Below are 110,759 nucleotides of genomic sequence, written 5' to 3'. Positions count from 1 at the left end.
CGCACAGGATAGCCAGGCTGATGAATAATCGAATGACCATGGCCCGACAGTACGGCGTTTAGTTCGTGTGCTGCAATTGCGGCAGGCTGACCGCCTTCGGTTCCGGAACGGTACCGGCATAATCCTCAATGTCGCGATCCGGAGATGTGGACCACGGATAGAGCGTATTCTGGATCATGTACAGGTTGGCAAAAGTTGTTCCGTCAGCCTCATCGACATAGATACGATCGTCGTCTGATGTCCACGTCATCCATTCCGTCAGCGGTACGACACCATCCCACACGATGTCCGGAACCGGCGTTCCCGTTACGCCTGTTATGATGCCGCCGACTTCGCCATCGGGCTCGGTGCCTCCGCCATCATAGGTGTTGCCGCGAATCATCACGGCGCGGGGATGCGGCATGTAATTGTCGTCATCGAATTCGTTGGGGTAGGTGGCAATGAGTACGTGAACAGTACCGTTGTTCTTGAGCGTGTTGTTGAAAACATGCACGTTCCGGTTCGCCATCACCATGATCCCGGTTCCCTTGGCGACCATACCGACAATATTGCCTTCGGGTGCAAAGTTCGGGGTATCATTGTCGACAATCTGATTGTCGAAAACGCGCACCGAATGGCCGCCCATCACCGGCAGATTGGGAAGGTCAAATACCAGAATTCCGCCGGTATTGTGGGTTACCGTGTTGCCATAGACATCCGCATATTTGCTGTTTTCGATTTCGATGCCGGCGACATTGTGAGTCGCGATCGAATTTCGCACGATTATGTTTTCCGACTGTCCGACATAAATGCCTGCATCGGAAGCACCGGTCACTACGCTTTCTTCGACGAGGACGTTTTTCGATTCGACCGGATAGATGCCGTATGCGCCGTTTGTCTCCTTTGGGCCGCCGGACCACGCAACGCGGATCCGGCGGTATGTTATCTGATCCGCACCTTTGGATTTGATGCCGTCGCCTTTGGTGTCTTCTACTGCAAAATCTTCAAGAACGACGTTGTCAGATGTGATCAGAAAGCCTTCGCCCCCGGCCTTTTGATCCCCGAACGAGAGGACGGTCTTATTCATGCCTGCACCCCGGATGGTCACATCCGGAATATCCAGCGAAAGCCCATCTGAGAGCACGTAGGTGCCTTCCGCCAGATTGATCGTGCTGCCTGGTTCGGCAGTGATCAAAGCTTCCTGGAGTTGCTCAGCAGCGTTTGGACCCGGCACTATCGAAACCCCACCCGATGCGCCGGCTGCGAGACAAAAAACAAACAGGAGCGGCAATGCCAGAAAAACCCGGTATTTGCTGCTCACTATCTGCTCCTCCCCAGGAAACTATGGTGTAAGGTCATAGCACGTGATTTTGGAATGATCAACAAACATGAAACATATTCACATTTTACATCGGCATTTTTCTTCGATATCGCAGCCAATCGGGCATTTTGACAATGAACACTGAAACCAGGCGCAAGCCACGCCAAAAGCGCTCCAAGGAAAAGGTCGACAAAATTCTCGATGCTGTGGAGATATTGGCCACGCAGTTGGGACTTGAAGCGCTCACCACGACCCAAATTGCCGAAAACACCGGATTTGCGGTTGGTACGATTTATCAATATTTCGGGAACAGGACCGAACTGCTGATTGCAGCGGAAGAGCGCATGTTCGAGCGCCTGACGCACCATCTTGCAGACGAAGTCGTCAAGGTCCTGTCCCAACCTGTGGACGACCCGATCGACAAGCTCATCGGTATTTATATTGACAGCGCCAAGGCACAGCCGGGCTACCAGACGCTTTTGAGCTTTTCACGTGCCAACAAGCCACCGGGTGCAAATGAAGCCGCCGTATACGAATTTACCGGCGACCTGATCAGCTCGTTCATTCGGTCTCAAATTCCCGACATAACCGACGAACAGATACACGTCACTATGACGACGGTTGTCAGCTTTCTTTCTGTACTTACCGACGTTGTTGTGCTGGAGCAGGATCCGGTGCGCGAGAAAAGGTACCGGACCGAGCTTGTGGCCCATTGCAAGTACGCTCTGCAGCGGGCAGCCGAAGCAACCGGCTAGGAAGTCAATGCAGCATCAGCGCTGATCCGAAACCCTCCAGCTGAATTCAGACTGCATCACATCCTGGAGTTTTCTGGGTTTTTTAGCCGCGGTTTCGTCCGGTCCGGCCGGCCGATCCGCATATACGGGACCGGGATTGTCATAAAGAACACCGGTCGCCACCGGAAAATCGGGATTTTCCATTCGTGCCAGAGCCGATGCAAGATTGTAATTGCATGGGTCATGTTTCAAGGCCGGCGACCTGTCGCCGTCTGGCATATCGATGGCTTTGATGCCCATTGTTTCCAGATCGAAAGCCAATCCGCGGGAATGGTCGGCGCCGTAGGTCAGTGGACTGCCCGGTTCAAGCTGCAACTGATTTTCGGCAATATTGCCTTTGGCTGTGAATCCGTCAAACACGTCCTCGTTGAAGACGATGCAGTTTTGATAAATCTCGACAAAAGACGCGCCCTTATGGTGGTACGCGGCTTTCAGCACCTCAACCAGCTGTTTGACTTGCGTGTCGACACCGCGTGCTACGAACCGCGCACCGCAGCCAAGTGCATAGCGGGCCGGATCAACGGGGTTGTCGATACTGCCCGCGGGCGATGAGGGGGTGCGGGTCGCCAGATGCGAGGTCGGTGAATATTGCCCCTTGGTCAGGCCGTAGGTCTCATTGTTGAACAGCAGTATCTGACAGTTCAGGTTCCTTCTTAGAATGTGCAGAAGGTGATTTCCCCCGATCGACAGGCCATCGCCGTCCCCGGTAATGATCCAGACGTCGAGATCAGGATTGGCCAGCAGCATACCCGTCGCGACAGCCGGCGCACGGCCATGGATCGTGTGGAAGCCGTATGTGTCGATATAATATGGGAAGCGCGACGAACAGCCGATACCCGACACGAAAACGGTATTCTCCCGCCGGGCGCCAACCTCGGCCAGAACAGTGCGCACAGCCTTGAGGATTGCGTAGTCACCGCAACCCGGGCACCAGCGAACCTCCTGATCGGTCGCAAAATCCGCGGGCGATGATGCCACCGGTTTCAAATGCTCATTCATCAGTCGCCTCCAGGCGCGATAGGACCGCTTCTTCTATTTCATTGATCAGAAAAGGCCTGCCGGTCATTTTGCTCAAGCCTTCGGCCCTGGCGCAGCCTTCGGCGCGCATCAGCGCAACGAGTTGGCCATCATTCATTTCAGGCACCAGAATCTTTCTGAAGCCGGCCAACAGTTCCGCCTGCTTCGGAGCGAAGGGTCTCAGGTGGCGTAAATGTATGTGGGAAACCCGGTGGCCGCGTGCACGCAGGTTTGTCACCGCCCGTGATATCGGACCATAGGTCGATCCCCAGCCTACGAGAGCCAAATCACCCTGGCGTTCGCCCTGATCCGGTTCAAGCGGCGGGATCGTACTTGCTATGCCAACAATCTTTTCCGCCCGCAGATCCGTCATCTTCTGATGGTTTTCCGGTTCGTAGGAAATGTGCCCGGTTTTAAAATCCTTCTCGATACCGCCGATCCGGTGTTCGCAACCGGGTGTACCCGGTACCGCCCATGCGCGCGCCAGTGTTTCCGGGTCGCGCCCATACGGGTTGAAGTCTTCCGGCTCGGTGTGGTTTGCGACTTTGATGCGCGGTAAACTGTCGAGGTCAGGCAGCGCCCAGGGGCTGGATGAATTGGCGACAAACCCGTCAGACAGAAGAATGACCGGCGTCATATAGGTCAATGCAATCCTCGCCGCTTCAACTGCCATTTCGAAACACTCGGCGGGTGAGCCGGCGGCCAGAACGGCGAGGGGACTTTCACCGTGGCGGCCATAGAGAGCCTGGTTGAGATCGGATTGTTCGGTCTTGGTCGGCATACCCGTTGATGGGCCGGCCCTTTGTGTGTTGATGATAATCAGCGGCAGTTCGGTGGAAACGGCGAGACCCATCGCCTCCTGTTTTAAAGCGATGCCGGGTCCCGAACTGGACGTCACTCCAAGACCGCCGGCAAACGAAACACCAATCGCTGCGCAGATTGCAGCAATCTCGTCCTCGGCCTGGAAGGTCTTGACGCCGATATCTTCCAGCCGCGCCAGGGTATGCAGGACCGGTGATGCCGGTGTTATGGGGTATGAGGAAAATACAAGCTGGCGGTCCGAAAGTTCTGCAGCGGCGGCCAGTCCCCAGGCGAGTGCCTCATAACCGGTGACAAACCTGTATGTTCCGGGCTTCGGCTCAATGCGCGCGACTTCGTAACCGGTTGCCTCGACCGTTTCGCCATAGGCGTGCCCGGCATTCAGCGCCGATATGTTGGCGGCCGCGATATCCCGGTCCTTGGCAAATTTGCGGTTGATCCATTGCGTCGTCGGCTCGCGGTCGCGTCCGTACATCCAATATACGAGGCCAAGGGCCCAGAAATTCCTGCAGCGCGAAGATGCCTTCCGGTTGAGGCCGCTTTCAGCGACACTTTCCAAAGTCAGCTTAGAAATATCTGGCGCCATGACCTGATATTCGTCCAGCGTGCCATCCTCAAGCGGTGAAACGTCGTATCCGGCCTTGCTGAAATTGCGTGTTGTGAAGGTTCCGGCGTCTACCAGAACAGTGCCGCCTTTTTTCAACAGGCCGAGATTGGTTTTCAAAGCGGCGGGGTTGAGGGCAACCAGCATATCGGCTTCGTCGCCGATGGTCTTGATGGGGCGTCCGCCAAAATGCACCTGGTAAGCCGATACGCCATAGGTGGTGCCGACCGGTGCGCGAACTTCGGAGGGATATTCGGGAAAGGTCCCCAGGTCATTGTCGGTCATCGCGCTGGACAAACCGAGCTGGGAGCCGATGACCTGGATGCCGTCTCCAGAGTCGCCGGCAAAACGAACGACGGCCGTTTCGACGGGGTGCCGCGAGGCAAAAGCGGTATTGTTCATGAAATAATTGAACCCATAGCCTGCAAACGATTTTTACTGGTGACCTCATATAGGTCACAGTCCCTTTTGTTTATAGCCCAGCATCTGCCCGGTGAGTATCAGCAATTCGCCGCAATGCGGCGCGCCGGTTGTGGCAGTAGGTCGCACATCAATCAGGCATTGCGAAATCCGATTCCAACAACCGCTCATATTGGGTACATTATATGTGAATGGGAGGTGGACCAGGTAATGCCGGAGCTGGAAACGACCATCCACAAATCAGCCTGCCGCATGTGCCATGGCGGCTGCGGTGTGCTGGTTCACATTGCTGACGGACAAATCAAAAAGATTGTGGGTGATCCGGACTCTCCACTCAATCGCGGGAAAATCTGTATTAAGGCGCCTGCTTCGATCGAACTCGTCAATCATCCCGACCGGTTGAAATTTCCGATGAAACGAGCGGGTCCTCGCGGTAGCGGAAAATGGGACCGCATCGACTGGGACGAAGCCTATGACATCCTGGCTGAGCGCCTTGGTGCGATCATCGACCAGGATGGCGCGCGGTCAATTGCCATTGGCACAGGAACCGGTCGCCATCACTGCGATTTTGTACCACGATTTGCCAATGCGCTGGGGACACCAAACTGGTGTGAACCCGGCCACGCCCAGTGCTTCTTTCCACGTGTCAATGTTTCGAAAATGACCTTCGGCGATCTTCCCATCGGTGATTATTACGGGGATACCGATCCGAGCTGCGTTCTGGTTTGGGGGCATAATCCGGCGGTTTCCGGCCCGGATGGGGAACTGCTGTTCCATTGCCGGGCGCTGACGAAGAAAAACACCAAATTCATCGTGGTCGACCCGCGTCGCACATTGCTTGCCGAAGAAGCCCAGGTTTGGCTGCAGGTGAGGCCGGGGACGGATGACGCCGTCGCGCTGGCCATGCTTCACGAAATCATCGCCGCGGATTTGTACGATGCCGAATTTGTTGAAAACTGGACCTATGGATTTGACCAATTAAAGGCTCATGTCGAGCCTTATACGCCGGAGTGGGCAGCATCCATCAGTTGGGTGCCTGCGGAAAAAATCCGCGAAGCGGCACGGCTGTTTGCTTCTTCAAAACCGGCAGTCGTCGAATGGGGATGTGCCATTGAACACTCTCCAAATTCCATACAGACCGCACGCGCAATTGCATGCCTGCCGGCTTTGACAGGTACAATAGATATTCCCGGAGGATGGGTGTTCGGATCACACATTCTGGGTGACTTTCCATTCCTCCACGACACGCTTGACGACAACGTGAAGGCGATGCGTCTCGGGTCCGATGAGTTCCGGCTGCTGGGTCAGGCCAACGTCATGCCGTCGGCGCATATTCCATCCGTGTTCGAGGCAATGCGCACCGGTAAGCCATACCCGATAAAGGCATTTTTGATATTCGGCAACAATCCGCTGGCCACCTATGCGAATTCCACGCTGGTGCGCGATAGTCTCGAGAAGGTCGAATTCCTTTCGGTCATGGACATGTTCATGACACCGAGTGCAGAACTGGCCGACCTTGTGCTGCCGGCTGCCAGTTGGCTTGAACTGGATGCGTTGACCGCCTTTCCGTATTTTGCTGAAACCACTGCGCTGGCACAGCAAAAACTCGCGCAGGTCGGCGAGTGCAAGCAGGACGAAGTGGTGTTTGCCGAACTGGCACGGCGCATGAACCTTGGTGCCGGCAAGGAAGACATCGAAACCATCTTCGATGGGCGGCTGGCTCCCGTCGGCAAGAGCTTTCGCGAACTTACCCGGGAAGGGTTTGCCCACAAACCCATTACATACCGCAAGCACGAAAAGGACGGTGCAGGCTTCAAAACAGAATCGGGAAAGATCGAGCTCTATTCACTGGCGCTCGAAAGACTCGGATATGACGCACTGCCGACCTATCGCGAGCCGCCGGAATCGCCTCTCTCCACACCGGATGTCGCCGAGGACTACCCGCTTGTTTTGACAAGCGGTGCAAGAGTGCTCAACTTCTTCACGTCAGAGCATCGGCAGTTGTCGCGTCTACGGCGCTCTCATCCCGACCCGCTTGTTGATCTTCACCCGGAAACTGCGATGGAAGCGGGTATCCGCGAGGGCGATTGGGTATGGATTGAAACGAGGCGCGGGCGAATTCGGCAGAAAGCCAATCTGACCGAGAATATCGATCCCAGGGTTGTCCATGTGGAATTCGGCTGGTGGTTTCCTGAAAGGCAAGACAGGGAAAAAGGTATCTGGCAATCGAACGCCAATTTGCTTACAGATCAGGGTCCGCCTTACGACCCGGCTATGGGTACCTATCAGCTGCGCGCCCTGTTGTGCCGAATTTCCAAGGCAGCGGCACCGCATTGATCGCACTGATGGTCGACGGTCGGCAAAGAACCGCTAATTGCTCGATTACACACTACAAGGATTGCCGCAATGACCGAGACACACGTGGACAAGCCACGATCCATTGATCATTTGGTATTGCCCACAGCCGATCTGGGCATAGCCCGTGAACGTCTTTCCAAGCTTGGATTTACCGTCGCGCCCGATGCCCAACATCCATTCGGAACGAAAAATGCCTGCGTGTTCTTTGCGGACGGAACCTATCTGGAGCCGCTGGCTGTGGCACAAAGGGAAACATGCGAACAAGCTGCGATCGATGGCAATGTCTTTGTGATGCGCGATCAGGCTTTCCGCTTCCGACGCGGTGATGATGGCATTTCGGCACTTGTGATGGGAACGGACAATGCCGAACGGGACCATGTGCAGTTTGTGGAACGCGGAATCAGCGCCGGGTCCAATCTGGCGTTTTCGCGCCTTTTTGAAACGCCGGGCGGTGACAGTGCGACAGCTGGATTCGAACTTGCGTTCGCTGCGGATCTGCGAGCACCGGATGTTTTCTTCTTCACCTGTGAGCGCAAAAACCCTCCGGATGTGGATAAATCAGCGCTGGAAAGGCATGACAATGGTGTCGTCGGCATTCGCCAGGTGGTGCTTTCAGAGCAAAATCCCAGCGACTTCCAGTATCTGCTTCAGCAGGTGGTTAATCAGCGCGAGGTCAACGCGCATTCGTTCGGTGTCGATCTTGCCGCGGCAAATGGCGATATCGTTGCGTTGAATGCTGCCGGGATGGAAGGTTTTTTCGGGGTCAAAGGCGGTACGCATGCTCGGGGGCTGCGTCTTCGCGGGCTGGTGTTGTGCACCACTGATCTCTCCGGGATGGAAGAGCGGCTGAAGGAAGCCGAACTCGACTACGCACTCGTCGGCGGCAGGCTGATCATATCCGAGGCACCGGGGCAGGGGGCTTTCTTCGCATTTGAACAAGCATGATCATTGGACGAAAAAGGAGTATCCTGAAGCCTTGAACATTGCGTTTTCCGCGGGGTTGCCTAAAAGAACACCGAAACTCCCAAAACCGCTCCACAAGGATCCTGTGTTATGACTGCTATCGTCGATATTGTCGGCCGTGAAATTCTGGACAGCCGAGGCAATCCGACCGTCGAGGTTGATGTTCTTCTTGAAGACGGCTCATTCGGCCGTGCTGCCGTGCCTTCCGGGGCTTCAACCGGAGCTCACGAGGCCGTTGAACTAAGGGACGGCGGGCCGCGGTATCTGGGCAAGGGCGTCCAAAATGCGGTCGATGCGGTGAACGGCCCCATCCTTGAAGCGCTTCTGGGGCTCGACGCCACAGGTCAGATTCATGTCGATAAAACAATGATCGACCTTGATGGCACGCCCAACAAGGCCAAGCTTGGAGCCAATGCAATTCTTGGCGTATCACTGGCAGCCGCCAAGGCTGCGGCGGAGGCATCCGGGCTTCCCCTTTACCGGTATATTGGCGGACCGAATGCCCGTGTTCTGCCCGTGCCAATGATGAATATCATCAATGGCGGTGAGCACGCGGACAACCCGATCGATTTTCAGGAATTCATGATCATGCCGGTCGGCGCCACATCGATCCGCGACGCGGTGCGCATGGGCTCGGAAGTGTTCCATACGCTCAAGAAGGAACTTGCCGCGCAAGGACACAATACGAATGTGGGTGACGAGGGCGGATTTGCACCCGGGCTTGCCAGCGCGCCGGCTGCGCTCGATTTTATTATGCAGTCAATCGAAAAAGCCGGTTACACTCCGGGTGACGACATGTTTGTCGCCCTTGACTGTGCGTCGACCGAATTTTTCAAGGACGGGAAATATGTTCTTGAAGGCGAGGGGCGTACATTGGAGCCGGCCGCAATGGCCGAATACCTTGCAGAGCTTGTCGGCAAATATCCCATCATATCCATTGAAGACGGCATGGCGGAGGATGATTGGGACGGATGGAAGGTTCTCACCGATCTGATCGGCTCCAAGTGCCAGCTCGTTGGCGATGATCTTTTCGTCACCAATTCCGCCCGGCTTCGCGATGGTATCAAGATGGGCGTCGCCAACTCTATCCTGGTAAAGGTCAATCAGATCGGTTCTCTCAGCGAGACGCTTGATGCGGTCGAGACAGCACACAAGGCAAGCTACACGGCCGTCATGTCGCACCGGTCCGGTGAGACCGAAGACGCCACAATTGCTGATCTGGCGGTTGCCACCAATTGCGGGCAGATCAAGACCGGATCGCTGGCACGTTCGGACCGGCTTGCCAAATACAATCAGCTGATCCGCATCGAGGAAGAACTCGACAGTCAGGCAAGTTTTGCAGGGCGCGGGATCCTGCGGCGTTAATTTCCGGATTCATCAGGTTTTCGGTGTGCTTCGAAGCCTCCCAGTCGGGGGGCTTCTTCGTTTGGCGCCCCTATTAATATGTGAACAGCGTCGAAAGAGGGCGATTGCGGCTTACGTAAATTTCATTGTGCTAATTTGCAAGAGTAACAACGTGGTTTGCCTTCCGGCAGAAAGCTTAGGCAAACCGGGGCATTGGGCATGGATGCGGCGGGCAGCCGAGCCAGAATATATAGGTGAACTTCGATAGTCTCCCATTTCACAAATGGCGGGTATTGTGCTTTTCGCCGGTGCCGAATTCTGACACTTTGCGATAACGCGTTATTAAACATGTTGGTGCATAAAAGTCGTGTTCCGGTGGCTGGCGGATGTGTAAAGCCGGCGGGGACATAGTACCTGTTGAGTATCGAGTAGCGTGCGTAACATATGTCGACACGGCAGAAAAAGATCCGTAAAACCGGCCGTCTGTTTATTCCGATCATTGCAATTGCTTTTATCAGCTATTTTGGATTCCATTCGATCCATGGCGACCGGGGCATGCGCGCAATGCAGCGCTTTGAAGTGCGAAAAGCTCAATTGGAACTGAGGCTTGCGGAGTTGGTGGAAGATCGCAAGAAGCTTCAGCGGCAGGTTAAATTGCTGCCATCAAATGGGCCGGTTGTGCGTGATATGCTGGATGAAAGAGCACGTGAAGCGCTGAATTTGTCCCGGCCAAACGAGATCGTTATTTTCGATTTCAACTGAAATTAACTGTAATTCAGTTAATTTGAATAATATTCAATAAAAACAAACACTTAAAACGCAAGCGAGCTATGCATTATTGGCCTTGCTGGCTGTTCGTCAATTCCGTAAGGTGAGGCAAGACGAACAATCGGGAGGACTCCATGGCCCCGCGCAAAAGTGCAGCGTCAGCCAGTCGTCGAACTGGTGCATCAAAATCCACTAAATCGAGATCATCCAAAGCCGGCAAGCCGACCATCGGCAGCACTGTATCGGAATTCGACAAGGAGCAAGAGCTCGAAGTCTACCGCGAAATGCTGCTCATCCGCCGCTTCGAGGAAAAGGCCGGCCAGCTTTATGGTATGGGCTTTATCGGCGGCTTCTGTCACCTTTATATCGGCCAAGAGGCTGTCATAACCGGCATCCAGATGGCGATGAAGGAAGGTGACCAGCTGATCACCGGCTATCGCGACCATGGTCATATGCTGGCAGCGGGTATGAACCCGCGCGGCGTCATGGCTGAGCTTACGGGGCGCCAGAGCGGATACTCCCGCGGCAAGGGCGGCTCGATGCACATGTTCTCGCGAGAAAAGAACTTTTACGGCGGTCACGGTATCGTCGGTGCGCAGGTTTCGCTTGGAACCGGCATTGGCTTTGCCAATCGCTACAAGGATAACGGCAATGTCAGCATTGCCTTTTACGGTGATGGTGCCTCAAACCAGGGGCAGGTCTATGAGAGCTTCAACATGGCCGAGCTCTGGCAACTGCCCGTCGTCTATGTTGTAGAAAACAACCGCTATGCGATGGGTACGGCGGTTTCCCGGGCCTCCGCCCAGACCGACTTTTCACAACGCGGCGTTTCCTTCAATATTCCGGGCTATCAGGTTGATGGTATGGATGTGCGTGCGGTCAACGCTGCTGCCGAGGCAGCGCTGGAACACTCCCGATCCGGCAACGGCCCGATCATTCTGGAAATGCTGACCTACCGCTATCGCGGTCACTCAATGTCCGATCCGGCCAAGTACCGCAGTAAGGACGAAGTTCAGAAAATGCGTTCCGAGCATGATCCGATCGAACAGGTCAAGGCGCGCTTGCTCGAAAAGGGTTGGGCCAGCGAGGACGAGCTCAAGGCTATAGACAAGAGTGTGCGCGATATCGTCGCCGACAGCGCCGAGTTCGCACAGACCGATCCGGAGCCCGATCCGTCGGAGCTCTATACGGACATCATGCTGTAGGGCGGGGGAGAAACAATGCCAATCGATATTCTTATGCCAGCGCTCTCACCGACCATGGAAGAGGGCACACTTGCCAAGTGGCTCAAAAAGGAAGGCGATCCGGTAACCTCGGGTGATGTGATCGCCGAAATCGAAACCGACAAGGCCACGATGGAGGTCGAAGCTGTTGATGAAGGCACGATCGGCAAGATCGTCGTGCCGGAAGGCAGCGAGGGCGTCAAGGTGAATGCGGTGATTGCGGTGCTTTTGGGCGACGGCGAATCTTCTTCCGATATTGGAACGGAAACACCGGCCGCAGCACCTGCACCTGCAATTGCGGAAGCTGCACCTGGGCCAGTAGCCGCTGAACCCGTTGCAGCAGCGCCGGTTGCAGCCGCCGTGCCGTCGGATCCCGACATACCGGCCGGCACCGAAATGGTGCCGACGACCGTGCGTGAAGCCCTGCGCGATGCAATGGCGGAAGAGATGCGCTCGGATGATGACGTATTCATCATGGGTGAAGAAGTTGCCGAGTATCAGGGCGCCTACAAGATCACACAGGGTCTGCTTGATGAATTCGGTGCCCGCCGCGTGGTCGATACGCCCATCACCGAACACGGATTTGCCGGTGTCGGGGTCGGTGCTGCGATGGCCGGTCTGAAGCCGATCGTCGAGTTCATGACATTCAACTTTGCCATGCAGGCGATGGACCAGATCATAAACTCGGCGGCCAAGACGCACTACATGTCTGGCGGCCAGATGACAGCGCCGGTGGTGTTCCGTGGACCGAACGGCGCGGCGGCGCGTGTCGCCGCCCAGCATTCGCAGTGCTATGCCGCCTGGTACAGCCACGTTCCGGGGCTCAAGGTTGTCATGCCGTATACGGCAGCCGACGCGAAGGGTCTTTTGAAAGCCGCCATCCGCGATCCCAATCCGATCATATTCCTGGAAAACGAGATCCTTTACGGCCACACATTCGATGTGCCGAAGCTAGACGATTTTGTTCTGCCAATAGGCAAAGCACGGATCGCCCGTTCAGGAAACGATGTGACAATCGTCTCTTTCGGTATCGGCATGACCTATGCCGAACAGGCTGCCGATGAACTGTCGGGCATGGGTATTGAGGCCGAGATCATCGATCTGCGTACCATTCGGCCGATGGATCTGCCGACTGTCATTGAATCGGTCAAAAAGACCGGCCGGCTTGTGACCGTAGAAGAGGGCTTTCCGCAGAGCTCCGTCGGCACCGAGATTGCCACCCGGGTCATGCAGCAGGCATTCGACTATCTTGATGCGCCGATCCTGACGATCGCGGGCAAGGATGTTCCGATGCCCTATGCCGCCAACCTTGAAAAACTGGCGCTGCCAAATGTCGCCGAGGTTGTCGATGCGGTTAAAGCTGTAACCTACACAGCCTGAGGGAGGGCGCCGAAATGCCGATCAATATAACAATGCCAGCGCTTTCTCCGACAATGGAAGAAGGCAATCTTGCAAAATGGCTCGTCAAGGAAGGCGACAGCGTCTCTTCAGGTGACGTGATTGCGGAAATCGAGACCGACAAGGCGACGATGGAAGTCGAGGCGGTCGATGAAGGCGTCGTCGCCAAGATCCTGGTTCCCGAAGGCACGGAAGGCGTCAAGGTCAATGCACCCATCGCCATTCTCGCCGAAGACGGGGAAGATGTCGTAGCTGCTGCCAGTGCCGCTCCGGCGGCTGCGACGGAAGCGCCTGCGGCTCAGGCGCCCGTGCCCAATGGCAGCGATCCTGCACCGGCTGCTTCGCCCGCGGCCGCCCCGGCTCCGGCACCCGCAGCGCCTCAACTCTCGGGAACGCGTGTTTTCTCTTCGCCTCTGGCGCGCCGGATCGCATCGGAAGCCGGTATCGATATTTCCACAGTTAGCGGGACCGGGCCGCACGGGCGCGTCATCCGCCGCGATGTCGATGCGGCCATTGCCGGCGGCGTTGGTGCGGCGGCACCTGCTGCAGCGCCAGCCGCTGCGCCCGTGGCAGCTCCCGCAGCGCCGTCGGATGAGCAGACACTCAAGCTGTTCGAAGAGGGTTCATACGAGCTGGTACCACACGACGGTATGCGAAAGACCATCGCCAAGCGCCTGGTGGAATCGAAACAGACCGTGCCGCATTTCTATCTGACACTGGAATGCGAGTTGGACGCGCTGCTCGCCCTTCGTAAGGAGCTTAACGCTTCTGCACCGGTGCGCGACGACAAACCGGCCTTCAAGCTGTCGGTCAACGACTTTGTCATCAAGGCGATGGCACTGGCGCTTCGCGACGTGCCGCAGGCAAATGCCTCCTGGACCGACGCAAATATGGTTATGCACAAGCATTCGGATGTGGGTGTCGCCGTCTCCATTCCGGGCGGCCTCATCACTCCGATCGTTCGCCAGGCCGAGCTCAAACCGCTCTCTGTTATCTCGAACGAGATGAAGGATCTGGCCGGCCGGGCCCGTGAACGCAAACTGCTGCCGCAGGAATATCAGGGCGGAACAACGGCGGTTTCCAATCTCGGCATGTTTGGCATCAAGGAATTCTCCGCCGTCATCAACCCACCGCATGCGACCATTCTTGCGGTCGGAGCCGGTGAACAACGTCCGGTTGTCAAGGATGGCGCGCTGGCAGTCGCAACTGTCATGTCCGTGACTTTGTCGACGGATCACCGTGCCGTTGACGGTGCGCTCGGTGCGGAACTCCTGGCGGCATTCAAGGGCTATGTGGAAAATCCCATGAGTATGCTGGTATAGCTACTGTTTTTACAGCCAATCAGGAGAGGAAGCGGCTATGACAGACCTGTTTGACAAAAAGGATGTTGAGGAAGCCCTCGAGAAATTGAAGGCATCCTGGGGATGGTTGGTTGCGATCGGCGTCATATCGCTGATCGGCGGGCTTCTGTCGTTCGCAAATCCGTTTGCTGCAACCATGACGGTTGACTATCTGGTCGGGTTTGTCTTCCTCTTCGCGGGTGTCGTGCAAATCGTGCAGGCCTTTTCGGTTCGCGGCTCGGGTGGATTTCTGTGGACGCTGGCGGTCGGCATACTGACCCTGCTCGTCGGCGCCATACTGGTTGGAAATCCGATTGCCGGAGCTGCGTCACTGACCGTTCTTGTCGGTATTTTGCTGTTCTTTCTTGGTGCTGCAAAAATTGCCTTCTCGATGTCGATGCGGCCGGCCTCAGGTTGGGGCTGGGTGACGCTATCCGGCATATTGTCGATTGTTCTCGGCGTCATCATATTTGCGAATTTCCCATGGGCGGCGGCCACTGTGCTTGGCCTGTTCCTTGGCGTTGAATTGACCTTCAACGGGGTAACACTGCTGCTGACGGGTTTTGCCCTGCGCAAGAGCTGACGGCCAGGCCTTCGCGGCCAAAACAACAGGCGCCCTGGAAGCAGGGCGCCGTCGAATAGACAGGCAATGGCATTGAATATGCCTTCATTTCAGGAGACGAAGCGTGTCCAATACTTATGATGTCATCATCATCGGATCCGGCCCGGGCGGTTATGTTACCGCTGTACGGTCCGCACAGCTGGGATTCAAGACAGCGATCGTCGAGCGCGAGCACCTGGGAGGCATATGCCTGAACTGGGGATGCATCCCGACAAAGGCGCTGCTGCGTTCGGCCGAAATCCTGCATTTCGCAGAACATGCCGACAATTACGGCCTGAAGCTCGAAGGCACGGTCTCGGCAGACATCAATGCGGTCGTGCAGCGTTCGCGCGGCGTTTCAGTCCGGTTGAATTCCGGCATCGGCTTCCTGATGAAGAAGAACAAGGTCGATGTCATTTGGGGTGAAGCCCAACTGACCAAGGCTGCCAAGGGCGGTGCGCCTGCCGAGATCGCAGTCAAAAAGTCCTCCAAGAAACCCATGGAGCCACAGCATCCGGTTCCTAAAAATACGCTGGGTGAGGGGACCTATCTGGCCAAACACGTGATTGTGGCGACCGGCGCACGCCCGCGCGTCATTCCCGGCATCGAGCCGGACGGCAAGCTGATTTGGACCTATTTCGAAGCCATGGTTCCGCAGGAAAAGCCCAAGTCCATGCTGGTCATGGGATCGGGTGCGATCGGCATCGAATTTGCCAGTTTCTACAACGCACTGGGCGTCGATGTGACCGTCGTCGAAATGATGCCGACAATCATGCCCGTCGAAGATGCGGAGATATCCGGACTTGCCCGCAAGTCGCTGGAGCGCAGTGGCCTGAAGATCATCACCGACGCAAAGGTCTCCAAGGTCGAAAAGGGCGCCAACAGCGTCACGGCGCATGTTGAGACCAAGGATGGAAAGACACAGGCAGTCACTGCGGACAAGCTGATCTCTGCGGTCGGCGTGCAGGGCAATATCGAAAATCTCGGCTTGGAAGCGCTTGGCGTAAAGACCGACAGGGGCTGCATCGTCATCGACGGTTTCGGCAAGACCAATGTCGAAGGTGTCTATGCAATCGGCGATGTTGCCGGACCACCGATGCTCGCACACAAGGCGGAGCACGAGGGTGTTGTTTGCGTTGAAAAGATCGCAGGCGTTCCGGGTGTTCATCCGATGGACAAGAACAAGATACCGGGCTGCACCTATTGTGATCCGCAAGTCGCCAGCGTCGGCCTGACTGAGGCAAGGGCAAAGGAAGCCGGTTATGACATACGCGTTGGGCGATTCCAGTTCGGCGCCAACGGCAAAGCCATTGCGCTCGGCGAAGACAAGGGACTGATCAAGACCATTTTCGACAAGAAGACCGGTGAGCTTCTCGGTGCTCACATGGTGGGCGCGGAAGTCACGGAACTCATTCAGGGTTTCGTGGTTGCGATGAATCTCGAAACCACCGAAGAAGAACTCATGCATACCGTTTTCCCGCATCCGACCCTATCTGAGATGATGAAGGAAAGCGTGCTTGACGCCTATGGCCGCGCGTTGAATGCTTAAAGGCGATTCAACAGGGGAGTGCTGAAATGAGCATTATCGGTTTTTTGATTGTCGGTCTTCTGGCCGGATTTATCGCCGAAAAGGTCATGAACAGGAACCACGGGCTGATCAAGAACCTGGTGGTCGGCATTATCGGTTCATTTGTCGGCGGTTTTCTGGCGCAAAGCCTGGGCATCGTGTTCTTCGGCTTTGTCGGCAATCTGATCGTCGCGACCGTTGGTGCCATTGTCATATTGTGGTTGTTTGCGCTATTGGCTGGCCGCTGATTACGCATTTGATGTGAAGGGTTTCTCCCATGGTCACAGTTGTTGATACGGTAGCGCGCGAAAAGCGCGTTCGGCATCCTGAAAAGGCGCACCGGCCTGACAATGAGGTCATGCGCAAGCCTGACTGGATTCGCGTAAAAGCGCCAACATCCAAGGGCTACAAGGAAACCCGCGACATCGTGAAGTCGAACAACCTGGTCACGGTTTGCGAAGAGGCCGGCTGCCCTAATATCGGTGGTTGCTGGCAGCAAAAGCATGCCAGCTTCATGATCATGGGTGAAATCTGCACGCGTGCCTGCGCCTTTTGCAACGTTTCGACCGGCAAACCTTCGCAGCTGGATGCGAATGAACCTGAAAACGTTGCCAAGGCCGTGCATCAGATGGGCCTCAACCACGTCGTCGTCACTTCCGTAGACCGCGACGATCTTGCCGACGGAGGCGCACAGCATTTCGTCGACACGATTACGGCTATCCGCGAGGCATCGCCGTCAACGACAATCGAAATCCTGACGCCGGATTTCCTGCGCAAGGAAGGGGCGCTTGAAACTGTCGTCAGAGCACGGCCGGACGTTTTCAACCATAACCTTGAAACCGTTCCGTCGAATTATCTGACAGTACGGCCGGGTGCGCGTTATTTCCACTCGATCAGGTTGCTGCAGCGTGTCAAGGAAATCGATCCCGACATGTTCACCAAATCGGGCATCATGGTCGGGCTCGGTGAAGAGCGGAACGAGGTTCTCCAACTGATGGACGACCTGCGCGTTGCCGATGTCGACTTCCTGACGATCGGACAATATCTGCAGCCAACGAAAAAGCACCACAAGGTGGAAAAGTTCGTCACGCCCGACGAGTTCAAATCATATGAGACTATTGCTTATTCGAAGGGTTTTCTGATGGTGTCGGCAAGCCCGCTGACCCGCTCTTCCCACCACGCCGGCGATGATTTTGCCAAGCTGCAGGCAGCAAGGGCGGCGCGCGCAGGAATGACGATGTGACGCTCAAGACGCCTTCTTATGCCAAAATTTGATACCAAGCGTTTTGTCGCCCATACGCCCGAACATATGTTTGAGCTGGTGGCCGATATCGAAAAATACCCGGAATTTCTGCCGCTGTGCGAGGGACTGAAGGTCCGCACACGAAAAGAGCGCAACACAAAAACGCTGCTGATTGCCGACATGACGGTCGGCTACAAAGCCATTCGCGAGACCTTCACCAGCCAGGTTCTGCTCAGTCCGGACGATTCAGTCATCGACGTCAAATATCTCGACGGGCCGTTTCGTTATCTCAACAACCGATGGATATTCGAACCCGCGGGTGAGGGCGGCTGCGACGTGTCGTTCTTTATCGACTATGAATTCAAAAGCCGCATGCTGGGCGCGCTGATGGGCACCATGTTCGACCGTGCTTTCCACAAATTCGCCGAAGCCTTCGAAGAGCGTGCTGACGAGATTTTCGGCTAGAGCAAGCACCCGAAATGGCAGTTGATTCCACGCTGCGACGGCTTTGTTGTTTCCTTTCGCGCAATGAAAGAACAAAATTAGCCTGCTTTGCGCAATGAGCGCAAAGGTCATGCACAGGCTGCGCCATATACAATCCATTTTCAAAGGCGCTATTGTCGGGTCAGCCAAACCGGCGCATCATATAGGTCAGTAATGTTGTCGTAATTAAAGGTTGTCGCTGCTTGCAGCCCCAGACCAGAAAGCGAGACACTCATGAACGACTACGGCCCGCTTTCCTTTAAAGTGCCCGAGCCACCCGTTCGTCCGGGTGACGAACCCGATTTTTCCGATTTCGAAGTTCCCAAGGCCGGTACGGTCCGAAAACCCGGCATCGATACCGACGCCCACGACATCAAGGATCTGGCGACGACGATGATCCGCGTCCTGAACAGGGATGGGGAGGCGGTTGGTCCCTGGGCCGAGGAATTCGACAAGGAGACGCTGCTGCACGGCTTGCGCTCCATGCTGCGAACCCGCGCATTCGATGAGCGCATGATGACATTGCAGCGCCAGGGCAAGACGTCTTTCTACATGAAGTGCACGGGCGAAGAAGCGATTGCCATCGGTCACCAACTGGCGCTGTCGCAAGGGGACATGAATTTCCCCACATATCGTCAGCAGGGCCTGCTTTTGTCTCAGGACTACCCGGTCGTCGATATGATCTGCCAGATCCTCTCCAATGCGCGCGATCCGTTGCACGGCCGTCAATTGCCGGTTCTTTATTCCGCAAAAGAGTACGGTTTTTTTACGATCTCCGGCAATCTCGGCACCCAGTACATCCACGCGGTCGGCTGGGCAATGGCTTCAGCCATCAAGGGCGATACCAAGATCGCTTCGGCCTGGATCGGAGACGGCTCAACAGCCGAAAGCGATTTTCACGCCGCTCTGGTCAATGCTTCCGTCTACCAGCCGCCGGTGGTGCTCAATATCGTCAATAACCAGTGGGCGATCTCATCCTTCCAGGGCATAGCCGGCGGCGATCAGGCCACCTTTGCCGAGCGGGCGCTTGGATACGGTATTCCGTCCCTGCGCGTCGACGGGAACGACTTTATGGCTGTTCATGCAGTCTCAAAATGGGCGATCGAGCGCGCCAGGCGCAATCTTGGACCGACACTCATTGAGTGGGTTACCTATCGTGTCGCGCCCCATTCGACGTCTGACGACCCGAGCAAATACAGGCCCCGCGAGGAATCCGAAGCCTGGCCGCTTGGTGATCCGGTCCTGAGGCTCAAGAACCATCTGATCAAAATCGGTCTATGGTCCGAGGAGCGCCATCTCCAGGCCGAGGCCGAGTTCGACGAGGAAATGCGCGTCTCCGCCAAGGAGGCGGAATCCTATGGTGTCATGGGCGGCGGTTCCAGCGCGCGGGACATCTTCGAGGATGTCTACAAGGAAATGCCGCCGCATCTGCTTGCCCAGCGTCAGAAGATGGGAGTGTAAGCGATGGTTCAGATGACAATGATCGAAGCCATCCGCAGCGCCATGGACGTGACAATGGAGCGCGACGAGAACGTCGTGGTCTTCGGCGAAGATGTCGGCTACTTCGGCGGCGTGTTCCGCTGCACGGCCGGTCTGCAGAAAAAATACGGATCGTCGAGGGTGTTCGACAGCCCGATCAACGAAAGCGGTATTGTCGGTGCGGGGATCGGTATGGCCGTCTATGGTCTTCGGCCCTGCATCGAGGTCCAGTTTGCCGATTACATCTATCCGGCCTATGACCAGATCGTTTCAGAGGCTGCGCGTATCCGTTATCGTTCAGCCGGCGACTTCACCGCGCCGATCACTATACGCAGCCCTGTCGGCGGCGGCATTTTCGGCGGACAGACGCACAGCCAGAGCCCGGAAGCGCTGTTCACGCATGTATCCGGTCTGAAAACCATCATGCCGTCCACGCCCTATGACGCTAAGGGGCTCCTGATCGCCGCCATCGAGGATGACGATCCGGTTGTCTTCTTTGAGCCGAAACGCCTGTATAACGGTCCCTTTGACGGTCACCACGATCGTCCTGCGCAGAACTGGACGACGCATCCGCTGGGCAATGTTCCCGAGGGGCATTATACGCTGCCGATCGGAAAGGCGGCCATACGGCGTGAAGGGTCGGCTGTCAGCATAATCACCTACGGTACCATGTGTTTCGTGGCGGAAGCTGCGGCCCAGGAATCCGGCATTGATGCTGAAATCGTCGATCTTCGGACACTGTTGCCGCTCGATATCGAAACCATCGCCGCGTCGGTGAAAAAAACCGGCCGCTGTATGGTTCTTCACGAGGCGACGCTAACCTCAGGTTTTGGAGCCGAACTCGCGGCGCAGATACAGGAACATTGTTTTTACAGCCTGGAGGCGCCGATCGAGCGCGTGACCGGTTGGGACACACCCTATCCACATGCGCAGGAGTGGCAATATTTCCCGGGCCCGGAACGGGTCGGGCGGGCGCTTAAAGAACTGACGGAGGCAGCATAATGGGCGTTCACACGATAAAAATGCCCGATGTCGGCGAGGGCATAACGGAAGCCGAAATCGTCGAATGGAATGTTGCGGTCGGCGACCAGGTGCGGGAGGACGACGTCCTTGCCGCGGTCATGACCGACAAGGCAACCGTCGAAATTCCTTCGCCCGTCGAAGGCAAGATCGTCTCGATCGATGGCGAAATCGGTGCAATGACGGCTGTCGGTGCAGCGATTGTTACCATCGAGGTCGAGGGCGCCGGTGACACGCCGAAGAAGAAACCGGCGAAGGCTGCTCCCGTCAAGAAAGAGACCATGCCCGAGCCCGAAAAGGCAGTGGAAAAAGAACCAGTTGCGGAAGCACCTCCCGTGACGCCGGTTGCAGCACCAAAGCCTGTTCGGTCGATCCCGGCCACCAACGGACCGCCGAGGCCGGAAGGCGAAAAATCGTTGGCTTCGCCAAGCGTTCGCAAACGTGCAATGGACGCCGGCATTGAGCTTGTCTATGTCCGCGGCAGCGGTCCTGCGGGCCGGATCCTGCATGAGGACCTTGATACCTATATCGCCGGCAAGGCTGAGCCGGTGACAAGCTCCTTCCAGCCGAACAACACCATTACCGAAACCAAGGTTATCGGCTTACGGCGAAAAATTGCCGAACGCTTGCAGGACGCCAAGAGTCGCATCCCCCACATCACCTACGTCGATGAAGTGGATATGACGGAGCTGGAGGAATTGCGGGCGCATCTCAACAAGACAAAGCGGGAAGACCAGCCGAAACTGACCATCCTGCCGTTTATCATGCGTGCCATGGTCAAGGCGTTAAGGGCCCATCCAAAGCTGAGTGCGCATTTCGAGGATGAAGCCGGGATCGTACGCCAGTTCGGTGCAGCGCACATCGGCATGGCCGTGCAGACGGCTAACGGCCTCATGGTTGCAGTCGTGCGCAATGCAGAGGCGCGCGATATCTGGGACATTGCAGCGGAAGCGCAGCGCCTTGCCAATGCAGCCCGCGACGGAACGATAACACGCGAAGAACTGACCGGCTCAACCATAACCCTGACCAGCCTTGGAACAATCGGCGGCATCGTTTCGACACCGGTCATCAACAGTCCGGAGGTGGCGATCGTCGGCGTCAACAAGATCGCCATGCGGCCGGTCTATCAGGATGGCACATTCGTGCCTCGTAAGATCATGAACCTGTCTTCGTCGTTCGATCATCGCATCATCGACGGATGGGATGCGGCGGAATTCATCCAGCACATTCGAGGCTCGCTGGAGACCCCCGCAACACTCTTCATGGAGCCGTAAATGAATTATCTTTCGTGCGAAGTGCTGGTGATCGGCGGTGGACCCGGCGGATATGTAACGGCGATCCGCGCCGGACAGTTGGGGCTCGACACGATCCTCGTCGAAAAGAAATCCGTCGGCGGGACTTGCCTTAATGTCGGTTGTATCCCGTCAAAAGCGATGATCCACATCGCCGATGAATTCGAAAAAGTCGTGAAGGCCTCGAAAGGCAAGGCGCCGGGCATTTCCGTGAAGGCGCCGGTTGTTGACCTGATTGGTGCGGTGGAGTGGAAAGACGACATCGTCCGCCGGCTCAATGGCGGGGTGACTTCACTCCTCAAAAAAGCCGGCGTGACTGTCATTAACGGACAAGCGCGCATGCGCGACGGCAAGACTTGCAGCGTGGCGGCGGAAAAAGAGTCCTTTCAGATTAAGGCAAAATTCGTCGTCATGGCACCCGGTTCCGAACCGGTCGAACTGGAAGGGCTGCCCTTCGGCGGCAATGTCATTTCGTCGACGCAGGCCCTTATGCTGGAGGAACTTCCCAAAAACCTGGTCGTGGTCGGCGGTGGTTATATCGGGCTTGAGCTTGGTACGGCATTCGCAAAGATGGGCTCAAAGGTGACCGTGCTCGAGGCTAGCGAACAATTGCTGCCGCAATACGACAAGGAGATTGCAAACGTTGTCTCCAGGCAACTCAAGAAGCTGGGGGTGGACGTTCGTCTCAGCACCTATGCCGGCGCGATGAATGCCAAAGGCACGGCTGTCGAAGCGGTTGATTCTGATAATAAAACCACGAAGCTGGATGCCGACAAGGTGCTGGTGACGGTGGGCCGCAAACCGCGCCTCGACGGCTGGGGGCTGCGGGAATTGCACCTGACGATGAAGGACGGTTTCATCGATATCGACAATGAGTGCCGCACGTCCATGACCGATGTGTTTGCCATTGGTGACGTAACGGGCGAGCCCATGCTGGCGCACCGCGCCATGGCGCAAGGGGAAGTGGTGGCAGAACTTATTGCGGGCAAGCGCCGTGTCTTTGAGCCGGCCGCTATTCCGGCAGTGTGTTTCACCGACCCCGAAATTGTTTCGGTTGGACTTTCGCCGCAAGAGGCACAGGATGCAGGCCATGAAGTCGCGATCGGGAAATTTCCGCTGCCCGTTCTCGGCCGGGCCATGACGCTTGAAGCGGATGCCGGGTTCGTCCGGGTGGTTGCCCGCAAGGACAATGAGCTGGTTCTCGGTATTCAGGCCGTCGGCAAGAATATTTCCGAATTTGCTTCGTCATTCTCGCTGGCCCTCGAGATGGGCGCCTGCCTGCAGGACATTGCATCAACCATTCACGCGCATCCGACCCAGGGCGAGGGCATCCAGGAAGCCGCGATGCTTGCCCTCGGGCACGGACTGCATATTTGACGCGATCATAACCGGGAGGAACCCATGCGCCTGATGTTCAAATTCACCATTCCCGTTGAACGGGGAAACCAGGCGGCAAAGGACGGAACCCTGGGCAAGGCTATCCAAACCCTTGTCGAGACAGTCAATGCCGAAGCGTCCTATTTTGCCCTCGAAGACGGCAAACGCATGGGCATTGTCATTTTCGAGGAAACGGACCAGGCGCGCATGGCCGCGATCAACGAGCCGTTCTTCGCATCGGTGGACGCATCCATTGAAATCCAGCCCGTATTGACCGCTGAAGACCTTCAGCGCGGGCTGGGGCACTGACAACGCTTGCTAGCTTGCATCCTTATCAGCGGCAATGAGCGCCTTTAAGGCCTCTGAAACAGTGGCCTTGCGTATCGCATCGCGCCCGATATCACCGAAGCGCAGCTCCGTATGTTTCGTGGCGCCACCGCGGGCCGCAAGAGCCATATGAACGAGCCCGACGGGCTTTTCATAAGAACCGCCACCGGGGCCGGCGACACCGGTCACGGATACGGCAAATTCCGCTCGTGAACGGGCGAGGGCGCCTTCAGCCATTTCAATGGCTGTTTGCGCGGACACGGCCCCGTGGGCATCCAGCGTTGCTGGCGAAACACCGATCATGTCCTGCTTAGCCTCGTTGGAATATGTCACGAAACCGCGGTCGAGAACGTTCGAAGATCCTGCTATATCCGTTATGGTGGATGCAATCATTCCGCCGGTGCACGATTCCGCCGTCGCAACCATCTTACCAGTTCGCGTAAGCTGCGACACAAGCGTCTGTGCGAGGTGGGCCAAATCTGTCATTTCAAGCGGTTCCGTACACGACAGTGGCGGTGGCAATGGCGGCAATGCCTTCGCGACGTCCAACGAAACCTATTTTTTCGTTTGTTGTCGCTTTAACTGAACAACGCTCTATTTCGATGCCCAATATTTCGGCGAGGTTTTCGCGCATTGCATGCCGGTGCGGTCCGATCTTGGGTGCCTCGCAGATGAGCGTGACATCGGCATTCGTGATTGTCCCACCGGCGGCAGCGGCAATATCGGCAGCGTGTCTCAGGAATATTCGGGAATCAGCACCCTTCCACTGAGGATCGCTGGGCGGGAAGTGATCGCCGATATCACCCTGTCCGCAGGTCGCAAGCAGCGCGTCGGTCAGCGCATGCAAGGCGACGTCGGCGTCGGAGTGCCCGGACAGTGCCTTGTCGTGAGGAACGGCGATACCACACAGCGTAACTGAATCGCCCGCAACAAGCGCATGGACGTCGTAACCGTTTCCGGTCCGAACATCCGGCAATGCTGCTGCGCGACCGGTTTCCGATCTCATTTTTTGATCTGCCAATTCGATGTCCCTTGCAACGGTCAGCTTGACGTTTTCCGGATCGCCCTTGACTATCCGGACCGGAATGCCGACCCATTCGGCGATGGCGCTGTCGTCGGTAAATGCCGTTTGCATCTGCTGTGCGGCTTTGCGGTGGGCGTCCAAAATGGAAAAGAATTCAAATCCCTGCGGGGTCTGTGCGGCATGCAGGTCGGAACGGGGTACGGTTTCTTCAACAACGTTTCCATCGGTGGACTTTTTGAGTGTGTCGGCGACTGCCACAGCCGGCAGAACAGCCTTTGATCCCTCCTCAAGTCCTTCCAGAACCCTGTCTATCAGTGAGCTGTCGGCAAACGGACGCACTCCGTCGTGGATGAGGACATGGGTGAGTCCAGCCTCGCTAAGAGCCTCAAGGCCCTTCAGCGCGGAGTCCTGCCGCTCCGCACCTCCTTCGACAATGATGAGTGAGATGGGTGAACCCAGCTTTTCAACGGCACGGGAAAATAGAACCTGGTCGTCCGGGTGAATGACGACTGCAATCTGTCCGATGCGAGGGTGTTTTTGGAAGGTCTCCAGCGTCCAGGACAACACCTCCCGGCCGCCGATTTTGCGATATTGCTTGGGGCCTTCTTCGGCGTTGCCCGCCCGCTCGCCCCGGCCGGCCGAGACGATAACAGCTCCGATTGTTCCAATTTCCGACATGGTCACCCTATATGCGGCTCATACAAAGATGCTGTAGCTGTGTTGATGCTAATTTACCACCGCAATCGCATACAATTCGCTTGCAAAATTCATTGGATTGCATAAAAAGTATGCAAGACTAAATGTTGCACGATTTTAGTGCAGGTGTGAAATGATCGAACAATCCTTCGATATCGGACCGGTACGGATTCGCAATAGGGCGGTCCTGGCGCCGATGTCCGGCATAAGCGATCTGCCGTTCCGGCGCCTGGCCTGGCGATACGGCGCCGGGTTGGTCGTAACGGAGATGGTTGCGAGCCGTGAACTCGTATGCGACCGAAACGAATCCTGGGTGCGGCTGCAGGGCGAAGGCATTACTCCGCACATGGTGCAACTGGCCGGACGGGAGGCCAGGTGGATGCGTGAAGCGGCGATCATTGCGGAGGCCAACGGCGCTGACATAATCGACATCAACATGGGTTGCCCGGCCAAGAAAGTTACCGGCGGTTATTCCGGTTCGGCGCTGATGCGCGATCCCGATCATGCGCTCGAACTGATCGAGGCGACCGTTGCTGCCGTCAAGGTGCCGGTCACCGTCAAGATGCGACTTGGCTGGGATGAGAACTCCATGAACGCACCCGAGCTGGCACACCGGGCAGAGCTCGCTGGCGCGCAGATGATTACGGTTCATGGCCGTACCCGCAGCCAGTTCTATAAGGGCCGTGCGGACTGGAATGCCATACGTGCCGTGCGTGAGGTCATTAATATTCCACTGACGGCCAACGGCGATGTTGAGAACAGCGAGGATGTCGAGCGGATCATGGAACTGAGCGGGGCTGATGCCGTGATGATCGGCAGAGCCGCGCAGGGCAGGCCGTGGCTTGTCGGTCAACTGGCGGGTGCGCGAAACGCTCCAATATCCCGGTCTGAAATACTCGAGATCGTGCTTGAGCACTACGAAATGAATATTGCGCACCACGGCGCGGATGTCGGCGTGCGGCACTTCCGCAAGCATCTCAGCTGGTATCTCGACCGCCATGTGCCTGGCTGCCCGCAGGACCTCAAGGTTCGTCTCATGACCGCCTGCAAAGCAGACGCAGTCGTGAGCAATCTCGTCATGGCGTTTGCCGAAACAGCCGATGGCTCTGTAGTAAAGAAGGCCGCGGCATGAGCGTCGTCGATGCCCCCGTTGATGTTCCGGCCGAGGCTGCAAACATTGTATTGAATGCGATACGGCATCCCGTAATCATGGTCGACGAAGACAGTTACATTTCGTTTGCCAACTGGGAGGCGGAATCGTTTTTTGGCGCCAGCCGGGCGCATCTTTCCCGCCGCAAACTGGATGCATATATCCCCTTTGGCAGCCCGCTGCTTGCCCTTATCGAACAGGTGCGTGCGCGCCGCGCGCCGGTCAATGAATACCGCGTTGACGTCAGTTCTCCGAAGCTTGGAAGCGATCGGCTGGTTGACCTTTATGTGGCACCGGTTACCGACCAGGCGGGTTCGGTGGTTGTCCTGTTCCAGGAACGATCCATGGCAGACAAGATCGATCGCCAGTTGACGCACAGGGCAGCGGCAAGATCCGTCACCGGACTGGCATCGATGCTTGCGCATGAAATCAAGAATCCACTTTCGGGCATTCGCGGTGCCGCCCAGCTGCTCGAATCATCGGTCACCGACGATGATCGCGCGCTCACCCGCCTAATTCGCGACGAAACGGACCGTATCGTCTCGCTTGTCGACCGGATGGAGATATTTTCTGATGAACGGCCGGTTGACCGCGAGCCGGTCAACATCCACGCGGTGCTTGATCATGTGAAAGCGGTCGCGCTGGCCGGTTTCGCAAAGAAAATCAGAATTGTAGAGAATTACGATCCATCACTTCCGCCGGTTTTCGCCAACCGCGATCAGCTGGTTCAGGTCTTTCTCAACCTGATCAAAAACGCCAGTGAAGCGCTCGGCAACCAGTCTTCCGGAGAAATCACACTGACGACGGCCTACCGGCCCGGCATTCGGTTATCGGTACCGGGGGCAAGCGAAAAGGTTTCTTTGCCGCTGGAATTTTGCGTACAGGATAATGGCCCCGGTGTTCCGCCGGATATACTGCAACATCTGTTCGATCCCTTCATTACCACAAAGATCAACGGCTCGGGCCTCGGACTAGCGCTGGTCGCCAAAATTGTCGGCGACCATGGCGGTATCGTCGAGTGCGACAGCCAGGCCAGCAAAACCGTTTTTCGTATCCTGATGCCCGCATCGAAGGACAACAATTCAGACGCCGGGGAGGCAAATTGATGAGCAAAGCCACCGTCCTCGTTGCCGACGACGATGCGGCCATCAGAACCGTGCTCAATCAGGCGCTCTCACGCGCCGGCTACGATGTCCGTATAACTTCAAATGCCGCAACGCTTTGGCGCTGGGTTGCCTCCGGCGATGGCGACCTTGTCATCACCGATGTCGTCATGCCCGATGAAAATGCCTTCGATCTGCTGCCGCGCATCAAGAAGGCCAGGCCAGAGCTGCCTGTTCTGGTCATGAGTGCGCAAAACACCTTTATGACGGCGATCAGGGCATCCGAGCGTGGCGCCTATGAGTACCTGCCGAAGCCGTTTGACCTGACTGAGATGATCTCGATTGTCGGCCGGGCTTTGTCGGAACCCAAAAAGGCGGCGGTCGAACGAGAAGACGACCTGGGTGAGGGGATGCCGCTTGTGGGCAGGTCCACCGCCATGCAGGAAATCTACCGGGTGCTTGCGCGTCTGATGCAGACCGATCTGACACTGATGATCACCGGTGAATCGGGAACCGGCAAAGAGCTGGTGGCGCGCGCACTCCACGATTATGGAAAGCGCCGCAACGGCCCCTTTGTCGCCATCAATATGGCTGCAATCCCACGGGATCTGATCGAGTCTGAACTGTTCGGGCATGAAAAAGGCGCGTTTACTGGCGCGCAGAGCCGATCGAGCGGCCGCTTCGAGCAAGCGGAAGGGGGAACGCTGTTCCTCGACGAGATCGGCGACATGCCGATGGATGCGCAAACACGTTTGCTGAGGGTTCTGCAACAGGGTGAATATACGACAGTTGGCGGGCGAACGCCCATCAGCACGGATGTGCGTATCGTTGCGGCAACGAACAAGGACCTGAAAACATCCATAAATCAGGGTCTATTTCGGGAGGATTTGTTTTACCGCCTCAATGTCGTGCCGCTGCGATTGCCGCCCCTGCGCGACCGTGCAGAGGATATTCCCGATCTTGTCCGCCATTTCAGCAATGCCGCGGAAAAGGAAGGGCTTCAGGCAAAACGTTTTGAGGGCTCGGCGATCGATCAGCTCAAACAGTATCTATGGCCGGGAAATGTACGCGAATTGGAGAATTTCATCCGTCGCATTACAGCGCTTTACCCGCAGGATGCGATTACCTCGGAAATCGTCCAGACCGAGCTGCAGAGTGAAAGCGGGGATGATGCAGTCAGCCCCATTAGCGCGGTGCCGAATTCGGCGACCATCGCACAGGCGGTCGAAGACAATATGCGGCGCTATTTCGCTCAATTTGGCGCCGATTTGCCGCCGCCGGGACTCTATCACAGAGTGCTTGAAGAAGTTGAATACCCATTGGTGTTGGCGGCCTTGACGGCAACGCAGGGCAATCAAATAAAAGCAGCGGAATTGCTTGGCCTGAACAGAAATACTCTGAGAAAAAAAATCCGGGAACTTGGCGTTTCCGTTTACCGGTCTCCGCGAAGCGCTTGACCCGCTTTCACTAGCGTTGCATTTTCGCCACAATGCGTTGCATTATGGCAACGCGAAGGTGCGGCGCACCGAATCGTGAAGTAGTCAGATTTTGATACCCGGGGGCCCGATGACAGTCGGCGAAACTCTATCACCTGCGGACGCGGGAGCGTCTTCGCCGTCAAAAAAGAATGACCGGCGCAAGGTGCTGGCACTGCCGGGCATCATTATCGTCGTGTGCGCCCTTGTATGCGCGATCGCTTCTTTCATCGTCCTTATGGGATTGACACCAATTGCGCCACGCAATGAGGTGGTGCTGACGGCTGTTATTGTCAATCTGCTGTTTGTTGCCGCCCTGATCGGTCTCATTGTTCGCGAAGTCGCCAATATCATCGCCGCGCGCAGGCGGGGACGTGCTGCGTCACGGCTTCACGTGCGCATAATTGGGCTTTTCAGCGTGGTCGCAATACTTCCGGCCATCCTGGTTGCCATTGTCGCAAGTATTACGCTCGACATCGGCCTTGACCGCTGGTTCTCCCTCAGGACCAAGGAAATCGTCAACTCCTCCCTCAGTGTTGCCGAGGCCTATGTAAATGAAAATGCACGCTACCTTCAGGGCCAGACCGTTTCGATGGCGAATGATCTGGATTCTGCTCGAACGCTCTATAGCCTGGACCGGACGGGGTTCAACGTGCTTGTCACGCGTCAGGCGATCGGAAGAGGCCTGCTTGCAGCAAGCGTGATACGCGAAGACGGAAGTACAATTGCCCGGGCTGAAATTCCGACCGACAATCCTCTTCCTGACGTGCCAGTCACCGCACTGAAGGCTGCTGCAAAAGGTGAGCCGGCACTTATTCCTCCGGGGTCGACCAACCTCGTCGGCGCCGTCATCAAACTTCAGAACATTCCGGGCGCATTCCTCTATACGATCCGGGCGGTTGACCCGGCGGTCATACAATCGATGCGTCTGATGGAAGAAAACACCGAGGAATACAAGGCGCTGGAACAGGACCGCCGGCCCATTCAGCTCGCATTTGCCATCCTTTACCTCGGGTTCGCCCTGATCGTTCTCTTATCGGCGATCTGGACTGCTATTGCCGTGGCAGACCGTATTGTCCGGCCGATCCGGATGCTGATCGGCGCTGCGGACGATGTCGCCAGTGGTGATCTCGACGTGCGTGTGCCGGTCAAGGCATCTGATGGTGACGTTGGAAATTTATCCAAAACATTCAACAATATGATCGAAGAGGTTCGAGTCCAGCGCGATGAGATTTTATCAGCGCGTGACGAGATGGACGACCGCCGCAGGTTCACGGAGGCCGTTCTTTCCGGCGTTACGGCCGGCGTTATCGGTGTCCACGATGACGGGCTCATCTCGATTGCCAATCGATCTGCGGAAATCATGCTTGGTGTCGAGCAAAATCAGCTCGTCGGCAAACTGCTTGCCGAAGTGGCGCCGGAGGTTGCTCCGGTGCTTGCCAGTGCCGCTCTGTGGCACCGCCGCGAATACCGGAGCCAGATTACCGTGATGCGCAACGGCAAGGAGCGCGCACTTAATGTACAAGCCACCCAGGAAGGGCCGCATCAGGGTCTGGAATCCTATGTCATTACGCTGGATGACATCACCGATCTGGTGATTGCACAGCGTTCAACCGCCTGGGCGGAAGTGGCTCGACGCATCGCCCATGAAATCAAGAACCCGCTGACTCCGATACAACTGTCCGCAGAGCGCATCAGACGGCGATACGGAAAACAGATTTCAGACGATGACCGCGCCGTATTCGATCAGTGTACGGATACGATCGTGCGCCAGGTTGAAGACATCGGGCGGATGGTCGATGAGTTTTCCGCATTTGCGCGCATGCCCAAACCGGCGAAGGAAAAACACGATCTGCGTGAAATTCTCAAGGACGCCATATTCCTGCGCGAAATGGGTCGCAACGACATCGAATTCACAAAGGAACTCGGTGACGATCCGCTGATTGGTTTTTTCGATTCACGCATGCTCGGTCAGGCATTTGGAAATTTGATTAAAAATGCGACAGAAGCAATTGATTCTATTGCAGCAAATCAGAACAGAAATGGACGCAGAGTGATGGTTCGCGCCACGCGGGCACACGATGGGAGCCTGCAGGTGGACGTGATTGACAATGGCAAGGGCCTGCCGGTGGAAAACCGAAACCGGATTTTCGAACCCTACATGACCATGCGCGATAAAGGCACAGGGTTAGGCTTGGCGATCGTCAAGAAGATCATCGATGAACACGGTGGCGTGCTCGAACTCCACGATGCGCCACGCGATTTTGACGCAAATGGCGGCGCCATGATCCGCGTCAACCTGCCGACGGGAATGGCTTCGAACGACTCTAACTCGATGGGAGAGATAAGAGCAGATGGCGTCTGACATACTTGTTGTCGATGACGAAGAGGATATCCGTGAACTGGTTTCCGGGATCCTGTCCGATGAGGGTCATGAAACCCGCACTGCCGGAGACAGCGACAGTGCGCTCCAGTCGATAGCGGAACGTGTTCCGCGGCTGGTGTTTCTCGATATCTGGCTGCAGGGAAGCACCCTTGACGGCCTCGCCCTTCTTGACGAGATCAAGACGCGGCATCCGCATCTTCCTGTTGTGATGATCTCCGGTCACGGCAATATTGAAACGGCGGTGTCGGCCATACGGCGCGGAGCCTATGACTTCATCGAAAAGCCGTTCAAGGCTGACAGGCTTGTGCTGGTCGCCGAGCGGGCGCTCGAAACATCAAGCCTGAAACGTGAAGTGGATGAGTTGAAGCGGCGGTCCGGCGATCCTGTCGATCTTACGGGAACGTCAGTGGCCATTTCGCAGCTCAGGCAGCTGATTGAAAAGGTTGCACCTACCAACAGCAGGATCATGATCCTGGGGCCGTCAGGTTCCGGCAAGGAACTGGTCGCTCGGCTAATCCATCGCCATTCAACCCGGTCCGACGGGCCGTTCGTAGCGCTTAATGCCGCGGCAATTACGCCCGAGCGCATGGAAATTGCGCTTTTTGGTACCGAGGCCGGAAACGGTCAGGAACGCAAGGTTGGCGCGCTTGAAGAAGCTCATGGAGGCATTTTGTATCTCGACGAGATCGCCGACATGCCCAAAGGAACACAGAACAAAATCCTGCGCGTCCTCGTCGACCAGCAATTCGAAAGGGTCGGCGGCACAAAACGCGTCAGTGTCGATATCCGCGTCATTTCGTCAACCTCGCGCAACCTCGAACACCTTATCGGCGAAGGAAATTTCAGAGAGGATCTCTATCATCGTCTCGCCGTTGTTCCGGTGCGGGTACCGTCGCTTGCCGAACGGCGGGAAGATATACCGTTCCTCGTCGACCAATTCATGAAACAGATCAGCGAGCAGGTGGGCATAAAGGTGCGGCCGATCGGCGATGATGCCATGGCGGTATTGCAGGCTCATGACTGGCCGGGAAATATTCGGCAGCTCAGAAACAACATCGAAAGACTGATGATTCTGACCCGCAGCGACAGCAGCAACAGTGCCATCAGCGCTGATATGCTACCCAAGGAAATCGGTGAAATGCTGCCGAACGTATCCGGTCAGGACGAAAACCATGTCATGACATTGCCGCTGAGAGAGGCGCGGGAACTGTTTGAGCGTGAATATCTGGTGGCTCAGATCAACCGGTTCGGCGGGAATATTTCGAAAACGGCCGAATTCGTTGGCATGGAAAGATCGGCGCTGCATAGAAAGCTGAAAACGCTTGGTCTATAAGACTCGGTAAGGGACTTAGGCCTTAAAGTGCCTGATGTAACATTCGGGATACTTTATGGAACAAGCGGTTAGGGGCCGAACGGCATGAAAGTCATCATCTGCGGGGCGGGGCGGGTCGGTTACGGCATAGCAGAACGACTGTCGACCGAAGACAACGACGTATCGGTGATCGACACGTCGCCGCCGCTTATTCATGCCATTCGCGAATCTCTCGATGTCAGGGGCTATGTCGGCCACGGCGCCCATCCGGAGGTGCTCGCCCAAGCGGGTGCTGACCAGGCCGACATGATCATCGCGGTCACGCTATACGATGAGGTCAACATGGTTGCCTGTCAGGTGGCCCATTCTCTCTTCAACGTGCCAACGAAGATCGCCAGAATCAGAGCCCAGAGTTACCTTGCCTCGCACTACTCGGATCTTTTTTCGCGTGAACATATGCCGATCGACGTCGTCATTTCCCCGGAAATCGAGGTCGGGCAGATGGTTCTGCGGCGCATCGCGCTGCCGGGCGCCAATGATGCCGTGCGGTTTTCGGAAGATTCGATTGCAATGGTCGCCATCGAGTGCCTTGAGGACTGCCCTGTGGTCAACACGCCGCTGGAACAGCTCAGCGACCTGTTTCCGGATTTGACGGCGACGGTGACCGGTGTCTGGCGCAATGGCCATCTGATCGTTCCACATTCCTCTGATCAGCTCATTACCGGCGATCTGGCCTATGTCATTTGCGACCGCAACCACGTACGCAGAACCCTCGGTCTCTTTGGCCACGAAGAACCGGAAGCCACCCGCATCGTCATATCCGGCGGCGGAAATATCGGTTTTTTTGTTGCCAAGACGATCGAGGAAAGGCAGCCGCGCACAAAGGTAAAAATTATCGAGTACCATCGGGAAAGGGCAGTCAGCATTGCCGACGACCTGAACCGGACGGTTGTTCTGAACGGATCCTCGCTCGATCAGCAGATCCTGGTCGAGGCCGATATTCAGGATGCGGACCTGATGGTGGCGCTGACCAATGACGATCAGGTAAATATCCTGTCCAGCGTCATGGCAAAGAGATTGGGATGCAAATCGAATCTTGCTCTCATAAACAGCCCGGCATTTCTCGACTTTACCAAGACATTGGGTATCGACGCTCACGTCAATCCGAGGGCCGTCACCATCTCCCGCATTCTGCAGCACGTGCGCAGGGGACGTATCCTTGCTGTTCACAGCGTCCAGCAGGGTGCTGCGGAGGTCATCGAGGCACAGGCGCTTGATACATCCCCAATTGTCGGAACCATGCTGCGCGATCTGGATCTGCCACATGGAATCCGCATCGGCGCACTTTACCGGGACGGCAAGGTTCTTCGACCGGACGGCGACAGCAAAATAAAGACAAACGACCGCGTCGTGCTGCTGGCAAAGGCGGAATCCGTGCGGCACGTTGAACAGTTGTTTCGCGTCAGCCTGGAATTCTTTTAATCGCATGGGCGGCGCGCTCTTCCTGATAACTATGGCTGTTGCGGGACTTTTGATCCTGCTGGTGCCCGCCGTTCTTGTCGCAGTGGCGCATGCGGAAATAGAACTCGCGACCAATATGCTGCTGCTTTTTGCGGTCGGCGCGTTCATCGCGGTTGCGGTCATCACCGCATTGTCGGGCAGGGTGGCGAAGACGGAGCGGGCATTCACCTATCTGGCTCTTGTCGGTGTGTGGGCAGTAACACCGCTGATAGGCGCAATCTTCTTCATGGTTCTGGCTGATCTTGCATTCATGCCCGCCTGGTTCGAGGCCGTTGGAGCCCTGACCACTTCCGGAGCATCGGTTCTGGTTCGTGATCATGCTCCGAAAGGCTTGTTGTTCTGGCGCACGCTGACCGAATGGTACGGTGGCTTTCTGACGCTTGCTTCCATCATCCATGTGCTGGCACCAGCCGGCTTTGGCGGACTGCAGGGCAGCACCAGCCGAATGCTGTCGGGAAACCCTGACGAGAGCCTTTTCAGGCTCGAAACATACAATACGCTGGTGTTGCAATATACGTTGATGACAGGCGTCATTTTTCTCGGCCTGCTGGTTTTCGGGGTCAAGCCGCTCGAAGCGGTGATGCTTGGCATGATCTCAGCTGCGACTGGGGGCTTCCTGCCGTTTGCCGGTCCGCTGGAGGAAAATATCGGACGTGGCGCGGCCACGATTATGGCACTCGGCCTTTGCCTTGGAACGATGAGTGTGTTCTGGCGACGGCAGATTCTGAGGCGGCCGCAACGCATATTCCAGAACAACCTCGAAGCCAAATTCGTTGTCGCACTCATTGTTGCGCTTACAATCGCCTATGCGGCAAGGATAGTGGATGTCTCGGGCGGCCCTGTACCCGGCACGCTGATTGCCGCGCTTCAGGAGGGCTTTTTCACCGCTTCTTCACTTGTGGCAACCAGTGGTATTGAAACGCGGCCCGGCGTAATCGCGCTTTTGCCCAGCATCGTTGTGCTGGCGATCGTGTTTGTCGGTGCGGGTGTGTATTCCACATCGGGCGGGGTCAAGGTCTTTCGCATCGGAGCCATGTGGATTTATACCGTCGCAGAACTCAACCGTCTGATATATCCCAACAGCGTCGACCGGTTGAAATTTGGCGATCTGGCAATAGACCGGCCATCCATGCAGGCAATATGGACCTATTTTATCATCGCCATTCTTGTTGTGGGCACCGGCGCGATGCTGATTGCCTTAACTGCGACCGGATTTGAAGCGGCCATTGTCATGTCTGTCGCCTTTTTCTCAAATGCCAGCCCGGTTTACGATGCGCTGCGTCCTATTGCGTCGGATACGACTTTGAGCAACTGGCCGGCTTTTCAGTCACTGCCGCATGCGGTCACCTATTTTCTTGCCATATTGATCATGACCATCGGGCGGTTGGAGGTCCTGGTCATATTCGCCGTGTTGAATGTCCGGTATTGGTACAACCGCTAGTAAATTAAAACAAATTGCATACAATCCTGCGGTTGGTAAGCCTGTTTTTAAGATTGCGGAACAGGTGCCGATTTGATAACCAACAAAGTGGTGTGTACTCGGAGGGCAGGTTGCTGCCATGGAGTGTTAGTCCCGCGATCGAGTTGCGGTACAGCCGTGCAAAAAGAAAAAAACGATAAGGACAAGGAAGACTGGCGCAATGGCGGAGCGTTCTCAGAATTTGCAGGACCAATTTCTCAACACTGTCAGAAAACAAAAGGTGCCCCTCACAATATTCCTGATTAATGGAGTAAAACTGACGGGTGTAGTTACATCTTTTGACAATTTCTGTGTATTGCTGCGCCGGGACGGCCATTCGCAACTTGTCTACAAGCATGCGATTTCGACGATAATGCCGGGCCAGCCTATACAGATGTTTGAAGGCGAAGAAGCGAGCCGTGAAGGCTGACCAGTCCAAGAGCGCAATCGGGACCCGAAACGACGAAGCAGACACAGACGGGCGCGGGGATACCACGCGCGCGTTCGTGCTTGTCCCGGTTCTAAAATCCGCGGGTTCATCAGATGCCGGCGAAGGTATCGCACGCCTTTCGCGTCCGGGTGATATCCGTCTGGCCGAGGCAGTGGGCCTTGCCGAAGCCATCGATCTTGATGTCGTCCACGCCAGTACGGTCGTGCTGAACAACGTTCGGCCTTCGACGTTGATCGGATCGGGAAAAGTCGACGAGATTGCAGGGCTCCTTGTCAGCCTCGACGCGGGGCTGGTCATTGTCGATCATCCGCTGACACCCGTTCAACAGCGTAATCTTGAAAATGCCTGGAAGACCAAGGTCATTGACCGTACCGGTCTGATCCTCGAGATTTTCGGCCGCAGAGCATCGACAAGGGAAGGGGTGCTCCAGGTCGAACTCGCCCATTTGAACTACCAGAGGGGCCGGCTGGTGCGCAGTTGGACCCACCTTGAGCGACAGCGGGGCGGGGCCGGTTTCCTCGGCGGCCCGGGTGAAACCCAGATCGAAGCCGACCGCCGCATACTGCAGGAAAAGATCGTCAAGCTGGAGCGCGAACTCGAGCAGGTGCGCCGTACCCGCCATCTGCACCGCGCCAAACGCAAGAAGGTTCCGCATCCGGTCATTGCCCTGGTCGGCTATACCAATGCCGGCAAGTCCACGTTGTTCAACAAGATAACGGGTGCCGACGTTCTTGCCGAAGACATGTTGTTTGCAACGCTCGATCCGACCTTGCGCCGCATGACGCTGCCGCACGGCCGCATGGTTATCCTGTCTGACACTGTGGGCTTTATCTCGGATCTTCCGACGCATCTGGTCGCGGCCTTCAGGGCGACCCTGGAAGAGGTGCTCGAGGCCGATCTCATTCTCCATGTGCGCGATATGTCGGATCCGGACAACCAGGCCCATTGCGCGGATGTTCTGCGCATCCTCGACGAACTTGGCGTCAACAAGCAGGGATCGGGCGTCACGGATATTATCGAAGTATGGAACAAGATCGACCTTCTGCCTGAAGACGCCGTGGATGCGCTGCAGACACAATCTGCCACCGACACGAAAGTTGCCGCCGTTTCGGCTGTGACGGGCAGGGGTATCGACACGCTTCTCGAATTGATCGAGGAGACGCTGTCCGGTGTGCTGCTGAACAACACGATCGTGCTGAATGCGAATGAAATGTCTCACATGGCCTGGCTTTACGACCATGCGTCGGTACTTGAACGCGAAGACCGGGAAGACGGAAGCGTTGCGCTGGACGTAGAAATTACCGAACATGAAATGTCCGAGTTCGAACGGCGTCGGCGTGTTGCCGGTTAGTTGTTGCCACGGTCGAATTGTCGGGTGCTCTTGACCCTGAATGCCGTGTGTCTTGCACTGATCGTCAGCTATCGGGCATTGCCTGCCATTGAGGCAAATCGTCAGTGATGTCGTGCCACGGTGCTTTGGAGCCTACAAATATATGGCGCTGCGGCTTTACGCCGGGATCATCGTCGAGCGTACCAAGCGCAAATCCCAGCCATTCCTGGTCCGCATCGAACTCGGTAACAATGTTGGCGCCGCAAACGGAGCAGAATGTCCGATGTTCACCCGGTGACGACTGATACCGCGTCAGCAGGTTTTCACCTTCAAGATATTGAAAATCGGCTCTTTTGACAGCCGCCCTGGTCCTGAAAGCCGCACCGTGAGATTTCCTGCACATGCTGCAATGGCAATTGAGAACACCGACCAGCGGTCCGAGAATTTTGTATCGGATCTGGCCGCACAGGCAGCTTCCTTTGAGTTCCTTAGGCATTGTCGACGTGCTCCGTGTTGTCGAGACCAGTGCTGATTATCGGGAAAGCATATGTGGAACCAATCCATTCAATTTTTCAAGCGGCGCCCTTGGAGTTGCGCATCGTTTAATCCAAAACCGTAGGGTTGCGATGTTCATCACCATTTGCGCCTGATCTCAATATCGAGTTCATTCCTGTCTTCTCCGGGTCTCTTGACGGAGGCGGGCAGTTCTCCTGTTCGACCAATGTCACGAAGCAGGTGACCGTTAAGCTGCAACAGTTCCTTTTTCCTTTTCCGGCGGGTGAGGGCGTGAGCCAGCGCCCCTAAGATTTCGCGTATCAGCTTATCCGCGCGGGACTCTGATCCCGAGCGAAAGGGCCGCTCTAGGCGTTTGATTTCCATAGTCATTTCTTGTGTCCGGTAAAATTTTCTTCACGGAGTATCGGTCGCAATTTGCCGTCAATCAAACGCCGTTACTTGACATGTAGTGTTAGAAAAAGTCACATGAGCACATGCCACGCTATTTGCCCAAGCTGAACGCGGTACGTGCGTTCGAGGCGGCGGGACGCCGCCAGAGTTTCACTGGCGCCGCTGAGGAACTGAACGTCACTCATGCCGCCGTCAGCCGTCATGTGCGCGGGCTTGAACAGCAGCTTGGTGTCCAGTTGTTCAAGGTGGTTGCGCGCGGTGTCGAACTAACCGAAACAGGCCGGAAGTTTCTTGAACAGGTTACACCCGCGCTGGACCAGATATCGCTGGCAGCCGAGGATCTGCGGCAACAGCAGGAAGGGTCGATTTCCATAAGCTGTGAGCCGACATTTGCGATGAAATGGCTGATGCCGCGTTTGGGCGATTTTCAAGAAAGGTTTCCCGAGCATGATGTTACGCTCGAAGCGAGTGCACATATTGCGGACATCCAAAACAACGAGTTTGATCTTGCAATACGGCATTGCAAACAGACGCCGGACGGTCTCGGTTTCGATCTGATTTCCCAGTCTCCGATGTATCCATATGGTGTCCCGGAGTTTCGCAAGGCTGACAACCCCGAAGACCTGCTCGAATATCAATTACTGCACGAGGACAAAGGCCAGCTTTGGACGCGATGGTTCGCCAGGGCAGAGCTGGTTGATTTCGTCTTGCCTCACAAGCCCAGGCCATTTGCATCGTTACTGGCAATTGAGGGCGCCTTGGCCGGGCAGGGCGTTGTGCTGGCCTCTGAGGAGCTCGTGGCCGGCGACGTTCAGGCTGGGCGCCTCAAAAGACTGTCTGATATCGGTCTGGCCTATGGCGGCTACTGCCTCCTGTTCCGTCCGGAAACGGCGCGCAGAAAGTCCGTTGCCGATTTCAGAAAATGGTTCGTGAGTGCGACCCAGGAATTCCGGCGTGAGTCCGACACGGTCGGATGACGGCAACTGCTTAGCTGAGTATCCGATTTACGTGTTTTCAGTCATGGGCCTTGGCTTCGCCCCAAAGCGTCTCCATACGCTCCAGTGTGGCTTCCTTTATGTCCTCGCCATTTTCGCCAAGAGATTTTTCGATAAAGGCAAACCGCTTGCGGAATTTGCCATTGGTTCCGCGAAGCGCCATTTCCGGATCGGCGCCAACGTGACGCCCCAAATTGACCAGCGCAAAAACAAGATCGCCAAACTCGCCCTCGACCTTGGTCTTGTCACCAAGCTCCAATGCGCCGCGCAGTTCGCCCAGTTCTTCCTCGATCTTGGCCAGAACCGGCGCAGCCTCGCTCCAGTCAAAGCCGACACGTGCGGCTTTATGCTGTAGCTTGATCGCTTCGGAAAGTGCGGGCAGGGCGCGTGACACCCCATCCAGCAGACCGGTGGCCTCCTGCTCTGTCCTGCCGTGCTGACGACGACGCTCGGCCCGCTCCGCCTTTTCCGCAGCCTTGATATCCTCCCACTGCAGTTTGACACCCTCTGGTGTGTCGGCATTTGAGCCGGCAAAGACATGCGGATGCCGCCTGATCATCTTGCGCGTGATGGCGTGCACCACATCGCCGAAATCGAACGCGCCGGCTTCCTCGGCCATGCGGGCGTGGAATACGACCTGCAGCAAAAGATCGCCGAGCTCGTCGCACAGATCGTCAAGATCGTCGCGTTCGATCGCATCGGCAACCTCATAGGCTTCCTCGATCGTGTAAGGCTTGATGGACTGAAAATCCTGTTTGACGTCCCACGGACAGCCGGACTGAGGATCGCGCAATGCGGCCATGATTTCGACGAGACGAGCGATGTCTTTTGAAGCTTCCATGGCGGCATACTAGCCGGATCGTTGAACAGTTGGACAGTGGCGAGCGCGCGCTGCTTTGATTTCCACAACGGAGTTGTCGTGGATTCGGGTGGCTCGGCTACGAAATCAGCCGGACATGACATGCATCATAATTGCTCCCCGGTTTGCCTCTATGATTTGACCGTTGGGGGCTCGGGGCGATTCTCGCGCCCTGCAAAAATGTTATCTCTGCGCCATGAATCGATCTGACACCGCTCTGTTCGAAATCTTCACGCGGCAGATGATCGGGCTTCCGCTTGGTCATGTGTGGTTCGGCCACGGATCTGCCGTCTTCCTGGAATTCGGAAAGCTCAGCCCGTCCAAAATCAAACGACGCGAAGGAAGCGAAGGAAATCCGTCCGGCGAATACGGCGTCATGATTGAATGGGGCTGGCGTCTGGAGAATGGAAAATCGATACTCTGCGGTTGCTGGTCTGATGAGGACGAATGGCAACCATCATTTGAAATGCTGCGCAACACAACACTGGCGGGCGCATCGCTGACGGGGCGGCTGCCGGAGATCGATCTTCGGTTCTCCAACGACGTGCACTGTGTCTCATTCATGATCGCCAGAGGCGATCCTCAATGGGCGGTCTTTGACCGTCGCGGAGACAAACTGCAGACACTCGTGTCGCGCAAGGGGCGGGTCGAATTCGAAAGGCCCAGCCAACGATACAAGTCCAAAAACTGAGAAGAACGGTAGTCCGGTAACCGAACAAAGATCGCATAAGATAGATTATGGAACTTATTGATATGTGCGCCGGAGGCCTTGCCGCCGCTTGTATACAAGGCCTGTGGTGCGGCCTATCGCTCTGACAGCCATGAATTCAGCGCTTCCATGGCTCTCTCGTCGAGCACAACGCCAAAATGATCCATATTGTCGATCAGCTGCACATCTGTGCTCATGCCTTTGAACAGATCGGGAAATGCGTCAGCGTTCAACGCTTCGTCATCGCGTCCGACGATAACCAGCGACGCGTCCGGTATGCCGGCAATGTCAGGCTCGTAATCACGATGCAGCGCGTAGTTGCTCATCAGCCGCCATGAGTAAGCCAGCGTCTCTGTGCCGTCGCGATATGCGTCCGGCATGTTGAAGCGAATTGTCTCGCGGTTGTCGAGCCAATGTATGCCCACATTGTTGAGCATTGACAGTCCGATGATACGAGGCAGCGATATATGGGCCCAGCCGGAATCCGTTTCCGGCATCACCGGCGCGTCCGGGCCAAGGAACGGTGCCAGGCCGAAATATGCTTCCACCGGTGTATCATTGTCGCTGGAAGCAAAGCGCATGGCGAGCGCTCCGCCGGAGGAATGTCCGCCAATGACGATCCTTGCGTCTGGATCAATCTCGCGGATCAAATTGATGAAATCGACGAGATCATCCTCGAGCTGTCCGATATGGTTAATATCGCCGCGTGTGTCGCCAGAGCCGTGGTGACCACGTATATTCGGAACGTAGACGTCTGCCGTACCTTGCGACGCGAGATAGGAAGCCAGCGGTGCAAGATAGGAACCGTGATAGCCGGAACCGTGCAGTAAAATGACCTTGAGATCGGTATCGGCCGGATAATGGGCGTAAGAGATCGCCTGCCCGTCGCGCGCTTCGAATGTCTCAAGCGCCGACGCCTTGATGGTATTGTCATCGCTGACTTTCAGACGTTCGAAATTCAGGCTTTTGGAGCTGCTTACTTCCGGCGTGATCAGCGTCATGGCAAATGCAATTGCCAGATAGATAACCGGTATCAGCAGTAAAGGAAGCCAGAATTTCCAATGCATGATGTCTGATGCCTCGCTGCAATTAACGCGGTTTGGATACGCTGGTGATTTCGGCGTCCGTAGCCTTTGCCAACGCCTTTGGGTCGACGCTGAAGACGCTGTCCGGTCGGCCTGCGGCGGCCCAGACCACGCCGTAGTCCAGCAGACTTTCGTCCATAAATGTCCTGATCGGATTCAGATGGCCGATCGGCGCCACGCCACCGATTGCAAATCCGGTGATATTTCGAACCTTGCGGGTGTCGCATCGAATCAAGTTCAGCTGATAAGTGGCTGAAAAATATTCAAGATCGGCGTTATTCTTACCTGAAACCAGGATAAGCACCATCGATTGATCGGTTGCATTTTCGAAAACCAGTGATTTTACAATCTGGGCAACCACGCAGCCGCAGGCATCCGCCGCTTCCTGTGCGGTGCGCGTCGATTGCTCCATCTTTACGATTTCGATTTCCAGGCCAAGTTCGCTTGCCGCGTGACGCACCCGGTCCATACTTGAACGTTTCGGCGCCTGATCAGTCGGTGTGCTCATCGGGCAGCTCCAATTGCTGTTCGAGAACCATCATGTCGTAGGCCGGCTCGACATTGTCCGGTGTTTCCGCAGCGACCGTTTCATAGTCGAGTGGTATATGCATATGCGTCAGCACGGCTTTTTTTGGCTGCAGACGCTCAATCCATTCCAGCGCTTCTCCAAGAGAGAGATGGCTTGGATGGGTCCGGTACTGAAGCGCATCGATGATCAATACATCAAGATCCTGGAGTTTGGGTACCGTTGCATCGGGAAAGCCGCTGACATCACTGCAATAGGCGATATTGCCGATACGAAACCCCAGCGAAATGATATCGCCATGCAATTGCTCGAACGGGACGAGGGTGATTGCCCCCCCTTCCCCTTCGATGATCAACGGTTCATCCATGTTTTCAATGAGATGGCCGTCAACGATCGGCGGATAATTGCTGCCGGGCGGTGTTTCGAAACAATAATCGAAGCCCTCCCGCAGCCGTTGCATCGTCTGAGCATCGGCGTAGACCGGCAACCGTTTGCGACGTTCGAAAACATAGCCGCGAAGATCGTCAATTCCGTGGATATGATCCGCATGAGGGTGTGTGTAGACGACGGCGTCAAGACGCCGTGCACCGGCCGCGATCATCTGCGCGCGAAAATCGGGGCCTGTGTCGACAACAACCGTGGTGCAGTTTCCGCTTTGATCTATTTGCTCAATCAGCAGTGCCGCACGCAGCCGCCGGTTCCTGGGGTTTTTCGGATCGCAATCGCCCCATTCGCCGGTTATGCGCGGCACGCCCGGGGATGAGCCACAGCCAAGGATGGTGAGACGCTGGGTGACGATCATGCGCCGGCTTCCGGTTTTGGCACTTTGGAAAACAGCCGGAAGAAGTTTTCTGTGGTTTGATTCCAGAGGTCTTCCGAAGGCATTCCCAGCGTGTCGGCAAGCACTCCGGCTGTGTTCACCACATAAGACGGCTCGTTGCGCCGTCCGCGATGCGGCATGGGCGCAAGGTATGGCGCGTCGGTTTCGACGAGGAGGCGATCTGCCGGCAACTGTGTGGCGATCTCGCGCAGTTCATCCGAGCGCTTGAACGTCAGTATGCCGGAAAACGAAACATAACCGCCAAGTTTGACTCCGGTCTGCGCCAGTTCAGCGCCGGAGGAAAAGCAGTGAAGGACAAACGGAAAAGCGCCGCGCGCGGTTTCTTCGGTCAGAATAGCCGACATATCCTCGTCGGCATCACGCGAATGAATGACCAATGGAAGCTGTGTGCGCCTGGCTGCCTCTATATGGTTGCGCAGACCCGTTGCCTGTGCCTCTCGCGGGGCGTTGTCATAGAAGTAGTCAAGACCCGCCTCGCCTATGGCGACGACTTTCGGATGGTCTGTAAAGGCCACAATTTCATCGGGTGTGACGTGCAATTCTTCGTCTGCATTATGCGGGTGGGTTCCGACGGAGCAGTAGACGGAATCGTATTTTTCGGCAATTGCCCTGATCTGCCCGAATTTCGATACCCGCGTGCAGATAGTCACCATTCGGCCGACGCCGGCGGCTTCGGCCCGTTCGATAACGGCATCCCTTTCTTCATCGAAATCGGTAAAATCGAGATGGCAGTGACTGTCGACGAGCATCCGGTGTGCCTATTTAACTTCTTCTGCTTCTACGTAGCGCGGGAAAACCGGCTGTGGCTTGGAAATGGCGGTGCCGCCTTGCAGACGTCCCCCCTCGCCCAGCCGGTCAAAATTTCGCGCATCCGCATCAACCGAAAGTATGTCGAGGAGTTTTGCCGCCGAATCCGGCATGAAGGGCTGGCACAAAATGGTGACCTGCCGGATGACTTCAGCAGTAACGTAAAGCACCGTACCCATGCGTTGCGGATCGGTTTTCTTCAATGCCCAAGGCTCCTGGCCGGCAAAATAGCGGTTTGCTTCCGATACCACGGCAAATATCGCCGCCAGCGCACTGTGAATTGCCTGGCGCCCCATTGCTTCGCGTGTTTCGGCAAGCAATCCGTCCGTTGCCTTGAGCATTGCCAGGTCCGCATCAGTGAAATCGCCGGGCTGCGGTATCTGGCCGTCGCTGTTCTTGGCGATCATCGACAGCGATCGCTGCGCGAGGTTGCCGAGGTCGTTGGCAAGATCCGAGTTGATGCGTCCGACAATCGCTTCGTGGCTGTAGTTGCCGTCCTGTCCGAACGGAACCTCACGCAAAAAGAAATAACGCACCTGGTCGAGACCATAATGTTCCACCATGGAGAACGGATCGACCACATTGCCGACCGATTTTGACATTTTTTCGCCGCGGTTAAAGAGGAATCCATGCGCAAAGACACGCTGCGGCAGCTCTACGCCCGCGGACATCAGGAACGCGGGCCAGTACACGGAATGGAAGCGGATGATGTCCTTGCCGATTATGTGGACATTGGCCGGCCAATAGTCCCAAAGCGGCGCGTCCGTATCGGGATATCCAAGTGCGGTGATGTAGTTGGTCAGCGCATCGACCCAGACATACATGACATGGCCGTGGTCATCGGGAACCTTGATGCCCCAGTCGAATGTCGTGCGTGACATCGACAGATCCTTCAGCCCGGATTTAACAAACGACACCACCTCGTTCTTGCGTGAATCCGGCCCGATGAAATCGGGATTCTTCCTATAGTGATCAAGCAAACGGTGCTCATAGGCGGACAGGCGGAAAAAGTAGCTTTCCTCCTCAACCCATTCCACGGGGCTGCCCTGTGGCCCGTAACGGATCTTGTCGTCGCGCAGTTCGGTTTCGCTTTCCTGGTAGTAGGCTTCATCGCGCACGGAATACCAGCCGGCATAGCTGTCCTTGTAGATATCGCCGGCCTCGACCATCTTTTCCCAGATCGCCTGGCTTGCACGGTGGTGCCGATCCTCAGACGTGCGGATGAAATCGTCATTCGACGCGTTCAAAACCTCGGCCATGCGCTGGAATTCAGCGGTATTCCTGTCAGCAAGCTCACGGGCGGTGATGCCCTCCTTGCGCGCTGTCTGCAGCATTTTCTGGCCGTGTTCATCGGTACCGGTCAGGAAATATACATCTTTTCCGTCATGGCGCTGAAACCGGGCCAGCGCATCGGTCGCAATCAACTCGTAAGCGTGCCCGATATGCGGCGATCCGTTCGGGTATGAAATGGCAGTTGTAATATAATAGCGGTTCTGATCGCTCATTATCCGTCGTCACTTATCCGGGTGGTTTTGGTGCAAGATACGTCGATATATCTTTGTTAGTTGCCGTCATACGGCAAAAAAAACGCGGTGGCTATGCCGCAGGCATTCGAAACAGCGAAGAAAAGATCGAGATAACCGTTTGTTTGCGATCCAGATTATAGCTGTCGGCGGTCGCCAGTTTCTGCTGCAGTTCGCTCGCCAGCGAAGCCCAGTGCTCCGCGGCCTGCAGATTTCCATGATTGGCTGCATCACCGGCCATAAAGGCTATCCTCTCAGCCGTGTAATTGATGAAAAAGCTGTAAGCCATTTCGCGGTCGCGCGCCGTCAGCGTGTCAGCGAGCGTGTGAACCGCCTTTTGCGATCGTTCGGGCCCATTCTGAAGAATCTCTTCGAAGGTTTGTGCTATTTCCAGACCGCCATAGCGCAGCAGCAGTATCGCGTTGGCCAGACTGCCTTCTGCATGTTGAATTACCGCTTCTCTAACTGAAGGATCCTGATTGGCCGCCAACCCAAGATGGTCGAGGCCCTGTGTCATCTGATCACGGTTCAGCGGCTCCAGGCGCAACGGCATGCAGCGCGACCGGATGGTGGGCAATAATTTGCCCGGCGCATGCGACAATACAAGAAACAGCGTTTTCTTCGGCGGCTCTTCCAGGATTTTCAGTATGGCATTTGCAGCCGACCGGTTCATGTCGTCTGCCGGGTCGATAATTACGATGCGCCAATTACCGGTGCCGGAGGTCTGGCTGAGGAAATGCCCTGCCCTGCGCACCTCGTCGACTGTGATTGCCGATTTGACTCGACCTGTCTTTGCATCCACGGGGCGCGCCAGATGCAGCAGATTATGGGAGGCACCTCCCGCAAGCTGGCGCAACACCGGCGCATTCAAATCCGGATCGGACAAGGTGGGTGGCGCCGTATTCGGCTCTTCATGGGTAAGGATGTGATAGGCAAATCGATAAGCCAGCGTCGCCTTGCCTATGCCCTCTGGGCCTTCGAGCAGCAATGCGTGATGCAAATGGCCCGCCTGATATGTTTTTGCCAGGAATTCCGCGGCATTTTCATGTCCGAACAGCCGGGTGTTTTCCGCCGGCGGTATGGCGCCGTCCAGAACGCCCGGATCGAGACTCATGACTGTTGTGCTCCGGCGTGGTCCGTATCTGAGGAAGCCGCATCGTCAAGCAGCGGGTGGACGAGTTTTTCGATAGATTGTGCGATTGCGTCAGCCGGTTGATTGCCGTCAACCACCTTGCACCGGCCTGGTTCCTTTGCCGCCAAATCCAAAAAGGCCTCTCGTCTTTTTTCATGGACCGCCAGGGCTTCTTTTTCATAGCGATCAGGGTCCGCACGCCCACCGCCGGACCGGGCGCGGGCGCGGGCAAGCCCCACTTCGGCCGGAAGATCGAGAATGATCGTCAGATCCGGAACCATACCGTTTATGGCAACGCGTTCCAGGGCGCTTACGAATTCAGGCTCCAGATTGCCGGTGACGCCCTGATAAACCCTGGAGGAATCCATGAACCGGTCGCACAGGACAATTTTTCCGGCATCGATGGCCGGGCGAATGAGTTCTTCCACATGATCACTGCGGGCGGCAGCGAACAGTATTGCCTCCATGCGCACGCCGAACTCTTCAGCAGCTCCCGACAGGAGAACATGGCGCACTGCTTCAGCGCCGGGGGAACCGCCAGGTTCCCGCGTCATGACCACATCGTATCCGCGGGTGCGCAATGCTTCGGCAAGGTACTGGATCTGCGTCGATTTTCCAGCGCCCTCGCCACCCTCAAATGTGATGAACCGTCCCTTCAAAGAAACATGATCCTCGTCTGTTCGGGTCGGTTTTAAGTGGGTTTTTCCCGGTCGTCCAGACAATCCGCTGCCGCCTATTGAATTAGTCGGTGAATACTTACACGCCACTTAATCTATTTGAGGCAGCTGTTGACAACTTAAAAGGTATTCAGGGTCAGTGCCAAAACTGCCCCAATTCCAACAGGGCGTCCAATGCTCTCTTGTGGAGCGGCCCCTTCTGCACCGATGCCGCAGCGTAAAGGGGTGTTTGCTGGCTGAGTGTGTCGCCAATCCATACTTTCAGCAAACCGACCGCACGTCCTTCCTCGACCGGTGCCGTGAGGGGCCAATTATAGACAATGCGCGCCTTGAGACGATCGGCATTGGTTATCGGCACCATGATATTGATCGGGCCGTCGGCCATGAGTGGAATTTTCGATTGCTCACCTCCATAAACACTGGCGCTGCCAACAATCTCACCATCGGCAAAGAGTTGCTTTTTCTCAAACGCGCGCAATCCCCATTCCAGCATTTTGCGGGCCTCTTCAGCGCGCTCCTTGATGCTGGACATGCCGCTCATTGCAAGGAAGAGCCGCCGTCCCTTGCGTTCGATCGAGCTGACGATCGCGTATCCGGATTCTTCGGTAAAGCCTGTCTTGAGCCCGTCAACGCCGATATTGGAGCGTAAAAGCGGGTTACGGTTGCGCTGATAAATACCGTTCCATTCGAAAGCATCTTCCGAATAGATCGAATAGTATTCGGGGTAGGTCTGCTGGATGTGGCGGGCAAGCTGGGCCAGTTCGCGCATCGTGACGCCGGCTGCCGGGTCCGGCAATCCGGTTGAATTGGCAAAAACTGATTTTTCAAGACCGAGTTCGCGGGCGCGCTCGGTCATCATTTCCGCGAAATTGGCTTCGGAACCCGCCATTCCCTCGGCGATAACGATGCAGGCGTCGTTGCCGGACTGGACGATGACGCCCCGCATAAGGTCTTCAAGCCGAATCGAGGAATGGATTTCCGCAAACATTGTGGAGGTGCCGGAAACGGCGCCGCCGGTCCGCCAGGCGTTTTCGGATACCTCGAACTCGTCATCGAGTGACAGCTGGCCGGTTTTGAGCGCATTGAAGACCAGCTCCATGGTCATCAGTTTTGCCAGCGATGCCGGCGGAATTGGGTCGTCCTCATCCTTGGCGAACAGTACCGTTCCGGTTTCCGCTTCGATCAGATAGGCCTGTTTGGCTTTGGTTTGAAAAAGCTGCGCGAATGCAGCGGTCGGAATGACTATGATAATCGCTAAGGCGATAGAAAAGATGGTTGTCCCCATCCTGTTGATCATGATTCCGGTTCCCTGTTTGCGCGTCATCCCTGCCGAAAGGTTAGCAATCGGATGACGTTCTATCAATCAAGATGGCGGTGATTGAGATCAAAGATTCCGGCGTTTCCACGATGCCGTAATCATTTCACCGGTCAGACGGTCCGAACCGGCCAATATGGCGCCGAACGGCGTTTCGGCCTGCTGCTCAACGCGCATCTGCGCATAAGACGACAATGCGGGAGACAGTGCCGGCTGGCCTTCGGCAATAGCGGGTACCAGCGATGGGCGCTCGCGTGGAACCGGACCAACATCAGGAAGTGAAATATCAACGACAGCCGGAAGACGTCCGCCCTTGACTGCCGGTACGTCAGGGCTGGATGGAGCAAGCGCCACTGCCGACGGCGCACCGGTAACGGCGGCGGATGCAACTTTCACCTCGCCTCCGCCGAAGATCGAGGCGACGGTCCGCTGCGGCGCTCTCATGGCAAGCATCACACCGGAATTGTTATCCTTGTCGTCGCCGGCGGGTACCGGTGAGCGACGCCCGTTTTTCTCGAAGGATGCCATCAGATAGCGCATATCGCGGCCATCCATCCGAGCCCTGCCGATATATTGGACCCGGACATTGGCAACCCCTTCCCGCTTCATTTCGAGCAGGTCGGCTGTCCGGCTGGATACGTCGATAATACGCCCCTTTTCGAACGGGCCGCGATCATTGACACGCACCACAACGGAATGGCCGTTCTTGAGATTGGTGACACGGGCGTAACTTGGCATCGGGAACGTCGGATGGGCGGCCGATAGATGATACTGATCGTAAATTTCGCCATTGGCCGTCAGACGGCCATGGAAATTGGGACCGTACCAGGATGCCATTCCCTTCTTGTCATAGTCTTTTTCTTCCTTGGGATGGAACCAGCGGCCTTTGACCCTGTAGGGTTTGCCGACCTTGTAGGTGCCGCCACCCTTTTTGACATTCTTTGAAACGGTCACCCGCTTGCTGGCCGATACGCCATAATCCTTGGAAGTGAATTTGGTTTTGGTGTTGATGTCGGCGCGGTTACCGGAACTGCCGCAGGCGCTGACTGCAATGCCGACGGCGAGGATAAAACCGGCGCGGAAAACAAGCCGCATTCGGCCGCCTGGGACGCAGCTGCGCTTCGCCTCGGATCTGGTTTTGGCAAAACCGTTTTGCATATATCGTTTCATTCCGATTTCGCTGAACGCAGAACTGCTGCACTTACATACAACAATTAGGACTATTTCCCAATGCCTTACTTCTCAACAAGGCATTTTGACCCAGAACGGTTTGGAAGATGTCAATAAAGCCGTTGTTTGGCGCATTTTCAAAGCAATTTAGTCAAAATGATTTGGATGTGGTTAATGGCATATGAAAGCCTCTGCGTCGGCTAAGCATATCCCCGGCTTTTCGTGAACCCCGCATCGGCGTGTCCGCAAAATTTTGTTGAAAGGCATCTTGCAAATCGAAAGAACTTATCGCAATAAGGCGCGTCCGGAGGAGTGGCCGAGTGGTTGAAGGCACCGGTCTTGAAAACCGGCAGGCGGGAGACCGTCTCGTGGGTTCGAATCCCACCTCCTCCGCCAGAAAATATACCTAACTTCTTGTATTATATTGGTTATTTTTGCTATTTTCAATCGAGTTCTTACTTTAGTTCTTATTTTTGTGTCGCGTAATACCCCTCTGTCAACGCATCCCCTCCTCCCAAATCACTCTGATCCCCTGACGAAGTTTGATATTGCGGCCCTCATATTCCTTGCGGGCAATCATCAGGAAGGCTTTGGCGTCAGTAACCTTGGCAAATGCGGCAAGCGTCTGCTGGATACCGTTGCCATTGTCAAACCACATTTCGACCTTGAATGAGAGATCGTCGGGCGGGGCCTTGGGGCCGATCGGCTTCGGAGGCTTCTTCTGGCCGGCGTGTAAGTCAGTCAGCGCGCGTGCAAGGGTTCGGCATACAAAGGATGCATATTCGAGCGAATGCGCTTCCCTGCCATTGTAGCCGACCGTGGAATGAGGTTTTTTATCCGCGTCCTCGATGAAAACATGGCAGCGGGTTTTGCGGACCTTGAGCGGAAACTTGATGTGATCGATGAATTTCGACACGCACCATCATGCTTTCTCCGCAATGTCGAGATTGTTAAATTCGTGCCCCTGCTCAGAAATAGTTCAGGCCCGCCGTCAGTTCAATTCCGAATTGGGCGGACGCGGCAGCTTTGCGAAGATTTCGCCTTCCACCGGCGAGACGGCCAGGCGCATCATTTTTGCGATCGCCAGAATTTTTTTGACCGTTATTGTCGGATATTGCTGCTCGAGATCGTCTATAGGGAAACCCTCCGGATCCTGCGGGTTGAATTCGGCCGAGGATGCAATACGGTCGGCGTCAACTTCCATCTGTTGAAAATGCGCCGCGAGTACCGCCCAGGCATCATCGCATTCTTCGTCGAACGTTCCCGCCGGCAGGCCGCACAGATCTATCGCGACGTTGAACAGGCTCATCGTTGGATCCTCCCTCCGACAGCCTAACCATATATCCACCAACAAAAAAGCCGCCTCGATCGGCGGCTATACTGAGATCGAAATTTCCTATTGGAATTGAAGTCCGATTGTTTAATCTACCGACAGTTGATTGCGAGGGGGTATGCAATGAATCAGAAGATTGTTTGTGTTTTGATGCCGGCCGTTCTGCTGCTTTCGGGGTGCATCAGCGGAACTTCGACAGTTGGCTACAGACCGAACACGACATTGAAGAAAACCGATGATGTGTTCTTTGAGTGCCGTGTTGAAGCCGCAAAGAACGTTCCGGCCAACACGATAACCAGAACGTCACCGGTTCGATATACGCCGGTCCACACGACCTGTACCAGCGGATATTGCTATTCAACGGGTGGAATTCGGTATGGTGGATACACCTCGAGCGTGGACAAGAACGCCTCTCTGCGAAAAGAGTTTTTCAGACGTTGCCTGCAGAAAAAAGGATTTACGCCCGTTACCATTCCGCAGTGCCTGCCGACACAAGTACCCCACGGGTACAAGGTCTCCATGAGCGACAAGCTTACAAAGCCCGGTGCCAATGCCTGTGCCTACAAGGTGACGGACAACGCATCCCAGATCGTCAATCTGAAATAACCAGGCTTATAGGTTGGCAGCTCCATCGTTGATTTGAGGATCGAGACGCGAAATAGTGCCCTCAAACCAACCGCCGGGGAGATCTGACGATGTGCGGCCGCTTCATAACAACCGGCACCTGGGCCGAGTACCGGAAATATATGAGCATATTGCCGCCGGAGGTGGACGGCCGGAACGGGCCGGAGCCGAACTACAACACGGCGCCGACCTCGACGCTTGAGATCGTGACCAGCCACGACGGCGGGATCGGCATTGAACCGGTGAAATGGGGACTGGTGCCGCATTGGTCGAAGGACACGAAAGTCCGGATGATGATCAATGCCCGCGGCGAGACGGTTGCGGAAAAGCCGTTCTTCCGGACCGCCTTCGAATACGGCCGCTGCCTGATTCCGGCAACGGGCTATTACGAATGGCTGGTCCTGGACAAGAAGACGAAGGAAAAGCAACCCTACCTCATCCACCTGCCAGGCGATGCGCCGACATTCGAGCCCTTCGCCTTCGCCGGCATCATGTCACGCAACAAGAACCTCGACACGGTGACCTTCGCAATCGTCACGCTGGCGGCGACGGACAACATTGCGCACATCCATGACCGGATGCCGGTGATCTTAAAGGGCGGCACGCTCGAGGCGTGGATGAACCCGGAAACGGGTAGGGCCGATGCGCTGGATCTGCTGCAGGATAACCGGGGGACAGATCTGGTTTATTATCCGGTGTCGCATGAGGTGGGGAGCGTGAAGAACAAGGGGCCGGAACTTATTTCAGAGATATAATATTCTTCGCCGGACATCAGGAGAAACAAAGAATTCATGACATTGCTTAAGCGCTGGGCGCCAATCATCGGTGGTGAAATTCTTATATTTGCGGCTTCGATAGCCTTAAAACCAGATTTTGTAGAAGCAAACATGAATTGGTTTGTAGTTTGTGGGATTGCTTTGCTGGTTGCCGGTGCCTTTTGGTCCAAATCAAAAACGGAAGAGGGTAAATTGCAAGGCACCGACGGCATTCAAATAGACCAGAGCATAACTGCCCCGAACAACACGGGTATTATAACGCAGACCAACAAGAACTTTGTCGGGACACCGCCGCCACGATTTGAATGGGGCGACCTTAGCGACGCATCCGGAAGCAATGGCAAAACAATTTATAAGGTTCCGCTGAAAATCATTTCAACGCATCCAGTCGGTGAAATCTGGGTATCAGTAGATGGGAACGGTGTCGATGATTTGCACCTTATCCCTGTTGAACGCTCGCAAGTAGAAAGACAGGTAGATTACGACCAAAACGGCGGATTGATAAGGATATATAATGCAAGTGGCCGTTACATTCTGCAGTTCGAGGCGCACCAGGAATCAGACTCACCTAAAGTTAAATACGGTTTCGGGTGAACGCGTAAAAAAGGCCGCCACAATGGACGGCCTTTTGCTTCATCTCAATACGGCCGTACAGCTAGTCCGCCAGCGTGAAGTCCACGATATAATACTCCCCAAGCGAAAATTGCGCTATCGCATCCGGATTGGTGATCATCATTACGATCTCGCCGGACGGCGCCCATTTCCACCATTCCAGATCGCATTTGTCTGGCGCGTGAAACGGTTTCAAATTGGGTTTGTAACCAACACCTCGACACTGTGCTTGAACTTCTTTTCTTCAGGTGGAGGCTGATCTTCTTTTTTGAGATCGAACTTGATTCCTGCTTCGTTAAATGCCCGCACCACCACAGCTGCATCGCCACTAAGTTCGTTACCTATCCGCGTCGTTATCAGGACCCCTGTGGGTGGATGAAACCCAAGACCCGCAACAACCGCTGTATTGAGCGACCATTTGCACTTGCGAAATGAACGTTCAAGCTGGCTTGTCAACTTTACTGAGTCTGCGGACACCATATCTCGCGCAAGCAGCACAAAACCAGCGGATGCAGATAATTCACGTTCAAGTATTTCGATTTCTTGCAACGACAGCGCCCTTGGCTCAAGCGCCTCAAGGCGTTTCTCAAGTTCCGCGATCATCCTTCGTGCATCATCAGGAGAGTCGGCACCCGTATTATCTTTGTATTGAGCAATCGTGTCGTCTTTTAGTGCAATGCGTTCATTGAGCGTTCCAATGCGGTCGGAAAACTGCAAGCGGCAGATTCCGTAGGCCGCCACTAATATGATAACGGCGCCGACTATAAAAGTCACGGGAGCTTGGCTGATCACAGCCCACTCCGATTGCAGATATTTAACGAACTCCATTTGCAAAGCATTATCGGATTCCCTTTGATTTTAAAACTCATTGCTGTAAGCGGAAAATATGCAGCTGGCGTTGTTATGCGTTTACTTCGCCTTTCGGCTTAACCAGTTCATCAAAATAACCTCGGCGCCACGCGGGCCGAGATAAGCGAGCGCAGCAATCACGCCGACCGAAACCGGCCGTGACAATTCCAGGTAGACCGCAACACTATCGCCGATCAGCGCCATACCGATGCAGATCGGGATCTCCCAAATCAGTTCCTTGCCAAAAAACCGGCGCTTGCCTTTTTTGGTCTCCAGCGAGTGATACATGAGCCGTCCCATCGCCGCTCCGATCAGTGTTGTCGCCGCGCCACCAAGCCAGGAATCCAGAAATCCAACCAGGCTGAAGCCTTCATTCATCAGGTCGGCTCCCCCTCGGCCAGGTCGGGAATGGTTTCCCAGGAATGGCCCGCCGCCATGATGCAGGTGACGCCGGACGTGTTGGTCATGAGGATCGTCCAGGTGCCGGTGTCCGACGTGTAGATCTCGAACATCGCCTTGCCCGTGGCGGACAGTCCGAGCGCCATCGGCGATTCCTGGTACTTTTCACTGAGGGCCTTGATCAGCTTCGTCCGGTCGCCGCAAGTCAGCCCCGCCGCCTGTGCTTCGGGAGCCGCGAACAACGCCAGCGGCAAAACCAACGCCATGATCAGGTTTCGTGTGCTCTTGATCATTTCCGAATTCTCCAATTGAGTGCCTGGTGGACTGGCGCGCGGCCCACAGGGAAGCGCCGGCGGTCAGCAGCAGAACGACCGCAACAAATGCAAGAACGTCGCGCAGGACGCGCCCTCGCCTATTTCCGGCACGCCGGTGCACGCCGGCAGGCGCGGTTGTTGCGCGCGACATCGACGGCGAACGGCTTGTCATTCGTCGCGATGTATTTCGCCGTCTCCGGTTTCGGGCTGGTCATCACAAATCCCGCCCCTTCCGTCGCCGGCGTCGTCGTGCAGGCCGCCAAGAAGCTCGCGGCAAAGATCGGAAACAGACATGCGATCCAGTTCCGTTTCATCCTCATTCCCCTTTCTGATCAGCTCGACGGCGCGCTGCGACGCTTCCAGCGCCACGATCCGCCGTTCGTCCTTGCGGGCGGCCGGCACCGCGAAAAGGCAGAAATAACCGGCAACGGCCGCCGCGCCGATCGCGCCGCCGGCGACAACGCCGCCGATAAGCTTGATGTTTCCGATCATTGCGAACTGCCACCCCGGGCAAGCAGGATCGCGCGCTGCGCCAACGCCTTGCCGCGCCGTTCCTTGATAATCCAGAACGCGAACCCGGCGGCGACCAGGACGATCAGACCGGCAACGGCGGGATGCAGCGACGATATGGCGGTCAGGGCCGTCGTGATGAACCCGCCGACCGCGCTCCAGAACGTCGTCGATTTCGTCAGCGGCTTGTCGACGCCTGGTACCGGTACCGCGACCTCCTTCGGCGGCTCGGCCGCGGCCGCCTTGGCGCGGTCGATGATCTGCTCCAGGGTTTCCGGCGCGACCAGCGCCTTGTTGAGACCGTCGCCGGCGTAATAGGATTGTCCTCGATGCACGGTGCGTTCCGAGCCCCTCGTCATCGCCAGAACCGGGAATGATGCCCATTCCATCGCCAGGCGCTTGCCGAATTCGGTTCGCGATATGCGGCCGCCCATGAAATCGTGATAGCCGCGGCGCACCAGCAGGTGATAGCCAAGCCGGTCTTGCAGATCCGGATCGAGCCTTTGCGAACCCGACAGGCCCAGCTCGTCTTTCAGTCCCTTCAGCGTCGCGCGCATGAACTGGTAGCCGCCGGTCGCCGAAGACCGGAACCGCCTGGTCCAGCTGCGCTGCGCGGTCTGGATCTCGTCAATCGTCATCGACGTGACAGGCTTGGGCAGCTTGCCCTGGTTGTGCCCGTAGATCACGTCATAGCCGCTGCGGTCCGCCGTGCCGACTTCAGTCTTTCGAATGTAGTCAAGCAGAACCGCCGCACCGGCCGGTATGGTCTTATCCATGGTGAATTCCTTTCGGTTGATGACGAAGGTCCGGCGCGCACAATTCCGGCTCGGCCCGCCATACAGCGTGGCTTTTACGCCGCACCCTTGATCAGTCCCAGATTGACAAGCGCTGTTCGCAATTCATCTTGCAGCGTGTGCATGTTTCGAAGATCGTCCGCCAGTTCCTCACACTTGTCACGCAGCGCTTCGACTTCCGCCTGTGTCGGCGTCGCCGAGAACGTCAGCCCACCGATCTCGTTATCGGTGTTGCCGAGCGTGACGGCGGCCTGCCCCGCGCCGGCGGGTTGAACCACCGCGGCGGCATTGAAAAACCCTTCACGAAACGATCCGCCCAGGAATGTGTTGCGCGTAACCACGGACGCCGCGCCCGCCACAATGGCGTAGTCGGCGCCGGCCAGAATGTTGTCCGTGATGTGCAGTTCGTTTGTGCCGGTCGTGTTCGCATAGATCGGAAAGTTGGTGCCGGTTCCCCTGTTGAAGACATCGGTGTGGAAATTGTTGAACGCGATCACGGAAGCGGTGATATTGTCGAGCGCGATGATGTGGTTGATCGTGTTGTCGACGCCCGCCTCGTCGTGAGAGAACGTGTTGTGGGTGATGCGCAGCCGCGATTTGAAGGATGCCGAACCGTCCAGATAGAGGTTTACGCGGCTGTTATAAATCGAGTTGTGGGTTATCGAACCGGAATGGCAGGCGTTGAGATACACGCCGTCCTGGTTCGGCGCCAAGGCATCGTTGGTCGCAAACCAGCAGCCATTGATGACGAAATCGGTGACCTCCTCGAAATAGACGCGACGGTAGCTGGATGAATTTGTCGCTGCCGTGCCGCCAAGATCGGCCGAACAGTTGTACATATAGACCGCCTGCCAGCCTTTGATCCGATAGTCGACCTCCGACGCGAACACCGACGAACAGTTGCGCAACCACACGCCATTGGACGTGCCGTCGGGCGTCGGATCGTCCAGATAAAGCAAACCCGTGTTGTTGATGCCGAAGCACTCGTCAAACCAGAGAAACGAGCAGTCGCGGCCACCGACAAAAAAGTGACCGCAGTCATAAGTGTGGCAGCGAACAAAATTGCTGCGCCCCATATATTGAGCGTCGATGCCCTTACTCAACCCGGAAAACCAGCAATCGTAGCAACGCAACCAATTGTCATGATAGGTCGAGTTCGGCCCCTTGAACTCAATTCCGGCCGACGTCCCGGGCGTTACGGCATCCCCCAGGAAATGGATGTCGCGGCAAAACAGGACAGATCCGGTGCCGGCTGCTTCCGTCACCCGGACAAATGACAATATGGCGTATGCTCCGCCCTTGTTGGTGAGTACCGTCTGCCGTGGGTTTTCACCGACAAATTCGATGGATCTGCTTTCAGGGATCGTTACCGCAGCTGCCACATAGAAAGTCCCTTCGGGCACCAGTATCCGGTCTGCGACCGCGACAGCTCCCTCGATCGCCGCTTCGCAGTCGGTCGTATTGTCGCCAATAGCGCCGAACCATCGGATATCGACCGCTCCCACATAAACCCGCACCCAGGCGCCGGCGCTTGACGCAACAGTGTCAGCCTTTAGGTAGACGCCTTCCTGCGTGTCGGCGGCGATCTGTGTCGAATAGTCCGCCGCTATCCATATGAACATTCCTTCGCGCCCGGATTCGGTCAGGATCGCGACGGTATCCTTCGCCGTATTAAGCGCTTTCATGGCAGAGCGCGTTGCGACATCGGTCGGAATATTGAGAGATGCGGGCGACAACGCAGCCCGCCATTCCGTACCCTCCGTCCACAGCGCCGCGCTCTCATATTGCCTGAGTACGGCAGTCGCCGCTCCATTGATCGTTTCCGAACCGTCCGGATCAATCGTCACGGAACCGGCGCCGATGTTGAAAACATTGCACAGGAACGTTGTTCCGGTCGCCAAACCGGCAACGATCGTCGCCGCAGCGGTGAGCGAAGCCGTTACCGGAGTCGCAGAATTGAAAACAATGTTTGCCCTTCCGTCATTCGCGACGATCGTATAGTCGGCGGTCTTGACAACTTCATCGCCGGCGCCGACTGAAATGGCGTTCAAAAGCCGGATAACCTCGACGGGATCAGGTTGCTTGGTATCGCTGTGCGGGATCCCGCCGAAGACTAGCTGCGGTGAAAGTGCAGTCATGATGACCTCAGATGTTGGGCGGTTCAGGTGATGGTGAAGTCGATCGGGCCGACGCGCGTACCGGCCACCAGGGATCCGTTCAGCGGCTCGAGCCAGGCGCGGTAGTCGCCGGCGGAAAGGCCGGTTTCCGTGTGGGTGTCGGGATCACTGGGAAGTCCGGGTTCGATGCGTATTTCGTTCGCGTCGTCAAAGTCGGCCGACGCCCCGTCGGCCCTGTAAACCCGGGTCGCGTAGTAATTGAGCGAGGAAGGCGCGGTCCACTTGTACGTCGCCTGGCCCGCAACGGTATCGTCGACCGACGTGGCGCTGAGAGCGCCCGGTGCCGTGGCATCGGCAGTGGCGACAACCTCATAGATCGCCGACCAGTCTGAGGCGCTGCCGGAAATCGTGTAGACGCGCCAGCGGTATTCGTAGGTCGCGCCGTCGGAAACAATGGCCGATGTCCCCGCGCCGTCTTCGGTGCGAACGGAAAACTCCTCCCAGATCGACGTTGTCTTCAACCGGTACTGGATCTGAACGATGACATCTTCGCGGGTCGGCTTGGTGAAGGTGGCAAGCAGGCGGACGGACGATGTTCCGCTTGTATTGGCGATCTGCGCTGGCTGAACGCTCATATTCGCCTGGATGATATTGGTCAGGGAATTGTCGACCGTGATCGTGGTGTTGAAGTTCGGGCGCTCGCCTTCCTCGCCGGCTGTCAGGTTCCACCGGTCATCGTCGCAGCGGATCAGAACAAGCGGGATCGTCAGACCGTCGAACGTATCGGCGCCCGGGACAACCTCGTAAATGCCGGAAAGGGCCGCGTCCGACGCCAGGTTGAGGCGGATGAACCGCCGGCGCTTGGCGAAGATGCCGCGGATACCGGCCTGGACGGCAAGGCGCTTGGTTTCGTGCTGGCGGCCGATCGCCGCCTTCAAGAGCCTTATGGTCTGATTGTGATTGGGGACCTGGTAGATCTCGACCTTTTGCGTCTTGATCTTGTCGGAAACGACATAGTCGGGCGCGACCCAGGTGGCGCTTTGCGTTCCCTTGAAGGCGAAGTTCGGTTCCGTGTAGGACGCGATGTAATGGGTCGCGAGGCTCTCGCCGTCATTCCCGTCCATGCTCTCGATATCGCCGATATCGGCATCGGTGAGCACAAGATCCGGATCGCTGTCGTATTTACCGACATAAAGGCCGAGCTTGCCGTCGTCATCGGTCCACAAAACACCGTCGCAGGCGCCGAGGATCCAGTCCTCGGCCTGCTTGTTGGTATGGCGATCCTTGTTGATCGCAAGGGCGACCTCGTAGCGGTTGGCAAAGTTGGCGTAACGGTCCTGGACCTGCTCGTCGCAGATATCGGCCTGGGCGGCGACGTTGGTCCAGTTGATATCGCCGGAATCGTTGTTGAACCGCTCCGCGTCCATGCGGTGCGTTGCCCAGAACAGAGCGCAGTTTCCAAGGTTCGGCCCCCAGGTCGTCGGATCGTCAACCCGTTCCGTCCCCGATCCGCCATTGTTGCTGTCGTTTCGCGGATCGTAATAGCGTCCGTACCACGCCGCCCGCGTTACATCCGGCTCGCCGAGGCCAAGAACGCCGCGGTGCCGGCGGATCCTGTTGTAGGCCTCGTTGGACGGTGCCCGCAGTGTCAAAAGCGTATCTGAAACGCCCGCGCCCTTGTGGTTCGCCGTCCATTCGGTGAACGCCGCCGTCAGCGTTGAAGATGCCGCCTGGGACGGTGTGCCCGCGCGTTTTTCGATCGCGAAGTAGGTGCCGCCGTTATACTTGAATTCATCGTCCGTCACGTTCCCGTCACCATCGAGCGTAACGGCGATATCCGACAGATAGGTGCTGATCTCGGTCGTTGCTTCGGCATCGCCCTGCGCGACAAGCTTGTAAAGCAGGCCGTCCTTGACCTCGGCCAGGATCACCTGCCCGCCGACCCGGAGCCTGCCGCCGAGCATGAACCGCGCCGCTTCCGCCTGCAGGAAATTGCCCTGGATCTCCTGCGGCTGCGGCGCCGGCAGGGATCCGGCATCAGGCGCGAAAAGCGCGTTGACCGCGAAGTTCAGCGCAATGCCGATAAGCACGGATCCGAGCGCGCCGCCGACCGAAAGCAGAGCCGATCCGATCACCGCCTGCGCAACGACACTGACGCCGACAGCATTCAGCGCACCGGAGACCAGGGCGACAATGCCCGAAACAATGCCGGCATGCGCCTGTACCGGCGTCAGCGCTGTCGACAACGCCAATGCCGCGGCTATCAGTTTCAGTCGCATGACCAGGCTTTCAGAATTGTCGGACGGAACTTGCGAAACGAACCGCGAGCGGTTTTGAACGCAGCGCGCGGATCCAGGAACAGCCCGGCAACCTCATCGCCGTGAAAATCCATGACGATGAAATCACCACGCGCCGGCTGGCCGTCTTTCGGTTCGAACCCGATCGAGCGCATGCCTTCCTCGACAAGGTTGCCATTGCCGCCGGCGGCGAGGATCAAGGCCTCCGCCGCCTCATCCGTGTTGTACGTGCCGCGCCACTTCGCCATCGGGTCAAGCCCGGTTCGCATCAGCCAGTAATCGGCCATGACGGCGTCACAATCATTCGTCCCGCGCGTGAACACGGTTTTGTCCATCCGCTCCAGCGTCAGGCGGATGGCGGTTTCCATGTCTGCTGTCATCATCGTCAGAGCTCGAGCGTGACCCCGCCGGCGTAGCGGGCGATGAACTGCGCATATTCATCGTTCGTCACGCCGTGGATGATCTCGGAGCGGAATTTATGCCCGTTATAGGTCAGGAGGTTTGCACCGACGCGGGACCGCCCGGAATTCTGGTTCACCGCCTTGACGGTTAGCGAATAAAGGAACTTATAGGATCCATCGTCCTGTTTTCTGCGCAGTTCCTGAAACCCCGGTTTTCCGACCATGGTTAACCGCACCGCATCGCCGGGCTGCGACAGCGCGACAGTGCTGTCCGGGCTGGCCAGGTAGATCTTGCCGATCGTCAGCGGCCGGCCATCGGTCTTCGTTTCGTCGTCGCGCAGCGCCGCATAGTTTTCGGCATCGATATAGCCCAGCCGAAACGCGATCGGCGCGGACGTGCCCTCGCGCACATCGTCGATCGCCGGAATGTCGATAAGCGACTGGAGCTCGCCGCCCTCACTTTTCAGATAAAAACCGGTCCACCGCTCGTCGTCCGGTGTCTTAAGCGAACCGATCCCGCCCCAGAGCCTCACCGTGACGCTTTCAAATTCGACCTTGATCGTCGGACGGCAGACGATGCTGCGGTCGCTCGCTGTCGTTGCGTCCAGCGCCGCGGTGAGCTCGGTTTCGAAACTCACAGATAGGCCTCGTCGATCACTTCGTTCATGACGATCGCGCCGGGTCGCACGATCTGCGCCGGATCGAAAAGCGCAATGAATGTCGACAGGTTCTGCGGGCGACAGATCAGCGAAGGCCGGAGCGTCGCGTGCTCGCCGGCGGCGATATCGCGCCGTAGCGGCGGGGAGAAACTGATCGTGACCGTGGTTCCGTCCCGGTCGATATCGTTCACGTGATAGACGCCCCTGCCCAGCCCGACGATCTTTCCGTAGGTCAACGCATCAGGCCAGCGCGTTTCGTCGAGCACGATCGTGTTAGCGCCCTCGACCGCGGCGGCGGAAACATCGATCGTCGGGTTGAAGGCAAAACCGTAGCCGGTCGAAAAATACTGCCCCGTGGAAAACGGGTTGCCCTGCGCATGGGTCACTTCCGCAGCGGCCAAAGCGGCGGTCGATGCGAGCTGCGGCGTGTTGCGGATCGGAACGAGGAAACGGGCCAGCTGGGCGTTGTTGATGGCCCAGGCAAAGTAGTTTCCCGCACTTTCACCGTGCGCATTGAATTCCATGCGCAACTGATTGCGCGCGCCGGCGATCGGGATATCGTTCTGGTACGACGCGCGCGAAATGAACCCGTCGATCGTATTGCCCGGCGCGACAAGGATCGAAGCAAAAGGCCGCACCGCTGCGGGCCAGTCATAGAGCGGTATCGTCATGCCGGCCGGCCGTGAACTTGTGCCTGGCGCGACCAGGTCGTGAAATTGCCCTTCACGTCGGAAACCGCGCCTGTTCGTGCCTGTTGGCTCTGTTTCGTGATCATGCCCTTCACGACGCCGTTGTCGTCAACGAAGACGCCCTCGATCCTAAGGTCGACCGGAACCGGAGCCGCACCCTGACCGCCGCCGCCGAAAGCCTGGTCGTTGGTTATAATCGATCCGCTGCGCGAGCCCATGCGCAGGATTTCAGGCCCGTCTTCGCCAATGACATAGGCGCCATAGGGATCGACGCCGCCACCGCCAGCCCTGCCGAACAAGGCGCGGCCGATGCTCGAGAACAGTCCACCACCTCCGCCGCCGAAAAAACCAGCCAGAGGCCCGGTGCCGAGGAACGCGGCCTCCGCCGCGGCGCGGGCTATTTGAATCGCCAAACTGCGCATCTCTTCCTTGGCCTTGCCGGCACCAAAGGTCAACCGATCAAACGCCTCAAAGCCCATTTCGCCCATGGAAACCACGGCATCATTGAACGCCTCGGTCTGCGCCTTCAGCTCGTCGACGCGCTGCGTTTCCGTTTCGATTTGCAGGACCAGGGCACGGATCGCATCGGCCTGTTCCCCGGTCGTCTCGACGCCGGCGCGCCGGATCTCGCGCAGCACACGCTGTTCGGTCTGTGACAGGCCGATGGTCTCAATCTCCTGGCGGAGCGCCTCGGTCACCTGGGCATAGGCGTCGCGCTGCGCCCTGGCGGATCTCGCAGACCCCTTCCGGGTTTCTGTTTCGGGAATTACGGTTTCCAGGCCGGCAAATTCGGTATTAAATCGATCCGGATCGACGGGCGCTCCCATGCGCGACGTTTTTTCCTTTACAGGAAACCCGTTACCAGGGAGCGAACCGATAAAGGAACCGAGTTCCCGCGCATCCTGCAATTGGGACTGCAGCGCTGACAACTCGCGGATCTTGCTCAGAATGTCCCAATTGTCCATAGCTGCGGCGACCTGGTCGAAGGCGTCGACGCCGGCAACCGCGAATTCCAACAATGCGGTTTTGACTTCCACCTTGATCGTTCGCGACAGCTTGTCGAAGCGGTCGTCCAGATCCTCGGCGGCTCTCAGCAAATCTTCCCTGATCACGCCACCAGCATTATCGGCCCGGCTCATCAGCTCATCCATGCCAGCCGCACCGTCCCGTAGGGCGAGGATCATATCGCCGCCGGAGCGCCCGAAGGCTTCGGTTGCCAGGGTCATTTGTTCCTGGGCGGATCCGGCGTTGCGGACCAGCTCGGCAAAGTCGCGCAACAGATCCGTTGAGGATCGAAGATTGCCGTTCACGTCGCGCAGCGGGACATTATTGGCCTGGAGAATGTCGGCAAGGCGACCGCCAAAGAATGCCGCTTCCGATACGCGTTTCGACCATTGCTCAAGGTTCCGCTCGAGGTCCTGCACCGCGACACCGGCCTGCCCGAAACCGAACTGCATGCGCTGCAGTTCGTCTGTCGCCACCCCGACCTTGTCGGCGGCCTTGGCCAACTCGGAAGCTTCCGCCACAACTTCCCGCATTTCGCGAGCGACACCGATGAACCCGATCGCCGCGATCGACGCGGCCAGCGCCTTGGCCTGTGCCGCCATAGCGCCCATCGCCCGGCCGCCCATTCCGACTTCGCGGTTGAAACTGCGTGCTCGACGGGTCGCGGAATCGAACGCCTGCTGCGTCCGGTCCCGGCCCTTGATGTCGAAATGCATGTCACGCATCGCGATGGTCACGATCGCGTTTCCTTTTTCAGTTGGAAATAGGCAAGCCAGCCGATGAGCTCGGCATAGGGCATTGCACCGATTTCAGAGAGTGTCTTGCCGAGCCGCTCACCGAGGGCGAACATCACCATCAGCTGCGGATCGGCTTTCAGGCGTTTCCCGCCTCATCCACGGCCTGGTCGTTCGGCAGATCCGCACCGAAACCGAGGATCTCGCGCGCGATCCGCGAAACAACGGTCGGATCAACGCCATGGGCAAGCTTGTTTTCGTCCATCTTCGTAAATGCGTTCTTGCCGTCCTCGGTGAGTGCCTTGGCAATAAGCGTGCGGATAAACACGGTCACACCGTCGGGCGGCTGACCATTGTCAAGCGGAGCATAGATCTTGCGCCGTTCGTCGCAGGTCAGAGGTTTCCAGACCAGTTTCCGGTTATTCCATTCCGGGACGGTGATATCGCCGTTTTCCAGTCCGTCGAAATGCGCCGTGGCATCGTCAAGCACGCTACCCATGTTACGCCACCGTCGCGGTCGCCAGGGCGCCATTGCCCTGCAGTGAGATCGAGAACGAATTCGTGCCGTCCATCGCCGATTCCCACTGGATATCAGTCACGGACGCCGTACCGGATTTGTATGTTTTACCGCTGCCGTCGGTGTCGGTGTAGAACTCGATCGACACCGAAGCACCGATGGCGAGCGCCGACTGGCCATTCGTATCGGCGGGGTCGTACCAGCCCTCGACCTGGGCGCTCCATCCCGGAATTCCGGTCAAATGCGTCTGGGCCGTATCGCCCTGCGACGTGGTATCGGCAGCCGCGGCACTTTCCGACAGCGTCCATTTTGTGGTTTCGGCAACGGTGTTGGCGCCGAGCTTTACCTTGCCGTTTTTTCCGTGTGATACGCCCATGGTTCAATTCTCCTGTCAGGCTGGGTTTTCGGGATCGCTCGCAAGTGTTCTTGCGATAGCGATGAATTCCGTGCGGCGGATCAGCATCGGTTTGTTGCCATTGCCGTCCGTCTCGGTATTGGAGCGGTGAAGAACAATCGCGTGTGTCAGGCCGGCGATCGTCGCATCGGCCTCGATCGCAGTTTCGATCTTCACCTGGTCGGCATAGGCGCTCGCCTCGATCGTGTCGGCATCACCGACATATCGGAGCGCAACGGTGATGGCGATGTCGCGCCGGTAGTAAGGACCGTGACCGTCGATCGCGACATCCTCATCGCTGGCAAAGACGATGCCGCTCGCCGCCGTGTCCTTTTCCGCCGGCCAGAACCGCCGCTGCGAAACGTCGGTGCCGGCATTGGTCGACGCGCCCTTGACGGCAGCGACGACCGCATCGGCGATCTGCTCGATAATGTGCGTCATGTGGTTTCGTGAAGCCTCAACTCGGTCATGCCGGTGCCGTCCGGTTTCGGCTCAACGATTGTGAAGGCCCTGGCCGTTTCGAGTATGGTAGCCGCCATCGTCGCGCCGATCAGCGACACCGACGGCAGCAGCGAAGACTGAACGAGCAGTGTCGGTTCAGCACTCGACACACCTTCCGAGCCATCGCCGTCGGCAAGCAACGAATAACCTTCATCGAATATGCCCGGAATCGTGACGGGACTGGCACCGCTCGCCGTGATCGTGGCCGAAACCCCGTGCTCGTCGACATCGAGAAAGGCAGCGCGATCGGCCTCACTTTCGACTGGCATCAGCCCTTGTCCGACGTTTTCGTGCTTTTGGCTGACTTGGCTGGCGACGGCTCGGCTTCACCACGCATCACCATTTTATGCGCGTTCGCCGCCTCGATGTCCTTGCCGATTTCAAGGACCTTGCCACCGGCCTTGGTCTTAATCTTTTTCACGGCTCTTTTCCTCGCTGTCGTTGTTTCACTTCTTTGTGGAGCGACTGCGATCCTGCTTCCGCTTCCGGACAACGCGTTTGGCGCCCGTCTCGATCTTTGGCACCAACGTTTTTGGAACGGTGCCGGCAACGCCGATCACTTCACCAGCCTTGAATTCCAGCGGTTTTTGCGCCTCGAAAACCCCCGTCTTTTCGTCAACAGTGCGCAGAACATGCGTGCGGGGGGCTGACTGTTCCTTCGAAAGCTTGACGATTGTGCCGGCGCCGATCTGCGCGCCGCGAGGGTCAGTGACTGTATAGATATTCATGGTCTTTCCTTTCCGGCGGTGATGACCGAAGAACACAAAAACGTGCGCTTCGAACATCACCGCCCCAATAACGGGGCGGTGTTTTATTCAGCTGAAGGTCAGACCAGGGTGACCAGGCAGGCTCGCTGCCAGTAGCCGTAGCCGGCGCCGCGCCAGTTATCGATGCCGAACTGCCAGGCATCATTGTCAAACTCATACTCCGAACCCTCGGCTTTAGCCTTCATCTCCGTTTCCTGTTCCGTCTGCCGAATGAAGCCTTTGATCGGGCTGTCGGTGCGGAAGATCGCAAAGGTGTCCGTCCAGGTCAGGCGCGCATTCATCTGCACATTGACTGTGAGTCCGGCAACGATGTTCGGATTGAGGTTCGGCGCCAGGTTTGCGGTTGTCAGATTCGACACGGCGGCAACCGCGGTGAGGTACAATCCGATCGGAACCTTGACCAGAAACTCCCTGGCGTTTTCGTTCATTGGCTCGCCCTCGTTATCCTTGAAACTCAGGATCTGGGCGATACCCTTGAGGATTGCTTGCTGCATTTCCTCGACGCTTGGCGCAGCCACCGTTCCGTGTAACGTAGCCGGCAGGGCCGAGATATCGACATCGATCTTGTTCGACTGCGTACCGCTCTTGCCTTCCACATGATCGGTGTCGAAATAGTACTGGCCGTCATAGCAAAGGCTCGATGCACCATTCAGGAGAAGCGCGGACAAGAGACTTGCCCAATGGGTCTGCGCCCGATCGGTGAAGTCATCCATACGCGCGCGCAGCTGACCGGTCTTGTCACGCCGGGCATCTTTCTTTTGGACTTCGATCGTCGCTTCGTAATGCTTGTTGAAGATCGTCAGACCTTCACCAGTAAACCCTTTTGCCTGGCGACCACCGATCCACTCACGCATGGCCGGCGACTGGCCGAGGAAAACATAGGTTTCCGACGCCTGGTCGGATCCGAACGAATTGGATATGCCGTCCATCCAGGACATGCCGAGGTCCTGTTCGAGCCTCGCAAAATACATGCCCATGATCGCACGGCTTGAGAGAAGCTGTACATCAGTCATCTTGGTTCCTTTCGGGGATGTTGTGTTAAGTCACGCCCGAAACGCGGGCATGCGTTTTCTCGTGATCAGGCTTCGCGGGCCCAGGTGCCGCGCAGACCGGTCACGACATAACCGTCGGCATCGCCGAGCATCAGCGAGACAAAATCACCGCGGCGTTGTGTGGCCTTTGTGCAGATCAGATCCTTGTCGTTGGCACCGGTGATGTCAGGGCCCAGGATCATGTCGGCAGCCGCCGGCGAGATCGTGAGCGCCGTTGTGCCGAACGCACCGACAGCCAGGATCGTTGCACCGCCGAAGCCATCGGCGATCGCCGGCAGGGTCAACGCATCGCCGTCTCCGGCGTCCGTCACGCAAAACAGCTTGCCGGAATCCTCTGCATCAAAGGTCTTGATGCCGGTCAGGGTTTCGCGAACAGTGTAGTGCGCCCACGGATCCTGATAGTTCAGCGCATCGAACGCTACGACTGCGACACCGGCTGAAACAAACCGATGAACAAATCCGATAAACGCACCGGCCGCCGGATTGAGTGTAAATGTGTTGTCGTCCGACGCATAAACTGGCTGACCGACATCGGTAATAACCACCCCGGTTACGGACAGTTCCACCTTGCCGGATTCGTAAACCCGGACATTGATCGCCGCCGCGGCGCCTGTCGAGTTGTCTGCTTTCTGCACAGCGAAACCGCCAAACCGATCACTTGAAGTCAGGGGCTGCGCATGACCGGACGCATCGACGAGGCCTGTAGCGGCACCCTCATAAATGATGTCAGAAGCGACCACCGGGTATTCGTTCCGGCTACCACCTTCATAGGCGCGCTGTTTGTTTGCAGCGAGTGTCGCCATCGCGAATCCGACACCGTCATAAAGTGTCGGATCAATGGTTGCATAGAGATGGTCGGGCGCAGTGACGGCCGCGACGAGTGCCAACATGGCGACCGCCATCGCGGCCGCGCAAAGTGCGAGCTTGTTCATGATATTCATCCTTGTTGGGATTGATGGAAAACCGCCCTCAACGGGCGGATTAATGCTTAGGCCGCGGTACTCTTTTTGAAGATTTTCACCTGCCCTTTGGACTCGGCATTACGGAAAGCGACATAATCGTCGCTTGTAACGAATTCCGCCTTAAGCTTGTCGCTCGCACCCCATTCGGCCTTCCAGCCTTCCGGGTCGTTCGCCTTGCTCGGCTTGGTACTCGACACGCTGGACGTGACGCCTTCAGCCGCCTTGTCCATTTTCTCGAGAACCGATTCCGGCGTTTTGTCGCAGGCCTCGGAAACCAGTTCGCCGGCATCGATCGCCGCGAGAATCTTCGACGATGCCTCGGCAACGGATGTCCCGTCGGCGATCATTTCGGAAATGATCTTTTCGCGGCCGGGTTTCGACAGCGCCATGATGCCGGAGACGCGGTCGCGTTCGGCTTTCTGCGCCGATTCCGAAGCGTCTTTTTCGAGGGTTGCAACAAGGTCGCCATGATCGGCCCGAAGGCTTTCCACGGTGACCGGCTGGGCTGGTACCGCTTTCGGCGCCGTTCCGGTGTTTTCGTCTGCCATGATTGTCTCCTGGCCGATCTGCGCGGTGGCGGACGCCGCGCCGGTGGGTGATGCCGCGCGGTCCGCCAGGTCCGCGAGGGTTTCTTCAAAGCTGGCGATACGATCGATAAGACCGCGATCGAATGCCTCCCGGGCGGTGAAAACCAGGCCCTGGCCGTAGTCGGCGAGCAGTGTGTCTCGATCGATACCGCGCGATTCCGCGAGCCCCTTGAGAAAGAGCTCTGCGCCGTTGTCTGCGATGGCCTGCAGTTCGGCGCGGCCCTCGTCGCTCTCCGGATCAAGATGTTTGTTCGGCGACTGCTCTGCGATCACCTCGACCACTCGCGCGCCCATCTTCGTAAAGATGCCCTCGATATCCATGTACCGGATAAGGCACCCGACCGAACCAACCAGCGATGTGGGTGCTGCGACAGTCTCAGATGCGCTTGCGGCAAGCCAGTACGCGGCCGACGCGCCGATGCCGCCGATATGTGCAAACACCGGCTTGATCGCTGCGGTCGCCGCAATCTCAGCAGAAGCCGCTTCGACATTGGCCACCATGCCGCCGGGCGAATCCACGTCGAGCAGGACGGCATCGATCGTATCGTCGGCTGCCGCCATGCGCAGATCCCGGATGATTTCATCGTACGACCAGTACGAATAGTTGAAGCGGGCCATCAAAGGCCCCATAACCGGCACCACAGCAATAGATCCGACCTTGGTCATGAAGGTGCCGTTGCCGTAGCGCGAGCCGCGGCGCGACGCCTCGACCGGCTTGGCATTGGCTCCGCGAAGCGTATCGACGGCAAACAGGCTTTCGCGGATCCCCGCCTTGTCGATCGCCCAGAGGTGACGGCTGGCGCCGTGACCGGAGATAGGCCGCACGAATTGCGAAATCAGCTGCGCGATATCAAGCATCTTCGAGATCCTCTTTCAGGTCTTCCGCTGCCGGCGGTTCATCTGTGGTTTCGGATTCCGTTGCCGTTTGTCCGATATCCTTCATCCGCTCATTTTCGCGGGCTGCCTGATCGGCCTTGACATCGAATTCGCCGCCGGTGCGCTCGGTCATGACTTGCTGGCGCGTCTTGAACAGGTTCTTGACGTCGCGTTCATCAGCCTTGGAGTCTTTGTCCGGATCCAGCGTTATGCGCACCGGTCCGGTCCACTCGGCCCGCAACCAGGCATCGCGTATAACGGGATCGTCAAAGAAGCCGTCCGCCTCGAGGCGTCCCGTCAGGATTGCTTCCTCGATCACCCAGGCGCGGAGTTCCTGGCAGAAATCGTCGGCGAACCGTTCCCGGCGTTTGCGGAACGTGTGATAGGCCATTTCAAGTGCGGCACGGCTCGCCGAATAGGACGACGTAAAATGTTTGACGAGCAACTCGAAAGGCAGTTCCAACGCGACGCCGACAAGCCGCAGAAAGGCCTTGGCGAATGTGTCGAAGTTTTTATTGGGCCGATTCGGATCCGCGAATTTAATATCCTCGTCGTGATTGAGGCCGACGATCGCTCCGGAACCGAGTTCAAGCTTTTCTTCATCGGAACCGACCGAAGATTCCTCGGACGCGCCAAGTGGCCCGGCGTCGTCTCCTGCCGCGCTAGTTACGAACACGGTGAACATTGCCGTAATCACTGCGGCGCGGACCTCGGCGTCCTGATAGTCGCCAAACGATTTCAGCGCCTCGATCACCGGCGCGAAATAGGGAACGCCACGGGACTGATCGGGCCGGTCGAACGATGCTAAATGAATGACGATCCTGCGCCCGTCATTGTATCGCATCGGGATACGCCGCCATTCGGTGGGGCGGCGGTATAAATCGCCCGGGTGCCGGTTTGCGACATGGATGGCGACCGGAACACCATCTTTGTCGAATTCAACGCCACCCGCCAGCGTGTCGGTGTCCGCCCGATAATGCGGGTTGCATACCCGGTCCGCCTCGATCACCTGCACCTTGGTTCCGTAGATCTGGCCCGGGCGCTTGCGGTACCGGCGAATGCCGAATACATCGCCGGATTCCAGCTCCGACCCGAACATCATTGCCTGCAGCGGACCGAAATTCATGCGCCCGGCAAAGTCGATGGATTTGCACGCCAGCTCGAATTCCCGATCGGCCTGTTTATTCCATGCCCGGGCCGCGTCTTCGGAGATTTCCAGCGCGTCATAGTCACAGGCGGATTTTGCCTTGAGCCCGCTACCGATCACATGTGTCTTATTCGTCGCGATCGCACCGGTGGCAACCGGCACGTTGCGCGCCAGGTCGCGTGACCTCGAACGCAAAGTCGGTAGATCCGGCAACGTATCCGCGTCGGCAGATCCGCCATCCGGATTGTGATTGTGGGTTGCCTTTCGGCCACGTTTTCCGCCGGCATAGCCGCCCCTCAATGCCTGCAGCTGCGTTCTGGCGCGGAGCCTGCCGACCATGGCCTGCGGGTTGAAAATCCCGACAACTCGGTCGACCAGGTTCGGCGGTGCGACATTGAACCTGCGACTCATCGCGCTACACCGTAACGGACGCGCCGGCGGCCGCTATTCGCCGTGTCAAGCTTTGTCACCCAGCCCTGCCAGTAGTCGATCTGTTCGCGGATCTCGCCGGCGTCTGCCCGGGTCATCGAGCGGCCGTTGATCGAATAGGATTGATTGGATGCAACGGCCGTCGAGGCTGCGAGCCAAACCGCGAGCTGCGCCTGCGCATCTGCGAGCGTAATGCCTGCCAAAGTCAGATTCCTTTCGAAATAACACGCCGGCGGCGCCGTGTGGATTTGACCGGTGCCTCAACCGGATCCGGTTGATCGTCACCGACGATCTGGACCGAATAATTGTTTTCCTTGACCGGTGCCGCCCATTGGGGCGGGCGCTGCCAGTCGATCTTTTCGGCGCCGAGGATGATCGCCAGACCCTTGCCATAGACGGCCAGATCCAGTGCCTCGTTGCGGCTTCCAGCCTTGATCCGCTCCCAGCCTTTTTCAGTGCGGTGCTCAGCGCAGAACTCCCCAAACACGGAATCGGGCAGCGCATCCGGCAAACGGTATGTTCCCGGTCCGTCATCCTTGCGGGTAAGCGCAAGCGCGATCTCGTCCTTCAACATGTCGGTCCGGATCCGAACCAGCTTGTACGGTGCCCGGCCCTTGATTTTCTGACCGTTGCGTTTTTCCGGCTCGGTATAAAACGCCCTGTCGCCCTGCAGACCTGACTGGTTGTTGGCGAGAAAGACGCGGTGCCCCTGCCCTTTTCTTTTGGACTTGCGCAGGAACTTGTAGGCATTCGCGGTCACACCAGGTGCACCGCGCAGGTCGACGATCATGCCGCGCGGTAACAGACTGAAGCCGCTCTCGGCCACCGGATAACTACGATCGAGCAGATCGAACAAGACGTCCCAATCCTCGACGTAACGGCCCGGGTCGATCGACCGCTTGCCGTCCGCATTCGGAGCGCTCTCCGGCGGCGTGATCAATTCGAAACGGTCAATCAGCTGACGCGCCAGGCCCTCACAAAACGCATCCGCCTGGACAACGAACCGGTTGCCCTGCACGTCGACCGAAAACAGGATGAACCGCGTTCCCGCCGGCGCTATCTCCAGCGGTGACCGAACGGACAGAGCTTTCAAGGCGTCCACGGACAGGCTTTCGCCAATGGTTCGCACCGCTGGCTTGTAAGCACGGCCCTGGTCGAGCGTGACCGTGGCCTTGAGGGTGGTCTCATCGCCGGTCCGCTCGAAATCTTGTTTGGCGGTTTCGTACCGGAGAACAAGATCGCGCCAGTTCTGCATTGCCGCGACCGGACCTTCGCAGCGGTACGAAACGATATCGGATTCGCGAATGGCGGTGTCGTCTTTCGGTACCGCGGATTGACCGTTGGCCGTCTCGTGCAGCCATTCACCCTTTGCATTGAGTTCGGCTTTGCGATCTGGCGCAATGCAGCAACCGTTCGGACAGACCATCTCGACCGTAGCGGCCCGGTCCGACGGCGAGCCCTTGGCCTCATACACGAGCCGCTCAACAAGAGGCGTGAACGGATCGCCGCATGACGGACAGATCCAGTAGAAGCATGCCCGGGTGCCGTTGTTGTACTCGGCGAGAATACCGGTACACGGCGGCGCCTCGTGGATCCCCTCCGGCTCCCAATCATCGTCATCCGTAATCGGACGGCCCGGCGAACTTTCCGCAATCGCCATGCCCAGAGATCCGGCCTGCTGCGTTCGCTTCATCGCGAGCGAAAAGGCGTTGCCCTCGCCTTCGATATCGTCGGACTTGTAGCGGTCGAAGTCGCACAGCAGAACCGTGCGGTATTCGTTCTGGGAGAAATACCCCATCACCGGCCAGCCGATGAACAGGTTCATCCCGCCGGTGAAGGCCTTTTCGTAGAGATTGTCGCCGCCCCGTCCGGAGAATTGTCGCGACGAAAGCTCCTCGTTTTCCCGGATCATCGGGCGCAGCTTGCGGGTCGAGAACTGCTTAGCGCTGTCCTGTGTCTGGCAGACGACAAGCATATCCTGCGGCTGACATGCTATGGCATGCCCGATCGTATTGAGAACCAGGCTTTCCGACTTGACCGTTCGGGACGGTCCGACAAAGACAAGGCCGCGATATTTGCGCGACGTGACCATGCCCGCCGGCTCGGTCATGTAGGGCGCGAAATCGTTCCGCCACTTGCCGGAGTAACCGGGAAAGTTGACTCGCCGGCGTTTGGCCCAGGTCGGAACGTCGATCCGCTCGGCGGGCCGGAGCGTCGGCAGGGCCTCGGCGACAACCGCATCCGGCGAGACGAATGGCGGCGGCGGCATGGGTGGCAGGAAGCGGTTGAGATCTGTGCTAAGCATCGAACATGTCCCGCTTCAGATACTCCTCGCCGCGCTCAGGCCGCAGATCCCAGAAGTCGCGGATCCGCCGTTCCATTTCCTTGAGTAGCTCGTCGCAAACCTCGACGAACGCGCCGACAGCTTTCGGCGATATCGCCTCGATCCGCTCGACCCGGTCCGGCGCGGCGTCCAGCGTGTCGCGAAAGATCGCGAACATCTGCTCGAGCAGCTCGCGCACGTCGTCGCGTTTCATCAGGCTGTTGCGCGCGGCCTGGAACAGTTCCTGCTCACGTTGGGCAGCCATGATCTCGCGTTTTTCTTTCGGTCCGAGCGCATCGAGGGACTCGCCCGACGCGCCGCCGATCAGCTCGAGGCGAAGCGCCTGGATTGCCTTCTTGGCCTCCGCGCTGCGCTGTTCCTCGGCTGCGTTGGACGCCTGGCGCCAGGCCCAGCAATGCGACAGCTGCAGCTCATAGGCCTTGCCATTGCCGCCTTCCTGCGCGACCGGCATGCCGCTGGCGATCCATTGCGTGATCGTGTTGATCGACACGCCCATGGCCGCGGCGAGATCCTCGCGGTTCAGCACCACGTCATCAACCGATTTCGGCAGGGGATGTTGTTTGACCAGCGCGCGGATCTGCGCACGGGTCAGTGACTTCAGGTCCATGATTTCCTGCTAAGTGACTAGAACAACAACAACAATGGCATCGCCAAGCTGCTGTCAGAATAAAAAACCGTGAAAAACTGCGCGCGCGAAGTACCCGCGGGCGGTCGAAGTGTCAGAAGGACCCGCGCTATCGTGCGGTCTTCACGGCATGTGCGAGGGACCGGGCGAACCTTGCCGGGAAGGCACGGCTTGCAACCTTCGCCATCTCGCGATGAAAGCCGAGCCGGGGCCGGTAGGTTGTCTGGTCCTCGTACCGGATCAAGAGCTTCAGCCGCCCGCTTTTCATCCGCTGCCAGATGCCCCCCACACCCCTCACCTTGCCGGAGAAGGTGTTGGGCTTTGCCAGCGCAGCCTTGACGGCGCCGCGCGGCATGTTGCCGTATTTGTTGCGACGCTGGCGGACAGGGATCAAGAACGCACGGCCCTTCGGCTTGGTCGTGCCGCCCTTTTCCTGCACCCGGAGATAACCGGCCTGGATATCCTTGATGAACACCGTGGCGACCAGCCGCCGCTTGCTGGCGCTACGAGTGGCCACACCCCGTTGCGTGAAAGGCGTCGGCTTATCCAGCCGTTTGCGGATCAGCCGTTCGGCCGCAGGCTTGCAGTCACGCCGTGCCGTATCGGTCAGCGCCTTGGCCGTGGCGAACGGCACCTGACGCCTGACCTTCTGGTCAACGTACCGCGTCCATTCCGCGATGTTGCTTTCGAAGCTGAGTTCCATTGGGTATCTGGATAATCGGCACGAGCCGCCCTTCGTGGGGATCGGCTTGCCGTGGCGCCACCGTCCCCTTGGTATCCCGTCTCGTGCTCGGCGCGAAGGCTATCGCCTCACTCGTCAGCGGTCCAACGCCACTGCCCTCAAACGCTGCATCAAAGTTCCACAGGAAACCACGGGCAGATTCGCTATCCAATCTTTTCGATTTCGTCAAGACGGCGAGTCATGGTCGCAGATCCGCCGAACAGTGCTACCCGCAACCGGACATGCCGGGTGCCGCGAAATCCATCGATCACACCGGTGACAAACTCCCGCGCATCGATGTGGAGCGCTACCAAATCGCCCTCGGTGATCCTGTTGCCCATGGCGTCGCGCGGATCATCATCGAATATGTTTCGCTCCACCAACATCTTGAAGGCTTTGATTATTTCGTCGGCAACGGGTGTCGGTCTGTCACCGGTCGATATCAGACCAAGGGCGGATTTGATGAACTGGAATGCACCGAATGCATGGTTGTCAGGAACGATCCGGACGAACACATAGCCGGGGCAAACAGGCACCGATTTCTTGTACGGTTTACGCTTCTTGAAGCCCTTGCACTCGATCGTGCGCATCGGCAGCCATGCACAAATTTTTTCCCCGATCAGAGCGTCGATGACGTCCTGCTCAGTGTTTTTTCGAACCTCAAGCACATACCAGCGCCGCTGTCCCACCGCTGATTCGCTGGCAGCGGCCAGCATGGTTTCAGCGAGATCATTGGCGCGTTTCACCCGGTCGGCCTCGGCCTGGGCGGCTTCGGGGTCATGGAATTTGTCGACATCCTCACGCCGCACGGTCATCATCGCTGCTTTCCTCGTTGCCGCTGATCGCCGCCCCCATATCGTCAAGGGCGGCCCTGAAATCCTCAATTGCCGCTACGACGAATGCGGCCAGGTCGTCGTATGCGTCCGGCTCGACCGGTACCGGCAGCCACGCACCGCCGCTGTGTCGCTCCGCCCAGGGCCAGCCTTGCTGGTGATGGTAGTCCCGCCAGGCGTTCCAAAGCTCGCTACCGGCCTTGACGCTGCCGAACCGTTCGGAAAGCCGCTCCAGTTCCAGCGAAACGCTGGTTCCGTGCCCGCTTTCATCGGCGCGGATCATATCCACGGCATCCGGCCATCCATACTTGGCCTGATGGTTGAGGCGGGCCCATTCTCCGGCCTTGCCCTCGTCGGCGATCTGCTTGCGCAGAAAGTCGGTTTTAGGTTCCGGCAATTGTGCCATCGCCACGGTGAGTACGATTTCATAGAAACGGGCGTTCCATAACCGTTCACCGCGACGGACCGATTTCGTTGTCGGTGGCGGCGGTTCCGGCAATACCTCGACCTGATCGAACAGCCGGTCCTTGGCGTAGGTCGAAAGCGCATGCGTGTGCCGGCGCGGCGTGCTGTGCCACTGGTCCAGCCAGGCCTGCTGCTTCGCATCGGCATCGACGAGATCAGCATCGGAAAGTTTCTTCAACTCGGCAATGGCGGTTTCCGTGCTGCCTGTTCCTTTCGGCCAGCGTTCCACCATCCGGGTAATCAGCTTGCCGCGCTGGCTGGCTGTCAGTTTCGGTTCGTCAGTTGCGGAAGCCTCAAGTTCCAAATTTTCCAAATCCGAATTTTCCGCGCCCGCGCGCTCTCTCTCGGTTACTGGTTCTCTTACTGGTTCCCTTACAGGGTTAGTGTCCTGATTCGAGACATGGCTTTCGCCGTTTTTGACACATGGCTCGGCCCCGTTTTGGGACATGGAGCCATGTCCTGATTTGGGACATGGAAAATCCGGTTCGAACGGAAAGCGGTAGCGCGTCGAAATCCGCTTGTTGGTGCGCCTGTCATGGCGTTTTTCGCGGACGATTAGGCCAGCACCTTCAAGCGCTTCAAGGTTTCTGTTCACCGCCGACCGCGACATTTCGCAATCGGCGGCGAGCGTTTCCTGCGATGGAAAACAGCCATTGTCGGGGTGATACCGATCGCACAGGTGCCAAAGCACCACTTTCGCCGCCGGTTTCAGCCCGCGCTGCAAGATGGCCCAATTGGTCGCCGCGTGGCTCATGCCGGCGACCTCCGGGACCGAATTGATAAATACTGCAGGTTGTGGCTATTCTTGCCTAACTGCAGGCTCACTCCAATTCCGGGAGTTGGTGGATGGCTTCGAGTAACGACAACTATTCGGTGACGCTGGACACACTGAAAACACTCTTGCCATTGATCGTGGCCGCAACCCTCATGCTGACCATATGCGGCGGTGCGTGGGTTCTCGGTGGCGACGGTATAGATACCGCGGAAGACCGTTCCGCTTTCATTCGCAATATGGGACTTGCACTTGTCGGCGTTATTGGCCTTCCCCTCGCAATCTGGCGCAGTATGATAGCTCAGCAGCAGGCAAATGCTTCCGAAAACCAGGTCATAATTTCCCGCCAACAGATCGCGGCTTTGGAAAAGAACAACCTCTATCAGCAGTTGGCAAAAGGTGCTGAGTTGCTTGCGGAAGAAGAGTCGGGAAAACGCGAGGCCGGTGTTGCAACGCTTGAGGCAATCGGCAACTCCGAAGATGCCCAATTCTCGCAGCAGGCCATGGATCTCTTGGCCATATTTATTCAGCGCGAATACAGACACGGACACGATCCAAAAACAGGATTGTGCCAAGCGGCTATCACAGCTCTCAATCGATGTGGGTGGTCCGGCATTATGAGCACCAAGGAACTCGTCTTTTCGCCTGAAATAGAACACGCAGATGAGCAATACAGGCGATCTATTCATTGGGATTTGATCACGGCCGCGAAATCCGTTCGGTATTTTGACGGCACATTCAAGTTCGAGGTAATCCAATCGGCAGGCCAGACTAAAATTCGCTTCTTCCACTCCCGTTTTGTCCGTTGCACTTTGGTATCGGTGCTGGAGTTCAGCGGATGCGAATTTGATAGGTGCAGTATCAGCGAGGTCAGTAGTGAAACGCTCAAAGACAATTTTTTCGAAAGTTGCGATTTCAGCGGCTGTCGTCTGTACGGCTTTTTGCCGTCCGTAGCAGGTCCTAAATTGCCACCGATGCAGTACCACGATCCCCTGGGTCGCGACAGATTGACTGACTGCTACTACAATCGCCACTCGCCGCCTGACGAGGAAATCTTGCGCGTTTTTGGCGATGTCTTGGCTGAACTTGACCTTGAGGCATACAACGATCGCATTGACACAGATCTGAAAACAGCTTTCTGACATTACCTCGCCCCTCCCCGCTTTCGACAGCGAAAACCGAAGACAATCCGGCTCATTTCGGCCTCGGTCAAAACGAGCAGTCCGGTAATGTCCAGCGTGGCTCATCCCGTCTCCTTATGGCCGCGTCGTCCTTCTTCACGGGCGCGGTGTTCCAGTTTCGCAGTTGCCAGGATCACCGGTTTAAGCTCGGCCGGGGCCTCGTCGTAGCCCTGCGTCCACCGGCCAGCGAGACGCGGCAGCAAGGCGCGCGGTATGCATATCCAGTTCGAAGGGTCGGTGTTAGTCTTGTCGCCGTCTACACTTTTGAGGCAATGGCCAGCCGGTACGGGACCGTTTTCCTTTTCCCACAGCCAACGGTGCTTTTGAACATAGCGCCGCCCAAATCCCGTGTGCGGGTTCGTTTCCTCGACGCTGATTTCAACGTAACCATCCCTGGTAATGCGCTCGTGGCCGGCGAACTTGGTGTTGTGAGGCATCCCGCCCTTCTTGAATTGCGTACGGGCCCTGTTTGCGTTGTAGGGCATTTTCTTGCCCTTGTTGGCCGGCACGCCCCCCTTGACGAACTGCCCGGTCCTGCCCGTGAGCCAGCCCTTGCGCTTGCAAAGCGCCTTATAATTGTTAAGCGACACGTCCGTGCGATCGAACTTTTCGCGGAACGCCGCATATGCCTGACGGCGAGGCAAGGTGGACGTTTGCTCGATAAATTCCAGCTCGTCATCGGTGTATTGAATCCAGCGGCCTTTCATTTGTTCGCGGCCTCTTTTTGTTGGTGCTTCCATTCGTCACGCTCTTCCTCCTGCTCGCGTTCTTGCCGCCGGGCGTCGGCTTCCGCCTGTTCGCGTTCTTCGGCAGTCAATGGCCGTTCGACTTTTTTATGCTCGATCACACGGCCCGCTACGGTTTCGGGGATCATGCCGGAAACGCCGCGCCCGTGCCGGGCGACAAGCTCGGCTGCCTTGAACTGCAACGATGCCGTTTCGATGATCTGGTCGGACACACCGACGATGGCCTTGGCCCGTCCAACTTCCTGCTCGATCTGTTCGCCGGTCAGGTCCTCGTCGGACAAACGCTCCAGTTGGGCGAACAGATGATTGTTGAGGTCTGAAAGTTTGTTTTTCATGACTGACACCCTTTCGATTGTCGTGTGTTTTCAACCTGTTTCACCGGGGTAAACGTGAAACATCCGGCCCGTGAGATATGGTCGGGCGGAACGTAGAAGTCGCGGATGTCGCGTTCCATCCAGTCGCATATCGCGATCACCTTTTGCGGCTCGATATGCGTTCCGCCCATGGCCCGCGACAGGTCGGTGACCGTCACCCCGATTTCGGGCACGACGGCGCGCAGGCCGCGGCTGTCCTTGGCCCGGTGATCACGAACGGCTTTTGCGAAAGCACGCCAGGCAAAGCCGGCGCGGCTCGGATTTTCGGAATTCTGCAAACCGGTCATGATTTCATTCCTTTGGAATTTGCGCTCACGGCCGTAACGCCGCTGTCGCGGCTGGCCTGCGCGGACGCGGGCGAAAAGTCGCCCGGCTGCCGGTCGGCAGCGTTTGATTGATGCAAATCCAAAGGCCGCGACTGCGGCCCGGCTGACTTTTCAGCCGCCCCGTCCGGAGCCAGCGCCGCAGGTGCGCACGGCGTGAGGACAGAACACTGTTGCCCGTTCGAAAGAAGCCGGATTCCGTGGTCCGGCGGCGCGCAGTTCAGCGCTGCCCAGAGCCGTTCGCGCGCCGCCGCCTGGCGCAGCCGGCCATGCAATGCCGAGTCCAGTTGTCTTTCGGTGATGTCCGCGTTTTTCCTGAGTTCGATCAGATAGTTGCGGCGGCACGTTGAACAGGTTTCGAGCACCTTGCCGTGCCGGCAATGCAGTCCGCCGAGTCGGATTTGCAGGAAGCCGGCCAGTACCAGGGGCGAGAAATCGGGGCGTGGCTTCATGAGATAGCCCCTTCAACCGGATAATGAATTGGCAGTTGCCACCGTTTGCCGGTATTGTTTCGCGCACAACTGGTAGTAGAGGGGATAGATTGAAGGCAATGCGTGATGTGTTGGCGGGATTTGGCGGCGTATCGTTGGCGGTCTTTGTTGCGTGGCTCGTGTCCGACGGCATCCCTATAGAAATTGGGACAAGCGTAGCGATCAGTTTCGTTGCAATGGTAGTTGTTGTTATCGCATTTCAAAACCGGCAACGCGCTGTCGCAGGCCGAGAAATTCCAGTTCCGGCGATAATCATCACGACCGTAGCCACCGGAATAGTAACACTCGGGTTGGTTTATTTTTTTTGGACCGAAAGACCGCTGTCCGGCACAGATTTCTGGCGTAGCCTTTCCTATTTTGTGATCTTTTACGTAGCTATTGTTACCTTCGTCACGACTATATGGCGCGGCACGATTGCTGTTCGCCAGGCGCGAACTGCTCAGCACAATTTGCTGGCCCTTCAATCGAACAATCTTGCGGCACAATTGCAAAGAGGAGCAGAACTTGTTGCTGACGAAGATCCAGCCAAAGCTGAAGCAGGTGTTGTCACACTTGAAGCCCTCGCTGTTTCGGCGGACGAGCGGTTTTCCACTCCAGCGGCAAATCTGCTGGCTGGTTTTATAGGCCAGAGATTCCGCCACAATCACCTGAAAGAAACAGGTTTGTTTGATTCCGCCAGATTGGCATTGGCTGCGTGTGCAAGAAACGAAGTCTATGCTGCGCGGGAGTTGTATTTTGAATGCGAAGAGAACGAAATCACCGTTGCACCGGAAGACGAGCCCGGCTGGAAACTGATAACCGGAGTTGGTTTTGTAAGTTACTCGGGCGCCGAAATTCGGGGCGAAAGCTTCCGTGACACCGGGTGGACTCTGTTCAGATTTAGCAACGTAAAATTCATTGGCACCGATATCGAAGCCAATAAAACCGATTTTGAAGAATGGACCTTTAGCACCTGCTACATCGCACATTGCAAAGTTCAGATCACTAATCAGCACCTGCTTTATTACAACCGCTTTAACCGGTGCGACTTCTCCGGATGCAAATATCGAGACAGAATCATGGATATTCGGCAACTCCGCGATGGGCTGAACCCGCCGGATGTAAAGGAGTGTTATTTTCTGGAATCCAATCCCCCTGACGCCATGATTTTGGACATCATCGGAGACAAACTCGAGTCCATTAGCGAGGCTGCATACGAATTGACAAGTTTTGCAATGCGGCAATCGGATTAACCCATTGATCATCCCGCCCCCTCCGGTTCCAGCACCGGCAGATCCGCTTGAACCTGCCAGTCGATCCGGTTGGTCACCGTCATGTCGCCGTATGGCATTTCGTCAGAAAAAATCGCCCGTTCCCAAACCAGCCAGGCCGTATTCATCTGCGAGGTGGATCGCGGGCCGTCCCAGCCGTCGCGGTGCATCATCGGCAGGCGGCGGGAGAACGCCCATATCCGCGCCGGCTTCCATTCGTCGAGCCAGAAATTTCGGTCTTCATCCTCAAAGCCGCAATAGGCGTTCCAGTTGAGCAGCATCGCCATCTTGCGCGGCCGGTGGGCGCGCAGCGCATGGGCGATGAAGGCGTTCATGGCCTCGCCATAGGGCGGGTTGGTGACGATGTCGCGCGCCTCGCCGGCGGTCGATTTGAGGAAATCGGCAACGTCCTGGACAACCCCGTCGCTTGTCGCCGTGCCGTAATCGATCTTGTCGGCGATATCGACGGCATAGCCGGCATCCTCGAGCACCCGCAGGATCGCCCCGCGGCCCACCGCCGGTTCCAGCACGTGGGCAGTGAACCGCTCGACGGTCAAAAGCGCATGCGTCGCCTCCGGCGGCGTTTCATAGAGATTGTTGCCGCGCTCCTCTTTGCTCGCCGTGCGCGTGCCGATCGAGTGGCGAAGGCTGGCTTTTGTCGGCTCCAGACCCTGCTCCAATCGAACGGCAATCGCGCGCTCGACAATGCCCGGCGCACCGCGCTCGGCATCGCGCAGCTTGCGCGCCTCAAAAATTTCCTTTCGGGAAAGCCCCGCTTCGGATGCGGTAAAAACGTTCCCGTCGGGAACGTTTCGCCGTGGCCCCCCTTTGGAGGCCTCCCCCGCTGTCTGGGCCGCGTCGTATTCGTCGGCGATGCGGATCTTGGCGCGACTCTCGATCAGCAGCGCATCGCCTTGCAGCTGATGCGCCTTGCGGATCAGCCCTTCGCCGGCGGCGAACCGCTGCGCCACCTTCGCCTGGTCGTAAGCCGCCGCGGCCAGCATTTTCGCCGCCAATACATCGCCATCGGTCAGACACGCCCGCGCCCGCTCGATGACGGCGGCAAGGTCGGAAGCGTCGGAGACAACGGCGGGGGTCTGGATCTCAGCTTCGCTCACCATTACCCCCGTTCATGCAAGCGGGCGACCGCCCGCCGGGCGACTTTTCGCCCGCCCCGCCCGGAGCCAGCGCCGAAGGCGCGTGCGGCGTGAGGGCAGAAGACCCTCTTGAAGACGCATGAACATGGTGGCCGCAATAAATTCCCGATTTGCCTTCCGCCCCGGGCCGCGCGACGGCGCCGCCGCAGCAGACCAGGTCCCGGCCCGCTCCACCGATCGGAAAGCGGCAGCGCAGATCGCCATCGATATCGGTAAAGCGGATCGGATCGGGAGAAAGGATCTCATTGGCGCCGGGATCCGGCAGCGGGCGAACAGCATGGTCGCGGATCGCGCCCTGCGGCGGACCCGGAATATAAAAATCGCCGTCCCGGCCGTCCGGGGCTTTGCGCGGATCCGCCGATAGCAGTGCGCGCCGCGCCTTCGATCCGGTTTCGCGCGCCCGCAGGCGGTTGAATTCGCCGGCGACAACACCCTTTGTCACGCCAAGCGCGTCGGCGATCCGCTGATAACTCCAGCGGCGGACGGTATAGAGATGAACCATGCGGTCGGTCAGCGGTTTCATCGCCCGCCCCCCGGCAGCTTGTCCTGCATGGTGCGAAGGTGCGAGATCACCAGTTCGATGATGGCGTGCGCGACGGGCGCTTCTGCGTTGTCAATCTCGCCATCCGCCAGGAACTGGCTGAATTTCTGCGCGAGATCGCCGCTGACGCCGACGAACCGCAACAGATCGGACATGTCGAGGCTGCATTCTTCGGTTGCCTCCTGGCGAACCAGCCGGTAGCCGAGCTCGCGCGCCATCGCGTCGATGATCACCGGTGAGCCGATCAGGCTGTCGATCACCAGCAGCAGATGCGCCGGCAGGATTTCCCGTTCGTTTGGATTCTGGCACTTCGAAAGATGCGACTGGCTAAGTTCCAGGTCGATGGAGAGCCCCACCGCCCCGCCATAGAGCCGGGTCGCGCGGCGCAGAGCCGTTTTGATCACGCGGGCGGCTTCTTCCTTGCTAAGGCCACGTCCGGTTGACATGCCGCATCACCCCCCGCCCAAGATTTATTGAAATATTTTCGCAGACTTCACCGCCCCGCTTTGTCAGTCTGGCGGGCATGGAGAGGGAAAAGAGCAAAGCCGAAGGCGCAGCGGGCGACCGCCCGCCGCCCGACTTTTCGGGCGCTCCCGCGAAGGCCAGCGGCGAAGCCGCGTGCGGCCGTGAGCGCGTTTCATGGCGTGAGGACAATCTAGACATGGGCGGGTTCTCCCCGCCCGTTGGCTTTCAGCCATTCCAGCCGCGTTTCGTGCATGTCCTGGGCGGTGACCGCGCCATCGGTCAGTTCGACGATGGCTTCAACAAACAGCGCATCGGTGCGGTGCATGCCGTCTTCGTATCGCTGATAAGTGCGAGCGCCATTGCAACCAAGTGCGGCAGCGCAGTCAGCAAGTGTCAGTTTTTGCGTGAGTCGCCATTCTTTCAATCGCATGCGTCATATATGACGTTTTCCGTCATTTTTTGTCAAGCCAAGCATGACGTTTTCCGTCATTCAGGGATTTGACGGAAATCGCTATAAGTCACCGATGACTGAACAACTGAAAAAAATCAGAAAATCCCGAGGGTTATCGCAATCCGATGTCGCCAATGCCCTTGGCATAGACGTCGCAAACTACAATCGCCTGGAGAATCAGAAGGTCGAATTGACCTTGTCCCGCATGAACCAATTGGCGGATTTGCTTCACTGCGAACCGGGCGATTTTATCACCGGCATAAGCAAAACGCGCATGATCCATGTCCGCGCCCATGTCGAAGCCGGCGTGTATTCTGAAAGCTATGAATGGGAAGAAGGCAGCTGGTACGATGTAGCGGTTCCAGATGATCCCCAATACCGGAACTACAATCTCTACGGCGCTGAAACCCGCGGACCATCAATGAACAAGCGCTATCCGGAAGGCACTGTTGTGGTCTTTACGGACACAATTGAAACGGAGCAGGATATTGAGGTCGGCAAACGCTACATCGTCGAGCGTGAGCGCGCCGACGGCCTGCGCGAGGCGACGATCAAGACGCTCATCCAGGACGAGGCCGGCAATCTCTGGCTGATGCCCGAATCAACGGATCCGCGCCACCAGCAGCCGATCGAGATCGGCGGTGCCAACGGCGATACGGTAAGGATCGTCGGGAGAGTCGTTTATTCGGTGCAGCGGGAAGATTAAACCAGGGATAAATCGGATCTTAAGATGGTTGAAATCAAAGACCTTACAGGATTGAGTCAGCCATTGACTCGACTGATAGAAGTCACATCTGAAGGCATTGGCGCTTGGGTCAAACCATACATCAGTAAGCGAATCGCTGACGCTGATGCTTACAAAATTCAAAAGCTCTCAAAGGCAATTGCAGACAACTCACAATCCGCAAAAATAGAGTATGACAAGGATGGAATAGTAATTTCCAAATTTGGTGATTCGCCGGGCCAAGTACCCTCACATAAGACATTGGATGATCGGGCCAAACTGAGCACCGCACACATCGAAAGCCGACGCCAGGCTAATCACGAGCGAGTTATAGCAGCTGCAGCAGCAGAACTGGAAGACGAATCTGACGTCCCGGATGAAAAACCAGATGCGGATTGGACGTATCGGTTCTTTGAATACGCGGCTTCTGCTAACTCCGAGGAAATACAGAAACTATGGGGTAAAGTACTAGCCGGTGAAATCAAGCGACCCAAATCTTATTCCCTGCGAACGTTGGAAACGCTCAGATCCATCTCAACCGAAGATGCAGAGGCTCTAGAATATATCTCGAGTTACGTTGTTCATACCGAACAAGAGAGTTTCATTGTCAATCCAAACGACTGGGCGACCGAAACACATCAAATACCATTTCTTTTGATGAAACAACTCAATGACGCTGGATTGCTGAACCTCAACAAACTATCCCTCTCAATTCAGTTTCCCGACAATAAAACCGAACCGATTATCTTTAAAGCTGGCCACAGGGTGCTTATCGTTTTCTCGAATTCTTCCATTACAGAGCTAAATCTCGGTATATACGCTCTTACAAAAACAGGTTCTGAATTGCTCAGTCTGACTGCCCGTCGACATAGGGAAGAAGCTCTTCAACTACTTGGTAAATCACTTGAAGCAAAGGGATTAATTTTTGAACTCGGTACGGTGGTGGAAGAAGGGCTCGACAGCGGATTTAGATATATTCCTGACTCAAAAATTGGTACTTAAATTTGGGCACGTACTACAGCCATCTCAATCAAAAGCAATCAACCACACAACTGCTGACAGAATCTACCATCCACATGCCTTCCTTAGCGGCTTGATGGCTTCATCCAATCCGCGGATGTCAAATGACGTTTCCAGTGATGATTCGTTAAAAGGAACAATCCGGACGGTAAATCGATTGGCGTTAAACAGGGTTTTTATGAACGGAATCGCTCTGCGCCCTTTCCAAAGGCCAAGAAACGTATTGTCCGTCGATTCGGCAAATTCATTTGCCTTTGCAGGTTGTTTATCGATCCTGTAGCGAACGATGCCATAGTCGCCGATATCTGCAAGAAAATGATCACCAAGACCAATCATCAAAGCGGTCGTATTCTCGTGGCATCGGATCGTCAAACGTGCATATTGTTGCCCGCTTCCAAATTTTTTTGGGATCGAGGTTATCGAATAGAGATCCAGAAACACGCCAATGCTGTCATCCATGCTCGAGCGTTGCTTTGATAGTTTCCAGCCAATCGGCGGCTCTGCCACTGCCTGTACAGATGTCGTCTCCGTTTTATTTGCAAGTGGCGCTTTCGAACTTTTGGACTTGAAAAGGCCATCGTAACAAGTCAATCGCGACCCAGCATCGTCCAGCTTGGCGCAACGTTTTGCCGCCATTTCCATTTGGCTCTGAGAAACAGCGAAATCTGACAGTGCAAATAGAAGAATACAAGCTGAGACCGCGACCCGCATCACTTCCAACCCTCTGATTGAAGTCGCCAACATTCTACAATCACTGCGAAATTTCCAACATGACGCAATTCGTCAATTTCTCAATTGACAACGATTGACGTTTTTCGTCATATTATTCTCATCCGCAACGGAGAGGATATGATGAATACCGTCAGAATTACCCGCGCCAGGCGCGACCACACCCTTCCCCGCACCATGTCCGAAATCATGCTCGAGCTTTACAGCTCCAAGGGAGATGCGACCGAGCGCGACCTGCTGCGCGAGGGCTTCAAGGCGGAAGAAATCGCCGAGCACGGCGGGAAGGCCCGCCGCCTGGCCGAAAAATCATTCGTCAAGCACATCGACGGCAAAGCCGCCTGAGGTCCCCCCAGGGCGGCGCTTCGGTCTGCAGCCGCCCGACCCGGCCCGCCGTCACCTCCCCGGCGGGCCGGCCAGATACGAGGAAAACAGCCATGCTGACACCTGAAATCCGCCGCTGCATCGAAGGCGCCGCCCTTGCCGGCGTGCTGGCCGATACCGCCCGCAAGCGCGGCGACCTGGCCGAGGCCAAGGAACAGGACGCCGCGTTCGACGCCTGGGCCGACAGGCTCGGCGACGAAACGCTCGGGCTGATCCGCAAACGCAAGGCGGAGCTAGCCAAATGAGCGCGCCGGTTCATCAACACGACTGGCACGCCATCGCCATATCGTCTGTGCTCCTCGCCGCCATCATGACGATCGGCTTCTTCGCGGTGCTTGGCCTGGTCGACGGCTGGCCGCGGCTCGAGGTCCTGCTCTACGGGGCGAAGCCGGTATGAGCGGGTTAAACAAAACCAAGTTGCCGCAGATCGGTTATGTCGCGGACAATATGACACTGCGCGATGAATTTGCCCTGACAGCCCTGGATCCGATCCTTTCGCATGTGCTCGAGCAAGGCGGCATTGGCGATTGCACCGAAGCGGTCGCCACTGCCAGCTACAAGATCGCCGACGCGATGCTCGCCGCCAGGAAGAAAAATCCATGAGCGCCGCGAGCGCCCGCATATCCAGAGAAGCGCTGCAGCAGGCGGCAGTCGCCGCTCGGCTTATAGATCTGAAAATCAGCGCCTGGCTTTGTTGGGTTGTTTATCCGCCGCAATACCTCGGCGAAATGCCCGACTACGAATCGGATATCCGCGAGCACCTGATCGAGCTCACGGCACAGATCGAAGCGGCGGTGAGGCCGGCCAGATGACAGCCGCCCACCGCCAGCAACAGCGGGAAACCCTCGCCAGCCCCCAACTCCACGAACACCTGATGACACAGAGTCCACGCCGGCAACGGCAACAGCGGCTCGCCGGCATCCGGGCACGCTATGAGGCGGCGGCGGAAATCTCGTTTGTCTACAGTGGCGGGCCGACCCTTGAATTTACCGACCCGGCCACCGGGCAGAGGGAAATCATGGCGACGTTCGCCGCCGATGTCCCGCCCGACCAGGTCGAGCAGCTGGCGCGGTACCGCGACGACCTGGGCGACATGCTCAATCTGTTCGCAGAAGCTTGCGCCGAGATCCGTCGTTTGAAAGGTAACGCGACCGACCGGTCGCCGCCGGACTTTTCCGCCGCGCCCGCGCAGGCCAGGCGCGACAGCGCCGGTGCGGCCGTGAGCGAAAAGCCCAAAGACTATGCCGCGCAAGCCGCAATGATGTGCGACCGCCCGGCATACCGGCGGTTCCTCGAAGAACACCACGGCCTGGCCGAGGGCGCGGATCCCGATGCCGTCAGAGAAGCACAGCGGAAGGCGGTGAAGATCCGGTCCAAGGCGGACCTCAACGCCGCTGGCCGCTGGCTTAAGCATCTGACCGAATTTGAACTGTGGCAGCGCGACCTATGAGAAAACCGCGCTGCAAAACCTGCGAGGGCGCCGGCAGGATCTGGCACTGCCCATTCTGGCCGAGGTGCGAATGCCCGGCGGTGCCGATGAAGGAATGTCCAGGCGAAACGAAGCCCTGCCCGGACTGCGACACTGGGGCGGAACAGGAGCGGAATTGATGACAAAGAAGAAACTGGACCATCTGGTTCGCCCTGGCGGACTAACGGACGCGGACCACGAACGCATTCATGAGCTCGCCGAGCGCGGCTGGGCGAGTACACGCATTGCCCGCGAGATCGAAAAGCATCCGTCCACGGTGCTTTGGTTTATGTATCGAAGCGGGCTAAGGGCGCCAAAGGACAAGGGCCTGAAACCCTATTGCCGAGGCGGCAAAATGGTCTACCACTACCCGCCGGAAGAAGACGAGTTCATCACCGCGCTGCGCATCGCCAACGCCAGCCTGATTGAAATCGCACGGAAATGCACCGAGCGTTTCGGCTGGCCGCGCTCGCCCCATTCGGTTCAAAACCGCCTCACCATGCTTGCGGCCCGGGAGGTATGACCGATGATCGAGGAAATCCACTTCTTCACCCGATCCGAGCTGGTCAAAGCTTTCCGGAACTGGCTCGAGGCCGACAAGGCCGATCCGGAAGCCTTCGAAGATCCATACGGCGAAGACGTGCCGGACAGGCAGGCCGACTATCTGATCGAACAGCTCGAGCTGGTCCAGGCGAAATAGATGACCAAACCCGTCCGCATTCAGCTGTCCCGCCGGCGCGGCTTCGATCTGCAGGCCCGCAGCCGCGCCATCAACGGCCTGCCGGCGGTCAGCGTCGCCCGGCCCGGCCCCTGGGGAAACCCGTTCGTGATCGGCCGGGAATTCGTCAGGGACAAGATGACGCCGGGCGGAGGGCAGATCTCCGGCGTCGTCGGCGACGCTGAACATGCCGTGCGGCTCTATCGCCGTTTCACGGCACGGGAAGTGGCGCTGCAGGTCAAGACCTACCAGCAGCTGCGCGGCAAGAACCTCGCGTGCTGGTGCAAGCCGGGCGAACCGTGCCACGCCGACGTGCTGCTCGAAATCGCCAACAGGGACATAGGAGAGATCGATGAAAACCTATGAAGTCAAAGTCAACGGCTTCCCGCCGGTTTGCAAATCCGCAGTCTCGGCAAGCGCAGCCAGGGCCGATGCCTGGCGAGATTTCACGGAATGCTATGACTGCACCTTCCGTGAGTTTTTGTCGATTTCAACGGTTCGCCGCTGCGACGTGCCGGCCAAAGACGGCTATGACTATATCCGCCGCGCCTACAGCGTTGATGTGAAAATCGGACAGCGCGTGCGTCTGATCAATGAAGGATCATCCAGCGGCCTGGAGGGCGAAGTCGCCTATCCCGGTTTAACGACGGCACATGTACTCGTGAAGCTGGATTCTCGGCCAGATGTTCTGCGCGTCCATCCCAATTCCATTCAGATACTGGAGTGCGGTTTATGACTGACGCCGAACCCAAGGACACCAAGGCCCCCTTCCCGATCGGCGCCCAGGTCCGATACACCCGGCCCGCCAGCCTGTACCTGGTCAAATCCATCCCGTGGCGCATCGGCGACAAAACCGTGATCAGGATCACCGGGTTTTCCGAGCCGATCCCGGTCGCCCATCTGACGAGGGATGAAGGCGATGACTAAGAAAGAACTTCACTGGTACGCCGTCGGTGAACAGGACAGCGAATGCGGTTGGAAAGCCATACAGGCAGTATCGGATGACGACGCAGTAGCGCAATACCGCCAGGAAAACGACACGGAAGCGCACCGCGAAGTCGACGCTGTTTTCATAAAGAACTGGCAGGGCAAGGACGAGATCGCGCTGGAGGATTGGTTCTATTCCGGCGAAGGGCTTACCTATGGCTGTTCGTGTTGCGGCGAACCGGCCAATGAGGCGTTTGGCGGCGCTGTCATTGACGGCGACATCTATTGCGAGTTTTGCCTTGAAGACCGTCAGTCGCCGGAGGTGAACGGCAATGGCTGATGGAACCAAAATCGAATGGTGCAGCCACCCGGTCACCGGCAAGGGCGCGACCTGGAACATTATCACCGGCTGCCAGATCGAGTCGCCGGGCTGCAGGAACTGCTACGCCATGCGCCTCGCCGGCACGCGGCTGAAAAACATTCCGTCGCGAAAGAGCCTGACACAGCCGGGCAAGGCCGGCCCGGTCTGGACCGGCGAGATCCGCTTCAATGAGGAATGGCTGACACAGCCGCTGCACTGGAAAGCGCCGCGCGCCGTGTTCGTCTGCGCCCATGGCGACCTGTTCGCCGATGGCGTGACCGACGACATGCTCGATCGCGTCTTTGCCGTCATGGCGCTGACGCCGCGTCACATCTACCAGGTCTTGACCAAGCGCCCGAAACGAATGCGGGAGTACCTGTCATCGGAACAGCGCGACGGAAACATAGCGGAAAAGGCTGCGGAGATCTGCAACCGCGAACTGCCGGCTGGTCTATTCGAAGTGTACGGAGATCCAGAAGAACCGCTTATCGTCAACGCGAGTTGGCCTCTGGCAAACGTTTGGCTTGGCACATCGGTCGAGGATCAGAAACGCGCCGATGAACGCATCCCCTATCTTCTCGACACGCCGGCGGCGATCCGCTTCGTCAGCGCCGAACCGCTTTTGGAGCCTTTGTCGCTCGTGGAACTCTATCCGGGTGGCGCACAGATACTGAACGCCCTCACCGGCTGGTCACACAATCCGACGTTCAAAATGCCTGGCCTCGATTGGATTATTGTCGGCGGAGAGAGCGGCCCGGGTGCAAGGCCGATGCATCCCATGTGGCCGCGCGGTATCCGCAACCAGTGCTTAAGCGCCGGCGTTCCGCTGTTCTTCAAGCAATGGGGCGCATACCGGCCGAAACTGCTTCATGAGCCCATCGGCGCTTGCGCCATGTTCGTTTGGCCGGACGGCCGGATGTCGGACAACTTCAACAAATTCCCGCTCAGGCCCACTGTCATGCAAAAGACCGGCAAGTCAGCCGCGGGCAACGAGCTCGACGGCAAGACCTACGAGCAATTTCCGGAGATCTCCACCGATGACTGAGACAATTGAAAACACCGAAGTGCTGGCGGTGAGCATTCCGAAGGCTGTGCAAATCACCAGCCTGAGCCGCAGCACCATCTATAAGATGATCAGCGACGGCGAACTGAAAAAGCGAAAACTCGGAAACCGGACGGTGATCCTGATCGAGGATCTGCGGAACCTCCTGCAGAACGCGCCGAGCGATTAAAAGGCTAATATCATGTCATCACGGAAGGTGAGCGACGCTTTTTGGGCCTTTTACATGGGATTGCTCGTCGGCGTTCCTATCGGGACCCTTTCGGGGGTTCTTTTGGTTTGGGTTTGGGTATGGGTACGGTCGATTTCGACGTTGAGTTTTTCGATTGATTTTCTGACGACTCAATAGTGATTTGGTTCGTAATGTTCACTACCGGCGCATCGGATTTGCTTGAGAATTTCGCCGCCGCGACAGCTGCGATCGCACCGATGACCGCAACCGCAATCATGGCTTGCGCCTCATCGGACCAGTTTTTTATGTCGAAAAGCCGTCCTGAGCCTCGACTGATCTTTTCAGCCTCGGCCTTCGCTTGACCAATGTCGATATCGCTTCGGCTAAGCCGTTCAGCTAATTTACGAAGCTCCTCCAGGGCTTCAATGGAGATCGACGGGTCGACAAGTACACTCAGGTGCTCACCATCAGAGATATAGTTTCCTGGAATGATCTCGCACATTCCACCGCATTGGGGACATCTCACCCGGTTGGCAGAAAAATCTGCATCTACCGCGCCCTTAATGACAATCCCGTTTGGAAAGAAGCCGTGAATTTTACAAAACGCGATGGGTCTGTGCATTTGTCCCGTTCCAATATAAATCTTGGAAAGGGTACACATGACCACCCGCTAAAGTCGAGACCATGTCTGGCGTATCAATTCTTCCGGACTCGAATCTTAACCACGTTTTCAGACTGCCGACCGGTGCAATAGTCCGCCCACATGTCCATAAGCTGGCGGCGCTTCGCCAGCGCATCGCCCCGCCGATAGGTTCTTTCCACATCGCTTCCGACCTTGTGCGCAAGCGCGGCTTCCGCGACTTCACGAGGCGCCGTCGTTTCATCGCCGCACCAATCGCGGAAACTTGATCGAAACCCGTGCACGGTGTAGCGGTCCAGTTTCATGCGCCGCAGGACCATTTCCATCGCCATGTTCGACAGCGGCTTGCCTTCGGCCTGGCCTGGAAAGACGAACGCTGAGATCCGCGCATCGTGAAGCGGCCGCAGGATATCGAGCGCCGCCGGCGACAACGGCACGCGGTGCTCGATCCGCAGTTTCATGCGCTCGGCCGGCACGGTCCATAGCGCGCCGTCGAAATCGAACTCGCCCCACTGCGCCCCAAGCGTCTCATTGGTCCGGGCTGCAGTCAGGATCAGCAATTCGAGCGCGCGCGCGGCCAGCGCTTCAAGCCCCTGCAGGCGCGCGATAAACGCCGGCACTTCCTGGTAGGGCATGGCCGGGTGATGCCGGATATCGCTTTTACGACGCTTCGGCAGCATGTTTTCCAGATGGCCCTTCCAGCGCGCCGGATTTTCCCCGTCGCGCCACCCCTTGGACCGGGCATAGTCGAACACCGATTCAATGCGCCCGCGCGTCCTGACAGCTGTTTCCGGCGTCTTGAGCCATATGGGTGTCAAGACCTGCAACACGTCCGACGTGTCGGCCTGGCGCATCGGCCGCGTCCGGATCGGCGCGCAAGTCACTTCGAAGGTCCGACGCCACTGCTTTTCGCTTTTGTCGTTGGTCCACCGGCCGGCCATGCTTTCAAGGAATAAATCGCAGGCCTCGCCGATCGACTTTTCATCGTTCACCAGGTTGCGCCGGCGGTCCCGTTCGGCCTTCGGATCCAGTCCTGCCGCGGTTTCCTGCCGGCAGGTCTGCGCCTCGTCGCGTGCCGCCTGAAGGCTGACATCGGGATAGCCGCCCAGCCCCATTTCGCGCGGCTTGCCACCTTTCGGCGTCCAGCGGTAAACCCAGGACTTCGGCCCGTTGTTTTTTATGTTGAGATACAGCCCGCCGCCGTCGCCCATACGGCCCGGCGATTTTCGCTTTTCGACTGCAATTGCGGTAAGCTTGTTGCGCCTTCCCGCCATAGACTTGCCCTCAGTTCTTACTTTAGTTCTTACTCTGGTCCGTCGCTTTGGGCAAACAAGCATGGACAGACGCGGACGGTCAAGACGCTAGAACCCTTGAAAACAAGGCTTTCTGTGGACAGCACCGGACTCGCGCAAGTGCCAGTACGAAAGACACCTCCTCCGCCACCCTAGTTCTCTTAACCTATTTACGGATTTTCAGGTCGCGTCTATCAGCGCTCCCGCCAACTCGTGGTGAATCCTTCCCTAGGCCTCGCCACCTTCCCCCGAGATGCGCTTGTCTCTGCGTGCGAGTTTTTCAGCAAGGTTCAGGCCGATGCCGGGCTTGCTCCAGGGACAGGCCGCGATGCAGATGGCGCAACCGTGGGTCTGATTGAAAAACGGCAGGCACTTGTCAAAATCCACATACCACTTCGTTTCGCCCCGCACGGTCTGCTTTTCCGAAAAAATCGCCTCCGGCGGACAGGCATCCTCGCAGACCCGGCAGTTGGCGCAAAATGAGTCGATCCCGTGTTCCTTTGACGACGTCGCCAGGAATGGCGCATCGGTCAGAACCGCCGACAGGCGAAAGCTTGCGCCCATTTCCGGCGTAATCAGCGATCCATGTTTGCCGAGTTCGCCGAAACCGCAAGCGAGCGCCGGCGGGATGAGCGTGATCTTGCCGGCCATCGGTCCGGTTACCGGATCCGCATCCCAGCCGGCCCGCCTCAGCCAGCCCGCTATTGCCTTTGCCGCAAATGCTGCGCGGCTGTATTGCCGCATGACTTCGGCGCCTGCACTCGGCTCAGGTGCAGCGGAAATTGTTTCGAAATCGTGTTGAACCCCGACAATGATGATGTTTGCAAAGGGCGTGTCCTGGCCTTCGAAGAGCCAATCCCGATCGAGCGGGGTCGCGCCGACCTGCTCACACAGGCCGGCCGTCACATATTGCTGGAGGGCGTCGTTCCATTGTTCAGGCGTTCGTTCAGACCGACGCCCGGCCAGGTCCGGCAGCGGCGCGTCGAGAATTTTCTGACGCTCCGCACGCTGAGCCACGATGGCAGGCTCATCCGGATTGACCGTGTAGAACCAGCGCTGCAGACCTCCGTGAGGAATGTCGTCCGGATCGGGCGACCAGTAGACAATGCTTGGGCGTCGAAATTCGCTCTCGCCGAGACCGTTGACCGTATTGCCCGATATGTCCGGTGCGCACTCCATCTGTGCCGGATCCGGTGTGAATGGTCTATGGGGGTTGGGTTTGGCCATGGCGGATAATCTAGGACAAACTTGCGAAAGACGGAAATCCGGCTCCATCTCTGAAGCCGTTACTTTGCCAAATCTGCTCCGGCGTGCTGGAATTGCGCAACTCAGTCGAACAGGACCGCGAGCAATGAGCGAAGAACAGCCTCAGGGCAAACTGATGATCCAGACGATGGCGATGCCGGCGGATACGAATGCCGCAGGCGATATATTCGGCGGCTGGGTCGTCTCTCAAATGGATTTCGCGGCCGGGATAGCCGCAGGCCAGCGTGCGCACGGGCGGGTTGTGACCATTGCCATTGACGCGATGAAATTCATTCGCCCGGTCAAGGTCGGCGATCTCGTTTGCGTTTATACGGATGTCGAGCATATCGGCCGCACATCCATGAAAATCCACGTGGAAGCATGGGTGCAGCGCGACCGGTACGGCAAACATGAAAAAGTCACCGATGCGCTTTTCACCTTTGTTGCCGTCGACAAACACGGCAGGCCGGTTCCGGTGCCGGACGATGTTACCCCTGTCGGAGATTAGAAACCTATTATTGCTGCCGAGATAATCGGGGCTCTAACCGGCCAGCATCCTTTCGACCGCCCGTATGGCTGAAAACGCGGCCCCCTGTACCGTCGACTGGCTATCGCCTCCAAGAGCTTCGCCGGCGAAGTAAAGCGTACCTCCGATGGGGGCAAGCATTTCTTCCGGCGTATCGAAGCGGCTGTCGTCATACTCCATTGAATAGATGCCGCCATACATTGGATCGGCGGTCCAGTTGCGAACATACGCGCCGGTCAGGAGTCGGGATGGCGCGCCGTCATATACCGTATCAAGCTCGGTTATAACGTCACGCACAAGCGCTTCATCATTCATCTGGGCCCGCGGGGTCATCCGCTGGTTTGATGTGAACAGTCCCAGTATGTTGGACGTTGCCTGCTTTCCGAATGCGGCGTCGTAATACAGCTTTTCATCCCAGTCGTCCTCAATCTGGTCTACCAAAGGACCGGTCAGCAGCATGTCGGGATAAAATCGTTCGCGGAACGACAGAAACACCTTGAAGCCCTTGCCGAAATTGATTCCGGCGACCGCCTGGCGCCTGTCCACCGGCAGATCCGGATGAATGGCAATATCGCCACGCTGCAGAGCCGAAACCGGCACCGTCACCACCACCTTGTCGGCGGTGTGTACGCGCCCGTCGCCGGTTCGCACCCGCACCTTCGTGCCGGAATGGTCGATTTCGGTCACTCGCGTGTTTAATTCGATTGCGCCCAGAAGATGCGGAACCACGTGCTTTTCGAAAAAGCCGTACCATGTCGTATTGAAGAATTTCACCTCGGCATAAGCAAAACGCAGCAGATTGAATTGCCGTAAACGGCCCCCATACCATTGCTTGTAGGTCTGGGGTTGGTAGGTGATGGTCTCAACACCAAGATCCGTCCGGCCCGCGCCGACGATCTCGCCAAGAATTTCGGGATCGTCGTGAATCCATTCTGCCCCGACATCGATGGGAAAATCAGCGAATCCGTCCAGTCGCCGAACCCGTCCGCCCCACTGTGATCCGGCTTCGAAAATCCGGACTTTTACGCCCTTTCTGCGAAGATGAAACGCGGCGGTCAGCCCGGCGGCACCCGCCCCGACAATGATCACCTCGCGTGCCGTTTGAGCTCTCAAAACGGAAGGGGCCGCAAGCAGTGCCGCACTACCCGTCAGTATGTTTCGACGCGTAAACATTCCGCCAACCTCCAATCAAGCCGCAACGACAAGCGCGTTGTCTGCAATTATTCAGGCAATTGCTATCATGCGCCGTGTTATCTCGTAAATCGAGTTCGCGCCCTAGTGTGGTGAATTTGAAGTTCCTATCGTTGTTGCAGCTAGCGTCTGGAGGAACTTCAAATCCGTAAACCACACTAGAATCATGATGTTGCTAGTGTCCTGATTGAATCTGAAGTTCGTTCAGAGTGTGCTGCTCAATGTGACGAACTTCAGCTTCGGGACACTAGTGTTTCGGCCCCGTCGTGGCGCGCGCAATGAATTTCAGATCGATGTTCTCGCGTATGATATTGCGCTCGTCGGGTTCCGAAATCAGGTCGTAGAGCAGATGCGCTGCCTTTTCTCCGATTTCATCCGATTGGACCTTCACCGTTGTAAGGCCGGGTACGATTTCGGCGGAGCCGGCAAAATCGCCGATACCGGTAATTGAAATGTCGCGAGGCAAAACCAGCCCGGCCTGCGTTGCCGCAAACACCGCACCCTGCGCGATGACATCGTTGCCGGCAATCAGGGCCGTCGGCAGGTTGTCGCCCCGGAACAGATCAAGACAAGCCGCTTTCGCCTTTGAAATGCTGTACTGCGTGCGCAGTTTCCAGTGGTCCGGAATGTCCACGCCTGCTTCGGTCAGCACGTCCATCACCCCCCTCAGCCGCGAGGCTGCCCGGTCGTTGCCGTCGGTCGGAGGAAAGGCGATGCCGATCCTGCGGTGTCCCTGTTCGACGATGTGGGATGCCGCCATTTGGCCGGCGGTATAATTGTCGGAGCCGACACAGGAAATGCGCGAATCGGCCTGATAGTTCCACATGGCGACCGCCGGCGTGTTACGGCGTTCCAGAAGCGTATAGGTGCTGTCCTCATGGTCGAGTCCTATCAGGCCTATGCCCTCTATGCGGTGTTCAAGCAGCGAGCGCAGCAGCTTGTGTTCCTCCTTCAGGTCATAGCCATGCGTGGCGACCAGCATGGTGAAACCGAGCCCGTTGAGCGTTTCGGAAAAGGACTGGATCAGATTTGAAAAGATGGCGTTGTCCAAGGTGGGAACGATCAGCCCCACAGTGCCGCTTCGCCGGCCATGTATGGCCTGCGCCGCGCGGTTTCGGATATAGCCGGTGTCCTCCACCGCCTTTTGTATCTTTCGGCGCGTTGCAGGCTTTACCAGATCAGGATGATTGAACGCACGCGATACAGTCGCGGGCGACACGCCGGCACGGTTTGCAACATCGATGATATCAGCGAATTTTTCCCGGTTCATAAGGCATCTTACCATAAGAAATGAAAACGTTTGCATTATTATTTTCATTGTCTAGCCTCATCCTCACAAGACGTGTTTCGACTTCTGGGAGGACAGTTGGAGCGATGGAATTTCTGTCGTATTTCGGTGAGGTTTTCACCCCGATATCAATGCTGCTTCTGATCGGCGGCACCATTGGAGGATTGATCCTGGGGGCCACACCTGGCCTTTCCCCAACCATGGCTGTGGCGTTGCTGATCCCGTTCACATTTCACCTTCAGGCCGTACACGGGCTGATCCTTCTGGGCGCCGCCTACACATCAACTGTTGCCGGCGGAGCGGTCAGCGCAATCCTGCTCAAAATCCCCGGTGCACCGGCGAACATTGCCACAACACTCGATGGTCATGAGATGGCGGTTCGCGGACAGGGTGCGCGGGCCTTGCAGCTTGCGTTCCTATCGTCGCTCGTCGGCGGGCTGTTCGGTGTTCTGCTCCTTATCTTCCTCACGCCGCTGCTCGCACAGTGGGCCCTCGCCTTCGGCCCTTCGCATCTTTTCTGGCTGGCCATACTCGGCGTTACCGTCATCGGGTCGCTGGATTCGGATTCGGTCGTAAAGGGACTTCTTTCCGGATGCATCGGTATGTGGCTGGCGACAATAGGCTATGACGATATGCAGGGCGTGCAGCGCTTCATCTTTCACGATGCTCTGGGCGGGGGCGTCAATATTATTGCGGCGCTCATCGGTCTCTTCGCCATCCCCCAGGTCCTATCGATGTTTGCCAAGGGACGGCAGAATTACGATGTCGAGGCCATCAAGGTTGAGCGTCATCCGATAGGTGCCGCGATAAGTGAAGTCATCAGCCGCACGCGCGCGCTGACAATCGGCACGTTGTCCGGATCCATCATCGGTCTTATTCCGGGTGTCGGCGGACAGATCGCCGGTCTCGTGGCCTATGACCAAACCAAAAAATTCTCACCGGAAAAGGCAAAGTTCGGTACCGGGCACTCTGAGGGCGTCATTGCCGCTGAATCTGCCAACAATGCAATGGTCGGCCCTTCTCTGGTTCCGCTCCTAACGCTTTCGATACCTGGCAGTCCAACGGCTGCTGTCCTGCTTGGCGGTCTTTTGATCCATGGGATTTTTCCCGGCACCGACCTATTCGACAATCATCCCGATGTCGCCTGGCCGTTCATCAATTCGATGCTGATCGGGCAGATCCTGATGTGTGCATTCGGCATTTATGTGGCTTCGCTCGCCGCCCGCATCGCCCAGGTTCCGCAATCCATCATGGCGGCTGCGGTGCTGGGGCTGGCGGTCTTCGGATCCTACTCCGTGCAGCAATCCATGGGCGATGTCTATGTGATGATGGCGCTTGGAACCATGATGTATTTTCTCGAGCGCTTCGGCTATTCCGCCGCACCACTCGTTCTCGGGCTCATTCTTGGCCCGATAGCCGAATCCAATTTCATTCAGGGTTCGCTGATCGCGACCGCAACGGACGGCCAGTTCCTCTATTTCTTCAGCGGCGCTCTGAACCTCTTGTTGATAGCCGTCGTCGTCGTCTCCATCGGCTATTCGGCCATGATGGAAATCCGCAGCAGGAGGGTAGCAGCATGAACCGCACACAGCACATGGTGCCATCCGGCATCGTGACCCTCGTCGCCCTGTGGGTCTGCTGGGTCAGTTACACGCAGCAGCCTGCCGATGCCTTTCTCTTTCCGCGTCTGATTTCAACGATATTCCTGGCGCTTTCCCTGTGGACATTCGGCAAGGCCGCGCTCGGACTTTCAAAGGTCGGCGCTGGCGTGTCCCTTGCCATGATGCGCAACCTTGCGCCGGGTTTCATTGTGGCGGGTATCTACGTGTTCTGGGCGGCCAAGACTTTTGGATTTTATGCCGCTTCGACGGTCGCGTTCCTGATTTTGCTGACGATCTACGATCCGGCCCCGCATGACAGCGCGCGCACCTGGATCAGGCGCATCGTCATAACGGCCGTCTATATCGCGGTCATCTACGGTCTCTTCGCGTTGGTGCTGAAAGTTTACACACCGCGCGGGATGTTCATGTGAACCGCCGGGAACAGGCGGATAACCCAACAAGGGAGGAATAAATGAGAAAACTGATAATTGGCCTGGCTGTCGCATTGATGGGAATGGCCGGAACGGCAATGGCGGGTGATTACCCCGAAAGACCGATCATGCTCATGGTGTCCTACGGCGCCGGCGGTGCAACCGATTTTCAGGCGCGCATCGTGACGATGACCGCCGGCAACGAAGATGCGCTGGGCATGCCCATCGCCATTATCAACAAACCCGGTGCAGGCGGCCGTGTCGGATGGAACTGGTTCGCCAAGGAAGCGGAAGCCGACGGGTATACGCTGGCGGCATACAATATTCCCCATTTCATTGCGCAAAGCATCAAGGGCGGCGTTGAATACAAGCGCGACAGTTTCGAGCCGATCGCAAACTGGGGTGCGGACCCGGCCGTGTTTGTCGTGGGCAAAGACAGCCCGTTCAATTCGATGGCGGATGTCGTCGCCTTCGCGAAGGAAAATCCCGGCAAGCTGACATTTTCAGGTGCCGGCCTGTTTGTCGGTCATCACATTGCCGCGCTCCAGATTGAAAAGGCTGCCGGCGTCAAGATGCAGTACATCCCGACCAAGGGCGGCGGTGCAGCAGCAATGAAAGCCGTTATCGCCGGCGACGTCATGGGAGGCATCAACAATCTCTCCGATGCCTATCGCGCCCGCGAGGCCGGCAATGTGAAAATCCTTGGCGTTGCGGATGTGAAGCGCAATGAGGAGTTTCTACCCGATGTTCCGACAATGAAGGAACAGGGACTCGACGTCGACGACAGCTCGGTCAATTTCCGCGGCATCATGGTTCCCAAGGGAACGCCGCCTGAGGTGATCGACCGACTGGCGGCGACCGTGCCTGACATGTTCAAGAACAAACGCGTTGCGGGGAAAATGAATGCGGGCGGTTCGCCCATGCACATCATGACCCGCGAAGAGGTGCAGCAGATGTGGAAAGAGCGCGAAGAGTATCTCAGCCAGCTACTGCAGGGTCTTTAATACCGAAACGCGGGGCGGTTCCCTGCCCCGCGATCCAGCCAGGAAAGTGCTTATGTCCGATCAAACCGAAATTGCCGTTGTTGATGAACTGGTGGCCAGAGCAAGGGCCGCGCAGGCCGGATATGCCGATGGTGCGACTCAAGAGCGATACGACCGGGCTGCACAGGCGGCGGCCTGGGCGATCATGGAACCTGCGCGCAATGCGGAAATGGCCGAGCTGGCGGTCCGGACAACCGGCCTTGGCAATGTGAAAGACAAGATCCTCAAGAACCATCGCAAGACACTCGGCTTGATGCGCGACCTTTCCAAAGCAAAAACCTGCGGAGTTATTGAGGAGGAAGCCACAACCGGCATCACCAAAATCGCCCGGCCCATCGGTGTCGTCGGCGCCGTCGTGCCCTCGACCAATCCGGTGGCGACACCGGCGAACAACATCATCAACGCACTCAAATGCGGCAATGCGATTATTCTCTCGCCATCGCCGAAGGGCGTGGAGGCGTGCACGCGGCTGCTCGGCTATATCCATGCCGAATTTGACAAAATGGGCGTCAGCCGGGATCTGGTACAAATGATCCCGCCGCCGGGAACCAAGGCAAGAACGCAGCGTCTTTTGGAGACCGCCGATCTGGTGATCGTTACCGGGTCACAGGACAATGTCCGTCGCGCCTATTCATCGGGAACACCTGCGATTGGCGTCGGAGCCGGCAATGCGACCGTAATCGTTGACGAAACTGCCGATACTCGCGATGCGGCACAAAAGATCGCGGCTTCCAAGACCTTCGACAATGCAACGTCCTGCTCGTCGGAAAATGCAGTCATTGTTGTCGACAGTGTCTATGACGAATTCGTTGCGGCTTTGGCTGAATTCGGTGGCGCCACGGTTTCACCGGCGTTGGAACCACAGATCGTCGAGCGCCTTTGGCCAGGCGGCAAGCTCAATCGCAATGCGCTCGCAAAGGATGCCGACGTCCTTATCGACACTCTGCAACTGCATGACCATGTTGATGCGGGAACCCGGTTCATTGCAGTTCCGACAAGCGGTGTTGGAAAGAGCTATCCGCTGTCAGGAGAAAAGCTCTCGCTCGTGCTCGCGCTCTATCGCGCATCGGATTTCGACAGTGCCAAGGAATTGGCAGGCCGGTTGCTCGCGCACCAGGGCGCGGGACATTCCGTCGGCCTTCACTCTCGCGATGACGCGCGTGCGGTTGGGCTCGGACGGGATCTGCCTACCTGCCGGGTTATCGTCAATCAGGCCCATTGCTTTGCAACGGGCGGAGCGTTCAACAACGGTCTGCCGTTTTCTCTCTCCATGGGATGCGGAAGTTGGGGCGGCAATTCCATCGATGAGAACCTGCACTGGAAGCATTTTTTGAACATTACGAAAGTTGTGCGGGAGACCGACCCGGACGAGCCATCCGTCGATCAAATCTTCCAAGACTATTGGGCAGAGGCCGGAAAGTGACCTGGGACAAAAACTCTCGCCCAGAAGGCACGGTGCGCGATCTGCTCGACAGCCGGGCCAAACATGCGCCCAATGCCGTCAGTCACATATTTGCACATGACGGCAGCACGCTGACCTGGGCGCAATTGCGCCACAAAGCGAAAAATATTTCCGACACGCTCACTGCAATGGGCATAAAAAAGGGCGAGAGTGTCGCGCTTTGCCTGCCCAACAGCCGACTGGCGATCCTGTGTCTGTTCGGTGTCTTTTATGGCGGTTTTCGCGCGACCCCGCTCAATCTGGTCGCAGGCCCTGAGGCGCTTGGATATGCGCTGTCGCACAGCAAATCACGGTTTGCCTTTGTCGGTCACGGCCAGGCAGAACTGTTTGAGGCCGCGTTGCGCGCAGTTCCGTCGGATGTAACCGCTATTACGGTGTCTGACCGGATCAATTGGCCCGATGTTGGCGACTGGGTCCCTCAACACGATGTTGCCGGTAACGACCATGCGCTTTTGATGTACACGTCCGGCACGACCGGCCGGCCAAAAGGCGTGTTGCATTCACACGCCGGATTGCTTGCCGGCGGCTGGAACACCAGTCTTGCGCATGGCCTGACGGCTGATGACCGCGCGCTTTGCGTTCTTCCGTTTTTTCATATCAACGGGCTTTGCGTCACCTTGATCGCGCCGCTTGTTTCGGGTGGGTCGGTCGTAGTTTGCAAGAAGTTTTCAAACAGCCGGTTCTGGGATCAGTGCGCACAATTTGACGTCACCTGGTTCTCAGTAGTGCCGACGATCATCTCGCATATCCTGCATTCCGATGCGGAGCCGGATGGGGAAACTATCGCCAAAATCCGGTTTGGCCGGTCTGCATCCTCGGCACTGGCGCCCGAGGTTCACTCGGCGTTTGAAGAACGCTTCAAGATACCGATTATTGAGACCATGGGGCTGACGGAAACGGCGGCACAAATACTCTCCAATCCTTTGCCGCCGGCGCAGCGCAAGATCGGCTCTCCGGGCATCGCCTTTGGAAATGAGGTCGCCATAATCGATGAGGACCTCAAAAAAGTCGCCAATGGTGCATCGGGCGAAGTGGCTGTTCGCGGACCCAATGTCATGCTGGAATATCTGGATAATGCCGAAGCAACCGGAAATTCGTTCACTGCCGACGGGTGGCTGCGAACCGGCGATCTCGGGCACATGGATGAGGACGGCTATGTGTTCATCACGGGCCGTCTGAAGGAGCTCATTATCAAGGGCGGTGAAAACATCGCGCCACGCGAAGTCGACGAAGCGCTGTACGGGCATCGTGACGTTATCGAGGCTGCCGCCTTTGCGCGCCCCTGCCCCCGCTATGGCCAGCGGGTCGAGGCGGCCGTCAGGCTGCGGCCCGGAAGCGCGGTGAGCCAGAGTGAATTGATTTCTTTGTGCGGCGAAAAACTGGGCGTTTTCAAGAGCCCGGACCGGATATTTGTTCTGGATGAATTACCGAAAGGTCCGTCGGGCAAAATTCAGCGGATGAAACTTGCTGAAATGACCGCCTCCGAGGTTGGATGAGTTCAACCGATCCTCCCAGGCAAAAGAAAAGGCGCCGATTGGCGCCTTTTCCATGTCTTGTTTAACTGCGGTTTACTGCGGCAGCTTGTCGTCGACACCCTTGACGTAGAAGTTCATGCCAAGCAGCGTGCCGTCGTCGGCCACTTCGTCGGCTTTAAGCCATTCGGAACCGTCCTGCTTCATGACAGGTCCTGTAAACGGCTTCAGCTCGCCGGTGGTGATCTTGGCTTCCGTTTCCATGGCCAGCTGTTTTACATCATCCGGCATGTTGGTGTACGGCGCCATGGTCAGGATGCCGTCAACAAGACCGTCCCATGTGGACTGGGTTTCCCAAGTGCCATCAAGCAAAGCCTGGGTGCGCTTGATATAGTATGCACCCCAGGTATCGACAATAGCGGTCAGCTGGGTTTCAGGCCCTGCTTCGATCATGTCGGATGCCTGTCCGAATGCCTTGATACCGCGGTCGGCGGCGACCTGCATCGGAGCCGTCGAGTCGGTGTGCTGCGTGAGGATATCGACACCCTGGTCGATCAGCGCCTTTGCAGCGTCGGCTTCCTTACCAGCGTCAAACCAGGAGTTCACCCAAACGACCTTGATCTGGAAATCCGGGTTGATGGACTGTGCTCCAAGAAGGAAGGAGTTGATGCCCTGCACGACTTCCGGAATCGGGAAGGATGCAATGTATCCGGCGACACCGTTTTTCGACATTTTGCCAGCAATCTGGCCCTGGATATAACGGCCCTCGTAGAAGCGAGAGTTATAGCTGGCCATATTGTCGGCGGTTTTATAGCCGGTTGCGTGTTCGAACTTTACCTTCGGGAACTTCTTCGCAACGTCCAGTGTAGGCTCCATGAACCCGAAAGACGTGGTGAAGATCAGCTCACAGCCGGACCGGGCAAAGCGTTCGATGGCGCGTTCTGCGTCCGGACCTTCGGCAACATTTTCAAGATACGGTGTCTCGATCTTGTCACCGAAGTGGTTCTGCAGTTCCTGGCGGCCGATATCGTGGGCCTGCGTCCATCCGCCGTCGGTTTTTGAACCGACATAGACGAAGCAGACCTTTGTAGCAGCCTGGGCAGCAGTTGCGGCAAAACTCATCACCGCGGCCGTTGACAGGGCCAATAGTAGTTTTTTCATCATGTTCACCTCTTCTGTTATGGTCGAATTGCTATCAGCGATCCGGGACGAAAGACTGGCCAAGCGAGGCCGGTGTATTCATCAGTGTCAGGCGTCTGTTGCGCGAAATAATGACGAGGACGAGGATCGTCGCCAGGTAAGGAAGCGCGGACAGAAACTGCGACGGAATTCCGAAGCCGAGTGCCTGAGCGTGCAACTGTCCGATGGTTACCGCACCGAACAGATAGGCGCCAGCAAGAACCCGCAGCGGACGCCAGCTTGCAAAGACAACCAGTGCAAGTGCGATCCAGCCACGACCGGCTGACATGTTTTCCACCCATTGCGGGGTGTAAACGAGAGAGAGCTGAGCGCCGGCAAGGCCGGCACAGGCGCCGCCGAACATGACGGCGCAGTAGCGGGTCTTGATAACCGAAATGCCGAGTGCATGCGCCGAACCATGGCTGTCGCCGATGGCACGAAGCTGCAGGCCGAGCCGTGTCCTGAACAGGAACCAGCTCACGCCGACGACGCACAGGATCGAAAGATAGAAGATAAGATCCTGATTGAAGATCAACGGACCGAGCAGCGGCAGTTGATCAAGCAGCGGAATGGCGATCGGTTCCAGTTGAACGCCTGCCTCGCCGACAAAGTTCTCGCCGATCATGCCTGACAGGCCGAGGCCCAGAATTGTCAGCGCCAGGCCGGTCGCCACCTGATTGGTAACGAGTGTCAGCGTCAGGAAACCGAATAGCAGGGAGAATACACATCCTGCCACGGCTCCGAATAGTGCGCCCAAATAGGGATTGCCCGTGACTTGAGCCGTCGCAAAGGCGACGACGGCGCCCATGACGATCATTCCCTCAACGCCCAGATTAAGGACGCCGGACCGTTCCACGACCAGCTCGCCCATTGCCGCCAGTAGCAGCGGCGTCGCAGCCGTCGTGACGGTGAGAAGTACAGCCTCTATCAGTGTCATTTAAGCGCCCTCCTCGGCCAGTTCGGCATGTCCGGCGAATTTCAGCCGCACGCGGTAGTGGATTAATGTGTCGCAGGCCAGAACGAAGAACAGCAGGAAGCCTTGGAAAACACGCGCGATCTTGTCAGGCAGGCCGATGGATATCTGCGCCGCTTCGCCGCCCAGATATGTCAGCGCTAGTACAAGACCGGCGGCAAAGATGCCAAGCGGGTTCAGGCGGCCGAGAAAGGCTACAATGATGGCTGTGAAGCCGTACCCGGGCGAAATGACCGGCTGAAGCTGCTCAATGGAGCCGGAAACTTCGGAAATGCCTGCGAGGCCTGCAAGTCCGCCGGAAAACAGGAAGGCGAAGAACACCATCTTGTTGGCGGAGAAGCCTGCGAACTTGCCGGCGCGGGCCGATTGCCCGAGAACCGACACCTGGAAACCGCGCAGCATGTAGCTCATCATGAACCATGTCAGCAGCGTAGCGACAATGGCGAAGATGATGCCAAGGTCAGCCCGACCCGAGGCCGGCAAGATCTCCGGCAGAATGGCTTCCGGGCCGAATTCGCGGCTTTCCGGAAAGTTGAAGCCCTCCGGGTTGCGCCACGGTCCGCGCACCAGCCAGTCCAGGAACAGCTGTGCCACATAGACAAGCATCAGGCTGGACAGAATTTCATTGGTGTTGAACCGGGTCTTCAATAGCGCGGGTATCGCCGCGTAGGCTGCCCCGCCTGCAATGCCCATGATCAGCATGATCGGCAAAACCAGGAACGAATCCCACTGGTGGAACATGACGGGCAGGATCGCCCCGACAATGCCGCCGATGATGAACTGTCCCTCGGCACCGATGTTCCAGTTGTTCGACCGGAAACAGACCGACAGACCAACGGCAATGAGGATAAGCGGTGCGGCCTTGATGGCCAGCTCATGCAGCGACCACATTTCCGTCAGGGGTTCGATGAAAAAGCTGTAAAGCGCATCGAAAGGGTTTTTGCCCAGCGCCGTAAACATGATGGCACCGGCGATGATGGTCAGTCCCAGTGCGATAAACGGTGAGACCACCGAAAACAGCGCTGAGTGCGATGGTCTGCGTTCCAGCTCAATGCGCATGAGCAGCCTCCAATTTGATATCTTCGACCGGTGCGTCTTCACCGTGGATGCCGCCCATAAGCAGGCCGATACGTTCAAGGGTCATATCTGCCGCCGGTTCAGCGGCCGAGAGCCGACCCTCGTTGATCACGGCAATGCTTGTTGCGACTTCGAAAATCTCGTCCAGGTCCTGGCTGATCACCACAACCGCCGAACCGGATTCGGCAAGGTCTATGAGTGCCTGCCTGATGCGGCTCGCCGCGCCGGCATCCACACCCCAGGTGGGCTGGTTGACGATGATGACCGAAGGTTTGCGATCAAGCTCCCGCCCAACGATAAACTTCTGAAGATTGCCACCAGAAAGAGACGATGCATCCGGATCTTCACCCGACATGCGCACATCCATGTCCTTGATGATGCGTTCAGAAGCCTTTTTGACGGCGTCATATCTAATGACTTTCAGCGGGCCGCCGGTCAGAAACTCGCTGGCATCCGAGCGATAACGGGCCAGTACCATGTTTTCCGACAACGACATCGAAGACACAGCGGCATGACCATGGCGCTCTTCCGGTACAAATCCGGCACCCAATAGCCGCCGGGCGGTAATGCCCATGCGCCCTGCATCGGTACCACAGATACGCACGTCGTCGGCGTTGTCACTCATCTCTTCACCGGACAGAACATCGAACAACTCGCTCTGACCGTTGCCGGCAACACCGGCAATTCCGATAATCTCACCGGCGCGGACCGAAAGATCTATATCTTTAAGCGCGACGGCAAATGGCGTGCGGGCCGGTGCCGAGAGTTTTTTCGTTTCGATCAGGACCTTGTCGGTGATCTTGCCTCCGGTGTTGGAGACTGATTTCACTTCGGAACCGACCATCATAGTGGCCAGCGAAGCCGGGGTTTCAGCCCGTGGATCGCAAGCGCCCGTCAGTTTGCCGTGGCGCAGCACCGTCGCACGATCACAGATACGCTGCACCTCTTCCAGACGATGGCTGATATAAAGCACCGAACGGCCTTCGGAGCGGATCTTCTCCAGAGTTTCGAACAGCCTGTCCGCCTCCTGAGGCGTCAAGACCGATGTCGGCTCGTCGAGAATTATGAGTTCCGGATTTTGCAGAAGCGTGCGGACGATTTCGATCCGCTGCCGCTCACCAACAGAGAGGTCTGCAACATGAGCATTCGGATCAAGCGGCAAGCCATATTCACGCGACAAGACAGCAGCCTGTTCCGAGATGTTTTCGATGCTCACATTGCCGTCCATCGACAGTGCGATGTTTTCTGCAACCGTCAACGCTTCAAAAAGCGAGAAATGCTGGAAGACCATGCCGATGCCAAGTGCACGGGCCTGACCCGGGCTGCTGATCACCACCGGTTTGTCTTTCCAGATAATCTGTCCGGAAGTCGGCTCAAGCGAGCCAAAGAGCATTTTGACGAGAGTTGATTTTCCAGCGCCGTTCTCACCGAGAAGCGCATGGATCTCACTGGATTTGATTTCGAGGTCAATCCCGTCATTGGCGCGCAGTTCACCAAATATTTTGGTCAAGCCGCGCACTTCCAATAGGCAGTCACCGTGCCCAGGTTCCTGAATAGCCAAATTTTCCTCCCCCGCATTTAAGCGGATCCAACCAATAATGATCCTAGGCGCAGTCGGTATGGCCCGGAAAGATGGTACGACAATAAAGAGCTTCAAATTTTTGATGCATAATTGCAGGACTACCTGCATATGTCATCCTAGTGCCTTTCTTCCCCGCAGCTTCATCCACACGGAAATGCTGCAGCGCAAAAACACTGGGTACGAATTGCAGTGATCGAACTGCGGCACTTGGCCCTGCAAGTCTTCTTTTTAAACGGCTTCAACCGTTGTATTAGATTGGAGCATAGGAGCTAGCCGACGTTTCGGACAAGGACAAATTATGGCCCAACATTACGACATCGCCGTCGTTGGCGGAGGACTTGCGGGGGCTACCGCTGCGCTCGCCGCCGCGAATGCCGGCTACAAAACAGCGCTGGTTGCACCCAGACACAAATCCACGGACGGCCGGACTACCGCTCTCATGATGCCTTCGATGGAACTGCTCGAAAGGCTTGGTATCTGGCCGACAGTCCGTGATGTTGCCGCACCGCTGCGCAGCATGCGCATTATCGACGGGACATCACGCCTGATTCGGGCGCCGACGGTTACATTTCATGCCAGCGAGCTCGATATCGAGGCGTTTGGATACAATATTCCCAACGCGCCGCTTCTCGATGCGCTCTTTCATGCCATCGAAACGTCTGGCGAAATTGCCCATTTCGACCGGTCGGCGGACCTGATTGCCGATACGCAGGATCAGGTAAATCTGGTGCTTGAGGATGGAACCGAAATTTCATGCGCACTGTGCGTTGGTGCGGACGGCCGCAATTCCAGGGTACGCGCTGCTTCCGGAATCGGTGTGCGCGACTGGCGTTATCCGCAAACTGCAATCGTGCTCAATTTTTCACACGAATACGGGCACGCCGATACATCCAACGAATTTCACACCGAAAAGGGTCCGTTTACACAGGTGCCCCTGCCCGGCCGTATGTCGAGCCTTGTTTGGGCGCTGAGCCCGGCGGATGCGGATATGATGAAGGCATTATCCCGCGAAGAGCTGGCGCTGGCGATCGAGCAAAGAATGCAGTCCATGCTGGGTAAGATAACCATAGAGAGTGCCGTGCAAAGCTTCCCGTTCAGCGGCATGATCGCGAAGTCGTTCGGAAAGGGACGCATGGTTCTTGTTGGCGAGGCAGGCCATGTGTTCCCGCCGATCGGAGCGCAAGGACTTAATCTCGGCTTACGGGACGTGCTTGAGCTGATCGATGCTCTCACGCGTGTAGGCGGGCCTCAGAACGCACCAGAGGCGGTTCGCAGCTATGACAGACACCGCAGAAGCGACGTTGTTTCACGAACCGCCAGCGTCGACATGCTGAACCGAACGCTCCTCAATGCCTTTTTGCCAGTCCAGCTTGCCCGATCGACCGGACTTGCTGCCCTTTCAGCCTTTGCGCCTCTGCGTAATTTCGCCATGCGTGAAGGGATGAAACCGGGCGGTGGGCTGGATGTATTCCGGAGACATTAGCTGCCGGGAAAGATATCCGCAGGTAAAATTCCTGATTTGATCGCATAGAGCAACGCTGTGACCGTCAGAACGGAAATTGCGGTGGTCACAAGTATGGTTGCGGATGCGCGCTCCACCCAGACGCCGTACTGATGCGCAAGGACGAACACGTTTGTGGCAGTTGGCAATGAGGCCAACAGCACCGCGGTAAAGATCCATACCGTATCAAAGTCACCGACAAGGCCCATGGCGAAATACACAATCACAGGGTGGAGGATCAGTTTGGTGGGCACGATGTACGTCAGTTCGAGCGGCACGCGTTTCAATGGCCGCAGGGCCAGTGTCACACCCATCGCAAACAACGCGCATGGTGCTGCTGCCTGTGACAGGTATTCGATGAGACGTTCGGGCGCTGCAGGTATTGGCACGTTTATCCATGCAACAAATATCCCGGCCATGGTC

At 57.3% G+C, this 110,759-nt stretch carries 123 protein-coding genes and 1 tRNA gene (1 of these 124 cut by a window edge); 58 read left to right on the top strand and 66 right to left on the bottom strand.

The window, feature by feature from the left end:
* Positions 1-58: 58 nt before the first annotated feature.
* Complete coding sequence (locus tag ABVT35_RS11380) at positions 59-1,300, bottom strand: parallel beta-helix domain-containing protein (RefSeq protein WP_368466539.1); 1,242 nt, start codon at positions 1,298-1,300, stop codon at positions 59-61.
* 134 nt (positions 1,301-1,434) lie between these two features.
* Here ABVT35_RS11380 and ABVT35_RS11375 point away from each other — a divergent pair, with 134 nt between their 5' ends.
* A complete protein-coding gene (locus ABVT35_RS11375) occupies positions 1,435-2,055 on the top strand; it encodes a TetR/AcrR family transcriptional regulator (RefSeq protein WP_368466538.1) in 621 nt (206 codons plus the stop codon).
* 15 nt (positions 2,056-2,070) lie between these two features.
* Here the strand turns inward: ABVT35_RS11375 and ABVT35_RS11370 are convergent, their stop codons facing one another.
* Together ABVT35_RS11370 and ABVT35_RS11365 are read right to left on the bottom strand one after the other, a co-directional pair.
* Complete coding sequence (locus tag ABVT35_RS11370; RefSeq protein WP_368466536.1) at positions 2,071-3,093, bottom strand: 2-oxoacid:ferredoxin oxidoreductase subunit beta; 1,023 nt, start codon at positions 3,091-3,093, stop codon at positions 2,071-2,073.
* On the bottom strand, positions 3,086-4,936 hold the full coding sequence (locus ABVT35_RS11365; protein ID WP_368466535.1) for a 2-oxoacid:acceptor oxidoreductase subunit alpha: 1,851 nt from the start codon (positions 4,934-4,936) through the stop codon (positions 3,086-3,088). Before ABVT35_RS11365 ends, ABVT35_RS11370 begins: the two co-directional genes overlap by 8 nt.
* Before the next feature lie 228 nt (positions 4,937-5,164).
* Here ABVT35_RS11365 and ABVT35_RS11360 point away from each other — a divergent pair, with 228 nt between their 5' ends.
* From ABVT35_RS11360 to ABVT35_RS11280, 17 genes are all read left to right on the top strand, one after another.
* On the top strand, positions 5,165-7,291 hold the full coding sequence (locus ABVT35_RS11360) for a molybdopterin-dependent oxidoreductase (protein ID WP_368466534.1): 2,127 nt from the start codon (positions 5,165-5,167) through the stop codon (positions 7,289-7,291).
* Between the two features lie 69 nt (positions 7,292-7,360).
* On the top strand, positions 7,361-8,257 hold the full coding sequence (locus ABVT35_RS11355; protein WP_368466533.1) for a VOC family protein: 897 nt from the start codon (positions 7,361-7,363) through the stop codon (positions 8,255-8,257).
* A 108-nt stretch (positions 8,258-8,365) separates the two neighbouring features.
* On the top strand, positions 8,366-9,640 hold the full coding sequence (eno, locus tag ABVT35_RS11350) for a phosphopyruvate hydratase (protein ID WP_368466532.1): 1,275 nt from the start codon (positions 8,366-8,368) through the stop codon (positions 9,638-9,640).
* A gap of 423 nt (positions 9,641-10,063) precedes the next feature.
* Positions 10,064-10,381, top strand: a complete 318-nt coding sequence (locus ABVT35_RS11345; RefSeq protein ID WP_368466531.1) for a septum formation initiator family protein — start codon at positions 10,064-10,066, stop codon at positions 10,379-10,381.
* Positions 10,382-10,521: 140 nt separating this feature from the next.
* Complete coding sequence (gene pdhA / locus ABVT35_RS11340) at positions 10,522-11,592, top strand: pyruvate dehydrogenase (acetyl-transferring) E1 component subunit alpha (RefSeq protein WP_368466530.1); 1,071 nt, start codon at positions 10,522-10,524, stop codon at positions 11,590-11,592.
* Between the two features lie 15 nt (positions 11,593-11,607).
* The gene (locus ABVT35_RS11335; protein WP_368466529.1) at positions 11,608-12,990 is read left to right on the top strand and encodes a pyruvate dehydrogenase complex E1 component subunit beta; all 1,383 of its coding nucleotides are present in this window, start codon (positions 11,608-11,610) and stop codon (positions 12,988-12,990) included.
* A gap of 14 nt (positions 12,991-13,004) precedes the next feature.
* Positions 13,005-14,330, top strand: coding sequence for a pyruvate dehydrogenase complex dihydrolipoamide acetyltransferase (locus tag ABVT35_RS11330; RefSeq protein WP_368466528.1), 1,326 nt, complete (start codon positions 13,005-13,007; stop codon positions 14,328-14,330).
* A 37-nt stretch (positions 14,331-14,367) separates the two neighbouring features.
* Positions 14,368-14,931 carry an HdeD family acid-resistance protein gene (locus ABVT35_RS11325; RefSeq protein ID WP_368466527.1) on the top strand — a complete coding sequence of 188 codons (564 nt, stop codon included), beginning with the start codon at positions 14,368-14,370 and terminating at the stop codon, positions 14,929-14,931.
* A 103-nt stretch (positions 14,932-15,034) separates the two neighbouring features.
* The gene (gene lpdA, locus ABVT35_RS11320; RefSeq protein ID WP_368466526.1) at positions 15,035-16,498 is read left to right on the top strand and encodes a dihydrolipoyl dehydrogenase; all 1,464 of its coding nucleotides are present in this window, start codon (positions 15,035-15,037) and stop codon (positions 16,496-16,498) included.
* 26 nt (positions 16,499-16,524) lie between these two features.
* Positions 16,525-16,764 carry a GlsB/YeaQ/YmgE family stress response membrane protein gene (locus ABVT35_RS11315; protein ID WP_368466525.1) on the top strand — a complete coding sequence of 80 codons (240 nt, stop codon included), beginning with the start codon at positions 16,525-16,527 and terminating at the stop codon, positions 16,762-16,764.
* A gap of 29 nt (positions 16,765-16,793) precedes the next feature.
* Positions 16,794-17,759: a lipoyl synthase gene (gene lipA, locus ABVT35_RS11310; protein WP_368466524.1), complete on the top strand. Its 966-nt coding sequence runs from the start codon at positions 16,794-16,796 to the stop codon at positions 17,757-17,759.
* Between the two features lie 18 nt (positions 17,760-17,777).
* Positions 17,778-18,224, top strand: coding sequence for a type II toxin-antitoxin system RatA family toxin (locus ABVT35_RS11305; protein WP_368466523.1), 447 nt, complete (start codon positions 17,778-17,780; stop codon positions 18,222-18,224).
* Between the two features lie 252 nt (positions 18,225-18,476).
* On the top strand, positions 18,477-19,703 hold the full coding sequence (locus tag ABVT35_RS11300) for a 3-methyl-2-oxobutanoate dehydrogenase (2-methylpropanoyl-transferring) subunit alpha (RefSeq protein WP_368466522.1): 1,227 nt from the start codon (positions 18,477-18,479) through the stop codon (positions 19,701-19,703).
* Between the two features lie 3 nt (positions 19,704-19,706).
* A complete protein-coding gene (locus ABVT35_RS11295) occupies positions 19,707-20,723 on the top strand; it encodes an alpha-ketoacid dehydrogenase subunit beta (RefSeq protein ID WP_368466521.1) in 1,017 nt (338 codons plus the stop codon).
* Positions 20,723-22,015, top strand: a complete 1,293-nt coding sequence (locus ABVT35_RS11290) for a dihydrolipoamide acetyltransferase family protein (RefSeq protein WP_368466519.1) — start codon at positions 20,723-20,725, stop codon at positions 22,013-22,015. Before ABVT35_RS11295 ends, ABVT35_RS11290 begins: the two co-directional genes overlap by 1 nt.
* A complete protein-coding gene (gene lpdA / locus ABVT35_RS11285) occupies positions 22,016-23,410 on the top strand; it encodes a dihydrolipoyl dehydrogenase (protein WP_368466518.1) in 1,395 nt (464 codons plus the stop codon).
* Positions 23,411-23,434: 24 nt separating this feature from the next.
* Positions 23,435-23,719 carry a DUF3303 family protein gene (locus tag ABVT35_RS11280; protein WP_368466517.1) on the top strand — a complete coding sequence of 95 codons (285 nt, stop codon included), beginning with the start codon at positions 23,435-23,437 and terminating at the stop codon, positions 23,717-23,719.
* 9 nt (positions 23,720-23,728) lie between these two features.
* Here the strand turns inward: ABVT35_RS11280 and ABVT35_RS11275 are convergent, their stop codons facing one another.
* Positions 23,729-24,223 (bottom strand): CinA family protein, encoded by a 495-nt coding sequence (locus tag ABVT35_RS11275; protein WP_368466516.1) that lies wholly within the window; start codon positions 24,221-24,223, stop codon positions 23,729-23,731.
* Position 24,224: 1 nt separating this feature from the next.
* Positions 24,225-25,439: a bifunctional 2-C-methyl-D-erythritol 4-phosphate cytidylyltransferase/2-C-methyl-D-erythritol 2,4-cyclodiphosphate synthase gene (locus tag ABVT35_RS11270; RefSeq protein ID WP_368466515.1), complete on the bottom strand. Its 1,215-nt coding sequence runs from the start codon at positions 25,437-25,439 to the stop codon at positions 24,225-24,227.
* Between the two features lie 151 nt (positions 25,440-25,590).
* On the opposite strand from ABVT35_RS11270, the gene dusB reads away from it, so the two are divergent.
* The 9 genes from dusB (at position 25,591) to hflX (ending at position 37,665) form a co-directional block, all read left to right on the top strand.
* Positions 25,591-26,589 carry a tRNA dihydrouridine synthase DusB gene (gene dusB / locus ABVT35_RS11265; RefSeq protein ID WP_368466514.1) on the top strand — a complete coding sequence of 333 codons (999 nt, stop codon included), beginning with the start codon at positions 25,591-25,593 and terminating at the stop codon, positions 26,587-26,589.
* Positions 26,586-27,713, top strand: coding sequence for a nitrogen regulation protein NR(II) (locus tag ABVT35_RS11260; RefSeq protein ID WP_368466513.1), 1,128 nt, complete (start codon positions 26,586-26,588; stop codon positions 27,711-27,713). The genes dusB and ABVT35_RS11260 overlap by 4 nt, the downstream gene beginning before the upstream one ends.
* On the top strand, positions 27,713-29,167 hold the full coding sequence (gene ntrC / locus ABVT35_RS11255) for a nitrogen regulation protein NR(I) (protein ID WP_368466512.1): 1,455 nt from the start codon (positions 27,713-27,715) through the stop codon (positions 29,165-29,167). Before ABVT35_RS11260 ends, ntrC begins: the two co-directional genes overlap by 1 nt.
* A gap of 109 nt (positions 29,168-29,276) precedes the next feature.
* Positions 29,277-31,550 carry an ATP-binding protein gene (locus ABVT35_RS11250; RefSeq protein ID WP_368466511.1) on the top strand — a complete coding sequence of 758 codons (2,274 nt, stop codon included), beginning with the start codon at positions 29,277-29,279 and terminating at the stop codon, positions 31,548-31,550.
* Positions 31,540-32,904: a sigma-54-dependent transcriptional regulator gene (locus ABVT35_RS11245; protein ID WP_368466510.1), complete on the top strand. Its 1,365-nt coding sequence runs from the start codon at positions 31,540-31,542 to the stop codon at positions 32,902-32,904. The genes ABVT35_RS11250 and ABVT35_RS11245 overlap by 11 nt, the downstream gene beginning before the upstream one ends.
* A gap of 84 nt (positions 32,905-32,988) precedes the next feature.
* On the top strand, positions 32,989-34,365 hold the full coding sequence (gene trkA, locus ABVT35_RS11240; protein WP_368466509.1) for a Trk system potassium transporter TrkA: 1,377 nt from the start codon (positions 32,989-32,991) through the stop codon (positions 34,363-34,365).
* Between the two features lie 4 nt (positions 34,366-34,369).
* Positions 34,370-35,845, top strand: a complete 1,476-nt coding sequence (locus ABVT35_RS11235; RefSeq protein ID WP_368466508.1) for a hypothetical protein — start codon at positions 34,370-34,372, stop codon at positions 35,843-35,845.
* A 199-nt stretch (positions 35,846-36,044) separates the two neighbouring features.
* Positions 36,045-36,293 (top strand): RNA chaperone Hfq, encoded by a 249-nt coding sequence (gene hfq / locus ABVT35_RS11230; protein ID WP_136657327.1) that lies wholly within the window; start codon positions 36,045-36,047, stop codon positions 36,291-36,293.
* Positions 36,294-36,309: 16 nt separating this feature from the next.
* Positions 36,310-37,665, top strand: a complete 1,356-nt coding sequence (gene hflX, locus ABVT35_RS11225) for a GTPase HflX (protein WP_368467846.1) — start codon at positions 36,310-36,312, stop codon at positions 37,663-37,665.
* A 64-nt stretch (positions 37,666-37,729) separates the two neighbouring features.
* On the opposite strand, the gene ABVT35_RS11220 is transcribed toward hflX, so the two are convergent.
* Complete coding sequence (locus ABVT35_RS11220; RefSeq protein ID WP_368466507.1) at positions 37,730-38,140, bottom strand: GFA family protein; 411 nt, start codon at positions 38,138-38,140, stop codon at positions 37,730-37,732.
* A 493-nt stretch (positions 38,141-38,633) separates the two neighbouring features.
* Here ABVT35_RS11220 and ABVT35_RS11215 point away from each other — a divergent pair, with 493 nt between their 5' ends.
* Positions 38,634-39,527 carry a LysR substrate-binding domain-containing protein gene (locus ABVT35_RS11215; protein ID WP_368466506.1) on the top strand — a complete coding sequence of 298 codons (894 nt, stop codon included), beginning with the start codon at positions 38,634-38,636 and terminating at the stop codon, positions 39,525-39,527.
* Between the two features lie 37 nt (positions 39,528-39,564).
* Here the strand turns inward: ABVT35_RS11215 and mazG are convergent, their stop codons facing one another.
* Positions 39,565-40,386 (bottom strand): nucleoside triphosphate pyrophosphohydrolase, encoded by an 822-nt coding sequence (mazG, locus tag ABVT35_RS11210; RefSeq protein ID WP_368466505.1) that lies wholly within the window; start codon positions 40,384-40,386, stop codon positions 39,565-39,567.
* Positions 40,387-40,600: 214 nt separating this feature from the next.
* On the opposite strand from mazG, the gene ABVT35_RS11205 reads away from it, so the two are divergent.
* Positions 40,601-41,095, top strand: coding sequence for a hypothetical protein (locus ABVT35_RS11205; protein WP_368466504.1), 495 nt, complete (start codon positions 40,601-40,603; stop codon positions 41,093-41,095).
* A 113-nt stretch (positions 41,096-41,208) separates the two neighbouring features.
* On the opposite strand, the gene ABVT35_RS11200 is transcribed toward ABVT35_RS11205, so the two are convergent.
* From ABVT35_RS11200 to ABVT35_RS11160, 9 genes are all read right to left on the bottom strand, one after another.
* On the bottom strand, positions 41,209-42,180 hold the full coding sequence (locus ABVT35_RS11200; protein WP_368466503.1) for an alpha/beta hydrolase: 972 nt from the start codon (positions 42,178-42,180) through the stop codon (positions 41,209-41,211).
* Positions 42,181-42,202: 22 nt separating this feature from the next.
* Entirely contained in the window at positions 42,203-42,706 is a 504-nt protein-coding gene (locus ABVT35_RS11195; protein ID WP_368466502.1) for a YbaK/EbsC family protein, read from the bottom strand.
* Positions 42,690-43,526 carry an MBL fold metallo-hydrolase gene (locus ABVT35_RS11190; RefSeq protein ID WP_368466501.1) on the bottom strand — a complete coding sequence of 279 codons (837 nt, stop codon included), beginning with the start codon at positions 43,524-43,526 and terminating at the stop codon, positions 42,690-42,692. Before ABVT35_RS11190 ends, ABVT35_RS11195 begins: the two co-directional genes overlap by 17 nt.
* On the bottom strand, positions 43,523-44,314 hold the full coding sequence (locus ABVT35_RS11185) for a TatD family hydrolase (protein ID WP_368466500.1): 792 nt from the start codon (positions 44,312-44,314) through the stop codon (positions 43,523-43,525). Before ABVT35_RS11185 ends, ABVT35_RS11190 begins: the two co-directional genes overlap by 4 nt.
* A gap of 9 nt (positions 44,315-44,323) precedes the next feature.
* The gene (gene metG / locus ABVT35_RS11180; protein ID WP_368466499.1) at positions 44,324-45,877 is read right to left on the bottom strand and encodes a methionine--tRNA ligase; all 1,554 of its coding nucleotides are present in this window, start codon (positions 45,875-45,877) and stop codon (positions 44,324-44,326) included.
* A gap of 91 nt (positions 45,878-45,968) precedes the next feature.
* Positions 45,969-47,009, bottom strand: coding sequence for a DNA polymerase III subunit delta' (locus ABVT35_RS11175; RefSeq protein WP_368466498.1), 1,041 nt, complete (start codon positions 47,007-47,009; stop codon positions 45,969-45,971).
* On the bottom strand, positions 47,006-47,686 hold the full coding sequence (gene tmk / locus ABVT35_RS11170) for a dTMP kinase (protein WP_368466497.1): 681 nt from the start codon (positions 47,684-47,686) through the stop codon (positions 47,006-47,008). The genes ABVT35_RS11175 and tmk overlap by 4 nt, the downstream gene beginning before the upstream one ends.
* Before the next feature lie 154 nt (positions 47,687-47,840).
* Positions 47,841-49,001: a D-alanyl-D-alanine carboxypeptidase family protein gene (locus ABVT35_RS11165; protein WP_368466496.1), complete on the bottom strand. Its 1,161-nt coding sequence runs from the start codon at positions 48,999-49,001 to the stop codon at positions 47,841-47,843.
* Positions 49,002-49,088: 87 nt separating this feature from the next.
* Positions 49,089-50,114 (bottom strand): septal ring lytic transglycosylase RlpA family protein, encoded by a 1,026-nt coding sequence (locus ABVT35_RS11160; protein WP_368466495.1) that lies wholly within the window; start codon positions 50,112-50,114, stop codon positions 49,089-49,091.
* A 381-nt stretch (positions 50,115-50,495) separates the two neighbouring features.
* On the opposite strand from ABVT35_RS11160, the gene ABVT35_RS11155 reads away from it, so the two are divergent.
* A tRNA-Ser gene (locus tag ABVT35_RS11155) sits at positions 50,496-50,585 on the top strand.
* 100 nt (positions 50,586-50,685) lie between these two features.
* Here the strand turns inward: ABVT35_RS11155 and ABVT35_RS11150 are convergent.
* Both ABVT35_RS11150 and ABVT35_RS11145 read right to left on the bottom strand, forming a co-directional pair.
* Positions 50,686-51,105: a hypothetical protein gene (locus ABVT35_RS11150; protein WP_368466494.1), complete on the bottom strand. Its 420-nt coding sequence runs from the start codon at positions 51,103-51,105 to the stop codon at positions 50,686-50,688.
* A 75-nt stretch (positions 51,106-51,180) separates the two neighbouring features.
* The gene (locus ABVT35_RS11145) at positions 51,181-51,498 is read right to left on the bottom strand and encodes a hypothetical protein (protein ID WP_368466493.1); all 318 of its coding nucleotides are present in this window, start codon (positions 51,496-51,498) and stop codon (positions 51,181-51,183) included.
* A 147-nt stretch (positions 51,499-51,645) separates the two neighbouring features.
* On the opposite strand from ABVT35_RS11145, the gene ABVT35_RS11140 reads away from it, so the two are divergent.
* From ABVT35_RS11140 to ABVT35_RS11130, 3 genes are all read left to right on the top strand, one after another.
* On the top strand, positions 51,646-52,128 hold the full coding sequence (locus tag ABVT35_RS11140) for a hypothetical protein (protein ID WP_368466492.1): 483 nt from the start codon (positions 51,646-51,648) through the stop codon (positions 52,126-52,128).
* 89 nt (positions 52,129-52,217) lie between these two features.
* Positions 52,218-52,901: an SOS response-associated peptidase gene (locus ABVT35_RS11135; protein WP_368466491.1), complete on the top strand. Its 684-nt coding sequence runs from the start codon at positions 52,218-52,220 to the stop codon at positions 52,899-52,901.
* Positions 52,902-52,937: 36 nt separating this feature from the next.
* The gene (locus tag ABVT35_RS11130; protein WP_368466490.1) at positions 52,938-53,516 is read left to right on the top strand and encodes a hypothetical protein; all 579 of its coding nucleotides are present in this window, start codon (positions 52,938-52,940) and stop codon (positions 53,514-53,516) included.
* Between the two features lie 61 nt (positions 53,517-53,577).
* On the opposite strand, the gene ABVT35_RS11125 is transcribed toward ABVT35_RS11130, so the two are convergent.
* The 29 genes from ABVT35_RS11125 to ABVT35_RS10985 all read right to left on the bottom strand — a co-directional run bounded on the left by ABVT35_RS11125 (position 53,578) and on the right by ABVT35_RS10985 (position 77,276).
* Positions 53,578-53,730 (bottom strand): hypothetical protein, encoded by a 153-nt coding sequence (locus ABVT35_RS11125; protein ID WP_368466489.1) that lies wholly within the window; start codon positions 53,728-53,730, stop codon positions 53,578-53,580.
* A complete protein-coding gene (locus tag ABVT35_RS11120) occupies positions 53,727-54,362 on the bottom strand; it encodes a hypothetical protein (RefSeq protein ID WP_368466488.1) in 636 nt (211 codons plus the stop codon). The genes ABVT35_RS11125 and ABVT35_RS11120 overlap by 4 nt, the downstream gene beginning before the upstream one ends.
* Positions 54,363-54,443: 81 nt before the next feature.
* Entirely contained in the window at positions 54,444-54,761 is a 318-nt protein-coding gene (locus ABVT35_RS11115) for a phage holin family protein (RefSeq protein ID WP_368466487.1), read from the bottom strand.
* Positions 54,761-55,075, bottom strand: coding sequence for a hypothetical protein (locus ABVT35_RS11110; protein ID WP_368466486.1), 315 nt, complete (start codon positions 55,073-55,075; stop codon positions 54,761-54,763). The genes ABVT35_RS11115 and ABVT35_RS11110 overlap by 1 nt, the downstream gene beginning before the upstream one ends.
* A 189-nt stretch (positions 55,076-55,264) precedes the next feature.
* The gene (locus ABVT35_RS11105) at positions 55,265-55,588 is read right to left on the bottom strand and encodes a hypothetical protein (RefSeq protein WP_368466485.1); all 324 of its coding nucleotides are present in this window, start codon (positions 55,586-55,588) and stop codon (positions 55,265-55,267) included.
* Positions 55,585-56,382 (bottom strand): hypothetical protein, encoded by a 798-nt coding sequence (locus tag ABVT35_RS11100; RefSeq protein WP_368466484.1) that lies wholly within the window; start codon positions 56,380-56,382, stop codon positions 55,585-55,587. The genes ABVT35_RS11105 and ABVT35_RS11100 overlap by 4 nt, the downstream gene beginning before the upstream one ends.
* Before the next feature lie 74 nt (positions 56,383-56,456).
* Positions 56,457-58,538 (bottom strand): hypothetical protein, encoded by a 2,082-nt coding sequence (locus ABVT35_RS11095; protein ID WP_368466483.1) that lies wholly within the window; start codon positions 58,536-58,538, stop codon positions 56,457-56,459.
* Between the two features lie 23 nt (positions 58,539-58,561).
* Positions 58,562-60,796, bottom strand: a complete 2,235-nt coding sequence (locus ABVT35_RS11090; RefSeq protein ID WP_368466482.1) for a hypothetical protein — start codon at positions 60,794-60,796, stop codon at positions 58,562-58,564.
* Complete coding sequence (locus ABVT35_RS11085; RefSeq protein WP_368466481.1) at positions 60,787-61,197, bottom strand: hypothetical protein; 411 nt, start codon at positions 61,195-61,197, stop codon at positions 60,787-60,789. The genes ABVT35_RS11090 and ABVT35_RS11085 overlap by 10 nt, the downstream gene beginning before the upstream one ends.
* Before the next feature lie 2 nt (positions 61,198-61,199).
* Positions 61,200-61,853 carry a hypothetical protein gene (locus tag ABVT35_RS11080; protein WP_368466480.1) on the bottom strand — a complete coding sequence of 218 codons (654 nt, stop codon included), beginning with the start codon at positions 61,851-61,853 and terminating at the stop codon, positions 61,200-61,202.
* Complete coding sequence (locus ABVT35_RS11075) at positions 61,850-62,545, bottom strand: hypothetical protein (RefSeq protein WP_368466479.1); 696 nt, start codon at positions 62,543-62,545, stop codon at positions 61,850-61,852. Before ABVT35_RS11075 ends, ABVT35_RS11080 begins: the two co-directional genes overlap by 4 nt.
* Complete coding sequence (locus ABVT35_RS11070) at positions 62,542-64,305, bottom strand: hypothetical protein (RefSeq protein WP_368466478.1); 1,764 nt, start codon at positions 64,303-64,305, stop codon at positions 62,542-62,544. The genes ABVT35_RS11075 and ABVT35_RS11070 overlap by 4 nt, the downstream gene beginning before the upstream one ends.
* A complete protein-coding gene (locus tag ABVT35_RS11065) occupies positions 64,302-64,424 on the bottom strand; it encodes a hypothetical protein (protein ID WP_368466477.1) in 123 nt (40 codons plus the stop codon). The genes ABVT35_RS11070 and ABVT35_RS11065 overlap by 4 nt, the downstream gene beginning before the upstream one ends.
* Positions 64,425-64,441: 17 nt before the next feature.
* Positions 64,442-64,801: a hypothetical protein gene (locus tag ABVT35_RS11060; protein ID WP_368466476.1), complete on the bottom strand. Its 360-nt coding sequence runs from the start codon at positions 64,799-64,801 to the stop codon at positions 64,442-64,444.
* Between the two features lies 1 nt (position 64,802).
* Positions 64,803-65,195, bottom strand: a complete 393-nt coding sequence (locus ABVT35_RS11055) for a hypothetical protein (RefSeq protein WP_368466475.1) — start codon at positions 65,193-65,195, stop codon at positions 64,803-64,805.
* A gap of 15 nt (positions 65,196-65,210) precedes the next feature.
* A complete protein-coding gene (locus ABVT35_RS11050) occupies positions 65,211-65,654 on the bottom strand; it encodes a hypothetical protein (protein WP_368466474.1) in 444 nt (147 codons plus the stop codon).
* Positions 65,651-65,983, bottom strand: a complete 333-nt coding sequence (locus ABVT35_RS11045; protein WP_368466473.1) for a hypothetical protein — start codon at positions 65,981-65,983, stop codon at positions 65,651-65,653. The genes ABVT35_RS11050 and ABVT35_RS11045 overlap by 4 nt, the downstream gene beginning before the upstream one ends.
* Positions 65,983-66,135: a hypothetical protein gene (locus ABVT35_RS11040; protein ID WP_368466472.1), complete on the bottom strand. Its 153-nt coding sequence runs from the start codon at positions 66,133-66,135 to the stop codon at positions 65,983-65,985. The genes ABVT35_RS11045 and ABVT35_RS11040 overlap by 1 nt, the downstream gene beginning before the upstream one ends.
* Positions 66,136-66,160: 25 nt before the next feature.
* Positions 66,161-66,442, bottom strand: coding sequence for a hypothetical protein (locus ABVT35_RS11035; RefSeq protein WP_368466471.1), 282 nt, complete (start codon positions 66,440-66,442; stop codon positions 66,161-66,163).
* A gap of 98 nt (positions 66,443-66,540) precedes the next feature.
* Positions 66,541-67,494: a Mu-like prophage major head subunit gpT family protein gene (locus tag ABVT35_RS11030; protein WP_368466470.1), complete on the bottom strand. Its 954-nt coding sequence runs from the start codon at positions 67,492-67,494 to the stop codon at positions 66,541-66,543.
* 65 nt (positions 67,495-67,559) lie between these two features.
* Positions 67,560-68,465 (bottom strand): hypothetical protein, encoded by a 906-nt coding sequence (locus ABVT35_RS11025; RefSeq protein WP_368466469.1) that lies wholly within the window; start codon positions 68,463-68,465, stop codon positions 67,560-67,562.
* 56 nt (positions 68,466-68,521) lie between these two features.
* On the bottom strand, positions 68,522-69,940 hold the full coding sequence (locus tag ABVT35_RS11020; protein ID WP_368466468.1) for a S49 family peptidase: 1,419 nt from the start codon (positions 69,938-69,940) through the stop codon (positions 68,522-68,524).
* Entirely contained in the window at positions 69,933-71,516 is a 1,584-nt protein-coding gene (locus ABVT35_RS11015) for a phage portal protein (RefSeq protein ID WP_368466467.1), read from the bottom strand. Before ABVT35_RS11015 ends, ABVT35_RS11020 begins: the two co-directional genes overlap by 8 nt.
* Positions 71,513-71,737, bottom strand: coding sequence for a DUF6148 family protein (locus tag ABVT35_RS11010; RefSeq protein ID WP_368466466.1), 225 nt, complete (start codon positions 71,735-71,737; stop codon positions 71,513-71,515). The genes ABVT35_RS11015 and ABVT35_RS11010 overlap by 4 nt, the downstream gene beginning before the upstream one ends.
* 2 nt (positions 71,738-71,739) lie before the next feature.
* Positions 71,740-73,839, bottom strand: coding sequence for a terminase gpA endonuclease subunit (locus ABVT35_RS11005; protein ID WP_368466465.1), 2,100 nt, complete (start codon positions 73,837-73,839; stop codon positions 71,740-71,742).
* On the bottom strand, positions 73,832-74,485 hold the full coding sequence (locus tag ABVT35_RS11000) for a terminase small subunit (RefSeq protein ID WP_368466464.1): 654 nt from the start codon (positions 74,483-74,485) through the stop codon (positions 73,832-73,834). Before ABVT35_RS11000 ends, ABVT35_RS11005 begins: the two co-directional genes overlap by 8 nt.
* A 127-nt stretch (positions 74,486-74,612) precedes the next feature.
* Positions 74,613-75,206, bottom strand: a complete 594-nt coding sequence (locus ABVT35_RS10995) for a hypothetical protein (RefSeq protein ID WP_368466463.1) — start codon at positions 75,204-75,206, stop codon at positions 74,613-74,615.
* Positions 75,207-75,388: 182 nt separating this feature from the next.
* Positions 75,389-76,042 carry a transcription termination/antitermination protein NusG gene (locus ABVT35_RS10990; RefSeq protein ID WP_368466462.1) on the bottom strand — a complete coding sequence of 218 codons (654 nt, stop codon included), beginning with the start codon at positions 76,040-76,042 and terminating at the stop codon, positions 75,389-75,391.
* Positions 76,023-77,276, bottom strand: a complete 1,254-nt coding sequence (locus ABVT35_RS10985; protein WP_368466461.1) for a helix-turn-helix domain-containing protein — start codon at positions 77,274-77,276, stop codon at positions 76,023-76,025. Before ABVT35_RS10985 ends, ABVT35_RS10990 begins: the two co-directional genes overlap by 20 nt.
* Before the next feature lie 92 nt (positions 77,277-77,368).
* On the opposite strand from ABVT35_RS10985, the gene ABVT35_RS10980 reads away from it, so the two are divergent.
* Positions 77,369-78,436 (top strand): hypothetical protein, encoded by a 1,068-nt coding sequence (locus tag ABVT35_RS10980; protein ID WP_368466460.1) that lies wholly within the window; start codon positions 77,369-77,371, stop codon positions 78,434-78,436.
* 101 nt (positions 78,437-78,537) lie between these two features.
* On the opposite strand, the gene ABVT35_RS10975 is transcribed toward ABVT35_RS10980, so the two are convergent.
* From ABVT35_RS10975 to ABVT35_RS10960, 4 genes are read right to left on the bottom strand one after another with little or no spacing between them, the layout of a single operon-like run.
* Positions 78,538-79,215, bottom strand: coding sequence for an HNH endonuclease signature motif containing protein (locus ABVT35_RS10975; protein ID WP_368466459.1), 678 nt, complete (start codon positions 79,213-79,215; stop codon positions 78,538-78,540).
* The gene (locus tag ABVT35_RS10970; protein WP_368466458.1) at positions 79,179-79,556 is read right to left on the bottom strand and encodes a hypothetical protein; all 378 of its coding nucleotides are present in this window, start codon (positions 79,554-79,556) and stop codon (positions 79,179-79,181) included. The genes ABVT35_RS10975 and ABVT35_RS10970 overlap by 37 nt, the downstream gene beginning before the upstream one ends.
* Positions 79,553-79,882 carry a hypothetical protein gene (locus tag ABVT35_RS10965; RefSeq protein WP_368466457.1) on the bottom strand — a complete coding sequence of 110 codons (330 nt, stop codon included), beginning with the start codon at positions 79,880-79,882 and terminating at the stop codon, positions 79,553-79,555. The genes ABVT35_RS10970 and ABVT35_RS10965 overlap by 4 nt, the downstream gene beginning before the upstream one ends.
* Positions 79,879-80,370, bottom strand: a complete 492-nt coding sequence (locus ABVT35_RS10960) for a hypothetical protein (RefSeq protein ID WP_368466456.1) — start codon at positions 80,368-80,370, stop codon at positions 79,879-79,881. The genes ABVT35_RS10965 and ABVT35_RS10960 overlap by 4 nt, the downstream gene beginning before the upstream one ends.
* A gap of 98 nt (positions 80,371-80,468) precedes the next feature.
* Here ABVT35_RS10960 and ABVT35_RS10955 point away from each other — a divergent pair, with 98 nt between their 5' ends.
* Complete coding sequence (locus ABVT35_RS10955) at positions 80,469-81,641, top strand: hypothetical protein (protein ID WP_368466455.1); 1,173 nt, start codon at positions 80,469-80,471, stop codon at positions 81,639-81,641.
* Positions 81,642-81,649: 8 nt separating this feature from the next.
* Here ABVT35_RS10955 and ABVT35_RS10950 read toward each other — a convergent pair whose 3' ends face one another.
* The 4 genes from ABVT35_RS10950 to ABVT35_RS10935 form a co-directional block, all read right to left on the bottom strand.
* Positions 81,650-82,777, bottom strand: a complete 1,128-nt coding sequence (locus ABVT35_RS10950) for an SAM-dependent methyltransferase (RefSeq protein ID WP_368466454.1) — start codon at positions 82,775-82,777, stop codon at positions 81,650-81,652.
* A complete protein-coding gene (locus ABVT35_RS10945; RefSeq protein ID WP_368466453.1) occupies positions 82,764-83,339 on the bottom strand; it encodes a hypothetical protein in 576 nt (191 codons plus the stop codon). The genes ABVT35_RS10950 and ABVT35_RS10945 overlap by 14 nt, the downstream gene beginning before the upstream one ends.
* Positions 83,336-83,803 (bottom strand): phage regulatory CII family protein, encoded by a 468-nt coding sequence (locus ABVT35_RS10940; RefSeq protein WP_368466452.1) that lies wholly within the window; start codon positions 83,801-83,803, stop codon positions 83,336-83,338. The genes ABVT35_RS10945 and ABVT35_RS10940 overlap by 4 nt, the downstream gene beginning before the upstream one ends.
* Before the next feature lie 209 nt (positions 83,804-84,012).
* Positions 84,013-84,252, bottom strand: a complete 240-nt coding sequence (locus ABVT35_RS10935) for a helix-turn-helix domain-containing protein (RefSeq protein ID WP_368466451.1) — start codon at positions 84,250-84,252, stop codon at positions 84,013-84,015.
* Positions 84,253-84,346: 94 nt separating this feature from the next.
* Between ABVT35_RS10935 and ABVT35_RS10930 the strand changes: the two genes are divergently transcribed.
* On the top strand, positions 84,347-84,979 hold the full coding sequence (locus ABVT35_RS10930; RefSeq protein ID WP_368466450.1) for an XRE family transcriptional regulator: 633 nt from the start codon (positions 84,347-84,349) through the stop codon (positions 84,977-84,979).
* A gap of 24 nt (positions 84,980-85,003) precedes the next feature.
* Positions 85,004-85,999 (top strand): DUF2806 domain-containing protein, encoded by a 996-nt coding sequence (locus ABVT35_RS10925; RefSeq protein ID WP_368466449.1) that lies wholly within the window; start codon positions 85,004-85,006, stop codon positions 85,997-85,999.
* A 63-nt stretch (positions 86,000-86,062) separates the two neighbouring features.
* Here the strand turns inward: ABVT35_RS10925 and ABVT35_RS10920 are convergent, their stop codons facing one another.
* Positions 86,063-86,761, bottom strand: a complete 699-nt coding sequence (locus ABVT35_RS10920) for a type VI secretion system-associated protein TagO (protein WP_368466448.1) — start codon at positions 86,759-86,761, stop codon at positions 86,063-86,065.
* Between the two features lie 105 nt (positions 86,762-86,866).
* Here ABVT35_RS10920 and ABVT35_RS10915 point away from each other — a divergent pair, with 105 nt between their 5' ends.
* The 14 genes from ABVT35_RS10915 (at position 86,867) to ABVT35_RS10850 (ending at position 91,833) form a co-directional block, all read left to right on the top strand.
* Positions 86,867-87,088 carry a hypothetical protein gene (locus tag ABVT35_RS10915; RefSeq protein WP_368466447.1) on the top strand — a complete coding sequence of 74 codons (222 nt, stop codon included), beginning with the start codon at positions 86,867-86,869 and terminating at the stop codon, positions 87,086-87,088.
* Positions 87,089-87,180: 92 nt separating this feature from the next.
* A complete protein-coding gene (locus ABVT35_RS10910; protein WP_368466446.1) occupies positions 87,181-87,372 on the top strand; it encodes a hypothetical protein in 192 nt (63 codons plus the stop codon).
* Positions 87,369-87,524 carry a hypothetical protein gene (locus ABVT35_RS10905; protein ID WP_368466445.1) on the top strand — a complete coding sequence of 52 codons (156 nt, stop codon included), beginning with the start codon at positions 87,369-87,371 and terminating at the stop codon, positions 87,522-87,524. Before ABVT35_RS10910 ends, ABVT35_RS10905 begins: the two co-directional genes overlap by 4 nt.
* Complete coding sequence (locus ABVT35_RS10900) at positions 87,521-87,730, top strand: hypothetical protein (RefSeq protein WP_368466443.1); 210 nt, start codon at positions 87,521-87,523, stop codon at positions 87,728-87,730. The genes ABVT35_RS10905 and ABVT35_RS10900 overlap by 4 nt, the downstream gene beginning before the upstream one ends.
* The gene (locus ABVT35_RS10895) at positions 87,727-87,939 is read left to right on the top strand and encodes a hypothetical protein (protein ID WP_368466442.1); all 213 of its coding nucleotides are present in this window, start codon (positions 87,727-87,729) and stop codon (positions 87,937-87,939) included. The genes ABVT35_RS10900 and ABVT35_RS10895 overlap by 4 nt, the downstream gene beginning before the upstream one ends.
* A complete protein-coding gene (locus ABVT35_RS10890; protein WP_368466441.1) occupies positions 87,936-88,577 on the top strand; it encodes a hypothetical protein in 642 nt (213 codons plus the stop codon). The genes ABVT35_RS10895 and ABVT35_RS10890 overlap by 4 nt, the downstream gene beginning before the upstream one ends.
* 157 nt (positions 88,578-88,734) lie before the next feature.
* Positions 88,735-89,118, top strand: coding sequence for a helix-turn-helix domain-containing protein (locus tag ABVT35_RS10885; protein WP_368466440.1), 384 nt, complete (start codon positions 88,735-88,737; stop codon positions 89,116-89,118).
* Between the two features lie 3 nt (positions 89,119-89,121).
* Positions 89,122-89,295 carry a hypothetical protein gene (locus ABVT35_RS10880; protein WP_368466439.1) on the top strand — a complete coding sequence of 58 codons (174 nt, stop codon included), beginning with the start codon at positions 89,122-89,124 and terminating at the stop codon, positions 89,293-89,295.
* Entirely contained in the window at positions 89,296-89,679 is a 384-nt protein-coding gene (locus ABVT35_RS10875; RefSeq protein WP_368466438.1) for a DUF4326 domain-containing protein, read from the top strand.
* A complete protein-coding gene (locus tag ABVT35_RS10870) occupies positions 89,666-90,049 on the top strand; it encodes a hypothetical protein (protein ID WP_368466437.1) in 384 nt (127 codons plus the stop codon). The genes ABVT35_RS10875 and ABVT35_RS10870 overlap by 14 nt, the downstream gene beginning before the upstream one ends.
* Complete coding sequence (locus ABVT35_RS10865) at positions 90,046-90,240, top strand: hypothetical protein (protein ID WP_368466436.1); 195 nt, start codon at positions 90,046-90,048, stop codon at positions 90,238-90,240. Before ABVT35_RS10870 ends, ABVT35_RS10865 begins: the two co-directional genes overlap by 4 nt.
* Positions 90,233-90,580 (top strand): hypothetical protein, encoded by a 348-nt coding sequence (locus tag ABVT35_RS10860; RefSeq protein ID WP_368466435.1) that lies wholly within the window; start codon positions 90,233-90,235, stop codon positions 90,578-90,580. The genes ABVT35_RS10865 and ABVT35_RS10860 overlap by 8 nt, the downstream gene beginning before the upstream one ends.
* On the top strand, positions 90,573-91,646 hold the full coding sequence (locus tag ABVT35_RS10855) for a DUF5131 family protein (protein WP_368466434.1): 1,074 nt from the start codon (positions 90,573-90,575) through the stop codon (positions 91,644-91,646). Before ABVT35_RS10860 ends, ABVT35_RS10855 begins: the two co-directional genes overlap by 8 nt.
* Positions 91,639-91,833 carry a helix-turn-helix transcriptional regulator gene (locus ABVT35_RS10850; RefSeq protein ID WP_368466433.1) on the top strand — a complete coding sequence of 65 codons (195 nt, stop codon included), beginning with the start codon at positions 91,639-91,641 and terminating at the stop codon, positions 91,831-91,833. The genes ABVT35_RS10855 and ABVT35_RS10850 overlap by 8 nt, the downstream gene beginning before the upstream one ends.
* 76 nt (positions 91,834-91,909) lie before the next feature.
* Here the strand turns inward: ABVT35_RS10850 and ABVT35_RS10845 are convergent, their stop codons facing one another.
* The 3 genes from ABVT35_RS10845 to ABVT35_RS10835 form a co-directional block, all read right to left on the bottom strand.
* Positions 91,910-92,455 carry a hypothetical protein gene (locus ABVT35_RS10845; protein WP_368466432.1) on the bottom strand — a complete coding sequence of 182 codons (546 nt, stop codon included), beginning with the start codon at positions 92,453-92,455 and terminating at the stop codon, positions 91,910-91,912.
* 74 nt (positions 92,456-92,529) lie between these two features.
* Positions 92,530-93,747: a tyrosine-type recombinase/integrase gene (locus tag ABVT35_RS10840; protein ID WP_368466431.1), complete on the bottom strand. Its 1,218-nt coding sequence runs from the start codon at positions 93,745-93,747 to the stop codon at positions 92,530-92,532.
* Between the two features lie 246 nt (positions 93,748-93,993).
* Entirely contained in the window at positions 93,994-94,992 is a 999-nt protein-coding gene (locus ABVT35_RS10835) for a 4Fe-4S dicluster domain-containing protein (RefSeq protein ID WP_368466430.1), read from the bottom strand.
* 124 nt (positions 94,993-95,116) lie between these two features.
* On the opposite strand from ABVT35_RS10835, the gene ABVT35_RS10830 reads away from it, so the two are divergent.
* Positions 95,117-95,518: an acyl-CoA thioesterase gene (locus tag ABVT35_RS10830; RefSeq protein ID WP_368466429.1), complete on the top strand. Its 402-nt coding sequence runs from the start codon at positions 95,117-95,119 to the stop codon at positions 95,516-95,518.
* A gap of 33 nt (positions 95,519-95,551) precedes the next feature.
* Here the strand turns inward: ABVT35_RS10830 and ABVT35_RS10825 are convergent, their stop codons facing one another.
* Together ABVT35_RS10825 and ABVT35_RS10820 are read right to left on the bottom strand one after the other, a co-directional pair.
* Complete coding sequence (locus ABVT35_RS10825) at positions 95,552-96,709, bottom strand: flavin monoamine oxidase family protein (protein WP_368466428.1); 1,158 nt, start codon at positions 96,707-96,709, stop codon at positions 95,552-95,554.
* Positions 96,710-96,974: 265 nt separating this feature from the next.
* Positions 96,975-97,997, bottom strand: coding sequence for a LacI family DNA-binding transcriptional regulator (locus ABVT35_RS10820; protein WP_368466427.1), 1,023 nt, complete (start codon positions 97,995-97,997; stop codon positions 96,975-96,977).
* Between the two features lie 104 nt (positions 97,998-98,101).
* On the opposite strand from ABVT35_RS10820, the gene ABVT35_RS10815 reads away from it, so the two are divergent.
* From ABVT35_RS10815 to ABVT35_RS10795, 5 genes are read left to right on the top strand one after another with little or no spacing between them, the layout of a single operon-like run.
* Positions 98,102-99,595: a tripartite tricarboxylate transporter permease gene (locus tag ABVT35_RS10815; protein ID WP_368466426.1), complete on the top strand. Its 1,494-nt coding sequence runs from the start codon at positions 98,102-98,104 to the stop codon at positions 99,593-99,595.
* Positions 99,592-100,047 (top strand): tripartite tricarboxylate transporter TctB family protein, encoded by a 456-nt coding sequence (locus ABVT35_RS10810; RefSeq protein ID WP_368466425.1) that lies wholly within the window; start codon positions 99,592-99,594, stop codon positions 100,045-100,047. The genes ABVT35_RS10815 and ABVT35_RS10810 overlap by 4 nt, the downstream gene beginning before the upstream one ends.
* A 41-nt stretch (positions 100,048-100,088) precedes the next feature.
* Positions 100,089-101,051 (top strand): tripartite tricarboxylate transporter substrate binding protein, encoded by a 963-nt coding sequence (locus tag ABVT35_RS10805; protein WP_368466424.1) that lies wholly within the window; start codon positions 100,089-100,091, stop codon positions 101,049-101,051.
* Between the two features lie 52 nt (positions 101,052-101,103).
* Positions 101,104-102,513, top strand: coding sequence for an aldehyde dehydrogenase family protein (locus tag ABVT35_RS10800; RefSeq protein ID WP_368466423.1), 1,410 nt, complete (start codon positions 101,104-101,106; stop codon positions 102,511-102,513).
* Positions 102,510-104,048 carry an AMP-binding protein gene (locus ABVT35_RS10795; protein ID WP_368466422.1) on the top strand — a complete coding sequence of 513 codons (1,539 nt, stop codon included), beginning with the start codon at positions 102,510-102,512 and terminating at the stop codon, positions 104,046-104,048. The genes ABVT35_RS10800 and ABVT35_RS10795 overlap by 4 nt, the downstream gene beginning before the upstream one ends.
* Before the next feature lie 72 nt (positions 104,049-104,120).
* Here the strand turns inward: ABVT35_RS10795 and ABVT35_RS10790 are convergent, their stop codons facing one another.
* Genes ABVT35_RS10790 through ABVT35_RS10775 form a run of 4 tightly spaced genes read right to left on the bottom strand, consistent with a single transcriptional unit; the run spans position 104,121 to position 108,808 of the window.
* Positions 104,121-105,185 carry a BMP family ABC transporter substrate-binding protein gene (locus ABVT35_RS10790; RefSeq protein ID WP_368467845.1) on the bottom strand — a complete coding sequence of 355 codons (1,065 nt, stop codon included), beginning with the start codon at positions 105,183-105,185 and terminating at the stop codon, positions 104,121-104,123.
* A 34-nt stretch (positions 105,186-105,219) separates the two neighbouring features.
* The gene (locus ABVT35_RS10785) at positions 105,220-106,140 is read right to left on the bottom strand and encodes an ABC transporter permease (protein ID WP_368466421.1); all 921 of its coding nucleotides are present in this window, start codon (positions 106,138-106,140) and stop codon (positions 105,220-105,222) included.
* A complete protein-coding gene (locus ABVT35_RS10780; RefSeq protein WP_368466420.1) occupies positions 106,141-107,235 on the bottom strand; it encodes an ABC transporter permease in 1,095 nt (364 codons plus the stop codon).
* Positions 107,225-108,808 (bottom strand): ABC transporter ATP-binding protein, encoded by a 1,584-nt coding sequence (locus ABVT35_RS10775; protein WP_368467844.1) that lies wholly within the window; start codon positions 108,806-108,808, stop codon positions 107,225-107,227. Before ABVT35_RS10775 ends, ABVT35_RS10780 begins: the two co-directional genes overlap by 11 nt.
* A gap of 325 nt (positions 108,809-109,133) precedes the next feature.
* On the opposite strand from ABVT35_RS10775, the gene ABVT35_RS10770 reads away from it, so the two are divergent.
* Positions 109,134-110,318 carry a UbiH/UbiF family hydroxylase gene (locus tag ABVT35_RS10770; RefSeq protein ID WP_368466419.1) on the top strand — a complete coding sequence of 395 codons (1,185 nt, stop codon included), beginning with the start codon at positions 109,134-109,136 and terminating at the stop codon, positions 110,316-110,318.
* Here the strand turns inward: ABVT35_RS10770 and ABVT35_RS10765 are convergent.
* A protein-coding gene (locus ABVT35_RS10765; RefSeq protein WP_368466418.1) for an AEC family transporter crosses the window boundary here: on the bottom strand, positions 110,315-110,759 show its final stretch. 524 nt of this gene lie beyond the right edge of the window; only the last 445 of its 969 coding nucleotides appear in the window; the start codon falls outside the window, past its right edge; its stop codon occupies positions 110,315-110,317. The genes ABVT35_RS10770 and ABVT35_RS10765 overlap by 4 nt on opposite strands.

It is taken from the genome of Hoeflea sp. TYP-13 (assembly GCF_040932035.1).
Lineage (GTDB): Bacteria > Pseudomonadota > Alphaproteobacteria > Rhizobiales > Rhizobiaceae > Hoeflea_A.
This window is presented reverse-complemented; position numbering and strand designations above follow the sequence as displayed.

Bases quoted from the DNA above. Each gene is read 5' to 3' on its own strand.
- ABVT35_RS11190 (WP_368466501.1), bottom strand. From the start codon at position 43,526: ATGATCGTCACCCAGCGTCTCACCATCCTTGGCTGTGGCTCATCCCCG.
- ABVT35_RS10895 (WP_368466442.1), top strand. From the start codon at position 87,727: ATGAGCGCCGCGAGCGCCCGCATATCCAGAGAAGCGCTGCAGCAGGCG.
- ABVT35_RS10985 (WP_368466461.1), bottom strand. From the start codon at position 77,276: ATGAGCCACGCGGCGACCAATTGGGCCATCTTGCAGCGCGGGCTGAAA.
- ABVT35_RS11300 (WP_368466522.1), top strand. From the start codon at position 18,477: ATGAACGACTACGGCCCGCTTTCCTTTAAAGTGCCCGAGCCACCCGTT.
- ABVT35_RS11055 (WP_368466475.1), bottom strand. From the start codon at position 65,195: ATGGGCGTATCACACGGAAAAAACGGCAAGGTAAAGCTCGGCGCCAAC.
- ABVT35_RS11270 (WP_368466515.1), bottom strand. From the start codon at position 25,439: ATGTCGGAAATTGGAACAATCGGAGCTGTTATCGTCTCGGCCGGCCGG.
- ABVT35_RS11095 (WP_368466483.1), bottom strand. From the start codon at position 58,538: ATGACTGCACTTTCACCGCAGCTAGTCTTCGGCGGGATCCCGCACAGC.
- ABVT35_RS10780 (WP_368466420.1), bottom strand. From the start codon at position 107,235: ATGCGCATTGAGCTGGAACGCAGACCATCGCACTCAGCGCTGTTTTCG.
- ABVT35_RS10925 (WP_368466449.1), top strand. From the start codon at position 85,004: ATGGTTGAAATCAAAGACCTTACAGGATTGAGTCAGCCATTGACTCGA.
- ABVT35_RS11325 (WP_368466527.1), top strand. From the start codon at position 14,368: ATGACAGACCTGTTTGACAAAAAGGATGTTGAGGAAGCCCTCGAGAAA.
- dusB (WP_368466514.1), top strand. From the start codon at position 25,591: ATGATCGAACAATCCTTCGATATCGGACCGGTACGGATTCGCAATAGG.
- lipA (WP_368466524.1), top strand. From the start codon at position 16,794: ATGGTCACAGTTGTTGATACGGTAGCGCGCGAAAAGCGCGTTCGGCAT.
- ABVT35_RS11175 (WP_368466498.1), bottom strand. From the start codon at position 47,009: ATGAGTCTCGATCCGGGCGTTCTGGACGGCGCCATACCGCCGGCGGAA.
- trkA (WP_368466509.1), top strand. From the start codon at position 32,989: ATGAAAGTCATCATCTGCGGGGCGGGGCGGGTCGGTTACGGCATAGCA.
- ABVT35_RS11120 (WP_368466488.1), bottom strand. From the start codon at position 54,362: ATGGAGTTCGTTAAATATCTGCAATCGGAGTGGGCTGTGATCAGCCAA.
- lpdA (WP_368466518.1), top strand. From the start codon at position 22,016: ATGAATTATCTTTCGTGCGAAGTGCTGGTGATCGGCGGTGGACCCGGC.
- ABVT35_RS11115 (WP_368466487.1), bottom strand. From the start codon at position 54,761: ATGAATGAAGGCTTCAGCCTGGTTGGATTTCTGGATTCCTGGCTTGGT.
- ABVT35_RS10970 (WP_368466458.1), bottom strand. From the start codon at position 79,556: ATGAAAAACAAACTTTCAGACCTCAACAATCATCTGTTCGCCCAACTG.
- ABVT35_RS11375 (WP_368466538.1), top strand. From the start codon at position 1,435: ATGAACACTGAAACCAGGCGCAAGCCACGCCAAAAGCGCTCCAAGGAA.
- ABVT35_RS10935 (WP_368466451.1), bottom strand. From the start codon at position 84,252: ATGCGATTGAAAGAATGGCGACTCACGCAAAAACTGACACTTGCTGAC.
- metG (WP_368466499.1), bottom strand. From the start codon at position 45,877: ATGAGCGATCAGAACCGCTATTATATTACAACTGCCATTTCATACCCG.
- ABVT35_RS10930 (WP_368466450.1), top strand. From the start codon at position 84,347: ATGACTGAACAACTGAAAAAAATCAGAAAATCCCGAGGGTTATCGCAA.
- ABVT35_RS11105 (WP_368466485.1), bottom strand. From the start codon at position 55,588: ATGATCGGAAACATCAAGCTTATCGGCGGCGTTGTCGCCGGCGGCGCG.
- ABVT35_RS10850 (WP_368466433.1), top strand. From the start codon at position 91,639: ATGACTGAGACAATTGAAAACACCGAAGTGCTGGCGGTGAGCATTCCG.
- ABVT35_RS11205 (WP_368466504.1), top strand. From the start codon at position 40,601: ATGAATCGATCTGACACCGCTCTGTTCGAAATCTTCACGCGGCAGATG.
- ABVT35_RS11370 (WP_368466536.1), bottom strand. From the start codon at position 3,093: ATGAATGAGCATTTGAAACCGGTGGCATCATCGCCCGCGGATTTTGCG.
- ABVT35_RS10830 (WP_368466429.1), top strand. From the start codon at position 95,117: ATGAGCGAAGAACAGCCTCAGGGCAAACTGATGATCCAGACGATGGCG.
- ABVT35_RS11100 (WP_368466484.1), bottom strand. From the start codon at position 56,382: ATGGATAAGACCATACCGGCCGGTGCGGCGGTTCTGCTTGACTACATT.
- ABVT35_RS11135 (WP_368466491.1), top strand. From the start codon at position 52,218: ATGTGCGGCCGCTTCATAACAACCGGCACCTGGGCCGAGTACCGGAAA.
- ABVT35_RS10815 (WP_368466426.1), top strand. From the start codon at position 98,102: ATGGAATTTCTGTCGTATTTCGGTGAGGTTTTCACCCCGATATCAATG.
- ABVT35_RS11220 (WP_368466507.1), bottom strand. From the start codon at position 38,140: ATGCCTAAGGAACTCAAAGGAAGCTGCCTGTGCGGCCAGATCCGATAC.
- ABVT35_RS11065 (WP_368466477.1), bottom strand. From the start codon at position 64,424: ATGGTGATGTTCGCCCTCGGTGAGCGGCTCGGCAAGACACTCTCTGAA.
- ABVT35_RS10880 (WP_368466439.1), top strand. From the start codon at position 89,122: ATGATCGAGGAAATCCACTTCTTCACCCGATCCGAGCTGGTCAAAGCT.
- ABVT35_RS10790 (WP_368467845.1), bottom strand. From the start codon at position 105,185: ATGAAAAAACTACTATTGGCCCTGTCAACGGCCGCGGTGATGAGTTTT.
- ABVT35_RS10810 (WP_368466425.1), top strand. From the start codon at position 99,592: ATGAACCGCACACAGCACATGGTGCCATCCGGCATCGTGACCCTCGTC.
- ABVT35_RS11260 (WP_368466513.1), top strand. From the start codon at position 26,586: ATGAGCGTCGTCGATGCCCCCGTTGATGTTCCGGCCGAGGCTGCAAAC.
- ABVT35_RS11005 (WP_368466465.1), bottom strand. From the start codon at position 73,839: ATGCTTAGCACAGATCTCAACCGCTTCCTGCCACCCATGCCGCCGCCG.
- ABVT35_RS10855 (WP_368466434.1), top strand. From the start codon at position 90,573: ATGGCTGATGGAACCAAAATCGAATGGTGCAGCCACCCGGTCACCGGC.
- ABVT35_RS10965 (WP_368466457.1), bottom strand. From the start codon at position 79,882: ATGACCGGTTTGCAGAATTCCGAAAATCCGAGCCGCGCCGGCTTTGCC.
- ABVT35_RS10945 (WP_368466453.1), bottom strand. From the start codon at position 83,339: ATGAAACCGCTGACCGACCGCATGGTTCATCTCTATACCGTCCGCCGC.
- ABVT35_RS10995 (WP_368466463.1), bottom strand. From the start codon at position 75,206: ATGGAACTCAGCTTCGAAAGCAACATCGCGGAATGGACGCGGTACGTT.
- ABVT35_RS11020 (WP_368466468.1), bottom strand. From the start codon at position 69,940: ATGCTTGATATCGCGCAGCTGATTTCGCAATTCGTGCGGCCTATCTCC.
- ABVT35_RS11140 (WP_368466492.1), top strand. From the start codon at position 51,646: ATGAATCAGAAGATTGTTTGTGTTTTGATGCCGGCCGTTCTGCTGCTT.
- ABVT35_RS10865 (WP_368466436.1), top strand. From the start codon at position 90,046: ATGACTGACGCCGAACCCAAGGACACCAAGGCCCCCTTCCCGATCGGC.
- ABVT35_RS10785 (WP_368466421.1), bottom strand. From the start codon at position 106,140: ATGACACTGATAGAGGCTGTACTTCTCACCGTCACGACGGCTGCGACG.
- ABVT35_RS11295 (WP_368466521.1), top strand. From the start codon at position 19,707: ATGGTTCAGATGACAATGATCGAAGCCATCCGCAGCGCCATGGACGTG.
- ABVT35_RS10875 (WP_368466438.1), top strand. From the start codon at position 89,296: ATGACCAAACCCGTCCGCATTCAGCTGTCCCGCCGGCGCGGCTTCGAT.
- ABVT35_RS11215 (WP_368466506.1), top strand. From the start codon at position 38,634: ATGCCACGCTATTTGCCCAAGCTGAACGCGGTACGTGCGTTCGAGGCG.
- ABVT35_RS11250 (WP_368466511.1), top strand. From the start codon at position 29,277: ATGACAGTCGGCGAAACTCTATCACCTGCGGACGCGGGAGCGTCTTCG.
- ABVT35_RS10870 (WP_368466437.1), top strand. From the start codon at position 89,666: ATGAAAACCTATGAAGTCAAAGTCAACGGCTTCCCGCCGGTTTGCAAA.
- ABVT35_RS11050 (WP_368466474.1), bottom strand. From the start codon at position 65,654: ATGACGCACATTATCGAGCAGATCGCCGATGCGGTCGTCGCTGCCGTC.
- ABVT35_RS11185 (WP_368466500.1), bottom strand. From the start codon at position 44,314: ATGCTCGTCGACAGTCACTGCCATCTCGATTTTACCGATTTCGATGAA.
- ABVT35_RS10955 (WP_368466455.1), top strand. From the start codon at position 80,469: ATGCGTGATGTGTTGGCGGGATTTGGCGGCGTATCGTTGGCGGTCTTT.
- ABVT35_RS10885 (WP_368466440.1), top strand. From the start codon at position 88,735: ATGACAAAGAAGAAACTGGACCATCTGGTTCGCCCTGGCGGACTAACG.
- ABVT35_RS10770 (WP_368466419.1), top strand. From the start codon at position 109,134: ATGGCCCAACATTACGACATCGCCGTCGTTGGCGGAGGACTTGCGGGG.
- ABVT35_RS10915 (WP_368466447.1), top strand. From the start codon at position 86,867: ATGATGAATACCGTCAGAATTACCCGCGCCAGGCGCGACCACACCCTT.
- ABVT35_RS11060 (WP_368466476.1), bottom strand. From the start codon at position 64,801: ATGGGTAGCGTGCTTGACGATGCCACGGCGCATTTCGACGGACTGGAA.
- ABVT35_RS10805 (WP_368466424.1), top strand. From the start codon at position 100,089: ATGAGAAAACTGATAATTGGCCTGGCTGTCGCATTGATGGGAATGGCC.
- ABVT35_RS11235 (WP_368466508.1), top strand. From the start codon at position 34,370: ATGGGCGGCGCGCTCTTCCTGATAACTATGGCTGTTGCGGGACTTTTG.
- ABVT35_RS10845 (WP_368466432.1), bottom strand. From the start codon at position 92,455: ATGCACAGACCCATCGCGTTTTGTAAAATTCACGGCTTCTTTCCAAAC.
- ABVT35_RS11145 (WP_368466493.1), bottom strand. From the start codon at position 51,498: ATGAGCCTGTTCAACGTCGCGATAGATCTGTGCGGCCTGCCGGCGGGA.
- ABVT35_RS11075 (WP_368466479.1), bottom strand. From the start codon at position 62,545: ATGACGATACCGCTCTATGACTGGCCCGCAGCGGTGCGGCCTTTTGCT.
- ABVT35_RS11165 (WP_368466496.1), bottom strand. From the start codon at position 49,001: ATGATCAACAGGATGGGGACAACCATCTTTTCTATCGCCTTAGCGATT.
- ABVT35_RS10835 (WP_368466430.1), bottom strand. From the start codon at position 94,992: ATGGCCAAACCCAACCCCCATAGACCATTCACACCGGATCCGGCACAG.
- ABVT35_RS11275 (WP_368466516.1), bottom strand. From the start codon at position 24,223: ATGACAGATTTGGCCCACCTCGCACAGACGCTTGTGTCGCAGCTTACG.
- mazG (WP_368466505.1), bottom strand. From the start codon at position 40,386: ATGGAAGCTTCAAAAGACATCGCTCGTCTCGTCGAAATCATGGCCGCA.
- ABVT35_RS11330 (WP_368466528.1), top strand. From the start codon at position 13,005: ATGCCGATCAATATAACAATGCCAGCGCTTTCTCCGACAATGGAAGAA.
- ABVT35_RS11110 (WP_368466486.1), bottom strand. From the start codon at position 55,075: ATGATCAAGAGCACACGAAACCTGATCATGGCGTTGGTTTTGCCGCTG.
- ABVT35_RS10905 (WP_368466445.1), top strand. From the start codon at position 87,369: ATGAGCGCGCCGGTTCATCAACACGACTGGCACGCCATCGCCATATCG.
- ABVT35_RS11160 (WP_368466495.1), bottom strand. From the start codon at position 50,114: ATGCGGCTTGTTTTCCGCGCCGGTTTTATCCTCGCCGTCGGCATTGCA.
- ABVT35_RS11280 (WP_368466517.1), top strand. From the start codon at position 23,435: ATGCGCCTGATGTTCAAATTCACCATTCCCGTTGAACGGGGAAACCAG.
- ABVT35_RS10900 (WP_368466443.1), top strand. From the start codon at position 87,521: ATGAGCGGGTTAAACAAAACCAAGTTGCCGCAGATCGGTTATGTCGCG.
- pdhA (WP_368466530.1), top strand. From the start codon at position 10,522: ATGGCCCCGCGCAAAAGTGCAGCGTCAGCCAGTCGTCGAACTGGTGCA.
- ABVT35_RS10975 (WP_368466459.1), bottom strand. From the start codon at position 79,215: ATGGAAGCACCAACAAAAAGAGGCCGCGAACAAATGAAAGGCCGCTGG.
- ABVT35_RS10960 (WP_368466456.1), bottom strand. From the start codon at position 80,370: ATGAAGCCACGCCCCGATTTCTCGCCCCTGGTACTGGCCGGCTTCCTG.
- ABVT35_RS11090 (WP_368466482.1), bottom strand. From the start codon at position 60,796: ATGCGACTGAAACTGATAGCCGCGGCATTGGCGTTGTCGACAGCGCTG.
- ABVT35_RS10840 (WP_368466431.1), bottom strand. From the start codon at position 93,747: ATGGCGGGAAGGCGCAACAAGCTTACCGCAATTGCAGTCGAAAAGCGA.
- ABVT35_RS11130 (WP_368466490.1), top strand. From the start codon at position 52,938: ATGACATTGCTTAAGCGCTGGGCGCCAATCATCGGTGGTGAAATTCTT.
- ABVT35_RS10980 (WP_368466460.1), top strand. From the start codon at position 77,369: ATGGCTTCGAGTAACGACAACTATTCGGTGACGCTGGACACACTGAAA.
- ABVT35_RS11085 (WP_368466481.1), bottom strand. From the start codon at position 61,197: ATGATGACAGCAGACATGGAAACCGCCATCCGCCTGACGCTGGAGCGG.
- ABVT35_RS10940 (WP_368466452.1), bottom strand. From the start codon at position 83,803: ATGTCAACCGGACGTGGCCTTAGCAAGGAAGAAGCCGCCCGCGTGATC.
- ABVT35_RS11290 (WP_368466519.1), top strand. From the start codon at position 20,723: ATGGGCGTTCACACGATAAAAATGCCCGATGTCGGCGAGGGCATAACG.
- ABVT35_RS11360 (WP_368466534.1), top strand. From the start codon at position 5,165: ATGCCGGAGCTGGAAACGACCATCCACAAATCAGCCTGCCGCATGTGC.
- ABVT35_RS11015 (WP_368466467.1), bottom strand. From the start codon at position 71,516: ATGAGTCGCAGGTTCAATGTCGCACCGCCGAACCTGGTCGACCGAGTT.
- ABVT35_RS10920 (WP_368466448.1), bottom strand. From the start codon at position 86,761: ATGTTGGCGACTTCAATCAGAGGGTTGGAAGTGATGCGGGTCGCGGTC.
- ABVT35_RS11045 (WP_368466473.1), bottom strand. From the start codon at position 65,983: ATGCCAGTCGAAAGTGAGGCCGATCGCGCTGCCTTTCTCGATGTCGAC.
- ABVT35_RS11195 (WP_368466502.1), bottom strand. From the start codon at position 42,706: ATGAGCACACCGACTGATCAGGCGCCGAAACGTTCAAGTATGGACCGG.
- ABVT35_RS11245 (WP_368466510.1), top strand. From the start codon at position 31,540: ATGGCGTCTGACATACTTGTTGTCGATGACGAAGAGGATATCCGTGAA.
- ABVT35_RS11335 (WP_368466529.1), top strand. From the start codon at position 11,608: ATGCCAATCGATATTCTTATGCCAGCGCTCTCACCGACCATGGAAGAG.
- ABVT35_RS11365 (WP_368466535.1), bottom strand. From the start codon at position 4,936: ATGAACAATACCGCTTTTGCCTCGCGGCACCCCGTCGAAACGGCCGTC.
- ntrC (WP_368466512.1), top strand. From the start codon at position 27,713: ATGAGCAAAGCCACCGTCCTCGTTGCCGACGACGATGCGGCCATCAGA.
- ABVT35_RS10800 (WP_368466423.1), top strand. From the start codon at position 101,104: ATGTCCGATCAAACCGAAATTGCCGTTGTTGATGAACTGGTGGCCAGA.
- ABVT35_RS11000 (WP_368466464.1), bottom strand. From the start codon at position 74,485: ATGGACCTGAAGTCACTGACCCGTGCGCAGATCCGCGCGCTGGTCAAA.
- ABVT35_RS10910 (WP_368466446.1), top strand. From the start codon at position 87,181: ATGCTGACACCTGAAATCCGCCGCTGCATCGAAGGCGCCGCCCTTGCC.
- ABVT35_RS11035 (WP_368466471.1), bottom strand. From the start codon at position 66,442: ATGAATATCTATACAGTCACTGACCCTCGCGGCGCGCAGATCGGCGCC.
- ABVT35_RS11305 (WP_368466523.1), top strand. From the start codon at position 17,778: ATGCCAAAATTTGATACCAAGCGTTTTGTCGCCCATACGCCCGAACAT.
- ABVT35_RS11025 (WP_368466469.1), bottom strand. From the start codon at position 68,465: ATGAACAAGCTCGCACTTTGCGCGGCCGCGATGGCGGTCGCCATGTTG.
- ABVT35_RS11355 (WP_368466533.1), top strand. From the start codon at position 7,361: ATGACCGAGACACACGTGGACAAGCCACGATCCATTGATCATTTGGTA.
- hfq (WP_136657327.1), top strand. From the start codon at position 36,045: ATGGCGGAGCGTTCTCAGAATTTGCAGGACCAATTTCTCAACACTGTC.
- ABVT35_RS11315 (WP_368466525.1), top strand. From the start codon at position 16,525: ATGAGCATTATCGGTTTTTTGATTGTCGGTCTTCTGGCCGGATTTATC.
- ABVT35_RS10820 (WP_368466427.1), bottom strand. From the start codon at position 97,997: ATGAACCGGGAAAAATTCGCTGATATCATCGATGTTGCAAACCGTGCC.
- ABVT35_RS11030 (WP_368466470.1), bottom strand. From the start codon at position 67,494: ATGACTGATGTACAGCTTCTCTCAAGCCGTGCGATCATGGGCATGTAT.
- ABVT35_RS10990 (WP_368466462.1), bottom strand. From the start codon at position 76,042: ATGATGACCGTGCGGCGTGAGGATGTCGACAAATTCCATGACCCCGAA.
- ABVT35_RS10825 (WP_368466428.1), bottom strand. From the start codon at position 96,709: ATGTTTACGCGTCGAAACATACTGACGGGTAGTGCGGCACTGCTTGCG.
- ABVT35_RS10860 (WP_368466435.1), top strand. From the start codon at position 90,233: ATGACTAAGAAAGAACTTCACTGGTACGCCGTCGGTGAACAGGACAGC.
- ABVT35_RS11345 (WP_368466531.1), top strand. From the start codon at position 10,064: ATGTCGACACGGCAGAAAAAGATCCGTAAAACCGGCCGTCTGTTTATT.
- ABVT35_RS10890 (WP_368466441.1), top strand. From the start codon at position 87,936: ATGACAGCCGCCCACCGCCAGCAACAGCGGGAAACCCTCGCCAGCCCC.
- eno (WP_368466532.1), top strand. From the start codon at position 8,366: ATGACTGCTATCGTCGATATTGTCGGCCGTGAAATTCTGGACAGCCGA.
- ABVT35_RS11200 (WP_368466503.1), bottom strand. From the start codon at position 42,180: ATGCATTGGAAATTCTGGCTTCCTTTACTGCTGATACCGGTTATCTAT.